The organism is Flavobacterium anhuiense (assembly GCF_900101855.1).
GTDB lineage: Bacteria > Bacteroidota > Bacteroidia > Flavobacteriales > Flavobacteriaceae > Flavobacterium > Flavobacterium anhuiense.
In genome coordinates this window covers 585,965-701,307 of sequence record NZ_FMVC01000001.1, presented here as the reverse complement: position 1 = coordinate 701,307, position 115,343 = coordinate 585,965, and the positions used below count along the sequence as shown (strand labels likewise).

At 33.2% G+C, this 115,343-nt stretch carries 113 protein-coding genes and 1 tRNA gene (1 of these 114 cut by a window edge); 57 read left to right on the top strand and 57 right to left on the bottom strand.

From position 1 onward, the window contains the following. On the bottom strand, nucleotides 1-1,087 hold the start of the coding sequence (rnr, locus tag BLP44_RS03055) for a ribonuclease R (RefSeq protein ID WP_091129188.1). Its footprint begins 1,097 nt before the window's first position; 1,087 of the gene's 2,184 nt are visible here — the first part of the coding sequence; it begins with the start codon at nucleotides 1,085-1,087; the stop codon falls past the left edge of the window. 110 nt (nucleotides 1,088-1,197) lie between these two features. On the opposite strand from rnr, the gene BLP44_RS03050 reads away from it, so the two are divergent. After that, nucleotides 1,198-1,431 carry a putative signal transducing protein gene (locus tag BLP44_RS03050; RefSeq protein WP_008465783.1) on the top strand — a complete coding sequence of 78 codons (234 nt, stop codon included), beginning with the start codon at nucleotides 1,198-1,200 and terminating at the stop codon, nucleotides 1,429-1,431. An 806-nt stretch (nucleotides 1,432-2,237) separates the two neighbouring features. Continuing rightward, entirely contained in the window at nucleotides 2,238-2,669 is a 432-nt protein-coding gene (gene rpiB, locus BLP44_RS03040) for a ribose 5-phosphate isomerase B (RefSeq protein WP_091129181.1), read from the top strand. Between the two features lie 139 nt (nucleotides 2,670-2,808). Here the strand turns inward: rpiB and BLP44_RS03035 are convergent, their stop codons facing one another. Next, a complete protein-coding gene (locus tag BLP44_RS03035; RefSeq protein WP_091129177.1) occupies nucleotides 2,809-3,078 on the bottom strand; it encodes a DUF1294 domain-containing protein in 270 nt (89 codons plus the stop codon). A 116-nt stretch (nucleotides 3,079-3,194) separates the two neighbouring features. Here BLP44_RS03035 and BLP44_RS03030 point away from each other — a divergent pair, with 116 nt between their 5' ends. After that, complete coding sequence (locus BLP44_RS03030) at nucleotides 3,195-5,318, top strand: Tex family protein (RefSeq protein WP_008465787.1); 2,124 nt, start codon at nucleotides 3,195-3,197, stop codon at nucleotides 5,316-5,318. A 91-nt stretch (nucleotides 5,319-5,409) separates the two neighbouring features. Here the strand turns inward: BLP44_RS03030 and BLP44_RS03025 are convergent, their stop codons facing one another. After that, nucleotides 5,410-5,589 (bottom strand): Sec-independent protein translocase subunit TatA/TatB, encoded by a 180-nt coding sequence (locus BLP44_RS03025; protein WP_008465789.1) that lies wholly within the window; start codon nucleotides 5,587-5,589, stop codon nucleotides 5,410-5,412. 213 nt (nucleotides 5,590-5,802) lie between these two features. On the opposite strand from BLP44_RS03025, the gene BLP44_RS03020 reads away from it, so the two are divergent. The 14 genes from BLP44_RS03020 (at nucleotide 5,803) to BLP44_RS02955 (ending at nucleotide 20,651) form a co-directional block, all read left to right on the top strand. Continuing rightward, a complete protein-coding gene (locus BLP44_RS03020) occupies nucleotides 5,803-6,309 on the top strand; it encodes a hypothetical protein (RefSeq protein ID WP_008465791.1) in 507 nt (168 codons plus the stop codon). Between the two features lie 11 nt (nucleotides 6,310-6,320). Beyond that, nucleotides 6,321-7,808: a GH3 auxin-responsive promoter family protein gene (locus BLP44_RS03015; RefSeq protein ID WP_091129175.1), complete on the top strand. Its 1,488-nt coding sequence runs from the start codon at nucleotides 6,321-6,323 to the stop codon at nucleotides 7,806-7,808. Nucleotides 7,809-7,877: 69 nt separating this feature from the next. Continuing rightward, nucleotides 7,878-8,501: a transposase gene (locus BLP44_RS03010; protein WP_091129172.1), complete on the top strand. Its 624-nt coding sequence runs from the start codon at nucleotides 7,878-7,880 to the stop codon at nucleotides 8,499-8,501. 131 nt (nucleotides 8,502-8,632) lie between these two features. Continuing rightward, nucleotides 8,633-10,312, top strand: coding sequence for a DUF6909 family protein (locus BLP44_RS03005; RefSeq protein ID WP_066033180.1), 1,680 nt, complete (start codon nucleotides 8,633-8,635; stop codon nucleotides 10,310-10,312). A gap of 7 nt (nucleotides 10,313-10,319) precedes the next feature. Further along, complete coding sequence (locus tag BLP44_RS03000) at nucleotides 10,320-11,303, top strand: hypothetical protein (RefSeq protein WP_091129169.1); 984 nt, start codon at nucleotides 10,320-10,322, stop codon at nucleotides 11,301-11,303. Nucleotides 11,304-11,401: 98 nt separating this feature from the next. After that, nucleotides 11,402-11,938: a hypothetical protein gene (locus tag BLP44_RS02995; RefSeq protein ID WP_091129165.1), complete on the top strand. Its 537-nt coding sequence runs from the start codon at nucleotides 11,402-11,404 to the stop codon at nucleotides 11,936-11,938. Nucleotides 11,939-12,022: 84 nt separating this feature from the next. After that, a complete protein-coding gene (locus BLP44_RS02990; RefSeq protein WP_139159165.1) occupies nucleotides 12,023-13,324 on the top strand; it encodes a flippase in 1,302 nt (433 codons plus the stop codon). Continuing rightward, nucleotides 13,311-14,390: a glycosyltransferase family 2 protein gene (locus BLP44_RS02985; RefSeq protein WP_091129158.1), complete on the top strand. Its 1,080-nt coding sequence runs from the start codon at nucleotides 13,311-13,313 to the stop codon at nucleotides 14,388-14,390. The genes BLP44_RS02990 and BLP44_RS02985 overlap by 14 nt, the downstream gene beginning before the upstream one ends. A gap of 377 nt (nucleotides 14,391-14,767) precedes the next feature. Then, nucleotides 14,768-15,778, top strand: coding sequence for an O-antigen ligase family protein (locus BLP44_RS02980; protein ID WP_162927155.1), 1,011 nt, complete (start codon nucleotides 14,768-14,770; stop codon nucleotides 15,776-15,778). Continuing rightward, complete coding sequence (locus BLP44_RS02975; RefSeq protein WP_091129151.1) at nucleotides 15,771-16,562, top strand: glycosyltransferase; 792 nt, start codon at nucleotides 15,771-15,773, stop codon at nucleotides 16,560-16,562. The genes BLP44_RS02980 and BLP44_RS02975 overlap by 8 nt, the downstream gene beginning before the upstream one ends. Next, nucleotides 16,559-17,746 (top strand): O-antigen ligase family protein, encoded by a 1,188-nt coding sequence (locus BLP44_RS02970; RefSeq protein ID WP_091129148.1) that lies wholly within the window; start codon nucleotides 16,559-16,561, stop codon nucleotides 17,744-17,746. Before BLP44_RS02975 ends, BLP44_RS02970 begins: the two co-directional genes overlap by 4 nt. Then, a complete protein-coding gene (locus BLP44_RS02965; protein ID WP_091129145.1) occupies nucleotides 17,739-18,863 on the top strand; it encodes a glycosyltransferase in 1,125 nt (374 codons plus the stop codon). The genes BLP44_RS02970 and BLP44_RS02965 overlap by 8 nt, the downstream gene beginning before the upstream one ends. Nucleotide 18,864: 1 nt before the next feature. Further along, a complete protein-coding gene (locus tag BLP44_RS02960) occupies nucleotides 18,865-19,848 on the top strand; it encodes a UDP-glucuronic acid decarboxylase family protein (RefSeq protein WP_066033174.1) in 984 nt (327 codons plus the stop codon). Nucleotides 19,849-19,877: 29 nt separating this feature from the next. Continuing rightward, entirely contained in the window at nucleotides 19,878-20,651 is a 774-nt protein-coding gene (locus BLP44_RS02955; protein ID WP_091129142.1) for a glycosyltransferase family 2 protein, read from the top strand. A gap of 60 nt (nucleotides 20,652-20,711) precedes the next feature. Here BLP44_RS02955 and BLP44_RS02950 read toward each other — a convergent pair whose 3' ends face one another. Together BLP44_RS02950 and BLP44_RS02945 are read right to left on the bottom strand one after the other, a co-directional pair. Then, complete coding sequence (locus BLP44_RS02950; RefSeq protein WP_091129138.1) at nucleotides 20,712-21,239, bottom strand: ORF6N domain-containing protein; 528 nt, start codon at nucleotides 21,237-21,239, stop codon at nucleotides 20,712-20,714. A gap of 43 nt (nucleotides 21,240-21,282) precedes the next feature. Beyond that, the gene (locus tag BLP44_RS02945; protein WP_091129134.1) at nucleotides 21,283-22,593 is read right to left on the bottom strand and encodes a phenylacetate--CoA ligase family protein; all 1,311 of its coding nucleotides are present in this window, start codon (nucleotides 22,591-22,593) and stop codon (nucleotides 21,283-21,285) included. 134 nt (nucleotides 22,594-22,727) lie between these two features. On the opposite strand from BLP44_RS02945, the gene purD reads away from it, so the two are divergent. Then, nucleotides 22,728-24,002 carry a phosphoribosylamine--glycine ligase gene (purD, locus tag BLP44_RS02940; protein ID WP_091129130.1) on the top strand — a complete coding sequence of 425 codons (1,275 nt, stop codon included), beginning with the start codon at nucleotides 22,728-22,730 and terminating at the stop codon, nucleotides 24,000-24,002. 42 nt (nucleotides 24,003-24,044) lie between these two features. Here purD and BLP44_RS02935 read toward each other — a convergent pair whose 3' ends face one another. Then, nucleotides 24,045-24,275 (bottom strand): DUF6341 family protein, encoded by a 231-nt coding sequence (locus tag BLP44_RS02935; RefSeq protein WP_008465813.1) that lies wholly within the window; start codon nucleotides 24,273-24,275, stop codon nucleotides 24,045-24,047. A 141-nt stretch (nucleotides 24,276-24,416) separates the two neighbouring features. On the opposite strand from BLP44_RS02935, the gene BLP44_RS02930 reads away from it, so the two are divergent. Continuing rightward, the gene (locus BLP44_RS02930) at nucleotides 24,417-25,346 is read left to right on the top strand and encodes a DUF6427 family protein (RefSeq protein ID WP_008465815.1); all 930 of its coding nucleotides are present in this window, start codon (nucleotides 24,417-24,419) and stop codon (nucleotides 25,344-25,346) included. On the opposite strand, the gene upp is transcribed toward BLP44_RS02930, so the two are convergent. Further along, nucleotides 25,341-25,994: a uracil phosphoribosyltransferase gene (gene upp / locus BLP44_RS02925; protein WP_091129126.1), complete on the bottom strand. Its 654-nt coding sequence runs from the start codon at nucleotides 25,992-25,994 to the stop codon at nucleotides 25,341-25,343. The two genes, BLP44_RS02930 and upp, sit on opposite strands and share 6 nt — an antisense overlap. A 110-nt stretch (nucleotides 25,995-26,104) precedes the next feature. Here upp and BLP44_RS02920 point away from each other — a divergent pair, with 110 nt between their 5' ends. After that, nucleotides 26,105-26,710 (top strand): DUF4254 domain-containing protein, encoded by a 606-nt coding sequence (locus BLP44_RS02920; protein ID WP_066033168.1) that lies wholly within the window; start codon nucleotides 26,105-26,107, stop codon nucleotides 26,708-26,710. A gap of 43 nt (nucleotides 26,711-26,753) precedes the next feature. Next, a complete protein-coding gene (locus BLP44_RS02915; protein ID WP_091129786.1) occupies nucleotides 26,754-27,764 on the top strand; it encodes a glycosyltransferase family 9 protein in 1,011 nt (336 codons plus the stop codon). Between the two features lie 208 nt (nucleotides 27,765-27,972). Here BLP44_RS02915 and BLP44_RS02910 read toward each other — a convergent pair whose 3' ends face one another. From BLP44_RS02910 to BLP44_RS02900, 3 genes are all read right to left on the bottom strand, one after another. Then, complete coding sequence (locus BLP44_RS02910) at nucleotides 27,973-28,404, bottom strand: hypothetical protein (RefSeq protein ID WP_008465819.1); 432 nt, start codon at nucleotides 28,402-28,404, stop codon at nucleotides 27,973-27,975. Nucleotides 28,405-28,541: 137 nt separating this feature from the next. Beyond that, nucleotides 28,542-28,850 carry a hypothetical protein gene (locus BLP44_RS02905; protein WP_091129123.1) on the bottom strand — a complete coding sequence of 103 codons (309 nt, stop codon included), beginning with the start codon at nucleotides 28,848-28,850 and terminating at the stop codon, nucleotides 28,542-28,544. A 125-nt stretch (nucleotides 28,851-28,975) separates the two neighbouring features. Further along, nucleotides 28,976-30,028, bottom strand: coding sequence for a 2Fe-2S iron-sulfur cluster-binding protein (locus BLP44_RS02900; RefSeq protein ID WP_008465821.1), 1,053 nt, complete (start codon nucleotides 30,026-30,028; stop codon nucleotides 28,976-28,978). 127 nt (nucleotides 30,029-30,155) lie between these two features. Here BLP44_RS02900 and BLP44_RS02895 point away from each other — a divergent pair, with 127 nt between their 5' ends. From BLP44_RS02895 to BLP44_RS02805, 19 genes are all read left to right on the top strand, one after another. Next, a complete protein-coding gene (locus BLP44_RS02895; protein ID WP_091129120.1) occupies nucleotides 30,156-31,616 on the top strand; it encodes a DUF5687 family protein in 1,461 nt (486 codons plus the stop codon). Between the two features lie 79 nt (nucleotides 31,617-31,695). Then, nucleotides 31,696-32,391, top strand: coding sequence for an ABC transporter ATP-binding protein (locus tag BLP44_RS02890; RefSeq protein WP_091129116.1), 696 nt, complete (start codon nucleotides 31,696-31,698; stop codon nucleotides 32,389-32,391). A 90-nt stretch (nucleotides 32,392-32,481) separates the two neighbouring features. Then, entirely contained in the window at nucleotides 32,482-35,094 is a 2,613-nt protein-coding gene (gene porW / locus BLP44_RS02885) for a type IX secretion system periplasmic lipoprotein PorW/SprE (RefSeq protein WP_091129112.1), read from the top strand. A gap of 12 nt (nucleotides 35,095-35,106) precedes the next feature. Then, a complete protein-coding gene (locus BLP44_RS02880; protein ID WP_008465829.1) occupies nucleotides 35,107-35,505 on the top strand; it encodes a bactofilin family protein in 399 nt (132 codons plus the stop codon). Next, entirely contained in the window at nucleotides 35,486-35,713 is a 228-nt protein-coding gene (locus BLP44_RS02875; protein WP_008465831.1) for an AtpZ/AtpI family protein, read from the top strand. The genes BLP44_RS02880 and BLP44_RS02875 overlap by 20 nt, the downstream gene beginning before the upstream one ends. 56 nt (nucleotides 35,714-35,769) lie before the next feature. Next, the gene (locus BLP44_RS02870) at nucleotides 35,770-36,162 is read left to right on the top strand and encodes a hypothetical protein (RefSeq protein ID WP_091129108.1); all 393 of its coding nucleotides are present in this window, start codon (nucleotides 35,770-35,772) and stop codon (nucleotides 36,160-36,162) included. 118 nt (nucleotides 36,163-36,280) lie between these two features. Further along, entirely contained in the window at nucleotides 36,281-37,456 is a 1,176-nt protein-coding gene (gene atpB, locus BLP44_RS02865) for a F0F1 ATP synthase subunit A (protein ID WP_091129104.1), read from the top strand. Between the two features lie 34 nt (nucleotides 37,457-37,490). After that, entirely contained in the window at nucleotides 37,491-37,688 is a 198-nt protein-coding gene (atpE, locus tag BLP44_RS02860) for an ATP synthase F0 subunit C (RefSeq protein ID WP_008465835.1), read from the top strand. Between the two features lie 90 nt (nucleotides 37,689-37,778). Beyond that, nucleotides 37,779-38,279: a F0F1 ATP synthase subunit B gene (locus BLP44_RS02855; protein WP_091129100.1), complete on the top strand. Its 501-nt coding sequence runs from the start codon at nucleotides 37,779-37,781 to the stop codon at nucleotides 38,277-38,279. A gap of 4 nt (nucleotides 38,280-38,283) precedes the next feature. Beyond that, a complete protein-coding gene (gene atpH / locus BLP44_RS02850; RefSeq protein WP_008465837.1) occupies nucleotides 38,284-38,817 on the top strand; it encodes an ATP synthase F1 subunit delta in 534 nt (177 codons plus the stop codon). A gap of 37 nt (nucleotides 38,818-38,854) precedes the next feature. Further along, on the top strand, nucleotides 38,855-40,432 hold the full coding sequence (atpA, locus tag BLP44_RS02845; protein ID WP_008465838.1) for a F0F1 ATP synthase subunit alpha: 1,578 nt from the start codon (nucleotides 38,855-38,857) through the stop codon (nucleotides 40,430-40,432). 85 nt (nucleotides 40,433-40,517) lie between these two features. Beyond that, nucleotides 40,518-41,378 carry an ATP synthase F1 subunit gamma gene (atpG, locus tag BLP44_RS02840; protein WP_008465839.1) on the top strand — a complete coding sequence of 287 codons (861 nt, stop codon included), beginning with the start codon at nucleotides 40,518-40,520 and terminating at the stop codon, nucleotides 41,376-41,378. Between the two features lie 665 nt (nucleotides 41,379-42,043). Then, complete coding sequence (locus BLP44_RS02835; protein WP_008465841.1) at nucleotides 42,044-42,490, top strand: GNAT family N-acetyltransferase; 447 nt, start codon at nucleotides 42,044-42,046, stop codon at nucleotides 42,488-42,490. Between the two features lie 96 nt (nucleotides 42,491-42,586). Then, nucleotides 42,587-44,047: a lipopolysaccharide biosynthesis protein gene (locus BLP44_RS02830; RefSeq protein ID WP_008465844.1), complete on the top strand. Its 1,461-nt coding sequence runs from the start codon at nucleotides 42,587-42,589 to the stop codon at nucleotides 44,045-44,047. A 27-nt stretch (nucleotides 44,048-44,074) separates the two neighbouring features. Further along, entirely contained in the window at nucleotides 44,075-44,509 is a 435-nt protein-coding gene (gene dut / locus BLP44_RS02825; protein WP_008465845.1) for a dUTP diphosphatase, read from the top strand. Between the two features lie 56 nt (nucleotides 44,510-44,565). Further along, a complete protein-coding gene (locus tag BLP44_RS02820) occupies nucleotides 44,566-45,582 on the top strand; it encodes a sugar phosphate nucleotidyltransferase (RefSeq protein ID WP_091129097.1) in 1,017 nt (338 codons plus the stop codon). Nucleotides 45,583-45,630: 48 nt separating this feature from the next. Continuing rightward, nucleotides 45,631-46,989, top strand: coding sequence for a tetratricopeptide repeat protein (locus tag BLP44_RS02815; RefSeq protein WP_091129093.1), 1,359 nt, complete (start codon nucleotides 45,631-45,633; stop codon nucleotides 46,987-46,989). Further along, nucleotides 46,990-47,769, top strand: a complete 780-nt coding sequence (locus tag BLP44_RS02810) for a lipoprotein insertase outer membrane protein LolB1 (protein ID WP_008465848.1) — start codon at nucleotides 46,990-46,992, stop codon at nucleotides 47,767-47,769. 24 nt (nucleotides 47,770-47,793) lie between these two features. After that, nucleotides 47,794-49,047, top strand: coding sequence for a murein hydrolase activator EnvC family protein (locus tag BLP44_RS02805; RefSeq protein WP_091129092.1), 1,254 nt, complete (start codon nucleotides 47,794-47,796; stop codon nucleotides 49,045-49,047). A gap of 29 nt (nucleotides 49,048-49,076) precedes the next feature. Here BLP44_RS02805 and BLP44_RS02800 read toward each other — a convergent pair whose 3' ends face one another. After that, nucleotides 49,077-49,496, bottom strand: a complete 420-nt coding sequence (locus BLP44_RS02800) for a CBS domain-containing protein (RefSeq protein WP_008465851.1) — start codon at nucleotides 49,494-49,496, stop codon at nucleotides 49,077-49,079. Between the two features lie 124 nt (nucleotides 49,497-49,620). Here BLP44_RS02800 and rbfA point away from each other — a divergent pair, with 124 nt between their 5' ends. From rbfA to BLP44_RS02785, 3 genes are all read left to right on the top strand, one after another. Beyond that, complete coding sequence (gene rbfA / locus BLP44_RS02795) at nucleotides 49,621-50,013, top strand: 30S ribosome-binding factor RbfA (RefSeq protein WP_008465852.1); 393 nt, start codon at nucleotides 49,621-49,623, stop codon at nucleotides 50,011-50,013. Nucleotide 50,014: 1 nt separating this feature from the next. Further along, the gene (locus BLP44_RS02790; RefSeq protein ID WP_091129089.1) at nucleotides 50,015-51,214 is read left to right on the top strand and encodes an ABC transporter permease; all 1,200 of its coding nucleotides are present in this window, start codon (nucleotides 50,015-50,017) and stop codon (nucleotides 51,212-51,214) included. A gap of 172 nt (nucleotides 51,215-51,386) precedes the next feature. Next, a complete protein-coding gene (locus tag BLP44_RS02785) occupies nucleotides 51,387-52,814 on the top strand; it encodes an MATE family efflux transporter (protein ID WP_091129085.1) in 1,428 nt (475 codons plus the stop codon). Nucleotides 52,815-52,960: 146 nt separating this feature from the next. Here the strand turns inward: BLP44_RS02785 and dusB are convergent, their stop codons facing one another. Beyond that, nucleotides 52,961-53,953 carry a tRNA dihydrouridine synthase DusB gene (gene dusB / locus BLP44_RS02780; protein ID WP_066035118.1) on the bottom strand — a complete coding sequence of 331 codons (993 nt, stop codon included), beginning with the start codon at nucleotides 53,951-53,953 and terminating at the stop codon, nucleotides 52,961-52,963. 219 nt (nucleotides 53,954-54,172) lie between these two features. On the opposite strand from dusB, the gene BLP44_RS02775 reads away from it, so the two are divergent. Then, nucleotides 54,173-55,255 carry a hypothetical protein gene (locus BLP44_RS02775; RefSeq protein WP_139159163.1) on the top strand — a complete coding sequence of 361 codons (1,083 nt, stop codon included), beginning with the start codon at nucleotides 54,173-54,175 and terminating at the stop codon, nucleotides 55,253-55,255. A 38-nt stretch (nucleotides 55,256-55,293) separates the two neighbouring features. Here the strand turns inward: BLP44_RS02775 and BLP44_RS02770 are convergent, their stop codons facing one another. The 33 genes from BLP44_RS02770 to BLP44_RS02605 all read right to left on the bottom strand — a co-directional run bounded on the left by BLP44_RS02770 (nucleotide 55,294) and on the right by BLP44_RS02605 (nucleotide 87,763). Further along, on the bottom strand, nucleotides 55,294-56,592 hold the full coding sequence (locus tag BLP44_RS02770) for a flexirubin biosynthesis putative acyl-CoA ligase FlxY (protein ID WP_091129074.1): 1,299 nt from the start codon (nucleotides 56,590-56,592) through the stop codon (nucleotides 55,294-55,296). Beyond that, nucleotides 56,589-58,253, bottom strand: a complete 1,665-nt coding sequence (locus BLP44_RS02765; RefSeq protein ID WP_091129067.1) for a C45 family autoproteolytic acyltransferase/hydrolase — start codon at nucleotides 58,251-58,253, stop codon at nucleotides 56,589-56,591. Before BLP44_RS02765 ends, BLP44_RS02770 begins: the two co-directional genes overlap by 4 nt. 5 nt (nucleotides 58,254-58,258) lie before the next feature. Further along, the gene (locus BLP44_RS02760; RefSeq protein ID WP_091129063.1) at nucleotides 58,259-59,776 is read right to left on the bottom strand and encodes a phytoene desaturase family protein; all 1,518 of its coding nucleotides are present in this window, start codon (nucleotides 59,774-59,776) and stop codon (nucleotides 58,259-58,261) included. Next, a complete protein-coding gene (locus BLP44_RS02755; protein WP_091129057.1) occupies nucleotides 59,776-63,450 on the bottom strand; it encodes a 1-acyl-sn-glycerol-3-phosphate acyltransferase in 3,675 nt (1,224 codons plus the stop codon). Before BLP44_RS02755 ends, BLP44_RS02760 begins: the two co-directional genes overlap by 1 nt. 89 nt (nucleotides 63,451-63,539) lie before the next feature. Then, entirely contained in the window at nucleotides 63,540-64,715 is a 1,176-nt protein-coding gene (locus BLP44_RS02750) for a DUF2062 domain-containing protein (RefSeq protein ID WP_091129051.1), read from the bottom strand. Nucleotides 64,716-64,731: 16 nt separating this feature from the next. Further along, nucleotides 64,732-65,217 carry a hypothetical protein gene (locus BLP44_RS02745; RefSeq protein ID WP_091129043.1) on the bottom strand — a complete coding sequence of 162 codons (486 nt, stop codon included), beginning with the start codon at nucleotides 65,215-65,217 and terminating at the stop codon, nucleotides 64,732-64,734. Between the two features lie 2 nt (nucleotides 65,218-65,219). Then, nucleotides 65,220-65,591, bottom strand: a complete 372-nt coding sequence (locus tag BLP44_RS02740; RefSeq protein ID WP_008465872.1) for an ApeI family dehydratase — start codon at nucleotides 65,589-65,591, stop codon at nucleotides 65,220-65,222. A 5-nt stretch (nucleotides 65,592-65,596) separates the two neighbouring features. Then, nucleotides 65,597-66,208 carry an outer membrane beta-barrel protein gene (locus tag BLP44_RS02735; protein ID WP_091129040.1) on the bottom strand — a complete coding sequence of 204 codons (612 nt, stop codon included), beginning with the start codon at nucleotides 66,206-66,208 and terminating at the stop codon, nucleotides 65,597-65,599. Nucleotides 66,209-66,210: 2 nt separating this feature from the next. Then, nucleotides 66,211-66,798 carry a porin family protein gene (locus BLP44_RS02730; RefSeq protein WP_066033150.1) on the bottom strand — a complete coding sequence of 196 codons (588 nt, stop codon included), beginning with the start codon at nucleotides 66,796-66,798 and terminating at the stop codon, nucleotides 66,211-66,213. A gap of 37 nt (nucleotides 66,799-66,835) precedes the next feature. After that, the gene (locus BLP44_RS02725) at nucleotides 66,836-67,471 is read right to left on the bottom strand and encodes a flexirubin biosynthesis protein LolB2 (RefSeq protein WP_091129036.1); all 636 of its coding nucleotides are present in this window, start codon (nucleotides 67,469-67,471) and stop codon (nucleotides 66,836-66,838) included. Then, on the bottom strand, nucleotides 67,437-68,063 hold the full coding sequence (locus BLP44_RS02720) for a flexirubin biosynthesis/transport protein LolA2 (RefSeq protein ID WP_091129032.1): 627 nt from the start codon (nucleotides 68,061-68,063) through the stop codon (nucleotides 67,437-67,439). The genes BLP44_RS02725 and BLP44_RS02720 overlap by 35 nt, the downstream gene beginning before the upstream one ends. Before the next feature lie 119 nt (nucleotides 68,064-68,182). After that, complete coding sequence (locus BLP44_RS02715; protein WP_091129029.1) at nucleotides 68,183-68,959, bottom strand: polysaccharide deacetylase family protein; 777 nt, start codon at nucleotides 68,957-68,959, stop codon at nucleotides 68,183-68,185. After that, nucleotides 68,956-70,020, bottom strand: coding sequence for a beta-ketoacyl synthase N-terminal-like domain-containing protein (locus BLP44_RS02710; protein WP_091129025.1), 1,065 nt, complete (start codon nucleotides 70,018-70,020; stop codon nucleotides 68,956-68,958). The genes BLP44_RS02715 and BLP44_RS02710 overlap by 4 nt, the downstream gene beginning before the upstream one ends. Beyond that, complete coding sequence (locus BLP44_RS02705; protein WP_091129022.1) at nucleotides 70,020-71,216, bottom strand: beta-ketoacyl-[acyl-carrier-protein] synthase family protein; 1,197 nt, start codon at nucleotides 71,214-71,216, stop codon at nucleotides 70,020-70,022. Before BLP44_RS02705 ends, BLP44_RS02710 begins: the two co-directional genes overlap by 1 nt. Before the next feature lie 140 nt (nucleotides 71,217-71,356). Beyond that, nucleotides 71,357-71,614, bottom strand: coding sequence for a phosphopantetheine-binding protein (locus BLP44_RS02700; RefSeq protein WP_008465883.1), 258 nt, complete (start codon nucleotides 71,612-71,614; stop codon nucleotides 71,357-71,359). 2 nt (nucleotides 71,615-71,616) lie between these two features. After that, nucleotides 71,617-72,234, bottom strand: coding sequence for a 3-oxoacyl-ACP synthase (locus tag BLP44_RS02695; RefSeq protein ID WP_091129019.1), 618 nt, complete (start codon nucleotides 72,232-72,234; stop codon nucleotides 71,617-71,619). Nucleotides 72,235-72,236: 2 nt separating this feature from the next. After that, nucleotides 72,237-72,713, bottom strand: coding sequence for a hypothetical protein (locus tag BLP44_RS02690; RefSeq protein WP_091129016.1), 477 nt, complete (start codon nucleotides 72,711-72,713; stop codon nucleotides 72,237-72,239). A 99-nt stretch (nucleotides 72,714-72,812) separates the two neighbouring features. After that, nucleotides 72,813-73,955 (bottom strand): beta-ketoacyl synthase N-terminal-like domain-containing protein, encoded by a 1,143-nt coding sequence (locus BLP44_RS02685; protein ID WP_091129011.1) that lies wholly within the window; start codon nucleotides 73,953-73,955, stop codon nucleotides 72,813-72,815. A gap of 113 nt (nucleotides 73,956-74,068) precedes the next feature. Further along, a complete protein-coding gene (locus BLP44_RS02680) occupies nucleotides 74,069-74,518 on the bottom strand; it encodes an acyl-CoA thioesterase (RefSeq protein ID WP_091129008.1) in 450 nt (149 codons plus the stop codon). Further along, entirely contained in the window at nucleotides 74,493-75,776 is a 1,284-nt protein-coding gene (locus BLP44_RS02675; RefSeq protein ID WP_170830207.1) for an ABC transporter permease, read from the bottom strand. The genes BLP44_RS02680 and BLP44_RS02675 overlap by 26 nt, the downstream gene beginning before the upstream one ends. After that, nucleotides 75,766-76,464, bottom strand: a complete 699-nt coding sequence (locus BLP44_RS02670; protein WP_170830206.1) for an ABC transporter ATP-binding protein — start codon at nucleotides 76,462-76,464, stop codon at nucleotides 75,766-75,768. The genes BLP44_RS02675 and BLP44_RS02670 overlap by 11 nt, the downstream gene beginning before the upstream one ends. A gap of 63 nt (nucleotides 76,465-76,527) precedes the next feature. After that, a complete protein-coding gene (locus tag BLP44_RS02665) occupies nucleotides 76,528-77,526 on the bottom strand; it encodes a BtrH-related acyltransferase DarH (RefSeq protein ID WP_091128998.1) in 999 nt (332 codons plus the stop codon). Then, the gene (locus BLP44_RS02660) at nucleotides 77,527-77,931 is read right to left on the bottom strand and encodes a flexirubin biosynthesis protein DarG (RefSeq protein WP_008465900.1); all 405 of its coding nucleotides are present in this window, start codon (nucleotides 77,929-77,931) and stop codon (nucleotides 77,527-77,529) included. It abuts the gene before it with no gap. A gap of 322 nt (nucleotides 77,932-78,253) precedes the next feature. Beyond that, complete coding sequence (locus BLP44_RS02650) at nucleotides 78,254-78,718, bottom strand: hotdog family protein (RefSeq protein ID WP_008465902.1); 465 nt, start codon at nucleotides 78,716-78,718, stop codon at nucleotides 78,254-78,256. 8 nt (nucleotides 78,719-78,726) lie between these two features. Then, nucleotides 78,727-79,158, bottom strand: coding sequence for a hotdog family protein (locus BLP44_RS02645; protein ID WP_091128994.1), 432 nt, complete (start codon nucleotides 79,156-79,158; stop codon nucleotides 78,727-78,729). After that, complete coding sequence (locus BLP44_RS02640; RefSeq protein ID WP_008465904.1) at nucleotides 79,158-80,291, bottom strand: dialkylresorcinol biosynthesis protein DarB; 1,134 nt, start codon at nucleotides 80,289-80,291, stop codon at nucleotides 79,158-79,160. The genes BLP44_RS02645 and BLP44_RS02640 overlap by 1 nt, the downstream gene beginning before the upstream one ends. Before the next feature lie 17 nt (nucleotides 80,292-80,308). Beyond that, entirely contained in the window at nucleotides 80,309-81,211 is a 903-nt protein-coding gene (locus BLP44_RS02635) for an NADPH-dependent FMN reductase family protein (RefSeq protein WP_066033134.1), read from the bottom strand. 287 nt (nucleotides 81,212-81,498) lie between these two features. Then, entirely contained in the window at nucleotides 81,499-82,383 is an 885-nt protein-coding gene (locus BLP44_RS02630) for an LpxL/LpxP family acyltransferase (RefSeq protein ID WP_066033133.1), read from the bottom strand. Next, nucleotides 82,384-82,638 carry an acyl carrier protein gene (locus BLP44_RS02625; protein ID WP_008465907.1) on the bottom strand — a complete coding sequence of 85 codons (255 nt, stop codon included), beginning with the start codon at nucleotides 82,636-82,638 and terminating at the stop codon, nucleotides 82,384-82,386. It abuts the gene before it with no gap. Beyond that, nucleotides 82,631-83,866, bottom strand: a complete 1,236-nt coding sequence (locus tag BLP44_RS02620) for a beta-ketoacyl-[acyl-carrier-protein] synthase family protein (protein ID WP_008465908.1) — start codon at nucleotides 83,864-83,866, stop codon at nucleotides 82,631-82,633. Before BLP44_RS02620 ends, BLP44_RS02625 begins: the two co-directional genes overlap by 8 nt. 83 nt (nucleotides 83,867-83,949) lie before the next feature. After that, nucleotides 83,950-84,681, bottom strand: coding sequence for a flexirubin biosynthesis SDR family reductase FlxB (gene fabG / locus BLP44_RS02615; protein WP_091128989.1), 732 nt, complete (start codon nucleotides 84,679-84,681; stop codon nucleotides 83,950-83,952). Between the two features lie 95 nt (nucleotides 84,682-84,776). After that, the gene (locus BLP44_RS02610) at nucleotides 84,777-85,988 is read right to left on the bottom strand and encodes a WG repeat-containing protein (RefSeq protein ID WP_091128985.1); all 1,212 of its coding nucleotides are present in this window, start codon (nucleotides 85,986-85,988) and stop codon (nucleotides 84,777-84,779) included. Between the two features lie 254 nt (nucleotides 85,989-86,242). Then, nucleotides 86,243-87,763, bottom strand: a complete 1,521-nt coding sequence (locus BLP44_RS02605) for a flexirubin biosynthesis tyrosine ammonia-lyase FlxA (protein ID WP_008465911.1) — start codon at nucleotides 87,761-87,763, stop codon at nucleotides 86,243-86,245. A 101-nt stretch (nucleotides 87,764-87,864) separates the two neighbouring features. Here BLP44_RS02605 and BLP44_RS02600 point away from each other — a divergent pair, with 101 nt between their 5' ends. Further along, nucleotides 87,865-89,115 carry an NAD(P)/FAD-dependent oxidoreductase gene (locus BLP44_RS02600; protein WP_091128981.1) on the top strand — a complete coding sequence of 417 codons (1,251 nt, stop codon included), beginning with the start codon at nucleotides 87,865-87,867 and terminating at the stop codon, nucleotides 89,113-89,115. Nucleotides 89,116-89,129: 14 nt separating this feature from the next. Here BLP44_RS02600 and BLP44_RS02595 read toward each other — a convergent pair whose 3' ends face one another. The 5 genes from BLP44_RS02595 to BLP44_RS02575 all read right to left on the bottom strand — a co-directional run bounded on the left by BLP44_RS02595 (nucleotide 89,130) and on the right by BLP44_RS02575 (nucleotide 93,703). Next, nucleotides 89,130-89,735, bottom strand: a complete 606-nt coding sequence (locus tag BLP44_RS02595; RefSeq protein ID WP_008465914.1) for a hypothetical protein — start codon at nucleotides 89,733-89,735, stop codon at nucleotides 89,130-89,132. Nucleotides 89,736-89,894: 159 nt separating this feature from the next. Further along, nucleotides 89,895-90,230 carry an L-rhamnose mutarotase gene (locus tag BLP44_RS02590; protein WP_066033130.1) on the bottom strand — a complete coding sequence of 112 codons (336 nt, stop codon included), beginning with the start codon at nucleotides 90,228-90,230 and terminating at the stop codon, nucleotides 89,895-89,897. 9 nt (nucleotides 90,231-90,239) lie between these two features. Further along, nucleotides 90,240-91,094, bottom strand: a complete 855-nt coding sequence (locus tag BLP44_RS02585) for a fumarylacetoacetate hydrolase family protein (protein WP_008465917.1) — start codon at nucleotides 91,092-91,094, stop codon at nucleotides 90,240-90,242. 152 nt (nucleotides 91,095-91,246) lie between these two features. Further along, the gene (locus BLP44_RS02580; protein ID WP_091128978.1) at nucleotides 91,247-92,011 is read right to left on the bottom strand and encodes an SDR family NAD(P)-dependent oxidoreductase; all 765 of its coding nucleotides are present in this window, start codon (nucleotides 92,009-92,011) and stop codon (nucleotides 91,247-91,249) included. 36 nt (nucleotides 92,012-92,047) lie between these two features. Beyond that, nucleotides 92,048-93,703 (bottom strand): UxaA family hydrolase, encoded by a 1,656-nt coding sequence (locus tag BLP44_RS02575; RefSeq protein ID WP_091128975.1) that lies wholly within the window; start codon nucleotides 93,701-93,703, stop codon nucleotides 92,048-92,050. Nucleotides 93,704-93,874: 171 nt separating this feature from the next. Here BLP44_RS02575 and BLP44_RS02570 point away from each other — a divergent pair, with 171 nt between their 5' ends. Beyond that, nucleotides 93,875-94,738: an AraC family transcriptional regulator gene (locus BLP44_RS02570; RefSeq protein ID WP_091128972.1), complete on the top strand. Its 864-nt coding sequence runs from the start codon at nucleotides 93,875-93,877 to the stop codon at nucleotides 94,736-94,738. Between the two features lie 92 nt (nucleotides 94,739-94,830). Here BLP44_RS02570 and BLP44_RS02565 read toward each other — a convergent pair whose 3' ends face one another. The 5 genes from BLP44_RS02565 to BLP44_RS02545 form a co-directional block, all read right to left on the bottom strand. Further along, nucleotides 94,831-95,610 carry an SDR family oxidoreductase gene (locus tag BLP44_RS02565; RefSeq protein ID WP_008465924.1) on the bottom strand — a complete coding sequence of 260 codons (780 nt, stop codon included), beginning with the start codon at nucleotides 95,608-95,610 and terminating at the stop codon, nucleotides 94,831-94,833. 249 nt (nucleotides 95,611-95,859) lie between these two features. After that, nucleotides 95,860-97,548 (bottom strand): sodium/sugar symporter, encoded by a 1,689-nt coding sequence (locus BLP44_RS02560; RefSeq protein WP_091128969.1) that lies wholly within the window; start codon nucleotides 97,546-97,548, stop codon nucleotides 95,860-95,862. A gap of 251 nt (nucleotides 97,549-97,799) precedes the next feature. Next, nucleotides 97,800-98,858 (bottom strand): UDP-glucose--hexose-1-phosphate uridylyltransferase, encoded by a 1,059-nt coding sequence (locus tag BLP44_RS02555; RefSeq protein ID WP_091128965.1) that lies wholly within the window; start codon nucleotides 98,856-98,858, stop codon nucleotides 97,800-97,802. Nucleotides 98,859-98,874: 16 nt separating this feature from the next. Beyond that, entirely contained in the window at nucleotides 98,875-100,035 is a 1,161-nt protein-coding gene (galK, locus tag BLP44_RS02550; RefSeq protein ID WP_091128961.1) for a galactokinase, read from the bottom strand. A 33-nt stretch (nucleotides 100,036-100,068) separates the two neighbouring features. Then, the gene (locus tag BLP44_RS02545; protein ID WP_091128956.1) at nucleotides 100,069-101,121 is read right to left on the bottom strand and encodes an aldose epimerase family protein; all 1,053 of its coding nucleotides are present in this window, start codon (nucleotides 101,119-101,121) and stop codon (nucleotides 100,069-100,071) included. 109 nt (nucleotides 101,122-101,230) lie between these two features. On the opposite strand from BLP44_RS02545, the gene BLP44_RS02540 reads away from it, so the two are divergent. Continuing rightward, nucleotides 101,231-102,223: a GntR family transcriptional regulator gene (locus BLP44_RS02540; protein ID WP_008465935.1), complete on the top strand. Its 993-nt coding sequence runs from the start codon at nucleotides 101,231-101,233 to the stop codon at nucleotides 102,221-102,223. Nucleotides 102,224-102,233: 10 nt separating this feature from the next. On the opposite strand, the gene BLP44_RS02535 is transcribed toward BLP44_RS02540, so the two are convergent. Continuing rightward, nucleotides 102,234-102,923, bottom strand: a complete 690-nt coding sequence (locus BLP44_RS02535; protein ID WP_091128953.1) for an NUDIX hydrolase — start codon at nucleotides 102,921-102,923, stop codon at nucleotides 102,234-102,236. Between the two features lie 533 nt (nucleotides 102,924-103,456). Here BLP44_RS02535 and BLP44_RS02530 point away from each other — a divergent pair. The 6 genes from BLP44_RS02530 (at nucleotide 103,457) to BLP44_RS02505 (ending at nucleotide 111,334) form a co-directional block, all read left to right on the top strand. Then, a complete protein-coding gene (locus BLP44_RS02530; protein WP_091128949.1) occupies nucleotides 103,457-105,001 on the top strand; it encodes an alpha-N-arabinofuranosidase in 1,545 nt (514 codons plus the stop codon). Nucleotides 105,002-105,276: 275 nt separating this feature from the next. Next, nucleotides 105,277-106,968: a ribulokinase gene (locus tag BLP44_RS02525; RefSeq protein ID WP_091128944.1), complete on the top strand. Its 1,692-nt coding sequence runs from the start codon at nucleotides 105,277-105,279 to the stop codon at nucleotides 106,966-106,968. Beyond that, entirely contained in the window at nucleotides 106,952-107,653 is a 702-nt protein-coding gene (locus BLP44_RS02520; RefSeq protein ID WP_091128941.1) for an L-ribulose-5-phosphate 4-epimerase, read from the top strand. Before BLP44_RS02525 ends, BLP44_RS02520 begins: the two co-directional genes overlap by 17 nt. Before the next feature lie 151 nt (nucleotides 107,654-107,804). Beyond that, on the top strand, nucleotides 107,805-109,313 hold the full coding sequence (araA, locus tag BLP44_RS02515; RefSeq protein WP_091128938.1) for an L-arabinose isomerase: 1,509 nt from the start codon (nucleotides 107,805-107,807) through the stop codon (nucleotides 109,311-109,313). Between the two features lie 108 nt (nucleotides 109,314-109,421). After that, entirely contained in the window at nucleotides 109,422-110,606 is a 1,185-nt protein-coding gene (locus tag BLP44_RS02510) for an aldose epimerase family protein (RefSeq protein WP_091128935.1), read from the top strand. A gap of 257 nt (nucleotides 110,607-110,863) precedes the next feature. Continuing rightward, entirely contained in the window at nucleotides 110,864-111,334 is a 471-nt protein-coding gene (locus BLP44_RS02505; protein ID WP_091128931.1) for an OsmC family protein, read from the top strand. A 37-nt stretch (nucleotides 111,335-111,371) separates the two neighbouring features. Here BLP44_RS02505 and BLP44_RS02500 read toward each other — a convergent pair. Beyond that, a tRNA-Leu gene (locus BLP44_RS02500) sits at nucleotides 111,372-111,451 on the bottom strand. A 288-nt stretch (nucleotides 111,452-111,739) separates the two neighbouring features. Between BLP44_RS02500 and BLP44_RS02495 the strand changes: the two genes are divergently transcribed. From BLP44_RS02495 to BLP44_RS02480, 4 genes are all read left to right on the top strand, one after another. Beyond that, nucleotides 111,740-112,681: a ribose-phosphate pyrophosphokinase gene (locus BLP44_RS02495; RefSeq protein ID WP_008465976.1), complete on the top strand. Its 942-nt coding sequence runs from the start codon at nucleotides 111,740-111,742 to the stop codon at nucleotides 112,679-112,681. 73 nt (nucleotides 112,682-112,754) lie between these two features. Beyond that, on the top strand, nucleotides 112,755-113,366 hold the full coding sequence (locus tag BLP44_RS02490; RefSeq protein WP_008465977.1) for a 50S ribosomal protein L25/general stress protein Ctc: 612 nt from the start codon (nucleotides 112,755-112,757) through the stop codon (nucleotides 113,364-113,366). A gap of 380 nt (nucleotides 113,367-113,746) precedes the next feature. After that, on the top strand, nucleotides 113,747-114,376 hold the full coding sequence (pth, locus tag BLP44_RS02485) for an aminoacyl-tRNA hydrolase (RefSeq protein WP_091128928.1): 630 nt from the start codon (nucleotides 113,747-113,749) through the stop codon (nucleotides 114,374-114,376). Nucleotides 114,377-114,515: 139 nt separating this feature from the next. After that, entirely contained in the window at nucleotides 114,516-115,127 is a 612-nt protein-coding gene (locus tag BLP44_RS02480; RefSeq protein ID WP_008465979.1) for a superoxide dismutase, read from the top strand. Nucleotides 115,128-115,343 lie beyond the last annotated feature (216 nt).

Here is a 115,343-nt window from a genome sequence, read left to right as displayed (position 1 = left end):
TAACCTGCGCCGTTGGAGAAACTTCAAATATTGCTGAGAACGTATATTTCTCCTCATTCGGACGAAGCGAACAAGCAAAGTTAGACAATACTTCTGGAAGCATTGGCACTACCCTATCTACCAAATAAACCGAAGTGGCTCTTTGATACGCTTCATCATCAAGGATGGTTCCCTCTTCCAAATAATACGAAACATCGGCGATATGAATTCCAATTTCGAAGTTTCCATTTTCTAACTTTTTGAAAGACAAGGCATCATCAAAATCCTTGGCATCTTTTGGATCTATCGTAAACGTAAGCGTATCACGCATATCGCGACGTTTTGCAATCTCAGATTCCTGAATAGAAGTATCCAATTTTTGTGCAAAAACCTCTACTTCTACCGGAAAATCTGCTGGCAAACCATATTCAGCCAAAATAGCATGAATTTCAGTATTATGCTCTCCAGGTTTTCCTAAAACTCGAATTACAGATCCAAACGGACTATCAGCTCTTTTTGGCCAATCTTCAATCTTCACTAAAACTACATCTCCATTTTCGGCTTCACCAATTTTATCCTTTGGAATAAAAATATCGGTATACATTTTAGGATTTGCAGTAGAAACAAAAGCAAAATTAGGCTGCATATCTATTACACCTACAAACTCTGTTTTATCTCTTTCAAGAACTTCAATTACCTCACCTTCAGGTCTTTTTCCTTTTCTTCTGTTATAAACGTAAACTTTTACTTTGTCTTTATCTAAAGCACGATTCAAATTATTGGTCGGAATAAAAACATCTTCTTCAAACTCGTCACAAATAAAATATGCCGTTTTTCTGCTCGTCATATCTATCGTTCCTTCGTAGTAATCCTGGCTGATTGCTTTTACTAAGTATTTTCCAGGTTCTGTTTCTATGATTTTCTTCTGAGCTGCCAGAATCTTTAGATCTTTGATAATCTGATTTCTGCTTTTGGTATCATCAAGTTCTAGCTTTGCTCCTATCTGTTTGTAATTGAATGGCTTATTAGCGTTTTGCGATAAAATCTTCAGGATTTTCCCAGAGAAATCTTTCTCTTTTTTTATCGGCTTTCTAATTTTCTTACTCATATATCTTTTCTAATAAGGTTTAAAATTACGAATAAGAAATCAGATTACAGATTTTAACAAATAGAATTATTAAAATTATAACTTTTCGTACATTTACAAAAAGACCTAATATGGAAAGCTTTAAAACGATCGCCGTATTCAATTATCTGCACGAAACCGTAGTTCTCAAACACTTACTGGAACAAGAAGGAATCCCTTATTTTTTTGAAAATGAAATGACGCTCTCAGTCGTTCCCTTGTACTCGGCTGCTCTGGGCGGAATCAAACTCAAAGTCCATCCAAACGATTTCGAAGAAGTCCAGCAAATTCTAGACAATCTCAACAATCCGCTTAAAATCGTCTGAAACAAAAATTCAAAAATCAATTCAAAATCAGAATAAAATTCAAACTCAAATCAAAATTTTTCAATTTCAACTTTTTTAGTTTTCAACATATATTAAATACAACAAAAAAGAATTTTTAAAATTTAAAAAAAATTGGTTGTTATTATAGCTTGTTAATATGTCGAATAATTTTTTTTTTGAAGCCATTGAAATCTCGTTTTACTTATTTATTCTGAGTTATCAACATAGTTATTTTTGGTTAAATGATTAATTTATAAGACTTTTTGTATTTTAATTAACAACGGTTGACAACCAAAATTGAATTGATTTTGTAGATAAGTTGATATGTTGATTTCTGTTGAAAATGGTATTTTTGATATTGATAACTTTTCCAAAAATTCACGAAACTTTTCTTGCATATTTAAATCCAGTTTTGGATTAGGTATTTTTCCGAAATAACCAAAAAAAACTTCTAATTTTCTTTTCGAACTTATTAACATTTTCTGTTAACTTAAAGTTAATTGAATATCAAGCAATTACAAACTCCTATTAACACCTCAAAATTTTAATAAATATTCTGTTTATTCTTCATTGATTGTGAGATAGTTATAGAGTTATCAAAATTGTTAATAACCTATAAGGTTTTGACAGTAAGATAGTTGTGATTCTTATTTTTTCTACCATTAATTTGACGAATGAACGCGAATTTATATTGGAATGTTTATATAGTATTTGAAAAGAAAAAAATTTGTGAAAATTGGTGTAATTCGTGGCAACCATTTATTAATTGAGTAAATTTGCATAACACAACTTAATAGTATAGAAAAATGAAAATTTCGATTGGAAACGACCACGCAGGACCAGAATATAAAAAAGCAATTGTTGAAATGCTGAAAGCTAGAGGATATGAAGTAACTAACTACGGTACAGATACTGATGCTTCTGTAGATTATCCAGATTTTGGACATCCAGTTGCAAATGATGTATCTGAAGGAAAAGCTGATTTTGGGATCGTAATCTGCGGAAGCGGAAACGGAATCGCAATGACTGTTAATAAACATCCGAAAGTGAGAGCTGGTTTATGCTGGACTAAAGAAATCGCGTATTTAACACGTTTACACAATGATGCCAATATTGTGAGTATTCCAGCAAGGTTTACATCTATTCATCAAGCTGTTGAAATCGTTGAAACATTCCTTGATACCGCTTTTGAAGGCGGAAGACACCAAAATAGAGTGAATAAAATTGCTTGCTCATAAAAAGTCAAAAAAAATTCGGTGCTTCGCACCTATTCATAAACACACCGGGCCGATTTTTAATTTGCTCGGTTTTTTATTTTAAGTATTTATTATTCAGTATTTTAAAATGTAATTTTTGAGTTATCAACAATGTTAATATCTACTTTTTATAATTTATATAAGCAAGTATAAGAGCCACTTGAATTAGTAAAATCACGCCAAACTTCACAATAAAAGAAGTTTTACTCGTTTTATGTCTAAATAATAACATCGCTGTTAATAACCCTGGCGATCCACCAGTTAAAGCCATGAGAAATAAGTTTTTTTCGGGAACACGTCGGTTATTTTTTCGGGCTTGAGATTTGTCATATCCCGCGAAAATAAAAACGAGAATGTTTATAAATAAAAAATATAGTAATAAAACTTCCATTGGCTTAAAATTAAAAACAAAGATATTATTTTAGCCGAATGATTTACTATTTTGCAGAAACGCTTTAACAAGTAAATTATATCATTTTTAAGTAAGAAAATCATTTCATTAAAAGTATGACTAATATTCAATTCATTGCCAAGTCTGTTCAGGCACCCGCAGTCAGTATTCAAAACACAGTTAAATTATTAGAAGAGGACTGTACGATTCCGTTTATTTCGCGATATAGAAAAGACGCAACCGGAAATCTAGATGAAACTGTAATTGAGCAGATTGCAAAACTTCAAAAAGATTATGATACACTTATTAAACGTAAAGAAGCCGTTTTAAAATCTATTGAAGAGCAAAAAGCGCTTACGCCAGATTTGAAGAAAAAAATTGAAGACAGTTTTGATTTACAAGAAATAGAGGATTTTTACCTTCCATACAAAAAGAAGAAAAAAACAAAAGCCGATGTAGCGCGCGAATTCGGTCTTGAACCTTTGGCTAAATTGATTATATCTGAAAGTGATGCTGATATTGATTTTATTTCGACTCAGTATATTAATGAAAATGTTATTAATGAAGAAGCCGCTATTCAAGGCGCAAGAGATATTGTAGCCGAATGGATTAACGAAAATATTTATGTTCGTAAACAATTAAGAAGATTGTTTCAGCGAAAAGCGACTATTGCTACAAAAGTGGTTAAAAAGAAAGCCGAAGAAGAAGGAGCACAGAAATTCAGCCAGTATTTTGATTGGGAAGAACCGTTGACAAAAGCGCCAGCGCACCGTTTATTGGCCATGTTGCGTGCAGAAAATGAAGGTTTTATCAAAATGAAAATTGATGTTGATATAGACGATGCATATGATGTAATTGACGAAATCATCATTAAAAAACAAAATAATACAACAGCTCATTTGCAATTAGCGATTGAGGACAGTTATAAACGTTTACTGAATCCAGCAATTGGAAATGAAACGTTGCAAGAAGCAAAAGCCAAGGCAGATGCGAATTCAATTCAGGTTTTCGCCAACAATTTAAGTCAGTTGTTATTGGCTCCGCCGTTGGGAGAAAAGCGTATTTTAGCAATCGATCCAGGATTTAGAAGCGGTTGTAAAGTAGTTTGTCTAGACGAAAAAGGCGATTTATTATACAACGAAACTATTTATCCGCATGCGCCTCAAAACGAGGAATCAATGGCGATAAAAAAAATACGTTCGATGGTAAATGCTTATCAAATTGATGCCATTTCTATCGGGAACGGAACGGCTTCTCGTGAAACTGAATTTTTCATCAAAAAAATCGCGTTTGACAAACCAGTTCAAGTTTTTGTGGTTTCTGAGGCGGGAGCTTCGGTATATTCTGCTTCAAAAATTGCGAGAGAAGAATTTCCAAATTATGATGTAACAGTTCGTGGTTCGGTTTCTATTGGGCGACGCCTTTCAGATCCGTTGGCCGAATTGGTAAAAATTGATCCGAAAGCAATTGGAGTAGGGCAGTATCAGCATGATGTTGATCAGACTAAATTGAAAGAAGAATTAGATAGCACGGTAATTCGTTGCGTAAACTCGGTAGGAATTAATATCAACACAGCAAGTAAACATTTGCTAAGTTATGTGAGTGGAATCGGGGAGAAGCTGGCAGAAAACATTGTACAATACCGCTCTGAAAACGGACCTTTTGAAGACAGAAAACAGCTGAAAAAAGTGCCTCGTCTTGGAGATAAAGCATATCAGCAAGGAGCAGCGTTTATTAGAATTACAAATGCTAAAAATCCGCTGGATAATTCGGCCGTGCACCCAGAGGCTTATCCTGTTGTTGAAAAAATGGCTAAGGATTTGAATATTTCTTTGAATGAATTAATTGCAAATAAAGAGAAAACAGCGCTTATTAAGCCCGAAAAGTATGTTACGCCTGAAATTGGTTTACTTACATTAAAAGACATCATAAAAGAGCTTGAAAAGCCAGGATTGGACCCAAGAAAGTCGGCTAAGGTGTTTGAATTTGATGCAAACGTAAAATCAATCAAAGATTTGAAAACCGGAATGATATTACCGGGAATTGTGAATAACATAACCAATTTCGGTTGTTTTGTTGACATTGGAATCAAAGAAAGCGGTTTAGTTCACATTTCTCAGTTAAAAGCTGGGTTTGTAAGCGATGTAAACGAAGTTGTGAAATTACATCAGCATGTTGATGTGAAAGTGACTGAGGTTGACGAAGATAGAAAGAGAATTCAGTTGACGATGATACTTTAAATTTCAAAAATAAAGTTCCAAATTCCAATTGGAACAAACAAAAAAATCCCAGACTACATTGTAATCTGGGATTTTAATTTTTTCGAATTTCTTATTTTGTTTCTTCCTCTTGTTTTTTAGAAGCAGCAGGTTGATCGTCTTTAGCAGCGTTTTTAAATTCCTTAATTCCACTTCCTAAACCTTTCATTAATTCTGGAATTTTTTTACCTCCAAAAAGTAATATCACAATACCTACGATAACAAGGATTTCTGTAAGACCTAATCTTCCCATGACTAATATATTTAATGCCGAAGCAAATTATTTTTCTTAATTATTCCGCAAAGGTATATAGAAATATACGAAATAGAAGTATTTTTAGTTTAAAATATTCGTATTAGACCGCGTTAAATATTTTATAAAATCGTAAATTATAGCTCTTCAAGTAATTTTTCGAATAAATATCATGTTGATTAATTATTATATTTGCTAGCATAAAGAAGGATAATGACTCAAAAAAAGAAAAAGAATTTTAGAAAAAAACTGTTCATTAAAAACCGGTTAGTAATTTTAAATGAAGACACTTTTGAAGAAATATTTTCTTTTAGGCTTACTTTAATGAATGTCTTTGTAACGTTTACTTTAGGAGGAATATTTCTAATTTTGGTTACTACTTTTATCATTGCTTTTACGCCCCTTCGCGAATTTATCCCTGGATATTCTTCTACAGAATTGAAACGAAATGCTACTAAACTGGCCATTAAATCAGATTCTTTAGAAACGGCTTTGAGACAAAATGAAGCTTATATAAAAGGGATTCAGAAAGTCTTAAAAGGCGAATTAGAATATTCAAAATTTAATAAAGATTCAATATTATCAGAATCTGTTGAAGATGCTTCAGATTTAAATATGAAAGCATCTGATGCTGAAATAAAACTGAGAGAAGATGTAGCCGAAACAGAAAAAGAACTGAAGGCTAAATCTCAAGACAAAAAGAAAAGTGATAAAAAATAATACCACTGAAAATGTCAATTAAGTCAATTGCGGCAAAAATATTTGCCAGAAAAATATATAAACAAACACTAAAATGGGCTCAAAAACCTGTTGAAACGCAACAAAAGATTTTTAAAAATCTGATTGAAAATGCACAAAACACCGAATTTGGTAAAGATCATCATTTTAATCAGATAAAAACTTTTGAAGATTTTCAGAAACGAGTTCCTGTAAGGGATTACGAAGATTTAAAACCTTATGTTGATAAGGTTGTAAAAGGAGAATCAGATATTTTATGGAAAGGGAAACCATTATATTTTGCCAAAACTTCGGGAACGACTTCGGGGGCGAAATTTATTCCGCTTACCAAAGAATCAATGCCTTATCATATAGAAGCGGCCAGAAATGCCATTCTACATTATATTAACGAAACTGGAAAAGCCGATTTTGTTGACGGGAAAATGATTTTTTTACAAGGAAGTCCCATCTTGACTGAGAAATACGGAATCAAATTTGGGAGACTTTCTGGAATTGTAGCGCATTTTGTTCCTAAATACCTCCAGAAAAATAGAATGCCTTCTTGGGAAACCAATTGTATAGAAGACTGGGAAACCAAAGTAGATGCTATTGTAGACGAAACAATAAAAGAAGATATGTCGGTTATCTCGGGAATTCCGTCTTGGGTACAGATGTATTTTGAACGTTTACAGCAAAAAAGTGGCGGTAAAAAGATTAGTGAGATATTTAAAAACTTTAATCTGTTTATCTACGGCGGTGTAAATTACGAACCTTACCGCGCTAAATTTGAGCAGATGATAGGTAAAAAAGTAGACAGCATCGAATTGTTTCCTGCTTCTGAAGGATTTTTTGCATACCAAGATTCGCAGAAAGAAAAAGGAATGTTACTACTTTTGAATTCTGGAATTTTCTACGAGTTCATAAAAGCAGATGAATATTTTAACGAAAATCCGAAAGTCTACACCATTGGTGAAGTTGAGGTAGGAGTGAACTATGTTTTGATTATTTCTACCAATGCGGGACTTTGGCGTTATAATATTGGTGACACCATTCAATTTACATCTTTGGCTCCGTATCGTGTTATAGTTTCTGGACGTATCAAACATTATATTTCGGCTTTCGGAGAACACGTTATTGCCAATGAAGTCGAAAATGCGATGAAAGAAGCTGTAAATGCGACAAATATTGTAATAAACGAGTTTACAGTAGCGCCGCAAATTACGCCTGCCAGCGGTTTACCCTACCATGAATGGCTGATTGAGTTTGAAAAAGAACCTGAAAATATGGAAGCTTTTGCTGAAACGATCGATAATTCAATGCGTAAGCAGAATATTTATTACGACGATTTAATTACTGGAAATGTTTTAAGAAAAGTAGTCATTACAAAGGTTTCTAAAAACGGATTTCAAGATTACATGAAATCGCAAGGAAAATTGGGCGGACAGAATAAAATTCCGAGATTATCAAATAATAGGGATATTGCGGATAATCTTACAAAATGAAATAATATTTCCAAGATTAAGCAGTTATTTATTCAGATGAATTAGGATGGATAAGTAAATGAAAATTAAATGAGTCAAGGAAAGTTTCAAAATAAATATCGTATTTCTTCAATTAGAGCTCAATGGTGGGATTATGGTTGGAATGGAGCCTATTTTATAACAATTTGTACACAAAACAGAGAACATTATTTTGGAGAAATTCAAAATAATAAAATGATTTTATCGCATGTCGGAATTATTGCCGATTTATTATGGCATCAAATTCCAAAGCACCACAAAAATGTTGAATTGGGTGATTTTGTGGTTATGCCAAATCATATTCACGGAATTTTGATTATCGATAAACAATTGGATAATGTAAATGTCGATAATATGGATAATGTAGAGACAGGGCATGCCCTGTCTCTACCATCAATACAAATGTTACAAACGTCGTCGCCTGTCGAATTTCAAAAACCAGGTTTAAAACGTTTTCAAAACATTGGAAAAAACACCATTTCGTCAATTGTTGGATCATATAAATCTGCTGTAACAAAACACGCCAATAGATTGGGATACACGCATCAATGGCAAAAATTATTTTATGACAATATCATTAGAGACAATAATCAATATCAAAGAATTTCTGATTACATTGTTTCAAATCCAGAAAATTGGGCAAAGGATAAATTTAAAACAGATGGTAAATCCTAATTTGAAATAAAAGTTATAATTAAATCACATTTTTAGTTTTCGATTGAAATAATATTAATATTTCCTACTTTCGTTTATCGAAATATTTACATCTTCTTTAAAATGAAGATGATTTTTAAAATACAAAAGACATGAAAGAAACCAAACATATATCAAGATCTAGAGCGCAAGAATCTTCTGCTGCGATAGAAAAAATGTACATTACAATGCGCCATTTATTCAACCGTGGATTTTACAAACCAATGGGGGTTTCTGGCGACAGCTTACGCGAATCATTATTGGCTTTACGTCCAGAAATTTATGGAAATATAGCCGAAGAAAAAGTAGAATTAAACGGACTTCTATATGTAATTGAGCGTCTTCCAATCGGAATTGAGCAATGCCGTTTTATTAATTTAACTTCAGACGAAGGATATTCTAAATCGCATTTTCAACCGATTGTTCCACCAAAAAGAAGAAGAAACTGCTACAGAATTGACGAAGAACAGATGAACGTTGAGATTACTCGCGGACGTTCGGACATTTATGATATCTTAACACATTTGACTTTCATTTTCATCGAATCTCATAAAATTAAAAATAGAGTTTTAATTGATGATGGAGGAGAAGTTTCGCGTGATTGGCAGAAACTGGAACAAGCTGTTATGCAAACCAAAAAGCTTACTTTGGTAGAAAAAGAAAAAGCAATTTCTCACGTAGCAAATATTTTGGCTAGAACATTTGAAGAAGTTTTAGATATTTACGATTCATTTGGTTCTGAAACTGCACCAGATCGTTTCCTGCATGTAATTTATTGGTTAGGAAAACTTGCGATTGAAGAAATTGTTGAAAACAACAAGCGTACCATCACTTTTAGTCCAGTTTTGCGCGAAAGATTAGGACACCATATTCACGGAGAAATTTGGGCAACAAATATTAAAGAAGTTCTAAAAGCAAACGATTTGCTGAAAAGACCAATTCACGTAATTAGTGCTAATATGCATAGTGTGATGAATTCGATTTTTGCAACGCCGTTGTTAAAAACAAAATATAAAGGAAAAACAGATTTCTTTATTTATGAAGAATTAAGCGGTTCTGGTTCAAAAGAAATTAGAGCTCAAGTAGAAGATTTAGCTTTAAAAAATGGAATGATTTCGCTGCCAGATTGTTCTGGAACCAATATTGACGTCCAGATTTTTGATACAGCCAAAATTGACTGGTCAAAAACAGCTTTTTCACATGCTAATGTAGGCGAAGAAAAACCAGTTCTAATTGTAATGGACTATGCTTTTGGAGAACAGGCCTACGAAACGATCGACGAACTTTTGAAACCATTCAAGAAAGAAACTTTATTGAATGTAAAATCGGTTTCGATTATGGGTAAAGCGGGAATTTTAGAAGGCGGAAAAGGAGATATCATGATTCCAACAGCACATATCAATGAAGGAACAGCTGATAATTATTTCTTCGAAAATGAATTGACAGGCGCTATGTTTGAAGGAAATGATATTGATATTTATGAGGGAGCAATGGTGACCGTTCTTGGAACTTCATTGCAAAACAGAGATTTATTGAAATTCTTCCACGAATCGACTTGGGGAGTAATTGGTCTTGAAATGGAAGGATCTTATTACCAAAAAGCGATTCAATCAGCATCTAAAATTAGAAAAAGTGTTCCGCATGATATCAAAGTTCGCTATGCTTATTATGCTTCAGATAATCCTCTGGAAACCGGAAGTACACTAGCTTCAGGCGGATTGGGAACTACTGGTGTAAAACCTACCTATTTGATTACTATCAAAATTTTAGAGCAGATTTTCAATATAAAATAAATCATAAATGAGTAAAAAAGTACCGCAGGATACGGAAGATCAGGAAGTTGATTTGGACTTTATATCAAAAAAAATAGGTAGCTTTTTTGAAAGAATAAACAGGTCTATTTTCAATAGTATCCAATTTTTTATAAAAAACTGGGTGATTGTCTTAATATTAGTTGGTGTTGGTTTTGGACTAGGGATGTTTTTGGATCAAAATCAAAAAAGTTATAGGCACGAAATTATAGTTGCACCAAATTTTGGGAGCACAGATTATTTATATGCAAAAGTCGATTTGATCAACTCAAAAATCAAAGAGAATGATACTCTTTTCTTAAAAGAAGTTGTAGGGATTTCAGATCCTAAAAACCTCAAAGTAATTGAAGTAAAACCTATTGCTGACGTTTATAATTTCATTCAGAATAAACCTGAAAATTTTGAATTAATAAAGTTGATGGCCGAAGATGGTGATATAAAAAAAGTATTGGAAGAAAATGTGACAAGTAAAAATTATAACTATCAAACACTACTTTTATTTACTAATAGTAAAGTTACAGAGGAAAATCTAATCATGCCACTTTTAAAATATTTAAACACGTCAGATTATTATTCAAAAATTCAGAAAGTAGTTTATCACAATGTGGAATTGAAAATTCAACAAACAGACTCAATAATTCAACAAATTGATGGCATATTAAATAATTTGTCGAATTCTAGTAAAGGAGGTTTAAAAAATGATAAGCTTATTTATTACAACGAAAACACACAATTGAATGATATTATTAAAAGTAAAAATGATTTCTTAAATGAACGAGCGGCACATAAAGTAGAGTTGATAGGTTTTGATAAGATTATAAAAGAAAATAATGTCATTTTAAATTTACAGTTAGTTAAATTTGCCAATGGGAATCTGAAATTGTTACTGCCTTTTATTTTCATTCTAGGATTTATCTTTTTAAGATTTTTCAAATCATTTTACAAAAAACAAAAGCATTTAGCTGAATTGTAAGATAAAAAGAATACAAATATTTTTGAAGTAAATCTGGATTGATAACAAAAGATTTCAGATAAATAGTAAATATATACTTTTGCAAAAAAAAACAGCAGATGAAAAAACAATTCATTTTTTTAAATTTAGTTTTAATAACATTATTTATTTCTTGTAAAAACAAGGAAGAAGCAAAACCTGTTGAAGAAGTAAAGGCGAATACTTTTGATGTGATTGTTGATTTAAAAATTGAAAAAGACGACGAGCTTATTCTTTTTTATAAAGATCCTTCAATTGCCTATTTTGATGCTAAAAATACTGTTTATAATGGTGTAAAAGGGAAGCCAGAATCTCAACAAATAATATTTAGTGTTCCTGAAGGAATTTTGCCAAATGATATTCGTTTTGATATAAGTTCAAATAAAGAACAAAACCCGATTACCATAAATTCGATTACATTAAGCTTTGAAGGAAGAGTATTTAAAATTGCACAGAAAGATATTTTAAAGTATTTTACACCTAACGATTTTATAAAGTTTGATGATTCAACTGGTACTGCAACATTCTTTAAAAAAGGTGAAGAGTATGATCCTTATTTTTTAACAAAGGAAATTATTTATCCTCAAATTGAAATGGTTAGAGGAGTTAAAATGTAATTTTTGTTAATGATATAATTGATATTTTAAGGCTGTTCCTTCAAAAAAGGTATAGCCTTCTTTTTACTTTAAAAACAAAAGATATTGAAGCTGATTTTTGATATATTTCAACGATACAGAAAACACAAAATTTTAGCTTCAAATTTTGTATATCTTTCTGTACTTCAATTTTTAAATGTTATATTACCTTTAATTACTTTTCCTTATTTGATAAGAGTTTTAGGAGTTGAGTATTTTGGACTCTTGTCTTTTTCTATAGCTTTTGTAACTTATTTTCAAATTGTAACAGAATATGGATTTAATTCGACTGGTACACGCGATATTTCATTAGCAATAAATAATCGCGAAAGACAAATATTGATTTTTAATCAAATAATGTCTGCCAAACTTGTATTGGTAAGTATAAGTTTTGTTGTAATGATGGGAATTGTTTTTTTATTTGGCATTTTTAGAGCATACTGGTTTATATATTTATTTTCATTTGGATCTATTTTAGGTCAGGCCATTTTTCCTGTTTGGTTTTTTCACGGAATCCAGAAAATGAAATATGTAACATATCTTAATTTGGTTACGAAAACAGTATTTGCTCTCGCAATTTTTGTTTTTGTAACTAAAAAATCTGATTATTATTTAGTTCCAGTGTTTAACGCTTTAGGATTTTTGTCTGCTGGTGTACTATCATTATTTTATATTTGGAAAGATTTTAAGATTAGCTTCAAATTACAGTCTGTTAAAGGAATAAAAGAACAGCTCAATAGAGCAAAATTTATGTTTTTGTCAGAACTTAAAATTTCGCTTTTTACCAATACCACAACATTAATTTTAGGAATTTTTGCAGGAAATCAAGCAGTAGGTTATTTTTCGGCAGCTGAGAAACTCGCTCGTGCAATAGGTAATCTGCAAACTCCAGTATCAAACACTATTTTCCCATATCTCTCGGCAGAAATGGCTTTGGACAAGCTAAAAGCAATTCAAAAAATAAGAAAAATAATGATAGTTGGATCAATTGTGTTCTCGCTCATTGTTATTACCTGTTTTTGCTTTGCAGAACAAATAATTTCTATTATTTATGGTAAAGAAATGCTCCCATCTGTGCTATTATTTAGAATTGTGATTCTGATACCATTATTATCGTTTTTAGATACCATGTTTGGTAAACAGATTCTTTTAAATTTAGGAAAAGATATATTTTATTTTAGAGTAATTGTTTTAGCTACAATTTTAAATTTTGCAATTAATTTTACACTAACCTATTTTTATCAGGAAATAGGAACAGCAATAAGTTTAATAGTCACTCAAATATTTATTGTTTTAGGCATGTGGTATTTTGCACATAAAGAAACAAGTTTGATTTTGAGACAAAGCAAAAGTTATGGGAGTAATTAAGGTTAGTGTTGTTATTCCGGTTTACAATGCAAAAAATTATTTGCATGATTGTATAAAATCACTTTTAAGTCAAACATTTGTAGACTGCGAATTTATTTTTGTAAATGATGGATCTACGGATAACAGTCTTGAAATAATTCAAAAATATCAAGAAGATGATATTCGGATCAAACTTATTAATCAAGAAAACAAAGGAATTGCTGAAGCTAGAAATGCTGGAATAGAAATCGCTTCAGGAGAATATATTGGATTTTTGGATAACGATGATTTTGTTAAAGTAGACTTCTTAGAGAATCTGTATAAAAAGGCTGCAGAAAGATATTTAGATATTTTAGTATCAAAAACAATATTAGGAAGGGACGGAAAATATGTAATTAAAGATCATGGTTTTAGTACTGATTTAATATTTGCAAAAGACTTAATACAAGAACAAATCATTCCAAATCTCTTAAAAACGGAAGATTTATTTGCAGTTTGGAATAAAATTTACAAACGGACTTTTCTTTTAGAAAATAATATTCGTTTTCCAGATGACAGAGTAATTGAGGAAGATAATATATTTAATATTCAAGCTTTTAATAAAGCGGAGAAAGTTCTATTTATCGAATATGCGGGTTATTATTACAGGGATGTAGCTGATAGTAAATCAAGAAAGATTATTGAAAATGATTATTTTTCAAAAGCTCTTGAAAAATATTATTTGGATTATAAAAAAGAATATAGTCTTAGCATTTCATACGAAGAATTGGAGAAACTTAAAGCGATTAGATTTATTCAAAGAATCTTTTATTTAGTCTATAAATGTTCAGTATTAAAAATCCCGTTTAAAATAAAATGGAACTACATCAAAAACATGGTTTTTCATGAAAAAGTATATGAATTGTCCAAAAAATATGATGAAGAAATCCTCCAAGATAAAGGATTATATGAAAGAACCCTCTTAAAAATAATCACCAAAAAAACATCCTTTTTATTGGTTTTATTAATTTTAAGCATTCAAATTGGATATCATCCAAGAATTTCAGAAACAATAAGAAAGATAAATAAATTGACAAAAAAACGCTGAAAGTGCTTGCAAAAATATATAATACATTATTTTTCTTAGGTCTTTTCTTTTTCCCATTTAACAGTTATGAAGGAATATCATTTTTGGGAGAATTTAAAACCGAGTCTGGAGCACTTTTTTTATTTGCTGGATTTTTATTTTTATTGATAAATATCTCACTCACAAAAAAAATAATCTTTCCATACAAAAATTTTCTTTTTCAACTTGTAATGTTATTTATAATTTGGTGTCTCATCACAACAATATTAAATGCATCTTCAGTTGGTTCTAATTATTTTAAAAGTACAAGTGGAATAAATAGGTTCATAAGACAATATTTTGCTTTACTGATTTCTGCTTTTGTGTTTTTTATTTTCTATATCAATGTTTTAGCAAAAATGGAACTTAAGGAAGTACTTTTTAAAATAAGAAAAGTATTTCTTTGTTCTCTTATTGTAGCGTCTATATACGGTTTTTTTGAAATTTTAATTTCAGTTTTTGGCTATGTATTTTTATATCCAATTTTAAAAGGATTTAATTATTTTCCTTTCTTAGAAGTTAATCTTCACCCAGAAGGCAGAATTTCGACCATAAGTTACGAACCTCCTTTTTTAGCAATTTACCTTATTACAATTTCTGGCTGGATGTTTAGTTATATTCTCACCAGTAAAAAACTAACTAGATTTTTGCCAACATTTGCTATTTTAGTTCTGACTTACTTTTCAGGATCACGTACGGGGTTAATCGTGGTGTTTTTTCAAGGATTTGTTTTTTTAATTTTCTTATACAAAGACTTAAGATTTAAGAAATATGTTATCAATTTTTTAGTTGGATCTTTATTTGTTTTTTCAGTTTTGCTTGTTTTTAAAGGAGAAAAAGTAATTCATTCTGTCTCAGAGAAAATGAATTCATTAAACTTTCAAAAAAATTTAACCAAAAATGTATCTAATCAATCCCGATTCGGAATGCAATATGCCGCATTACAGGTCTTTTTAGAAAATCCAATTACAGGAGTTGGGTTTGGCCAGCAAGCCTACCACAATAGAATTCATTATCCTTCTTGGGCAACAAGAAATAATTATGAGTTTGAATTGTATTATAAAAATAAAAAGGAAAAGGCATTTCCGCCAGGATATAATCTTTATACAAGACTTCTAGCAGAAACAGGTTTAATTGGAATTTCTTTATTTTTAATGTTACTTTATTTTTCTTTAAATGAAGTTCGGCTTTTGATGAAAAAGGCAAAAGGAGAGGAAAAAACAATTCTAATGATAGTTTTAATTTCGCTTTTGGGATTGTACATAAACTGGCTTCAAATAGACACTTTTAGAATTTATGGTGTTTGGCTTTGTTTGGCTATTTTAATCAGAATGCGATATAATAAAACTTTAATTTTAAAAAATGAATAACATCATTCTTTTAATACCATATTATAATAATTCTGATGGATTACTGAAATCGCTGCAATCTATTAATCAAGACGAAGAGTTAGATATTATAATTGTTGATGACGGAAGTATAAATAGATTTGAAGAAAATACAGCGATACAAAGTTTTAAAGCAAAAGGAAAAATCTTTTTTGAATATTTACCAGAAAATAAAGGAATTGAAATAGCATTAAATACTGGTTTAAAAATTAGTATTGAAAAAGGATATAAATATATTGCAAGGTTGGATTGCGGGGATGTTTGTATTGGGAAAAGATTTGCTATTCAGAAAAACTATTTGGAAGATAATCCAGATATTAAAATAGTAGGTTCCAATGTTTTGGCAGTCGACCATAATGATAAGTTTTTGTATTCAATCGATTTACCATTGAACAATAGAGATATAAAAAATAAAATGTATTTTAATTCAATGCTGATTCATCCCGCTATCATGTTTTCTTCGGATATTTTAAAAACGGTAGGATTGTATTCTTTAAATTACAAATCCGCTGAAGATTACGCTTTTTTCTTTGCTATTTCAAAGTCATACAAAATGGCTAATATAAATGAGTATCTCACTCAAATAGAAATCAATGAAAAAGGTATTTCATTACAAAAAAGAAAACAGCAGGTAGCATGTAGAATCAAAATTATAAAAGAGAATTTTTATTTTGGTTTTTATCCAATTTATGGGCTAATTAGAAATTACATCTTATTTATTCTTCCTTATAGGTTTATTTTGTTTTTAAAAAAGAGTAAAAAATGAAAAGTTTTATAGAGAAGAATTTATATCATTACGCAGCTTATTTTATGATTCTAGTGCTTTTCTTTTCAAAAGCGCTACCCAATATAGGCTTAATTATACTCACAATTTTATTTTTGATAAAGTTTGATATTAAGGCATTTAAAATCAATTCTTATTCAAAACAGATTCTATTGATTTTACTATTTTATCTTATAGTAAAATCGGCATTATATGGTAATTTATCGTTCGATTTTAGGGTTTATAAAGGAATATTGCTGGCATTTTGGATTTCGATTTTGCTGTGTAAAATAAAAGATATAAAAACATTAAAATTAATAGTTTTAATAGGGATTGATGCCTGTATTTTAATTTCCATGTTTCTTATAGGAGTATTTTATTTTCAAACAGGAATTCTGCCTTTTTCTAATACTGCTGAGGTGAACAAACTATTACTTTTAGAGCGTCCATATATTGCATTTATTACTGTTCTCGGGTTTTTAATATCTTTAGAAAAAGCAATAATTATATCAAAATGGCGTAAATTTTATTTATTCAATTCTGTTCTTTTACTAGGATTTATTTTATTGATTTCGGCGAGAATTTCAATTATCACAGTTTTCGCAATTGCAGGAGTATATTTTGTGTTTTATTTTAAAACGAAGTGGTACAAAAAAATTCTTTTTGCATTAGCTCTGGGACTTTTGTTTGTTGGTGTAGTTATGTCAAACAAAAATATTAGAGAAAGGTTTTTTATAAAAAGTAATTTAGAAAAGTCATTGCAAGAGGCCTCTGATTATGAGCCAAGAATTGTAATTTGGAACTGTGCCTATAAAATGACAAAACAGGATGATTTTATTTTATTGACAGGTTTTGACGGGTATCAAAAAATAAAAAATAACTTGCTTGATTGTTATGCATCAAGTATCGAAAATCAATCTAAAAAAGAATATTTTTTATCAGAAAAGTTTAATACCCACAATCAGTTTATTGATTTTTATTTAGTTGGTGGAATCATTGCTTTTCTTTTATTCTCAGCATTTTTTGTTGCATTATTTTTAGAATTAAGATTAGATTTTTTTAAAATTGCAATAGTGATCGCTTTTCTGCTTTTTTTTATTGTAGAGAACATATTTTACCGACAATTTGGTTGTTATTTGTTTGGTATATTTACACTAATTTTGCTCCAGAGAAAAGAAGATGAATAAAATTAAAGTTGCGCATATTCTACATTCAGTAGGTGGGGTTGATGTTTCTTTGAGGCAGATACTTCACAATTTAGATACCGAGAATTTTGAGAACATAGTGATTCATGGGAATTCTGATACTCAAAATGAATTTGTAGACAAAGATGCTAAACCAATAGGGTATTATAGGCTTCCGATATATAGAGAAATATCTTTTAGATATGATTTATCAGCAATTTTAAAAGCATGGAAAATTATTCGTAAAGAAAAGCCAGATTTAATTCATTCACACAGTACAAAAGGTGGTGTTATTGGAAGGATAGTGGGTTTTTTAACAGGAGTAAAAGTTTTGCATACCCCACAGGCATTTTCTTTTTTAAGTGCAGAAAGTAAGACTAAAAGGTCATTTTTTTTAAAGATTGAAAAATTGCTTTCCAAAGGGAAAACGGTTTTGGTAGCTTCTTCGCAATCTGAACTAAATAGAGCAGTAAATGAGGTTGGTTTCCCAAAATCGAAAACAAATCTTTTTAATAATGCGATAGAACCAATAGAAAAAATTTACGATTTATCTATACCCAAAACATGGCCTGATCAATATCTATGTACTGTTGGAAGACCTTGTTACCAAAAAAACATTGAGGAATTAATCGAAGTTTTGTATGAACTTAATAAAATTGTTGATGTACATTTGGTAATTTTAGGGCTAGGACACCATGCAGATCATATAAGACAAGTTGAAGATTTAATAGAAAAACTCAATTTAAAAAATAAAGTCACATTATTAAATTGGACAACAAGAGAAGATGTTTTAAACATTATAAGTAAATCAAAAATATATCTTTCAACAGCTAGATACGAGGGACTTCCTTATTCGGTTATAGAAAGTTTGGCACTATCAATTCCAAGTATAGTTTCTGATTGTGATGGCAATAGAGATTTAATCGTAAATAATTATAACGGTTATTGTATTAAGGAAAACAATACTGTAGAGTTTAGTAAAAAAATAAATGTTTTGCTTCAAGATGAAAAATTATATAATGAGTTTTCAAAAAATGCGAAAGAAACATTTGAAAAGAATCATAATATTTATAAAAAAATAAAGGATCTCGAATCTATTTATAGAGAGCAATTAACATAATATGAAAAGAATACTTATCACCGGAGCAGCAGGATTTTTAGGATCACATTTATGTGACAGATTTATTAAAGAAGGTTACTTTGTAATTGGAATGGATAATTTGATTACAGGAGATCTTAAAAATATTGAACATTTATTTAAACTGGAAAATTTCGAGTTTTATCACCATGATATTACTAAGTTTGTTCATGTTCCAGGCGATTTAGATTATATATTACACTTCGCTTCGCCAGCAAGTCCGATTGATTATTTAAAAATTCCAATTCAAACTTTAAAAGTGGGATCTTTGGGAACCCATAATCTACTTGGATTGGCGAGAGTAAAAAAAGCCAGAATTTTGATTGCATCAACTTCTGAAGTTTATGGAGACCCTTTAGTACATCCACAAACTGAGGAATACTATGGGAATGTAAATACAATAGGTCCACGTGGAGTTTATGATGAAGCAAAACGTTTTCAGGAGTCAATCACCATGGCATATCATACTTTTCATGGAGTAGAAACTAGAATCGTTCGTATTTTTAACACCTACGGGCCAAGAATGCGATTAAACGACGGACGTGTAATTCCAGCGTTTATTGGCCAGGCTTTACGTGGTGAAGACCTAACGATTTTTGGAGACGGAATGCAGACGCGTTCTTTCTGTTATGTTGATGACCAAGTTGAAGGGATTTACAGATTGCTACATTCAGATTATGTATATCCAGTAAATATTGGAAACCCTGACGAAATCACAATCAAAGATTTTGCAGAAGAAATTATAAAACTGACAGGAACAAATCAGAAAGTAGTTTATCATCCGCTGCCAATAAACGATCCATTGCAGCGTCAGCCAGATACAACAAAAGCAAAAGAATTGTTGGGCTGGGAAGCCAAAGTAAGCAGAGCAGAAGGAATGAAAATTACTTATGAGTATTTCAAATCATTATCTCCTGAAGAACTGGCAAAAGAAGAACACAAAGACTTTTCAAGCTATATAAAATAAATTAAGATTCTGAAAGAATAATAAATCTAATGAACGATTTAGTATCTATTTTAACACCAACATACAATACTGAAAAGTTCATTAGAGCAACTTTAGAATCAGTTCAAAATCAGACCTACCAAAACTGGGAAATGATTCTAGTAGATGATGCCTCTACAGACAAAACCGTTTCTATTATAGAAGAATTTGCTCAAAATGACAGTAGAGTTAAACTCTTTAAATTACCAGAAAATCGCGGAAACGGTTTTGCAAGAAACGCCGCTTTAGAAAAAGCCACAGGAAAATATATTGCCTATTTAGACGCAGATGATTTATGGTTTTCTGAAAAATTGGAAAAGCAGATCCAGTTTTTAAAAATGAATAATCAGCCTTTTACTTTTAGTTATTATGATTCTATTGATGAAGAGGGAAATAATTTAAGCAGAAGGGTTGAGTCACCAAATCCTTTAACTTATAACGAATTGTTTTTCTGTAATTACGTAGGCAATTTGACAGCTATATATGATTCAGATTATTTCGGAAAAATCATTCTGGAAACTACACAAAAACGTCAGGATTGGAGAATTTGGTTAACAATTTTAAAGCAAATTAAAATAGCAAAACCAGTTCCAGAACCTTTGGCCTTTTACAGAATTAGAAAAAACTCTGTTTCTTCTTCAAAATTTAGACTAATAAAACACAATTTTGGTGTTTATAGAGAATTTCATGGATATAATCTTGTTTTTTCTGTTTTGCTGATGATGAGGTTTTTATTTACTCAATTGATAATCAAGCGAAAATATATTAAGAAAATTTTAAATTAAACTTGATACCACAATTTGTGACATCAAGTTTTTAAGATCACAAATTGTGACCTTAAAGAACTATTTTTTATAGCCAATCTTTACTCTTTCAGACTCATTTTCTTTTTTCTCAGTTAATTCATCTAAATATGAAAATACCAATTCAATATTTTTATCATGATTTTCTAACTTCTTTTGAATTTGGAAAATATCTACTTTGATTTCGGTTGTGTCCAAAAGCATTTGTCTCACTTTTGTGAAAATTCTCATAATCTGAATATTGGTTTGAATGGCTTTATCGCTTTTTAAGACACTTGATAGCATTAAAACACCATGTTCTGTGAATGCGGTTGGAATATAACGTAAACCCATTTTTTCAGAATTGGAAATCACAATTTGTGATTTCCAATTTTCAGTTTCAGTTTTATTAAGATCGAACATAAAATCTTCTGGAAATCTAGAAATATTCCTTTTTACGGCTTGCTTTAAAACCCTCGTTTCAATTCCATACAATGTTGCGAGATCGCGATCAATCATCACTTTTTGACCACGAATAAAATATATTTTATTAGAAATTGTTTCTTCAGAAAGTAAAGAATTATCATCCATAAGTTTTTAATTAAAAAAACAAATGTAAGATTTTATTTATATTTTATAAATAAGATTTAAACTGTTTTAGTTTTCCGCGATTGGTTCTTTCTAAAATAGTTTTTCTTGTAAAAGTGAAGTTTAAATTCGGTTCTAAATACAAATTGATTGCTTGTTTTATTTTCTCAATTTGTTCTGAAATTAATTCTTTTTCAGCTACATATTCAATTTCAAAAGTATCTAATTTGGTTTGTTTGATGATAAATTCTTTTACGTTTCCATCGTCTTCAATGATGCTTTTGGTTACATAATAAAATGTCAAACCTGGAGATTTTTTACCACTTGGCAAAACAGCAACATCGTTGGTTCTTCCAATTAATTTTTTAAGAATTGGTTTCTGAGGAGTGCTTTTTTCGTCCAAAATTCCAATGTCGCCAATTTCGTATCTTATAAAAGGATTTGCCTTATTAAATAAAGAAGTAATCACAATTTTTCCTTCCGTTCCATGTGGAACAGGATTATTATTTTCATCCAAAATCTCGACAAAAAGTGTTTCTGAGTTTACCTGCCACTCTCCTTTAGGATTTTCAAAAGCAATTAAATCTAGCTCAGAAGCGCCGTATTCGCTGATAATTGGAATTCCAAATTGTTTTTCCAAAAGTCTTTTATCCGTTTCAAAAAGCATTTCTGAAGTAACAAAACAAGCTTTTAGTGTTGGACATATTTCTTTTAAAATGATATTTTTTTGTTCTAAAAATTTAGCAAAAAGAACAATTGAACTTGTATATCCGTTGATATAATCGAATTTTTTAGTTCTGAATTTTTTTAGAAATTTTTCTAAAACAGCATCAGACAAATCAAAAACGGGGAAACGAAAACGATGTGTCAAAAAATCTTTAAAACGTTCTTTTTGATATCCAATAAAATCCATAGGAATTCCGTAAAAGCGTGCTTGATACGAATGATTAAAATCAATTCCAAACCAGCCGAAACGCATTATATTGGAAGCCCAAGTCAAAGCATGAGAATATTTGTCTTTAGCGAAAACAAAAGGAGTTCCACTCGAGCCGGATGTTTTGTTGAGGTAGATGTTTTTTTTTGAATATCCTTTTGAAAGTCTTTCTTCAAGAGGTTTTTGGAGATTCTGTTTGTTCAAAATCGGAAGATCATTCCAGTTTTCAATCTTTTTGTTTTCAAGCAAATCACGATAAAAAGAATTGTTATTTAAATGAAAATCAACAATTTCTTTCTTTTTCTTTTCAATAAACGAAGTGCACTCTTCTTCAGAAAAGTGAACAATTTTATCCAATTCGGCTTTGGCTTCCTTAATTGGAAAACCATTTAGTTTGAGTGAAAGATCAAAAAGGCGAATCATTTTTCGGGATAATTTTCGTCAAAAATAATATTTAGCAATTAGTAACAATCAAGAATCACGAAGTTTTTAAGATTTAATTATTTTTTACGTTCAAAAGCAATTATTTTTGCACCACAACTAAAATACAACAACACATGACAATTTTACTATTGGGATCAGGCGGAAGAGAGCATGCATTTGCATGGAAGATGACACAGAGTCCGCTTTGCGAAAAACTTTTTGTAGTGCCTGGAAATGCTGGAACTGCTGCAATTGCTGAAAACGTTGCAATATCTCCAACTGATTTTGAAGCAGTAAAAGCATTAGTGCTTAAAGAAAATATAAGTTTGGTAGTCGTAGGGCCAGAAGATCCTTTGGTAAAAGGTGTTTACGATTATTTTAAAAATGACGAAAGTTTAAAACATATTCCAGTTATCGGGCCATCAAAATTGGGCGCACAATTAGAAGGGAGTAAAGAATTTGCCAAAGAATTCTTGATGAAACATAATATCCCGACTGCAGCATATGATAGTTTTACTGCTGAGACGGTTGAAGAAGGATGTAAATTTCTAGAAACATTACAACCTCCTTATGTTTTAAAAGCAGACGGATTAGCCGCTGGAAAAGGTGTTTTGATTATTCAGGATCTTGAAGAAGCAAAAACAGAATTAAGAAACATGCTAGTTCACGCTAAATTTGGAACAGCGAGTTCAAAAGTAGTTATTGAAGAGTTCTTGGACGGAATCGAATTGAGCTGTTTCGTTTTAACAGATGGGAAAAGCTATAAAATTCTTCCAACAGCAAAAGATTACAAACGTATTGGTGAAGGAGATACGGGTTTAAATACAGGCGGAATGGGAGCGGTTTCTCCAGTTCCTTATGTAGATGCAGTTTTGATGGAAAAAATTGAAACACGCATCGTAAAGCCAACAATCGAAGGTTTCCAAAAAGACGGAATCGAGTACAAAGGATTTGTTTTTATCGGTTTGATCAATGTAAAAGGTGAACCAATCGTTATTGAATACAATGTGAGAATGGGTGATCCTGAAACTGAAGTTGTGGTTCCAAGATTAAAATCAGATCTAGTTGAATTGTTCTTGTCTGTTGCAGATCAAAAATTAGGAGACTTTAATTTAGAAGTTGATCCACGAAGCGCAACAACTGTAATGGTTGTTTCTGGCGGATATCCTGAAGATTTTGAAAAAGGAAAAGTAATTTCTGGTTTAGAAAATATTACAGATTCTATAGTTTTTCATGCGGGAACAAAATTAGATGGCCAAAATGTCGTTACTAATGGAGGACGTGTAATTGCTGTAACATCTTATGGAGACGATTTCCAACAGGCCATAAAAAAATCTTACCAAAACATAGATAAACTAAGCTTTGATAAGATGTATTTTAGAAAAGATATCGGCTTCGATCTAATTTAAAAAATAAATTCACCAGCCCTTTTTAATTAAAGGGTTTGGTTTTTATTTTAAAAATGAGTGAGCTGTTGTATCTTGGTTTTCTGTTCCGGCATCATCAAAAATACGCAATTGTTTAATCCAATAACCAATTGCGCACGCACAGATGATCATGAAAATCCAGTTAATAGTGTTTGCACCAAACCATGTAATTAATTCCAAACGACGTAAAAAGTCAAGAGGAGCAAACAAAATGTTAACGAATAGGTATTGAATTCCTTCGAAAAAAGCTGTCATAATTTTAAAAATTATATGTTATTTATTGTTGTGTAATGCCTTGAAGATAAAATTCGGTAAACCAAATCTTTTTTCAACTTGTTAGGTTTTTCCTTTTAAACAAGTAGTATCTTTACAATCACAAAAGTATAAAATATCCTTATGATAACAAGTGTTTTTAAAAAATCTACGCCATTAAATTATTCATTGGTTGTAATTTTAATACTGGTTTTCTTTTTTATGTTCCAAATTAAAGACCCTTCTTGGGTTACTTCTTATTTTTTGGCTTTTCAAAAAGTGAGTTTATTATGCTTTATTTTGGCTTCTTTTTTTATGATTAATTTCATTGTAAAAAAGAACGGACTCAGTAAAGACAATGGTTATGCGATACTTTTTTACTTGTTGTTTGTTCTATTTTTCCCAACCATATTTAATGACTCAAATGTTATCTATGCCAATTTTTTTATTTTATTGGCACTTCGAAGATTGATTTCGCTCCAATCTCTCAAAGCATCAAAAGAGAAAATATTTGATGCAGCATTTTGGATTTTTATAGCTTCTTTATTTCAATTTTGGAGTATTCTCTTCTTAATATTGGTTTATATTTCTATTATTTTTCACGTTTCAAGAGATTATAGAAACTGGGTTTTGCCATTTATCGCACTTTTGGCAGTAACAATTTTATTCTACATGACATCTTTAATTTTAAATTTTGATGCCGTAGCTTTCATTCAGGAAAGAGCAGTAATCGATTTTAGAATTGATTATTTTAAGAATAATTATGAAAATGCAGCACTTTCAATATACACTGCTGTCGCTTTATTTTTTGTTACTTCGATGCTAATGACATTGTCAAATAGACCACAAATTGTCCATTCTTCGTATAAGAAAATAGTAGCTTGCTTTTTTATAGCAGCCATTGTTTACATCATTTCGCCAAATAAAAGCAACGATTTGCTATTGTTTAGTATTGCACCATTAAGCATTATGGCAACGAGCCACGTAGAATACATGCAGCAGAAACTGAATAACGAAATTGTTTATTACACTCTGATTGTATGTAGTTTATTTACGTTTTTCTCTCAGCTATAATTTACTTCCGTAAGCAAGATCACCAGCGTCGCCAAGACCTGGAACAATGTAGTTTTTCGCGTTTAGTTTCTCATCTAAAGAAGCAACCCAGAGATGGCAATTTTCGGGAAGATTTTTTTCTAGATAAGCAATTCCTTCTGGGGCAGCGATAACGACAACAATATGTATTTCTGCTGGAATAGCGTTTTCGACCAATTTTTGGTGAACTGCAACAATTGATTGTCCCGTAGCCAGCATCGGATCTAGAAGCAAAACGGTTTTATTATTTAAGTCTGAAATAGCCTGATATTCAACTCGAATTTCAAATTCATCATCATTATTTGGGTGGAATCTGCAAGCAGAAACAAAGCTGTTTTCTGCATGATCAAAATAATTTAAAAAGCCATTATGAAGTGGTAATCCAGCACGTAATATAGGGCATAAAACTAAATCCGTATCAATTTCTGTAGTGTTCTTAATTCCAAGAGGAGTTTGGATTTCAACATTTTTATAAGGCAAAATTTTGCTCAATTCATAAGCCATAATTTCACCAATGCGTTCAATATTTCTACGAAAACGCATGCTGTCATTTTGAACATTTACTTTTCTAATTTGACCTAAGAAATGATTTAAAACGCTGTTATTTTCAGAGATATAATGAATTTTCATGATGAAATTGTAATTTATTTAGAGATAAAATGATGAAACGAAAAATAATTTCTTTTCTTCGCAGCATAAAAGTATAAAAAGTATCTTTGTATCTATAAAAAAATAAAGACATGTTTTCAAAATTAGCATATTCTGTTTTCGAGCAAAGTATCAAAGATTATCATCAGTTTGATAATGTAGATCAGCCGATCAATAATCCTTATCCAAAAGATAAGTTCGAGCATTTGTTATATCTAAAAAATTGGATTGACACCGTTCAGTGGCATTTTGAAGATATTATTCGTGACCCAAATATTGATCCTGTTGCGGCTTTAACATTAAAAAGAAGAATTGATGCATCAAATCAGGAACGTACTGATATGGTGGAATATATTGATAGTTACTTTTTACAAAAATACAGCAATGTAAAAGTAAAAGACGGGGCAAAAATCAATTCTGAAAGTCCTGCTTGGGCTTTTGACAGATTGTCGATTTTGGCTTTAAAAATTTATCACATGCATGAAGAAGCAAATCGTGCAGAAGCTTCTCAGGAACATAGAGATAAATGCCAAGAAAAATTGAATGTGCTTTTAGAGCAAAGAACAGATTTATCTACAGCAATTGAAGAATTATTGACAGATATCGAAAACGGTGATAAATTCATGAAAGTGTACAAACAAATGAAAATGTACAACGATGATGAATTGAACCCAGTTTTATATCAAAATAAGAAATAATTTGGCAGCGTTGTTCAACAACAAAATCAAACATATAGCCGTCATGAGACTATCCGCAATGGGAGATGTCGCCATGACGGTTCCTGTTTTACGGGCTTTTGTAAAACAATATCCAACGGTAAAACTGACCGTTATTTCTCGTCCGTTTTTCAAACCTTTTTTTGATGGAATTCCGAATCTTGAATTTTTTGCTTTTGATGAAAAAGAAAGACATAAAGGATTTCCAGGACTTTTACGATTGTTTAAAGATGTAAAAAAATTGAAGATTGATGCTTTTGCAGATCTTCATAATGTTTTACGATCTAAAGTGGTGAGTTTGCTTTTCGCTTTAAGCGGAAAAAAAAGAGCAACCGTTGATAAAGGGAGAGAAGGAAAAAAAGAATTAACCCGAGCCGAAAATAAGGTTTTCAAACAATTGCCAACCATGTTTGAAAGACATGCAAAAGTGTTTTCAGCTCTTGGTTTTCCTTTAGATTTATCGAAACCAGTATTTCCTGAAAAGGCAGTTTTAAGTTCTGATATTTTAGACATTATCAGAAATGAAAATCAAAAACTAATAGGAATTGCGCCTTTTGCACAATATGATTCTAAAGTTTATCCTTTGGATTTAATGAAAGAAGTAATTGCAAAATTGGCTGAAAATCCATCCTATAAAATTTTGCTTTTTGGCGGAGGAAAAAAAGAAATCGAAATTTTAGATTCAATTTCTGAGCCTTTTGAAAATGTAATCAATATGGCTGGAAAAATCAAATTTCAGCAGGAACTGCAATTGATAAGCAATCTTGATGTGATGCTTTCTATGGATTCTGGGAATGCACATATTGCAGCAATGCTTGGCGTAAAAGTCGTTACACTTTGGGGCGCGACACATCCTTATGCAGGATTTTTGCCTTTTAATCAAAGTTTAGAAAAAGCACTGACTTCAGACCGAAATCAATATCCAAAATTGCCAACATCAGTTTATGGCAATAAAGTTGGTGAAGGTTATGAGGATGCTATGAGGACAATTTTACCACAACAGGTCGTTGAAAAGGTTATAGAGCAGCTTTCATAAAGGATTAGAAAATAAACTAGAAGGCGTCACTTTTTATAAGCTTCGGAGAAGCGAAATATTTATAGTAAAATATGCGTCTACAATATTAAAGCTCCAGCGGAGCGACATGTTTTTTATAATAATGTCGCTCCGCTGGAGCTTTTTCTTTTGTTTTATTGTGATCCTATAAATATTTTACCCCGCTGGGGTATTTGCGATGAACAATGTTTTAAGCAATATTTTTGTTTAAATATCTTTCATCAGAATCGAGGAAAGAATATCCTATTGTTTTTTTTCTTTTTTTGTTTACTATAATGGAAACAAAGTTATTTTTGTCCTCAGTTGACAAAAGAATATGTTCGAATTTTTGTGATGAATCTCTGTAAACTTTATAAATTAAGTCATTATCTTTTATTTTTTTAGATAAAACTTTAGCCGATTTAAGTTTGCTTACATAAGGCCAGATATTAAAAATATTCGAATCGGTCTTTTGGACTTCTTCCATTTTCTCGGTCAATGTTGAATTGTATTTTTCTCTTTCAAGTAACTTCGGGCCTTTTTTGTTTTTCATTTTTATAATAACTGCCAAAACGCAAAGCGAAGCAGTTACAATCAGCATAATAAGTAAAGATAGATGAAAGTGGTGAACGTGAGCTGTCATGATATTTAATGTTAAATGTTTGACAAGTTTGATTAGCTCTGCAAATTCTTAAATCATGAGATTGCCATTGCTATAATTTTACCCCTAATTTAATGAAAATTCAGCAATATTTTGACAAAATTTTACTTTTATTTCAATTAGAGCCAAATCTTCTCATCACGACAGCGACGGTAAATATAGATTTTTAGATTTGTTATGGTTTCTTGGTAATTTGGTGCATCATAACCATAGCGTTCATGTTCCATTTGCTCTTTTTCAATGGCATCACATCCTTTTATAACCTCTTTAATCATATCGAGTAAAGCAAGTTCTTTATTATCGGTTTTTTGAAATTTAAGTTCAACAATATCATCCTGAAGTTCTTCACAATAATCAACAAGCTTCATAACTTCTGGTTCATCCAGAAGATATTCCTTATTTCTAAAAATTTCTCGCACCGATTTCATTTATAAATACTTAATAGTAAAAATTCCAAATTCCAAATTCCAAATAGGACAAATTTAAAAATAAAAAAATCCAAATTCCGTTTTAGTTTGGAATTTGGATTTTATATTTTGGAATTTATCAAATATTATACGTCGTCGTAATCAACATAAATAGTTTCTGAAGTTGGATGCGCTTGACAAGTTAAAATTAATCCTTCTGCAATTTCGCCGTCTGTCAAAATAGAATTTTTTGTCATTTCGGCAGTTCCTTTTGTAACGCGTCCTAAACAGCTGCTGCAGATTCCGCCTTGGCAAGAATAAGGAGCATCAACGCCTTGTTTTAGAGCAGCATCAAGAATAGTTTGTTTTTTAGACATTTCGAAAGTAGTTTCTTCATCGTCTACCAAAACAGTAATTTTTGTATGTCCTTCTTGAGAACCTTGAATTGCATGTTCTTCAGAAGAAGAAGTAAACAACTCAAATTTGATAGCAGATTCTTTTACATTTTTCTCTTTCAAAACATTAGAAACAGTATTGATCATGTCTTCTGGTCCGCAAAGGAAAAACTTATCAAATTGAAGTTCTTTGTGTTTGTTGTTTAAAACAAAATTCACAGCCGATTTTTCAATTCTTCCAAATAAAGCGTTTTCAGCTTTTGCTTGGCTGTATACATAATGCACAAAAAATCTGCCTACATATTGCAATTGCAAATCGTGAAGTTCTTGATGAAAAATTGTGCTTTCAGGAGTTTTGTTTCCGTAAACCAATACAAATGAACTCTTAGGCTCATTTTTAAGAACCGATTTTATGATAGAAAGAACTGGAGTAATTCCGCTTCCAGCAGCAAACGCCGCATAGTTTCTTTGTCTTTCAGCATCTGGCTCAAAAGTAAATTTACCTTCTGGCTGACCCACTTCAAGAACATCTCCCGCTTTTAATTTAGTATTGGCAAACTGAGAAAAAAGACCATTTTTTACTGCTTTTACAGCAATCCTTAACTCGCCGCTGTCTGGTGCCGAGCAAATAGAATAAGCTCGTCTAATTTCTTGGTTGTCAAGAGTTAGTTTTAAATTTATATATTGTCCAGCTATAAATTTATAGTCTGATTTTAGTTCTTCAGGAACATTAAAAAGAATAGAAACAGCATCTGCAGTTTCGCGTTTAACCTCTTTAATTATAAGTTTTAAGAATGAAGGCATGATAGAATTTTTATGCAAAAGTAGCAAACCACTATTAAAAGTTTAGCACGAAATTATTTTTTTTAACTTTTTTTGTAACGTTTTCCTACTTTTGGTCTCTTACTACAAAAATACTAAACCATAAACCATGATTAAGAAGTTTATTTATTTAGAATGGAAGGCTTTTATTAGGTCGGCATCTTTTGGTAAAAATCTGGCAATGAAAATTATAATAGGTTTTCTGATAATCTATTTTTCATTAGTTTTTGTCGCAATGGGCGTTGGCGCATTTTATGTTCTTAAAGACATGAATTTGGAACCATTGGCTACAATAAACAAATTTTTAATTTATTATTTCTTGTTTGATTTAGTAATTAGATTATTACTTCAATCAATACCGGTTTTAAACATCAAACCATTATTGGTACTGCCTTTTAAGAAGCCAGTAATTGTTCATTTTTCATTAGGAAAAACAGCTTTGTCGTTTTTCAATTGGGTTCACGCTTTGTTTTTTGTGCCTTTTTCAGTTGTCTTAATTTTGGAGGGATACGATGTTGTTGGAATCTTTTTTTGGTACGTAGGAGCGATGGCTTTTATTTATATCAACAATTTTTTGAATATTATTTTAAGCAACATCGACAAATTGTTTGTTGTATTTGTGGTACTAATTTTGGCTTTGGCGGGAGCACAATATTACCAGTTTTTTGATATCACAACATTTACAACTCCGTTCTTTCAGAACTTTTACGATATTGAAGGGGTATTTTTAATTCCTGTTCTGATCTTAGGTGGTTTATATGCTTTCACTTTCAAATATTTTAAAAACAATTTATATCTGGATGCAGGACTTTCTGTAAAAGAAGATGTTGCAACAACAGAAAATCTGGCTTGGCTGAATCAATTTGGGACTTTAGGAACTTTTCTTAAAAACGACATTAAATTGATAAAAAGGAACAAAAGATCTAAAACAACGATTTTCATGAGCGTTCTCTTTTTGTTCTACGGATTTCTCTTTTTCGGAAATTCTCATCAGCCTCCTGTAATGCACATTTTTGCCGGAATTTTTGTTTCGGGCGGATTTTTGTTTGTATTTGGACAGTTTGTACCAAGCTGGGATAGTTCGTATTATCAATTAATGATGACACAAAATATTCCGTATCGAGGTTACATTACTTCAAAATGGTGGCTCATTGTTATTGTAACCTTTCTTTCTACCATATTGGCTTCCTTTTATCTGTTTTTAGGATGGGAAATTTATCTCACAATTGTAGTTGGAGCAATTTATAACATTGGGGTCAATTCTCATTTAGTGCTTCTTGGCGGTGCATTTACCAAAACACCAATAGATTTAAGTAACGCTGGAGGTGCTTTTGGAGATAAAAAAGCTTTTAATGTAAATGCAATGTTATTGACGCTTCCAAAAATTTTATTGCCTTTAGGACTTTATGCCATCGGACTTTATTTGAATAATAAAAATCTTGGTTTAGCATTGGTTGCTGGAGCTGGAGTGTTAGGATTTGTGTTCAAAGAAAAAGTGTTTTCATTAATAGAAAAAAGATACAAAGTAGAGAAATATAGTACGATAAGTGCTTATAAACAAAAGAGTTAATTTGATAATTAGAGAATTTGTCAATTAGAATATCCAAATAAAAAAGACAATTTTTTAATCTAAAATCTAAAATTATATCATGATACAAGTAAATGAACTTTCAAAAAAATATAACGGAACTACAGTTTTAAACATCAGCAATTTAGAAATCCCAAAAGGACAGAGCTTTGGCTTGGTGGGGAATAACGGAGCAGGAAAAACAACATTTTTCAGTTTGCTTCTGGATCTTATTCAGCCTTCAACAGGATATATTAAAAGCAATAATATTCAGGTAAATACAAGTGAAAACTGGAAATCTTTTACAGGATCATTTTTAGATGAAAATTTCCTTATCGGATATTTGACTCCAGAAGAATATTTTTATTTCATTGGAGATTTACGAAATCAGAACAAAGCAGATATTGATGCACTTTTAGCGAAACATGAAGAGTTTTTTAACGGTGAAATTTTAAATAACAAAAAATACCTTCGTGATCTGTCTAAAGGAAATCAGAAAAAAGTGGGAATTATTGCAACGCTTATTGGAAACCCAGAAGTAGTCATTTTAGACGAGCCTTTTGCAAATTTGGATCCAACTACAGTAAGCCGATTAAAAAAAATTATTAGAGAATTAGCCGATAATCCAAATGTAACGGTTTTGGTTTCAAGTCACGATTTACAGCATACGGTAGAGGTTTGTGATAGAATAGTTGCGCTTAACAAAGGTGAGATTGTCAAAGATATTCAGACCTCAAAAGAGACCTTACAAGAACTAGAATTATTTTTTGCCGTGTAAGAATTTCTATATTTCAAAAAGAAGCGTATTTTTACATGTGATTATACTAAAATTAGTTTTTAGTAGTTATGTGTTTTAAACTCTTTTCTATTGAAAAAGAATACTCTTAAATATAGTTTTATTCCCATTTTTTTATTCTTTTTGATAGCTTGTTCTACCAAAAAAAATACCTTTTTGGCTCGAAGTTCTCACTCGATTGGGACTAAATATAATATTCTTTATAACGGAGGAATTGGTCTTGATAAAGGTTTAAAATCCATTCAGGCCAATAACGAAGATAATTTTTGGAAACAGCTGCCAATTGAGAAAATGCAGTTTGATGAAAATTTTTCTGAAGGCGAAAAAGCTAAAAATCCTGATTTTGAAAAAGCAGAGACTAAAGCTACAAAAGCCATTCAGAAACACTCTATGAATATTGGCGGAAGAGAAAGAAACTGGCAGATGGATGAAGCGTATCTAATGCTTGGAAAAGCAAGATATTACGACCAGCGTTTTATCCCGGCAATTGAGGCATTTAATTATATTTTATATAAATACCCAGAAAGCAATAACATTTATACTGCAAAAATCTGGCGCGAAAAAACCAATATGCGTTTAGGCAATGATGCAATTGCGCTTAAAAACATCAAAATTTTACTTAAAAAAACAGATTTAGATAAACAGACTTATGCTGATGCCAATGCACTTTTGGCAGAAGCTTTTTTGAATCTAGAACAAAAAGACAGCGCTGTTTCTAGACTTAGAGTTGCTGAACAATTTACAAAAAGCAACGAAGAACGGGCAAGATATCGTTTTATTCTTGGCCAGATGTATCAGGCAGAAGGAAAACGTGACAGTGCCATTTACTTCTATGATGCTGTTATTGATTTAAACAGAAAGGCAGATCGTAAGTATATGATGCACGCTTACGCGAAAAAAGCACAGATGTTTGATTATGGAAAAGATAATGATACAATTTTCTTAAAGACATTTAATAAATTGGTGACTGATCGTGAAAATCGCCCTTACTATGATGTTCTTTTTTATGAAATGGGAGTTTATTATGATAAAAAGAAAGATCAAGAAAATGCACTATTGTTCTACAATAAATCTTTAGGAAGAAAATCTAAAGACCCATATTTGATGGCTTCGGCTTATAGAAATATTGGAAATATGTATTTTAAAGATACAGATTACTCAATGGCAGCCAAATACTATGACAGTACTTTGGTAAAACTGGATCCTAAAACCAGAGAATTCGCTTTTATAGAAAAAAACAGAAAAAATCTTGATGACGTAATTAAATACGAAGCTATTGCAAAACGCAACGATAGTATTATTAAGGTATTCAACCTGCCACCAAACGAAAAGAAAGATTATTTCGAAAACTATATCGCCGAGCTTAAAAAGAAAGATGAAGCAAAACGTCTTTTAGAAGAAAAAGAAAAAGAGCGATTGGCCAATATTGATAGAAATTCTCAAGCAGATTTTTCAGGAAACGGAGCTGTTAATCCGAATTCTTTAGGTAAACCAGTAGAACCAGAAGGAATTGGCATGCCTCCAGGCGGAAATGATAATGCAAGTACCTTTTATTTTTACAACCCAACAACGGTTGCTTATGGAAAACTGCAGTTTAAAAAAATGTGGGGAAGCAGAACATTGGGCGGAAATTGGAGATTGGCAGGAGTAAAATCTGCAAACGATGCGGCAATGAACGACACTATTAATACGAAAGAAGTTGCTAATGCGCTAAAAGACACTATTGTTCCTGAAAAATATACTGTGGCATATTATGTAGAACAGCTTCCAACTTCGCAAGCTGCGATGGATAGTATTGGTAAAGAACGTAATTTTTCATACTATCAATTGGGACTTATATATAAGGAGAAGTTTAAAGAATATAATTTGGCAAGTGACAAACTAGAACAGTTGCTTAAAAATAACCCTGAAGAAAAATACGTATTGCCATCGATGTACAATTTGTACAAAATTTATCAGATAACAAATCCGGCAAAAGCAGAAGCTATAAAAGCAGAGATTTCTACGAAATATCCAGATTCGAGATATGCCCATATTTTAAACAATAAAGAAGACGATCCAAATTCAAGTCCCGATAAAGAATATCAAAAATGGTATAAACTTTTTGAAGAAGAGAAATTTGACGAGATCTTAGCCAATATTGATAACCTTATTAATCAATATTCGGGAGACGATATTGTGTCAAAATACGAATTATTAAAAGCCAATACTTTAGGAAAAGTAAATGGTTTAGAAGCCTATAAAAAAGGACTTGAGAATGTGGCAGACAATTATCCGAATAGTGAAGAAGGTAAAAATGCCAGAGAAATTCTTGAGAAACAAGTACCTGTTTTAGAAAAACTTAGTTTTACAACAACTGATACTAAAAACTGGAAAATATTGTATCGTGTTGCTAACAACGATACCAAAACCGTTAAAAGAATTGAAGAAGCTATCCGAGTATTTTTATTAGTTGAAAATTACGAAAGATTGACAACATCTTTGGATAAATACAATAAAACAGAAAGTTTTGTAGTTATTCATGGTTTAAAATCTGAGGCTTACGCAAATGATATTGCTGGAGTTTTCAGAGAAGATAAAAAATATAAAATCCCAGATCAGGCTATAATAATATCAAATGATAATTACAAAATCGTTCAGATCAAAAAGAATTTAGACGCATACTTGACCCCGAAAACCCCTTAAATCTTAACCGCCATGTTTGAAAAAGTAAAGAAAAACGGAACTGAACAATTAGGAAGAACAAATAGAATTGTTGAAGGAACATCAATCGTAGGAGATATAGTCTCAAAAGCCGATTTTAGATTAGACGGCGAATTGATAGGAAACTTTACTTCGCAAGGCAAAATAGTGATTGGGGCCAAAGGAGCTGTTAAAGGAGAAATAATTTGTAACAATGCTGATATTGAAGGAGAATTTCACGGGAAGATAAAAGTTCTAGAAACCCTTAATATTAAATCGACTGCTCAAATACACGGAGAAGTGGCAGTAGGAAAACTTTCGATAGAACCAGGAGCGGACTTCACAGCAACCTGTACCATGCTTGCCCATTCGAATCCTGTAATCATGCTAGAAGATGGAAAAGGAGCCGAATAATAATAGGAGAAATAAATGGCTCGCATTTATTAATATTCCATTTCAAATGGGAGTCATTATTTTTGTTTTCTCTTATTTCGGGACTTGGCTTGATGAAGAACATCCGAGCCCGAAAGTGTATTATAATACCATTTTTGTACTAGTCGGTGTTGGAGTTGCATTATATAATGTAATCCGACAAGTAAATGATATCAATAAAACAAAGTAGTTGTAAGTAAAATGCCTTGAGATAAAAGTTGCATCTTTGCACAAAAATTATTTCAAATGCTTTCAAAAAATTACAAACCGATTTTTTATTTGTTATGCCTTGCTTTAGGAACTTATATTCTACATAAAGCCGTTTTTTTCTTTAGTGAAATTAATACGGAGAAATTTCATTACAGTTTAGAATTACTGTATTTATCCTTCTTCATAATTTCATCTTTATTATACCTTATATTATTAGTAGTAAAAAAGAAGAATTTTGAAATCGTTGGAATGACATTTCTATTTGGAACTTTTACACAAATGTTATTAGCCTATTTAGTTCTGCAGCCAATTTTAAAAAATCAAACTGGGGAAACCAATATTGAAAAAGTCAGTTTTTTTATAACATTTGTGCTGTTTTTGTTATTTCAGACGCTTTTAACTGTCCGATTATTAAATGAAAAGCCTTAAAATAACAATTCTTTAAAACAAGGTTTAAAAATAATTTTTCATATCCTTTTGAATATTAATAAAAAATGTACCTTTGCACCAAATTTTAGAAACGTAAAAAAATAAGATTTTCCACGATATGGTGATTTCAAACAAACCACTCAGCTTTATTCTTGCTGCTTTTGTAGCTTCTCTACCGATTATGGGTTTTGCAAATCCAGAGAGTGACTCGACGCATGTTCAAACTGAAACTGCTCATGAAGAGAAAGTAGTTTCACATAATGCTCACCAAGAAGGAGAGCATGTTGCTCTTGACCCAAAGGCAAAAGTGGATGCTTTTATTGATCACCACTTACAAGATTCTCATGACTTTGTTTTCTTTTCAGATGAAAAAGAAAATAAACACTACGGTTTCTCATTACCAGTTATCCTTATTGATGGAGGTTTAAAAGTTTTCTCTTCTTCAAAATTACACCACGGAGAAGAAGTTGCAGAAGTTGATGGTAGCTACTACAAATTAGTTCACGGTAAAATTTACAAAACAGATGCTGCCGGAACAATCAACTTTGATGAGCACGGTCATCCATCAAACGAAAAACCATTAGATTTTTCAATTACTAAAAATGTTGTTTCAATGCTTTTCGTATCAGTATTATTGTTCTTCATGTTTACTGGTTTAGCAAAATCATACAAAAAAGGACCAATCCCAACAGGATTTGGTAGAGTTTTAGAACCACTTGTAATTTTCATCAGAGATGAAATTGCAGTTCCTAATATTGGAGAGAAAAAATACCGTAAATATATGGGTTACCTATTAACTGTATTTTTCTTTGTTTGGGTTTTAAACTTATTAGGAATGACTCCACTAGGAATCAACGTAACAGGAAACATTGCTATTACAGTTTGTTTAGCGGCCTTTACATTTATCATTACTCAATTTAGTGCAAACAAAGATTATTGGGGACACATCTTCTGGATGCCAGGAGTGCCAGTTCCAATGAAAATTATCTTAGCTCCAATTGAGGTTTTAGGAACATTAACAAAACCATTCGCATTATTAATTCGTTTATACGCAAACATTACTGCAGGTCACGTAGTAATTATGAGTTTAATTGCAATGATCTTTGTTGGAAAAAATTTAGCAGCAGATTTGCCAATCTCATTAGGATTAACTTTGTTTATCTCTGTTATTGAAGTTTTAGTTGCATTTTTACAAGCGTTTATCTTCACAATGTTATCATCATTGTTTATTGGTATGGCTGTTCAAGATCATGATCACGCTCACCACCACGAAGACGAAACTGCGATTATTTAATTTTAGAAGTTTAATTTTATATATATAAATAGTTATGGGAACAATTCCAACTTTAGTAGGTGCTGGTTTAGTAGTAATCGGTGCAGGTTTAGGTTTAGGTAAAATCGGTGGATCTGCTATGGACGCTATTGCTCGTCAGCCAGAAGCTGCTGGTAAAATTCAAACTGCGATGATTATTATCGCGGCTTTATTAGAAGGTTTAGCATTCGCTGCTTTAATCTTAGGAAAATAATAAAGAGAGAAATAACAGCATCTTTAACGGTTGGTTAAAGATGTTGTTACTTTTAAAAAAGAAATTAAATATTTAATATAGTTATATAAAATGGATAAGTTAATTAACGATTTTTCATTCGGATTATTCTTCTGGCAAGCTTTAATCTTGGTAATATTGATTTTACTTTTAGTAAAATTTGCTTGGAAACCAATTATGGAATCTATTACTGCAAGAGAAGAAGGTATTAAAAATGCATTGCTTTCTGCTGAAAACGCAAAGAGAGAGATGGAAAATTTACAAGCTGACAATCAAAGAATTTTGAATGAAGCTCGTGCTGAACGTGACGCGATGTTGAAAGAAGCTCGCGAAATGAAAGAGAAAATGATTGCTGATTCTAAAAACGAAGCTCAAGAAGTTGGTCAAAAAATGATTGACCAAGCTAAAGCAGCTATCGAAAGCGAAAAAAATGCTGCAATGGCGGAATTGAAATCTCAAGTTTCTTCTCTATCATTGAGTATTGCTGAAAAATTATTGAAAGAAGAATTATCTAACAAAGAATCTCAAACTAAATTGGTTGAGAAAATGTTAGGTGACGTAAAGTTAAACTAAGATTATGGCAAGTACAAGAGCAGCAATTCGTTATGCAAAAGCAATTCTAGACTTAGCAAACTCTAAAGGTGTTGCCGAAGCTGTCAATAACGATATGAAATCAATTGCAACTGCAATTGAGACTAATCAAGAATTGAGTACATTTATTCAAAACCCAACAACAACTGTTGAAGTTAAGGAAGGTGCTCTTTTAGAAGTTTTTGCAAATGTAAATGGAGTAACTAAAGGTTTGTTCCGTTTATTATTCGAAAACAAAAGATTTGAAATTCTAGATGCAATTGCAGTAGAATACAATAAATTATTTGATGAAAATAATGGCGTTCAAGTAGCAAAAGTTACAACAGCTATTCCAATGGACGCTGCTTTAGAAGCTAAAGTTTTGGCTAAAATTGCAACTTTATCAGATAAAAAAATTACAATTGAAAATATAGTAGATCCTTCAATCATTGGCGGATTTATTTTGAGAATAGGAGATAATCAGTACAACGCTTCTGTTGCATACAGATTACAAGTATTAAAAAGAGAGTTAAGTAATTAGTTTTATAACACAAAAAGTGTCTAAATTATAAATTAAGATGGCGGAAATCAAACCTGCTGAAATTTCAGCAATATTAAGAAAGCAAGTAGAAGGTTTTGAATCTGGTGCTACGCTAGAGGAAGTAGGATCAGTACTTCAAGTTGGAGACGGTATTGCTCGTGTTTACGGGCTATCTAATGTACAATATGGAGAGTTAGTGGAATTTGATAACGGTATGGAAGGTATCGTATTGAATCTTGAGGAGGATAATGTTGGGGTTGTATTATTAGGACCATCAACAGGAATTAAAGAAGGATCTACAGCAAAAAGAACTCAACGTATTGCTTCTCTTAAAGTTGGTGAGCAAATGGTAGGACGTGTAGTTAACACTCTTGGTTTTCCAATTGATGGAAAAGGACCAATCGGTGGTGACTTATACGAAATGCCTTTAGAAAGAAAAGCTCCTGGAGTTATCTTCCGTCAGCCAGTAACTGAGCCATTACAAACAGGTGTAAAAGCAGTTGATGCTATGATCCCAGTTGGTCGTGGACAACGTGAGCTTGTTATTGGTGACCGTCAAACAGGTAAATCAACTGTTTGTATCGATACAATCTTAAACCAAAAAGAATTTTACGATGCAGGAAAACCTGTATTCTGTATATATGTTGCAATTGGACAAAAAGCTTCAACTGTAGCAGGAATCGCGAAAATGTTAGAAGAAAAAGGAGCAATGGCTTATACAGTTATCGTTGCTGCTAATGCTTCTGACCCAGCTCCAATGCAAGTTTATGCTCCATTCGCTGGTGCTGCTATTGGAGAGTACTTCAGAGATTCAGGTCGTCCAGCTCTTATCGTTTATGATGACTTGTCTAAACAAGCTGTTGCTTACCGTGAGGTTTCTCTTTTATTAAGAAGACCACCGGGACGTGAGGCTTACCCTGGAGACGTTTTCTACTTACACTCTCGTTTATTAGAGCGTGCTTGTAAAGTAATCGCTGATGATGGTATCGCTAAAAACATGAACGATTTACCAGATTCTATCAAATCTATCGTAAAAGGTGGCGGTTCATTAACTGCTTTACCAATTATCGAAACTCAAGCTGGTGACGTTTCTGCATATATCCCAACAAACGTAATCTCTATTACAGATGGTCAGATTTTCCTTGATGGAGATTTGTTCAACTCTGGGGTTCGTCCTGCAATTAACGTAGGTATCTCTGTATCTCGTGTTGGAGGTAATGCTCAAATTAAGTCAATGAAAAAAGTTTCTGGAACTTTAAAATTAGACCAAGCTCAATTCCGTGAATTAGAAGCTTTCGCTAAATTTGGTTCTGACTTAGATTCTGTTACTTTAAACGTAATTGAAAAAGGTAAAAGAAACGTTGAGATTTTGAAACAAGGTTTAAATGATCCTTATACAGTTGAAAACCAAGTAGCTATTATCTATGCTGGTTCTAAAAACTTATTAAGAAATGTTCCTGTTAATAAAGTTAAAGAATTCGAAGCAGATTTCTTAGCGTACTTAAACAGCAAACATAAAGATACACTTAACGCTTTGAAAGCTGGTAAATTAGATGATGCTATTACTGACGTTATTGAAAAAGCAGCAAAAGAAATTTCAGCAAAATATAACTAATTATTAGTTGACGGTTGTTGGTTGATTGTTTTGGAATTATCCAAGTAACTATCAACCAACAACTAACAACCAACAACTACAATAGATGGCAAATTTAAAGGAAATCCGTAATAGAATTACTTCCGTTTCATCGACGATGCAGATTACATCGGCTATGAAAATGGTTTCTGCTGCAAAGCTTAAGAAAGCACAAGATGCAATCACTGCAATGCGTCCTTATGCCGAGAAATTAACAGAGTTATTGCAAGATCTTTCTGCTACACTAGAAGGTGAAGTAGGAGGAGATTACACTACACAACGTGAAGTAAAAAAAGTATTGTTAGTAGCTGTAACTTCAAACAGAGGTTTATGTGGTGCTTTCAATTCAAATATTATTAAAGAGATTAAAAATCGTACTGATTTTTATGCAGGAAAGCAAGTTGATGTTTTTGCTATTGGTAAAAAAGGAAGTGATGCTTTAAGCAAAACTCATAAAGTTCACGGTCATCATAATGCAATTTTTGATCATTTGACATTTGAAAATGTTGCTGGAATTGCAGATGATTTGACACAAAAGTTTTTAACTGGAGAATATGACAGAATTGAGTTAGTTTACAATCAGTTTAAAAATGCTGCAACTCAAATTGTTCAAGTAGAACAGTTTTTACCGTTAGCTCCTATTAATACTGATAAAGCTGCAACTTCTGGAGATTATATTTTTGAACCAGGAAAAGAAGAAATTGTACTGGCTTTAATCCCTAAGTCTTTAAAAACACAATTATACAAAGGTATCCGCGATTCATTCGCTTCTGAGCATGGCGCGCGTATGACTGCAATGCACAAAGCGACAGATAACGCAACAGCTTTAAGAAACCAATTAAAATTAACTTATAACAAAGCTCGTCAGGCTGCGATTACAAGTGAGATTTTGGAAATTGTTGGTGGAGCAGAAGCTTTAAATGGATAATCTATTACATAATAAATAAAAAGAAAGCCAGCATTAGCTGGCTTTTCTTTTTTATTGGAAGTTTTATTCTTTTTTAAAAATACTTTTATAAAATGGTGATTCTCAAATTATAGTTAAGTTGAGAATCACTACCATTTTATAAAAATAGACAGATTAACTCTGTGTGCTTTGTCTTTCATGGGAACAAACTAGCTTTATTAATCCCAATGCTCTGTTTTTTTAAGGGTTACAATACAGCAGAATCAATCCCTTGTGCTTTGTCTTTTATGGGAACAAACAAGCTTTATTAGTCCCAGTGCTCTGTTTTTATTAGGGTTACAATACAGCTGAATCAATCCCTTATGCTTTGTCTTTTATGGGAACAAACAAGCTTTATCAGTCCCAGTGCTTTCTTTTTTTAAAGGGTTGTACTAGCTTTCTCATTCCCTTTGTAACAAATTTAAATAAAGACTGTTAAAAAAATGTTACATAATTTTCACCTCTATTTTATATATTTCACATGTTGTGTTAAAAAAGCGTATATAATTATCTAAAGATAAGTAATTTAAGAATATATTGTAACACTTTTCTTCTTTTTTTGTTAAGTTTAATTTATTTTTCAAATATGATAGTCTATTTTATTAGTCTATATTTTAATTATTTTTGAATCTTATTTCTTTTAAACAATGGCTTTACAAATAAAAGAGCTTACTACTATCGATGAGATGGCAGCTCAAATCAATACGATTCGATTTTTATATCCCAATATCTCTCTTGAAAAATATAAATCATTTCTTTCTGAAATGCTTCCGCATAATTATATTCAAATTGCAGTTTTTGAAGATGATATTTGTCTTGGATTAACAGGTTGCTGGTCGGCTACAAAACTTTGGACAGGAAAATATCTTGAGATTGACAATTTTGTTGTTAATCCAGAATATCGATCTAAAGGAATCGGGAAAATGCTTACCGATTATGTTGATAAAAAAGCTATCGAATTAAATTGCAGCAGTATCGTTTTGGACGCATTTACTGGAAATTTTGGTGCTCATCGATTTTATTATAATCAGGGTTACGCTCCGCGAGGATTTCATTTTGTAAAAATTTTGGACGAAAAGAAATTAACGGTTTAAAAACAATCAGAAGTTTTCTTTATTGCATCAACAAAAGCACCCATTAAACAAAAGAAATGGTTATTTTTGTCTTACAAACATTATTAGAATTATATTTTGGGATTATATAAAAATCTATTCAAACAAACGGCAATTTACGGACTGGCTACAGTTTTACCAAGAATGCTGAGTTTTTTATTAGTGAGATTATATACTGGAATTTTGCCTACAGCAGAGTATGGTGAAGTTTCGATTGTATTGTCTTGGATGGTTTTCTTTAACGTAGTGCTTTCTTACGGAATGGAAACTGCATTTTTTAGATTCTATAGTGCCGAAGAGGATAAGAAAAATGTAATCGCAACATCTACCATTTCAATATTTTGGACTTCTATAATTTTTCTTTTCGCCGGATTGATTTTTAGAAACACATTGGCAAATTTAGCAGAAGTAGATGTCCAGTATATTACTTATACTATTTGGATTTTAGTTTTAGATGCATTGGTTTTAATTCCATTCTCAAAGCTTAGAGCCAATCAGAGACCAATGGTTTATGCAGCCATCAAGATTGGAAATGTTGTGATAAACTTATTGCTGAATATATTTTTCTTGATATATCTTCCAAAATTGGCAGAGGCAAGTCCTAATTCTATTTGGGATAATTTATATGTTCAAAATTTCCAAATTGCCTATATTTTCATTGCAAACCTTTTGGCAAGTTTAGCCACATTTATTGTACTTTCTCCAAATTATCTTTCGCTTGGACGAAAATTCGATCCTGTTCTTTGGAAAAAAATGATGAAATACGGGCTTCCAATTTTGGTTGCTGGATTGGCTTTTGCTGTCAACGAACATTTCGATAAAATCTTGTTGGGTTATTTACTTCCTGAAAATTTAGCAAAATCTGAAGTTGGAGCATATTCAGCGTGTTACAAATTAGGATTATTTATGGTTCTTTTTGCGACAGCTTTCAGATTAGGAATTGAGCCCTTCTTTTTTAGCCACGCAAAAAATGAAAACGCACCGCAGACTTATGCCGTTATTACCAAGTATTTTGTGATTTTAGGATCGTTGATTTTATTGGGTGTAATTGTTTTTGCGGACGTTTTAAAATATTTGTTATTAGACAACAAATCATATTGGGAAGCAATGAAAGTCGTGCCACTCATTATTTTGGCAAATTTCTTTTTGGGCATTTACAACAATTTATCGGTTTGGTATAAACTTACTGATAAAACACAAATTGGAGCATACATATCTATTGTGGGCGCCATTGTAACTTTGATTTTAAATTATCTCTTAATTCCGAAATATAGCTATTACGGATCTGCAATTGCAACTATTTCAGCTTATGGAAGCATGATGCTTATTTCTTATGTTTTAGGAAATAAATATTATCCAATTCCTTATGATATGAACAAGATTGGTGCTTATTTAGGCGTTTCCATATTATTTTCAATAATCTCATTTTACGGATTTAGAGAAAAATATTATGTTGGAATTCCGTTGCTTTTAGCTTTTATGTATCTCGTATATCATTTTGAAAAAGATACTATAAAAGGAATAATGAAGAGAAAATAAGACGTTTTAAGAAAATTATATTCAAAAATGAAAATTCAAATTATCAATAAATCACAGCACGATTTACCAAATTACGAAACGATTGCCTCTGCAGGAATGGATCTTCGTGCCAATATTATAGAACCTATCACGTTAAAACCTTTAGAAAGAACCATTGTAAAAACCGGACTTTTTATCGAGTTGCCGATTGGTTATGAAGCACAAGTAAGACCAAGAAGTGGCTTGGCTGCAAAAAAAGGTGTAACGGTTTTAAATTCGCCAGGAACTGTTGATGCAGATTACAGAGGAGAAATCGGAGTAATTTTAGTAAATTTATCTAATGACGATTTTGTAATCGAAAATGGAGAACGAATCGCGCAGTTGATTATTGCAAAACACGAAAGAGCTGAATGGATTGAAGTTGAAACACTTTCTGAGACATCAAGAGGTGAAGGAGGCTTTGGAAGTACTGGAGTGAAATAAAATAGGATGACCAAACCCAACGAAGATTTTAATCTTCACATAAAATCAAGTAAATAATGAAAATAATTGTGCCAATGGCAGGCCGAGGATCAAGATTGAGGCCTCATACGTTAACGGTTCCAAAACCGTTAATTCCAGTTGCAGGAAAATCTATCGTACACCGTTTAGTAGAAGATATTGCAAAAATATTAAAGGAACCAATTGAAGAAGTTGCTTTTATTTTAGGAGATGAAGCTTTCTTTGGAGATGACGTTGTAGCAAGTTTAGAAGATCTAGCAAAAGGATTAGGAGCAAAAGCTTCAATCTATCGTCAAGATCAGCCACTAGGAACTGGACACGCTATTATGTGTGCCAAAGAATCTCTTTCTGGTCCAGCTGTAATTGCTTATGCAGATACTTTAATTAGAGCAGATTTTGAATTAGATCCAGAAGCAGATGCTGTAATTTGGGTAAAACAGGTAGATCAGCCAGAAGCTTTTGGCGTGGTTAAGCTGAACCAGAATAATGAAATTATAGAATTGGTTGAGAAACCAAAAGAATTTGTTAGCGACTTGGCCGTTATCGGAATTTATTATTTTAAAGAAGTTGGAATCTTAAGAAATGAACTTCAAAATGTTTTAGATAATAATATTCAGAATGGTGGAGAATACCAGATTAACGATGGTATCAAAGCGATGATGGCAAACGGAAAAGTTTTTAAAACTGGAAGCGTTGATGAATGGATGGATTGCGGAAATAAAGATGTTACGGTTGAAACCAATACAAGAATGCTTGGTTTTCTTCACAATGACGGAGAGCATTTAGTAGATTATGGTGTGACTTTAGAAAATTCAACTATTATCCCTCCTTGTTATATTGGAGAAAATGTGGTTTTGAAAAATACGACAATCGGTCCAAATGTTTCGCTTGGAAAAGGATGCCACGTATCAGACAGTACAATCAAAAACAGTTTGATTCAGACTTATTCTCAAATTAAAAATGCCGCTTTAGATAATGCAATGATCGGAAATCATGTGAGTTACGATGGCAAATTTACAAGTATCAGTATTGGAGATTACGCTGTTTTAGAATAAAATAAAAATTAAGAAAGTTTCGTTTTGTTTAAGATGTAATTTTTAGAAATGATTAAAAAAAGAGTTTTCACAATATTGGTTTTTGCTTTATTAGGCACACCATTTTCGGTTTTTGCACAGACAGAACCCGAGGATATTGCTATGGCAACAGACGAATATCAAGACTCATTTTATGAATCATTAAAACAAAAAGGAATTGAAAATTATGATAAAGCTATTGTATCATTGGAGAAATGTATTAAACTTAAACCCAATGATGCAGTTGCTTATTTTGAGTTAGGAAAAAACTATTTTGCGCTGAAAGAATATCAAAATGCACAGACTGCTTTTGAAAAAGCGGCACAGCTTGATCCTAAAAATAAATGGTTCTGGCTCGGAATTTACGATGTAAGTTACGAGACAAAAAACTATCCTTTGGCGATTGAAATTATTCAAAAAATAATTGTTTTTGACGAAGAATATAAAGATGATTTAATTTCGTTATACATGATTACCAATCAGTATGACAAGGCATTAATTGCGATTAATGAAATGAACGATAAGTTCGGAAAATCTTCAGACCGCGAAATTTATAAAGCTCAGATTTTATCTCAAGGAAAATATCAGAATGCTGAAATTGATAATCTAATTCAGCAGATTAAAAAAGATCCGAAAGAAGAATCCAATTATTTGAATCTTATTTTATTGTATTCAAAAAACAATGAAAATGAGAAATCGCTTGAAGTAGCAAAACAGCTGGCAAAAGAAATTCCAAATTCAGAATGGGGACAGGTAAGTTTGTTCAAAACCTACTTAGATGCCAATCAGGCAGATAAAGCTATAAAATCGATGAATGTGATTTTAGCAAGTTCAAAAATCGATTCAAAAATCAAACATAGAACTTTGAATGAATTTTTGATTTATGTAAATAAAAATCCACAGTATGCTGCCGATTTAGAAAAAGCTATTTCTTATTTTGATAACGATAAAGAGGTTGACGTTGCCAAAGAAATTGGAAAATTTTATCATAGCAAGGGACAATTTGAAAATGCGATTAAATATTACGAAAAAGATTTAAAAGCGAATTCAGATACAGATCTTGAAACCAATATGCTATTGTTGGAAGCCTATGCACAAGCAAAACAATACGAGCCAATGACCAAAAGAGCCATGATGCTGATTGAAGTTTATCCGAGTCAGGCTCAATTTTACTATTATGCTGGTTTGGGGAGCAATCAGCAGAAACAATTTAAAAATGCAAAAACCGTCTTAGAAATGGGTCTTGATTATGTAGTGGATGACGTAAAATTAGAATCAAATTTTAATATTCAGTTAGGAGAGGCATACAATGGATTGGGAGATGCAAAGAAAAAAGAGGAATACTTTTTGAAGGCAAATGAATTATTAAAAAAGAAAAATAAAATTTAGATGAAAAAATATATATCAATACTAGTATTGTCTATTGCCGTAATTTCATGCAAATCAAAAGCAGTAGCAGTGCAGGGAAATACAAGCCAGACCATTGTAGAGAAAGAAGACAAAAAAGTAATCGAAAAACATTACAACAATAAGTTAGATTTTTCGACTTTGTATATAAAAGCGAGTGCAAAATACGCTGATGAAAAACAAAGCCAAAATGTTACGGCTGAAATTAGAATCGAAAAAGACAAACAGATTTTAATAAGTGTGCGTTTCTTAGGAATTACAATGGCTAAAGCGTTAATAACTCCTGATGCAGTAAGTTATTATGAGAAAATAAACAGTACTTATTACGAAGGAGATTTTACAAGTTTAAGCAAATGGCTTGGAACAGATTTAGATTATTCTAAAGTTCAAAATCTATTGGTTGGAGAAGCTTTTGACGATTTAAGAAAAGGAAAATATACGCAGACAATCGTAGAAAATCTTTTTAGACTTGACGAAGAAAAAGATGCTAATTTAAAAAAGACTTTTTTCTTAGATGGAGAAAAATATTTAATTCAGAAAGAAGAGATTTCGCAACCGTCTGAAAACAGAACATTGCAAATTGCTTATTCTGACACTAAAACTTTTGATCAGGGAATATTACCGACAAGTATAGAAATCAATGCCGTTCAGCCAAAAGGCAAAACAAGTATTAATTTAAATTACAACAACATTTCATTTAATGAAGAGCTTTCTTTTCCGTATAGTGTTCCAAGCGGTTATAAAAAAGTTACAATTAAGTAAATTTGCAAAAATAAAAACAGAAACATGCCAAAATTTCTCCTAAGTCTAGTTTTAATTTGTGCCACTACATTTGTATGGGCGCAGGATTCTCAGCAAGAAAAACTGGAGCAGCGTAAAGCTCAAATTCAGCAGGAAATCAGAGATAACGAAAAGATGTTGCAATCTGTTCGAAAAAAAGAGAAATCTGCTGTGAACGAATATTTAATCCAAGCGAATAAAATTAAACTTAAAGAGAAATTAATCAATACAACAGCAAAACAAGAAAGGCTGATTAGTAACGACATGTACATTAATCAAGTTCAGGTAAATAAACTTAAAAAAGAATTAAAAGTTCTAAAAGAAGATTATGCTGAGATGATTTTAAAATCGTACAAAAGTCGTTCTGAACAGAGTCGTGCCATGTTCATTTTATCTTCTGAAAGTTTTTTACAAGCTTACAAAAGAGCACAATATCTAAAGCAATATACTGCTTTCAGAAAAAACCAAGGTCTTGAAATTCAGTCAAAAACGGCTCAATTAGTAGAATTTAATGCTAAACTGGACGGGCAAAGACAAGTAAAAAAGAAGATAATTGCTGAAAATCAAAAAGAGAAAGTAACCCTTGAAGCAGAGAAAAAAGAACAGCAGAAATTAGTTAATTCGCTTAAAAAAGATAAAAATAAAATCGCTGCAGATATTAGATCAAAACAAAGTGAAGCAAAAAGAATTGACAAACAAATTGATCGTTTAATTCGTGAAGCCATTGCTGAAGCCAATAGAAAAGCAGCTGCAGAACGAGCAAAAGCAAATCCAGGATCTAGTGAAGCAAAAGCACCGGTTTCTTCTTCAAAAATTGCATTAACGCCAGAAGATAAAATTTTGGCGGCTGACTTTAAAGCAAACAGGGGAAGATTGCCTTGGCCGGTAGAAAAAGGATTTATTTCGCTTGGTTATGGAGATCAGCCACACCCGTTGCATCCATCAATCACTGTTCATAATTCTGGAGTTGAGATTACTACCGAAGATGGCGCAAGCGCTAGAGCAGTATTTGCTGGAGAAGTTTCTAAGGTTATTGTATTATCGCCAGTAAATAAAGCAGTTGTAATTCAGCATGGAGATTACTTTACGGTATATCAAAACTTAAGTTCGGTTTCGGTAAGCCAAGGAGATAAAGTGACAACTAAACAGACTATCGGAAGAGTGAGAACAAGTGGAGATACAGGAAAAACAATCATTAAATTCCTGATTCTACAAAACACATCAAACAATAATCCGGAAGGATGGCTGCAAAGCAGATAAAAATTTAAGGGAGCTTTCAGCTCCCTTTTTTAATCGTATTGTTCTAAGAAGTACCTCACAACATCTGTTGTAGTTACGATACCTTTAAGTTCGCTATTGTCAACAACAGGAAGAGCATGGAAATCTTCTTTTACAAAAATTTCGGCTAAATCTCTTATTATAGTATCAGACGAAACTGTTTTTGGTTTTGAAGTCATTACTTGAGGAACGGTTAACATTTCTAATATGGCTTCATCAGCATTGTCTTGACCTTCAAACAAAGCGCCAAAAGTCAATCGGTTAATATCTGTTCGGCTGATAATTCCAATTACTTCTTTGCCTCTTACAATTGGAATGTGACGAATTGTATTTGCTTTTAATTTTTCGACCACTGTTTTAAGATCATCTTTTTCGTTTGCAGTCACAACAGTTTTTGTCATAATGTGACTAATTGGTTCTCTTTTTTTCATGATAGATTAGTTTTATATTTATATCAAATATGTAAAACAATTCCCTCAAACGCTATGACCTTTATCAGCTTTTAAAAGAATTAAAAGAACATGTAATACGACTAAATTTTAGTATTTTTGCAGTATGGAAACAAATAGACAGAAAAAAATAGGCGGTGTTCTTCAGAAAGATCTGGTTGACATTTTGCAAGGTGAAGTGAGAAAAAACGGAATTACAAACTTGGTAATTTCAGTATCCAAAGTAAGTGTAACTACAGATTTATCTATAGCGACAGTATATTTAAGCATTTTTCCGCAAGAAAAAGCCAAAGAAACTTTAGAAGCCATAAAAACAAATTCAAATTTAATCAAACATGATTTGGCACAGCGTGTACGTTTGCAATTGCGCCGTGTTCCGAATTTGGTATTCTTTATAGATGATTCTCTAGATTATATAGAGAAAATTGACAATGCACTTGCAGGAAAAGAAAACCCAATAGAAAACCGTGATCTTTTAGAAAAGAGAAGAAAGTCATAATTTGAATTTCCCTTTATACATAGCCAAACGTTATATTTTTAGCAGCAGTAAAAACAATGCTATCAATATCATCAACCGTATTGCCAGCATGGGAATCATTGTTGGTACAATGGCTTTGTTTGTTGTTTTATCTGTTTTCAGCGGATTAAAGGTTTTTAGTCTTTCGTTTACAAACGAAATCGATCCTGATTTGAAATTGACAAGTACTTATGGAAAATCATTTTTAATTACACCCGATCAGGAAAAACAAATCAAAGAAATAGAGGGTGTTGCTTCTTACACCAAAATCATAGAAGAGCGTGTTTTGTTTTTATTCAAAGACAAACAGCAAGTTACGTATTTAAAAGGGGTTGACAGTTTATATCCAGTTGTTAACGATATCAAGAAAAAACTTTTTAATGGTCAATGGCTAAAACCGGATAGTTTTCAGGTTGTAATTGGCTATGGTTTGGCTCAAAATTTCTCCATGGGAATTTTAGATTTTGAAAATCCACTTCAAATTTTTGCTCCAAAGCCAGGAAAAGGCGGAATCGAAAATCCCGAAGAGGCTTTCAATAAAACCGATGTTCTACCAGTTGGGATTTACTCCATTAGCGAAGATTTAGATTCAAAATATGTATTTGCAGATTTAGGTTTAGTGCAAGAATTGCTAATGTACAAGCACAATCAAATCTCGGGATTAGAATTTAAATTAAAAGAAAATGCAGATGAAAACGCTGTAAAATCAAAACTTAGTTCTATTTTTAAAAATAAGATCACTTTAAAAAATAGAGCACAGTTAAACGAGTCTTTGTATAAAATGCTCAATACCGAAAACATCGCGGTTTATCTGATTTTTACTCTCGTTATCATTGTAGCACTTTTTAATTTGATTGGTGCATTGATTATGATGATTTTAGAAAAGAAAGGAAATCTTAAAACCCTTTTCAATTTGGGCTCTGACATTGGCGATCTACGCAAAATATTTTTGCTTCAAGGTACTTTATTAAGTGTTTTTGGTGGCTTGATCGGACTTGTTTTAGGTATTATTCTCGTGATATTACAGCAGAAATTTGAACTTATCATGATTACGCCAACCTTGGCCTATCCAGTTGTTTTTACAGTTGAAAATGTTATCATCGTAATGACGACAATTATCTCTTTAGGGTTTATTGCTTCGCTAATTGCAAGCAGCCGAGTGAGTAAAAAATTACTAGATTAATTTCTCCTTTAAAAATATTACTTATATTTACCGCCTTGAAAATCTACAGCATATGATTGTTTCTGCCTAATCCTATTTTATTTTTTAGAATAATTAGGATACTTACGTTTTACTTTTTAGTTCAGATTGAAAATTACATCTGGACCAATTTTATCATTTATCCTAAATAATCATGACAGAAACAACTATAAAGAAAAGCTTCTTTTCTAAAATTTTTACCACTTTAAAACAAGCCTTAAAAGGCGATGATTCATTTGATTATACTTCTGGAAGTATTAAAAAAGCTGTAATTCTATTAGCCATTCCGATGGTTTTGGAAATGATGATGGAATCGGTTTTTGCTTTGGTCGATTTATATTTCGTCGGACATTTGGAACACAGCAGTTTTGCTATTCAGACTGTTGGTTTGACCGAATCGGTATTGACTGTAATTTATTCGCTTGCGATCGGAATGAGCATGGCCGCAACAGCAGTTGTAGCAAGACGTATTGGAGAAAAAGATCCAGTTGCCGCTGCAAAAGCGGGAATGCAAGCCATTATTGTAGCTTTTGCTATTAATAGTGTAATGAGCATTCTCGGAATTATATACGCAAAAGATATTTTGATTTTAATGGGTTCTTCTGTAGAATCTGCCGAACATGGTTTTCGATTTACTCAAATTATGATTGGTTCTAGTTTGTGTATTATGCTTTTGTTCTTAATAAATGGAATTTTTCGCGGAGCTGGAAATGCTGCAATTGCTATGAAAAGTCTTTGGATTGCCAATATTTGCAACATTATTTTATGCCCGATTTTAATTAATGGTTTTGGACCAGTTCCTGCTTTCGGACTGGTTGGCGCTGCTCTGGCAACAACAATTGGAAGAAGCATCGGGGTTTTATACCAAGTCTATCATTTGTTTTTTGGCAATAGCATTTTAAAAATCAAAATACCATATTTCGCTCCAGATTTTACACAGATAAAAGCTTTAATAAAAATTGCTGCACCTGGAATTTTACAATTTGTAATTGCTTCTTGCAGCTGGATTTTCTTAGCTCAGTTAGTCGCAACAACTGGTGGAGACCACGGTTCTGCGGGATACCAGACTGCTTTGAGAATTATGATGTTTTTTATTCTTCCTGCGTGGGGATTGAGCAATGCCGCCGCAACTTTGGTTGGTCAAAATCTAGGGGCGAAACAAATTGAGCGTGCCGAAAAATCCGTTTATGCAACCGCAAGATATAATGTAATTTTCATGGCTTCGATTATGATTATTACTTTGGTTTTTGGACAATATATTATTTCGTTTTTCACGAATGATCAGCAGGTCAAAACCATTGCGATTGAAGCTTTGCAGATTATGAGCATAGGATTTATTTTCTACGGAATTGGAATGGTTTTAATCAATACTTTTAATGGAGCAGGAGATACCTGGACACCAACAGGAATTAACTTCTTCGGGTTTTGGCTATTTCAAATTCCGCTGGCTTTTGTTTTAGCGAAGCATTTCAATATGGGACCAACAGGAGTTTTTATTGCCATTCCTGTTGCAGAAACCGCAATTACTTTAACTGGAATTGTTTTCTATAAAAGAGGAAAGTGGAAGAGGGTACAAGTATAACAAAAGAAAAAGACCTTCAATTTTGAAGGTCTTTTTTTGTATCAATATTTTTTGTCAAAGTTAATTTGCGTATTTTTTGTCATTTCGACGAAGGAGAAATCTCCATAAGAAGCTCGACAAAGATTTAAACTTTTGTTATGAGATTTTTAAACAAATTCATATCCTGCATAAACTTCCTCGATTTCTTTCATAATAGCGAATAAATCTTCAGGAGCATCTGTGGTAACTAGTTTTTGTTTGAATTCTTTAAACGAATGAATTCCTTTGAAATAATTAGTATAATGACGACGCATTTCTACAATTCCTAAGCGTTCGCCTTTCCATTCCATAGACCATTTTAAATGATTTCTTGCCGCTTCAACACGATCAATAACCGTTGGAGCAGGTAAGTGTTCCCCTGTTTTGAAATAGTGTTTTATCTCATTAAAAATCCACGGATAGCCAATGGCTGCACGGCCGATCATGATACCGTCAATTCCGTATTCGTTTTTATATTGTAATGCTTTTTCTGGGCTGTCGATATCGCCATTTCCGAAAATTGGCATTGTAATTCTTGGGTTGTTTTTGACACGCGCAATATGTGACCAGTCAGAATGGCCTTTATACATTTGAGCACGGGTTCTAGCGTGAATTGTTAAGGCTTGAACACCAATGTCTTGAAGTCTTTCTGCAACTTCATCAATGTTGATAGAGTTTTCATCCCAGCCTAAACGTGTTTTTACTGTAACAGGCAAATCAGTTCCTTTGATAACCGCTTTTGTCAAACGAACCATCAAATCAACATCTTTTAAGACTCCTGCACCTGCGCCACGGCAAACGACTTTTTTTACTGGACATCCAAAATTGATATCCACTAAATCTGGTTTTACAGTTGAAACGATTTTAGATGACATTTCCATTGCTTCTTCATCACCACCAAAAATCTGAATTCCGACAGGGCGTTCGTAATCAAAAATATCCAGCTTCATGCGGCTTTTTATAGCGTCACGAATTAATCCTTCCGATGAAATAAATTCAGAGTACATCATGTCTGCTCCGTGTGTTTTGCATAACCTGCGAAACGGCGGATCGCTAACATCTTCCATCGGTGCTAGTAATAAAGGAAATTCGGGTAATTCTATGTTGCCAATCTTGACCATCTTCGTAATTTTTTGCAAAATTACAACATTTAGTTCAATTTGTGCCAAATTGAGGTTAAAGGTGCAGATTAACAAAGGATAAAGGTTTTACTTGTAAATATACTTTTACAATATTTTGATTTGTAACATAGGATTTATCTTAAATTATTATATATTTGGTTTAACACTAACAAACCCCCAATACCATTTAATCCTATGAAAAATTTTAAATTATTGATGATGTCATTTGTCGTTTTGACATTTTTTTCCTGTTCTGAGGAAACCATTAAACAAGAAGCAGAAGTTGTTTCAACCGTAAAAAGCAGCACAACTACACAAAAAATTTTAGCCGAAGATTGTAGTACACCTACTCTAATTGGTGCTGCAGATGATACTTACAACTGCTTTGGACTCGCTTTTTCTTTAAGTGAAACAGGAGTGAAAAAAACAATGGACAATGCGGAAATATATGCGGCATATATTGATTCAGGAATATTTAAAGAAGATTACAGTAATAAAGCAACCAAGGTTCTATACTGGAATGAACTTGCTGGTTATAATGCGAAAGATTATAGAGCTGTAGATCACGCTGCCATTATTACAGATAGTGGAAATACAACTGTTTATTCTAAACAAGGGTTAACAGGTCTTTATAGAAATTGTATTGGATATTATTATCTGAATACTGCAAAAAGTTATTATAGGACTTATGCTTTAAATGTAGATTTAAATACTCCAGCCACTGCTCCCGTAAGAGGACAGACTTTTACAGTTTCACTTCAACACTTTGCAGCTGAATTAGAAATACAATATATTTGGACTTATAATACAGCAAATTTAGAGTTAGTATCAAACAATGGTAGCAGTATTACTCTTAAAGTGAAAGACAATGCAGTAGCAGGTAGCTATACTGTTGGTTTAAGTGCTACACATCAAAGAAATGTAATAATAAATAATACATCATTTCCAAAAACGGTTACTAGTTCATATAATTTTACTTTAGCATCAAACACTCCGCCATCTCCTGCAGCAAGCTTTACGGGTTCTACTTATGTAACAAAAACATCAATGGGTTCTTGGACTGCAACGGTTAGTGGAGGAACAGCGCCATATCAACTTACATGGTGGCTTAAGCGTCAACAAGATCCAGATTCATTTTATTTGCAAGTTGGAACAGGTTCTGCTTTATATTTATTGACAAAAACATCAATTAAATCTATTTATTATAATTTATATTTAAGAGTAATTGATGCAAATGGCCAGTCATTTTCAACGCAGCCGATGGTAGTCCAATCAACAGGTGTATTAGAAGAAGCTTTATAATAGAAAAGCCTAGTTTAAAACTAGGCTTTTTTTATCTCCTAAACAGAAGTTTTTCTGTAATCAAAAAAACGAATTGGTTTTCTGCTCATTGGATTAAAAACTAACGGATTTAAAACTTCTTTTGAAGCAAATTCTATTTTTGGCGTAACTCTTAATTTGGCTCTAAAATGATCTTTTATTTCCTGTAAAAATTCTGGGGTTTGATTTTTAACGGCAATTTTAATTAGGATTTCATCGGTACCTAAATCGTTTGTAGAGATTTCAATCAAATGATTTTCGATATTGTCAAAACTGCTCAAAACATCGTTCATCGCTGGCGGATACAATGTTGTTCCTTTATATTTAATCATTTGTTTTTTGCGACCAACAACTGGTCCAACGCGTAAAGTATTTCTGCCACAAGCGCAAGGCTCGTCATGAAACTGAACCATATCGCCTGTTTTGAAACGCAGTAAAGGCATCGCCTCAATTCCTAAAGTAGTAAAAGTAAGTTCTCCAGTTTCTCCATTTTTTACAGGCTGATTATTTTCGTCTAAAACTTCTACAATGATCAATTCTGGATGATGATGTCCGCCTTTTCCATGTTCGCATTCTGTAAAAGCAGTACTCATTTCAGTAGAGGCATAAGTCGAAAACAACTTAATATTCCATTTATCTGTAATTTTTTTGGATAAAATATTCATTGAAAAATCCTGTTCTCTCAAAGATTCTCCAATGCAGATGGCACCTTTTATGCTCGAATTGTTATAATCGATTCCGTGCATTTCGGCGTATTCAATTAATTTCAAAAGAAAAGAGGGAACTGTAATCAGATAACTCGGATTGTATTTTAAAATCGAATCCCATTGCATTTCTGGAATTCCGGCTCCAACACGAATTACGCCAACTTTCAGTTTTCTTAAACCTAGAAAATAAGCCAAGCCAGCCATAAATTTCCTGTCGATTGTAGTCATTAATTGCACCACATCGCCTTCTGCAATTCCGGCACAGGCAAAAGAAATCGCTTCATTATAAGCCAAACGATCCAAATCAGAATCGGTTAGGCCAAAAGTAACAGGATCTCCTAAAGTTCCCGATGTTGAGGCGTAATCGATAATTTTATGCTGCGGAACACACAAAAAATCATCATTATATTGCTGTAAATCTTCTTTGGTGGTAACAGGTAAATGCTGTAAATCTTCCAGCGTTTTTACTTTCGAAATATCAATATTCTGTCCTGCAAAAAGTCTTTTATAAAAAGGAGAATTTTCGCCGATATAAGCTAAAAGTTCGGCTAATTTTTTTTCTTGAAAAATTTTAATCTCTTCTAAAGAATCTTTTTCTATTGCTGGAATCATTGTACTTTTCTTTTGACTTTTTTTAAATATTTTTCAATCTCTTCTTTTTGCGGAACTGTAGTGATTTCGTGGCTTAAAGCTTTTTCAAAATTAAGCTTTGCCTGAAGAAATTCCTTTTTTTGGTAAAAGTACAATCCTACCTTATAATATACAACCCAATAATTAGGGTTTAGTGCTTGATAATCTTCAAGAAATTCTGGAGAAACAGTTTCTTTCTTTTTTAAAATCGAGTCCATTTTATGATCTTCTATTTTGAATTCTTTAAAATTCTGAAAGGCAGTTGTTTCTAAGAAAGGATCTTTGGCAATGTTTAAATTTTCCTTTTGAAAAGATTTTACTGTATTTCTGTTTTCTCCAAAAATCTCATTTAAATCATAACAGACAAACTCGCCCAATTGATAGGGATTTGCAGAAACCCAAACCAACTTTTCTTTTGGTTTAAATATAATTCCGTGATGCGCCAGCAGTTGGTTCAAGGCTTTTTCATTTCCATATCCTAAAGAAATGTCCTTTAAGCCTTCTTTGTTTCGAAGAATTTCCGAAGCAATTTCAGGATTTACTTTGGGATTTTCAGATAGCAATTCCTGCATTCTTTCGTAACGGTATTTAGAATGGCTGTTGGCAATTTGTTCCAGATTTCTTTTATCTTCTTTAAAAGCTTCGCCTTGAAAATGATTGGAACAAATTAATTGATCGCTGTTTGGAACATCATAAACGTCCATTTTATTTGGAGAAACTTCAATTAAAATCGCTTTGTTGTCATTGGCACTTCCGACCATAATCGATTCAGAGACAAATACTTTTCTTTTTTTTGCGATTGCAACAGCCTCGTCTAAATTTTTAGCATGCTGTAAAATTTCGCGAGTTAAGATGGAAATTGGCGTTTTCGCGCTAAGCGGAATTTTAGATTTCGAAGCGTTTATCGTTACGGTCAACCCTTCATAATTCATTCCAGAAACGGCGCCAATCATTCCGGGCCAAGTGACCATCATAAACGGATAACCTTCTTCTGGTTTTATAAAGGCCACGATTTTATTTTCCGCGAAAGCGTCATTGACATAAAAATCAAAATTTCGAGCAAGAATTAAATTTCCATCTTCCGATTTTTCATTCCAAGCAGCAAAAGAAGAACAGCCAACCAAAGCTAAATCCTGTAAAGCGTGCCCAATATCGTGCGCTGCATGCAGATACAAACTGCGCTGATATTGAGGTGCGATATTATCAAAATCATTCGAAGTATATTGCGAAACGCCATAAATCTCCGTTTGATATTCGTCGGGAACATTCAAATACAATTTTCGATTGTACCATTTCAGAAACTGGCGAAGCAGTTTTTGCTGAAATTTTGAAGGTATCAAATCGGTAATTTTAGAGAAAAAAATGCGTTGCTGTTTGTGCAAAAGCGAATCAGTCAAAGCACCAGTAGAAAGTCCAATTTCGAGAGGATCACCTTCTACATATAATTCCCAAAGACCTTGTTTATTTTTTAAAAGCGAATTTTTTCCAGAAAGAAAAATACTGTCAGATAATTTGTTTACAACAGGTTTTGTATTGTTGAAAGCGGTAATATCAGGCGTATGTTTTTTTGATTTTGAAGTACCGCAGGAAGTCAGCAAACTAAAAAAACCGACGAAGAAAATATATAGGATGCGGTTTTTCATAATAATTATTCAGATGCTTTTTTTATTTTTTCCAGCAGATATTCTTTTCCTACAATTTCAGAGCAAGTTATGACCGCTCCAACTGTAACACCCAAGACACCGTGCATATTAATACTTTGGCCTGTAAGATAAAGATTTTCTATTTTAGTTTTGTTTGGAATCAAAGTTTTCATTGGATTATTTGAATCTTTAACATATCCGTACATATTTCCACCGTCTCCACCAATGTAATCGCGGTAAGAAAGTGGCGTAGAAGTATGAACCGATTTGATGCAATCTTTTATGCCTGGGAATTTTTTTTCGATTTCTTTTAAAAGCTTTTCGGCTTTTTTGGCTTTGAATTCGTCATAACTTTCTCCGCGATCATTTTCTTCGAAAGTAGTGTTGAAAGTGTTTTCCCAAGCTTTGACATCATCATATTTCATATAGGTCAAAAATGTCATTCCGTCTGCCCATTCCTCATCTTTTTTCGACGGATTCATACATGCCATAAAGGTTTTGGGCCATGAATTTTCGTCGTATTCGTGTGCGGCCCAAACATCATTTGCACTTTTAAAATGGTAATAATTATGATTGATATATTTGAAAGTTTTAGGTTTAAAAACAATGTATAAACTAAAAGCAGAAAGTACGTTTTCGAGATTTTGAATTCTATTGAAAAATGGTTTTCTGAAATTTTCCTGGCCGGCCATTTTTAAAGTCGTTTTCGGTTCGATATTCGAAATAAAAAACGTTCCCGAAACCTTGGTTCCGTCTTTCATTTGTACCGAATTTACCTTTTGGTCTTCAACTTCAATTTTTGTGACTTCTTTATGTTTAAAAAATTCTCCGCCAAATTTTTTAAGTTGTTTCAGCAATTGTTTGGTAATTTGGCTTCCGCCATTTATACAGCGCCATGAACTTTCTATGTAGGAATTGACAATAAGAGCATGAACATAAAAAGGCGATTTATCAGGAATTCCCGCATAGAGAAAATTAGAACCTGCCAAAATTGCTTTTAGCTTTTCATTTTCAGTAAAAGAATCGATGGTTTCTTTTGCGTTAAGCATTAAAATTTCATCGTCATATTTTCCTTGAGATTCCAGATTGTAAAGCGGAAATGTTTTGCAAACCGCTTTTATTTTCTGGCAATAACGTTCTAGATTTTCTTTTTCTTCAGGAAATAAATTGGTTAGCTGTTGAATGAAATTTTCGAAACCTTGCGCATGCGGATATTCGGTTTTATCGTCATCAAAAGAAATCATATCAAAACCATTTTCGTCCATTTTTTTCAGATTCAAATGATCCATTATTCCAATATATTTGAAATATTGATGGAGATTTTGGCCTTCGCCTAAACCTCCGATGTAATGAATTCCCGTATCAAAAATGGTTTTATCTCTTACGAAAGTCTGCAGATTTCCTCCATATTGATTGTTTTTTTCGAGTACACAAACGCTGTAGCCTTCTTTTGCCAGAATAACGGCAGAAACCAATCCGCCTAAACCGCTGCCAATTATAACTACATCGTATTGTTTTTTCATTATTTTTTCTTTAAAACTAATAAAGCATTTTCTTCAGAAACAATTTCAAAATCCTCAAACTGATTTCTTAAATGGGAACAATTCACTAAAATTATAGAAGCAGCTTTCGAAATTACTTTTCCGATTTGATCCTGATAATCTTCGTCTGAAACTAAAAGAATATCGTAATGATTTTCAAGTGCCGATTCTAAATTGTCGAGATAGAATATTTTTCTCTTTGTAACAATATAATTCGTTTTGGCAACCAGCAATTTTTCTTCATCATTTATAAAAGAAAATATTTTTCGCTGTGGTTCCTGTAAAGCCAGTAAAACATCCAATTGCCCAAAATCGTTTGCTAAATGTAGGATTTTTGCTTTTGGCTGAATGTATTTGTTTAAGCTGTAATACCTTTCTAGATTTTGTTTTAAATCCTTTTTCACGCTATTTCCAACCTCGATTTCTTTATAATCGTAGCTGTTAATAAGCATTTTTTTGAAATAATCAGGACCTTCAAGTTCTTGTCTTATTTTGCGGTATTCAGCTTTAAAGAAAGTGCTTATTTGCTTGGTTCTTTCAACATAATTGGCTCCAAATGAAAAATTATCAGGCGTGATTCTTTCTAAAATGGTAACCGTCAACTTTCCGTGATGAATGACAAAATCGCCTTTCGGAATTAATTCTGATGCGCCATGAATAACAATAGGAATAATATCTATTTTAAATTCTTCGGCAAGGAAGAATGCTCCTTTATGGAATCGTTTTACCACATTATTTTCTGATCGCGTTCCTTCTGGAAAAACCATCAAAGAATATCCTTCGTTTACTTTTTTACGCAAATGTTCGACTCCGCCTTCAAGACCTTCAGAAACAGGATAAAAACCTGCTTTTCTCACAACACCGCCAAAAATAGGAGAGTTGTAAACCCAGTCGCTTACCAAGAAAATGATTTTTGGACTTAACATTCCGATGGCTAAAATGTCCAAAAAAGAAGAATGATTGGCAATAATTACGGCTGGTTTTTCGAAAGTTTCATTGAAGTTATTAACGACTTTTTTGCGAATAAACGGATTTGAATACAAAACCGATTTCATGAATTTTGAAATCACATATCGGAAAGTTTTCATTTTTGATTTTTTGCTGAAAGGCAAAATCGGCATAATCGTAAAGCTGAAAATCGACATTACGATTCCGCCCAAACCATAATACGCAAAGGAAATTACGCCATGAACAAAAGTTCGCAATTGAAATGGCGGATTTCCTTTTTTCGGGCGATTGGATAAAAACAGTTTGAATAAAATCGGATAGAAAATAAAAGTAATGATCAGCGCAGCAAAAACTCCGATTAATGAAACCAGTGAAATTGAAGTAAGCGCGGGATGTTTGGCAAAAATCATCGCACCAATTCCTAAAATGGTTGTGATTACCGCCAGAATAATTGAGGTTCTATAAATGGCAATTTCGTTAACGCCATTAGTATATTCTTTTTGCAATGCACTGGTCATGAAAATACTAAAATCGACTCCATGACCAAAAATTAAGGTGCAGACAATCATACTGAAAATGTTCATCTGAATGCCAAAAATGCCCATAATTCCAGCTGTTACAATTCCGGTCAAAGCAATTGGAATACAGCTGATAATTACCAATTCGATTCTTCGAAAAAAGAAAAATAGAATTAAAATTACCGCTACAAAAGAATAATTTACCAACGAATTAAAATCGGTTTTTAGATTGCTGAAAAATGTTTCGTTCATCTGCTGACGGTCAATTGCAATTACGTTTTCTTTTGCAGAGGCCAATTTTACAAAAGCATCTCGTTGTTCTGGTGATACTTTTACTAAAGTTGAAATGGTATAAAAGCCATTTTTTTCGGTTATAAATTCTTGTAATTGAAGTGCTTTAATTTTTAAAAATTCATCTGCCGAAACAGGTTTGAAGTCAAAATCTAAATGATCAAAAAATAAATTGTAAGTTGTGGGTTTAAAGCCAAGTTTTGATCCTTCAGCAATTAATTCTGATTGTATGAATTGTTTTTTTTGCGGAGTCCAAAACGAATTCCACTTTTCAATTTTTTCGATTTGTTCTTTTTGAGCAAATACAATTCCGCCAGCAGAACTGAAATTTAAAATTCTCTTCTGATTTTTTTCTTTGGATAAATCGTCAAAAAGTTTGCTGTTATGCTGCAAAGCTTCTTCCATAGTTTTTCCGTAAGAAGCAACATAAATCGTTTTGGAAGTTAAACTCGTACTTTCTTCCAACTGTTTTTCGGCCGCTTTAATTTCTTTCGGAATAAAATTCAGCTGTGACAAATCGTTATTAAAACCAACATCATTATAAGTGAAACAGCAAATTATGGTAATGATAACACAAAGTGCGATTAAGATTTTATTATTGTGAAAAGAAAAATGAGCCATTTTATCGATCACATTCTTTTTATGATCTGCAGGATTTTCTTTTGGTTTGTATAAATGCGGAACAATTAAAAGCGAGAAAACAGCAGAAGCAATAACGATAACGGCGGCAAAAATTCCGAGATCATTTAGCGCATCCGATTTTACAAAAAGCAGACACAAAAACGCAACAGCAGTAGTAGAACTACTCATAATGACAGGCATTGTAATGTCTTTGTACAAAGTTTTTACATCGCTGTTATGCTTGTAATGTGTGAGAATATGAATGGAATAATCAATCGTAATTCCGAGTAAAATTGAACCGATTCCTAATGAAATTGCTGAGATTTGTTCTCTAACGAAGTATAGGAACGCAACCGCAAACAAACCTCCAAAAACTGTCGGCAAAAATATAATCAGCGGAATTAACAGTTTTCGATAAAATAAAATTAGGATTAGCATTAAGGTAAACATCGCAATTGAAGTCGTGAGAATAATATCTCCCTTAATTTGTTTAGCATTGGCAACGGCAATTAAAGCAGAACCAAAATAACTGACAGAAGTTTTTCCTTTAAACTGCGTATTTAGATTTTCCTGAATTGATTTTAGTTTTTCAGCAAAAATGGTATTCTTTTCTGTCTCGCTAGATGGAATATTAGAAGTGATAAAAAGCAATAATTTCTTTTTATCCTTTGTCATTACAAAACCATTTTCAAGCGTAAAATCGTCTCCAATATTTAATTGCTGTAATTTTTTTAAAGCGATAAAAGAAATCCCAAACGGATCTTGCAGAATAAAATCTTTGGTAATAAATCCAGACGGAGAAATAATCGATTTGTAATTTCCTTGAACGGTTGCTGCAATACTGTCTTTTTGGAGTTTCTTTTCGATAGCATCATAATCTTTGTCATCTAGAAAAAGCGGCAAATTATTGTAAACAAAATCAATAGTTTCTTGAATGTTTTCTTCGTCAATTTTTCCCTGAATTCCCGTTATGTAAGGTTTGCAGGACTTAGCAACGCTGTCTGAAAAAATGGTTGCCATTTCCTTCAAATCATCTGCAGAACCATTTTTATCTAAGCTAAAAATTACGGTGGTTTTATCGGCAAAGTTTAATTGTTTTAAAACTTTGGCGGTAACATCGGTTTTGTCGTTTGTTGGAATAAGTTTGGTGATATCTTCTTCAAACTTTAATCTTGAAGCGAAAAATCCAAAAACCAAAAGCATCAAAATAGCCAATAGCACCGAAAGAGATTTTCTTCGATTAACAAACAAATGAATGGCGTAGAAATATTGATGCATGATTATCGCTTAAGTTTTTTAAGCCACGAATTTCACGAATTTTCACGAATTAATTTGTGCTAATTTGTGAAATTCGAAGGAAACATAGCTTAAATATTTGTTTTGTTTTTAGAACTAAAAGCCGTTAAAAGCAAATAACTTATAAAGCCAACTGATAGTGCTGAAACGGTTGCTAAAATAAGACTTCCTACGATATATTGCGTAGCATTTTTTTGAATATCGTCAAGAGTTATTGAACTGTCCAAAACCAGTGGCGTTTCACTGCTGACAAAAACACTCCCAACTTGAAGCGAAGCATAAATAATAAACGGTATAAAAGGCGGAAAACTTACGTTTGAAGTGAGATAAGCAATGACTTTGTTAAGTCTGAACAAAGCTGCAAACGTAAAAAGCAATACGGTCTGAAATCCCCAAAAAGGAGAAAGTCCGATAAAAATACCAAGCGCAATTGCAGCTGATTTTTTAAAATTAGAATCGTTGCTTTCTAAAATATCTTCTAGAAAGAATTTTTTAAAACCTTTTTTTTTTGCTCTTCTAAAAAAGTCTCTTGGTTTTATATACAGCAAGGCATTGGTCACCAAAACCGTATTTAAAATGCTAATTCGGGTAAAATCTTGAAACGGACGAAAATGCGAAACTCTTTCAGCAGGATCATACAAAACCTGAATCGGAATGTTTTTTACCACAATTCCTTTCCATGCTGCACGCACAATAACTTCGATTTCAAATTCAAATTTATTAGTGAAAAAACGTTTTGGAAGCAATCGAAGCGGATATAATCTAAATCCGGACTGTGTATCGTCTAGCTTGATTCCAGTTTCAAACTTGAACCAAAAGTTAGAAAACTTGTTTCCGAAACTGCTTTTCTTCGGAACATTTTCCTGCGTCATATTTCGGCTTCCAATCAAGAGAGCGTTTGGCTCGTCTTGTATTGCTTTCAAGAAAACAGGAATATCAGCGGCAAAATGCTGTCCGTCAGAATCGATTGTAATGGCATATTCAAAACCCAGTTCCAACGCTTTTCTAAATCCATTTCTTAGCGCTCGTCCTTTTCCTAAATTTTTAGGATGATGAATTTGAGTCACTTGCGAATACGATTTTAAAATTTCGCTAGTAGAATCAGTCGAGCCGTCATTGACAATGATAATATTTGTGGTGAAATCTAAAATAGAATCCAGTACTTTTTTCAGTGTTTTTTGGTTATTGTAAGTAGGCACAATAACGCAAAAGTGAATCGAACTAAGTAATTCTTGCTGTGATTTCATGTGGTATTTTTTGAGCTTACTTTACAAATTGCTTCTCTTTTTCAGAGAAACTTTCAGATTGTAAAACAAAGTCTTTAAGATAATCTTTCAAAGCGGCACCTTGTGATGCATAATAGGTTGTTATGAATTTTTTATCTTCTTTTATATTTTTCTTATAACCCGTAATAGCAGGAACATCTTGCTGAACGCTTAATCGGATCATTCTCATTTCAATATTACTTGGGTCACTTTTTATCGTTGCTTCAAGCAATTTTGCACCTTCTTTAAAACGATCCATTTTTTGCCTTAATTTCTTTTCAAATTTAGAATCTACTAAAATTGAAGCTGCTTTGTAAGCCACTAAAATTTTATCATCGTTATTTGAAACTCCAGAAAGTTTTGCGACAAAATCTTTGGCATTGCTTTCTGATTTTGCTACATCAGCATACATTTTGCGGATCGAAGCCAAATCTGGCGTTCCAGCAAAATTAACCCATAAAAGGAATGTCAATAATAGTTTCATAATTATATTTTTTTGTACACATTACTCAATTTAAGAGCTGTTGTGTCGTTAAAGTAAGTCGTGTTTTTCACTTTTACTAAACCGTCTTCAGTTGTTGTAACATCAAGCTCCAATCTTAATTCTGGTGTAACTTCAGGATTAATAAGTGCCATAAATTTTACATTCGCCAAAGACTGAATCATCAATGAACTTTTGGTAATCGATTCTGTAAGTTCTTTGATAATCTGAATCATGCAAACACCAGGCATAATAGGATTTCCAGGGAAATGCCCTTTAAAAACCTCATGTTTTTCATTGACTAAAATGGTAACAATATATTTTGAATCAGATATTTTTTCTTCTGATAGTATTTTATAAAAATCTTGTAAAATCATATTTTTTATTTTCCAAATGAGTAGGAAACTCCTAACTGAAAATTAATATTTGTGTTATAATCTCCAAATAAATAATAATTATTGGAGTCATTTTGATAATAATCGCTGCTTAAAACATCAAGCAAACCTTTTTTAAATCGAGCTTCAAATGTTAATCCAGAAGGCAGAGCATAAGCAACACCTAAAACCAAACCAAGATCATTTTGTGCTTTTCTAACCGCAAGATTATCATTTAATAAAATATCTAAAGTTGGTCCCGCTTGAAACTGAATTCCTTGTGGCAGAGTAAATTTATTGATTACAGAAAGTGACAAATAATTGATATCCAAATCCAAATATTCTACCTTATTGGTTTGACTAGCTTCGTCATAATAATTTCGCGCAACATTATTAGAACCTTGTCTGCTATAATTAATTTCTGGCTGTAGCGAGTAAATTTTTGTAATCTTAATATCAGTAAAACCACCAGCATAAAAATCAGTTTTATAATCGGCATGCATTTCAGAAATGGTCGAAAAACTAAATCCTGCTCTTAAACCAGGTTTCGCCGATACTTGAGCCTGAATATTTAAAACCGTAAAAAAAACAGCAAAAAAGAAGAATATTCTTTTGTTCATTTTTATTTTGTTTTAAACGTATAACTAATACCAAGCTGGAAAACCTGATTTAAAATTACTTGATCATAATAATAACCATCGTCGATTCCATCGTAACCATAAATATCAATTAACCCTTGTTTGAATCGAGCTTCAAAAGTTAAGCCATTTGGCAAAGTATAACCAACACCTCCAACAAATGAAAGATCGTAATCTTCAGGTTTAGTGTTTATATAGTTATCACTAACTTTTAAATCTAAAGATGGCCCTGCTAACAGATGAAAACCGCCACCGTTAAAGTTAAATTTTGCAACCGCTCCAAGTGTTATATAATTCAACTCATACTTTTCAGAATAATAACGACCATTTTCAAAGTATCTTCCTTCATCACCTTGTCTTGAATAATTTAATTCTGGCTGAACCGAAAAAAATCTATTGAATTTAATATTTACCAATCCACCAACATAAAAATCAGTTTTAGAACTGTTATCATCAATATTGCTTAGTGTTGATATATTCAAACCGCCTCTAAGTCCAGGGCTAACTTTTACCTGCGCTTCTGCCTGGATTCCGATTAATAAAACAAATGCAAGTACAACAAAATTTCTCATTTTTAATTGATTTAAAGTTTATGGTTTGTTTAATTTTCTATTCTGATTTGAAATAATTCAGCTCAATTTTCAGTTTAATATTCTGATGGATGATTTGGATCTTTTCAGCAAAAATATTGTTTTCTGAATTGAAAAGTAGTGTAAATTTTTCTTTTGTTTTAGAAGCATGAACGATCTTTTCTAATTTCTGATCTTTTTTGGAGATAAAAATATAATTGTCCCGTTTTCCATCTGCCGATTTGTAAATGTCATTTGAAGAGTTTTCAAATTGTTCCTGAATCGGATATTCTTTCTTTAAAAGCAGTCTAAAATCTTCTTTTAAAGTGTTGATTAATATTTTTCTATCTAATTCTGAAACAATAGAATTGATTTTAAAATCGGTTTCTGAAATTTCAAAATCCATCAATTTATTTCCGAATTCGGTAGTAAAAACAATTCGGTGTGTCGTGTCGTTTATTTTCTTGGCAATGAAAATTCCAGACAATTCATTTCCGTAAACACTGATATTGGTTTTATAAACATAATCGGTTTTTGAATCTGTGAAATACGGAACTGTATAAGATGTTTTATCTAATTTTTTAGGCGTATAATTTTTTGTAACTGAGCCGCAAGAAATTAAAACAATTGCCAGAAAGCAATTAATTAGTAAAAACTGAATCGTCGATTTTTGCATTGATCACTTTATTTTTAAGTACAATTCTAGTATAATCTTCAGATGATTCTAACAGTTTTACCTGAACAACAGTTGCTTCTTCTTTATCAAAAGTCAGTTCAATTTGTTTAATATATTTTTTCAGCGTCGCATCTTTCGGAATGAATTTCGCCAGATTCTGACCTTTCACTTTAAAATACGAAATCGTAAATTCTTTGTCATCAAACATATTTCCGCTTACGCTTCCCACAATTAATTTATTGATTCGAGCGAAGATTTTACTGTTTCCAATATCAACAGCGCTTTTCTTTCCTTCGTCATTAATTAAAATTTTCCCGTTTTTGAAAGTAATGCTGTAGTTGTACGGTTTTTTATATTGCCATTGAAGTAAAGCTGGTTCTTTAAAAACCATTTTTCCTGAAGTTTCAATGTCTTTCGATAAAAAGTCTAAATGCTTGTACTGAACAAAATCAGTAGTTAAGGTTTTGATTTTTTTCGCCACGACATTCACGTCTTGCTTAAAAGACGCGATTTCGGCATCGGTCATTTTTTGTTCTTGCGCGAACAAATTGCTAGATATAAATAGAATGAGTAATGCTATTTTAGTTTTCATATTTTTTCAAAAATGTGCTTATTATTCTGCCGCGAATTACACCAATTTCCACGAATTTTAATTTAATAAAATCCGGTTTTATCCGCGTCTTCGCGAAAGCGAATCTGTTTCATCCGCGTTCAATTTTCATAAGCTTTAAGATTCAAAAGTTCTTCAATCGAAACGACTTGATAATTATTTTGCTGTAAAAATTGCAAAAACTGTTCCAAGACCAAAACAGAGTGCTCGCCTGTGTCGTGCAAAAGTACGATTCCGCCAGGAGAAATATGTTTAATTAACCGATTGAAAATTAATTCCTGATTTTGGGTTCCTCCATCAAGAGAACGGATATTCCAACCAATTGTTTTATGTCCCGTTACTTTTAAAGCCCTTCTGATTGAAGGCGTCGTAACTCCATAAGGCGGACGAAAGAAGTTGATTTTTTTGGAAGTGAATTTTTCCAGAAGCGTATCTGTCCTTTTAATTTCTTCGGTTATTTTTTTAGCATTATAAAAATCAAAAAATTTAGAATGCGAGTACGAATGATTTCCAACTAAATGACCTTCGGAAATTACTTTTTGAAGGATTTCAGGATGCATTTCAATGTTTTTTCCAATGCAGAAAAAAGTCGCTTTGGCATTGTATTTTTTCAGAAGCGCTAAAACGTCCAAAGTATAAATGCTCGGACCGTCATCAAAAGTAAGCGCGATTTTTTTTTCTGTTTCGAACGGATTACTGCAAAATGCTTTTACATGATAATTGGAAGAAATTCGTGCAGAACCAAAAGCATTTATTCCAATCCAAATTAGAATTATAACAATAAACCACAGAAAATGAATTGCGATGTAAAGATTCAGAAGAAACAATAAAAGCAATAAAAAGATAAAAAACAGCGATATGTTTTTGTGCGTTATCATTTTGACAGCAGCGTAAAACTATGGTTTTTTCCGTTTAATTGATTGTATAATAAAATCGTTTTGTACTCTGATTTTTCGACAGTATTTACTTTTGCGATTTCAGGAATTTCTTGAATTTTCAATATTTTAGAAGCCATCCAAAAAGCAAAAGCCGAAGCCGTATCATATTCGCCACTCAAATGTTTGTAATATAAAATAGGAGTTTGTGCAAACGAATTTTTGGTAAGATTTCTATAATAATTTTCAAAATCAGCATTTCCATCAAAACCTAAAACTATGGCATCGATATCTGAAATTTCTAAATTATTATATTTTAAAAATGATTGAATGGCTGCTTCAACTTCATTTTCTTCCAAAGTATTTACAATAGAAACGTCTAGAAGTTCGGCATAAGTGTTTTCTTTTCTTTCGTTTTCTAAAACAAAAAAACTAGCGCCTTCGCCATAAACAGCTCCACTTGTTGTAGAATTTAAAACATCGTAAGGAGCATTATTATCTGCTTTAATACGGCCGTTTAATTTAAAAAGGGAAGTGGTATAATCTCCATTTTCATCTACGCCTCCCACTAAAATCGAATTAGCTTCATCTTCTTCAATTTGCATTTTTGCATCAATAAGAGCCGATTCAAAAGAAACTGCACCATTAACATACGTAAAATTATAACCTTTACATTGCTGTAAAAGTGCAATCTGCGCACCAACTGTATTGTGAGTAGATTGAATAAAAGAAGTCGGAGTTAAAAACTCTTCGTTATTATCTAAAATGCTTTTCAGGAATTTTTCAGAATCTTCAATACATCCTAAACCAGTTCCTGTAATAATCGCATCAACGCTTTCAACATTCGCATCTTTCATAGCCAAAGCCGAAGCTACGATTCCGTTTTTTACGCCTTTTGCCATGCGTCGGCTTGCAGCTGGCGTAATATAATCTTTGTACGATGGCGGAACAATTGCCAGTACATTTTCGTCGTGATTAACATTGGCCTCTTCCAAAAAAACAGTATCAAATGTTTTTTGAGTCGAAATACAGCCTACTCCATTTATATATGTTTTTTTTGTCATTAGCTTTTTGAAAATATAAGAGTTGAACAGTTTCCTCCAAAACCAAAAGAGTTGGATAAAACGTGTTCGATGTTTTTATTTTTTAAAGTTGTCTGCGGTTTCAAATCAAATTCTTCCATCGGAACTTCAAAATTCAAATTTGGATAAACCACATTATTTTGAATTGCCAAAACACTGTAAACAGCTTCAATAGCCGCCGCCGCCGCTAAAGTATGTCCCGTAAAAGGTTTTGTAGAACTAAAATCTGGAACTTTTTCGTTTTCATAAATTCGAAGTAAAGCTCTTCCCTCAGACAAATCGTTGTTCGGAGTTGCAGTTCCGTGAACGTTAATGTAATCAATTTCAGAAGGTTTTAAACCCGAAACATCAAACGCTTTTTTCATCGCCAAATAAGCGCCGTCTCCATTTTCTGAAGAAGCAGTCTGGTGAAAAGCGTCGTTTGCATTTCCGTAACCCGAAACTCTTGCCAGCACTTTTTTGTTTTGCTTTTCTACAATTTCATCCGATTCTAAAACCAAAAATGCAGCAGCTTCCCCAAGATTTAATCCTTTTCTTGTATTGTCAAAAGGTTTGTTGTAATCGTCAGATAAAATCATCAGAGTTTTGAATCCGTTGATGGTGAATTTTGCCAAAGCATCGGCACCGCCTACAATTACTCGATCTAATTTCCCCGTTTTGATCAATCTTGCACCCAACATAATCGAATTGGCCGCAGATGAACAAGCCGTAGAAATAGTCGTTACCATTCCTTTTAAACCTAATTCTTCAGCAATTTTTTCGGCAACATCTCCGCCGTCATGACAAGTGATATATTTAACCAGTTCTGGCTTTTCGAAATAATCGTAATAATGTCTTTCCGTCATATCCATTCCGCCCACGCTCGTAGCTGAGATAAGTCCGGTTCTAAATTCATTGATATCGGTAATGCCAGCATTTTCAACAGCTTGTTTTGCTGCCAAAGTGCCAATCATAGCCGTTCTGGAGAAGTTATTATTCTCATTTAATTTCAGTTCATCGATAAGCTCTTCGTTGGTTTTTTTGATTTCGCCAACTTTAATTATATCTGCGTGAACAGTCGAAATATTTTGAATACGAGAAATGCCGATTTTGTTTTCGGTCAGCGAAATATAATTTTCCTCAACCGAATTGCCAATCGCAGAGATAATTCCCATTCCCGTTATTGCAACACCTTTCATTTTTAGACTTCTTAGATTGTTAGAATTTTAGACTTTCTTAGATTTTTTTAGACTGGCTTAGAATTTTAGATATTAGACTTCTTAGATTTTTGGAAAACATTGTCTAAGAAGTCTAAAAATCTAAGTGAGTCTAAGAAGTCTTACTTCGTTCTGTTAGCGCTGATATATGCTGCCATAGTTTCGATTGACTGGAAAATAGCTTTTCCTTCTTTCGGGTCAACCAATTTAATTCCGTAATCTTTATCTAAAATCACGATCAATTCAAGTGCATCAATCGAGTCTAAACCTAAACCGTCTCCAAACAATGGGTCGTTATCTGCAATATCTTCAACTGCGATATCTTCAAGGTTTAAAGTAGTTATGATTTTATTTTTTAATTCTTCTTTTAATGCTTCCATGATTATTTATTGTATAATGTATTGATTGTTTCGTTTTTATATTTTGTGTTTTCGTCTGCACTTATGATGCAAAGAAACGCTTTATAACTCTCATTAAAAAATTCTACCCAGCCACACAAAACAGAATCTGCTTTATTTGTGTTTAACAAAATCCCCGAATAGTTCGACAAAAATTCGGCATTGAAAGCATCAAATATAAAAAAAGAATTTTCACTTTTCAGCTGATGGCGGATACTTATTTCGCCCAAACAAATATTTGGCAGCGTATAAACAAAGACCGCTGGACTCGGATAATAGTTTTCTTTGTCTGAAATAGATTCCTGATATTTTACATCGGTATCTAAACTCGACGATTTATTGGCTAAAACCAAAGCGATATTATTTTCCTGCTCTGTTGAGGTTATCGGACTCAAAAGCAATTCTGATCCTAAAAAAGCCAGTTTGCTCAAAGCATCCATTTTGAAAAATTTTGGATACTGCATTTCAAAATTACGATACGCTTGTTTCGAGAAATCAGCAAAATCTGTCGGTTCAATTTTGAATACAGAAGTTCCGTTCAAAACAATTTCGTTGTTTTGAATGGTGATGTAGGATTGTATGTAGGATATGTTTTGAGTCATTTTTATTTTATATAATCTTCTGCTTCATAAGCGTCAACAGGAAAATCTTCTTTACTAATTGATTTGTAAAAGAAAGTTCCAACACTCATTTTTAAGTCAATATAAATTTTATTTAAATCTTCAATATTATCTTCTTCCCAAAGAATGTCATGAAAAATATATCCAACATTCAATGTTTTTGTATTTAAAACAATTGGATCGCCATTAAGTCCAGAGCCAATAATTAATAAGTGATTTTTGTAAATTTCTTTATTTTCTTCCTCGAGATTTTCAGTTCTGATTCTATTTACACAATTGAAATAAACATTTCCAAATTCAATCTCTTCTCTAAAAGAAAACGTTTTGAAAAACTCTATTGTTTCAGAAGATAAACCAATACTTTCTAGAAATTCGATTGTTTTGTCAGTTACTTTGATGACTTCATTATCAAAATTTTGAATTTTTAAAGCTTTTTTAAAAAGAGATTCGTCTAAATTCATTTGCTTAAATTTTGAACTTGCAAGTTTTCCTTGCAAGTTAGTTTTTTTGAACTGTTCGGAATTTCCGAACAGTTGAATAATTCGTGAAAATTTGTGTATTTAGAGTTTCATTTTTTCAAAAACAACCGCCGTATTACAACCTCCAAAACCAGAAGCCGTTTTTAGAAAATAATCAATTTTCTTTTCTCCATTTTTCTCAATCACATTGATATCTTCACTAACACCAATTTCATCGAAACCTTTTGATTCAAAAAGCTTGTTTTGATTGGCAGATTCTATCGCAATTACCGTTTCCAATAATCCCGAAGCGCCAAGTGTATGACCGTAGAATCCTTTCAAACTGTTAACGGGAACATTTTGTAAATCTAAACGATTTAAAGCAATCGCTTCCATTTCGTCATTGTAAGGCGTTGCAGTTCCGTGTGCTGAAATATAATCTAATTTGTTGGCTTCAATTTGCGCTTCTTTCAAAGCATTCTGAATACTTCTAAACAAACCTTCACCTGTTCTTGACGGACCCGAAATATGATTGGCATCGTTTATCGAACTGTCGCCAATCACTTTTATTTTAGCAGTTGCCAGATTCGCTGAAACTAAAACAGCTGCTGTTGCTTCGCCTAAACTTACACCGGTTCTATTTTTAGAATACGGCTTGCAAGGCAGTTCGCTCATCGCTTGGAAAGCATTAAAACCTGACAGAACAAATTCAGAAACTTCGTCGCCAGCCACTACAAAAATAGTATCGTAAAGTTCAGATTGAATCATTCTTTTGGCCACTGAAACAGCTAAAATTCCAGAAACGCATGCATTTGAAACCACAATGGGTTGAGTCTGGAATCCGAAGAAATCGGCAACGTTTTTAGCTAAAACATCTAAATGTGCGTTGTTGAAACTTTCTTCAGAATCATTTGCTAGAGCGGTTACATTTCCTTTTGTGGTAGAAAGTATAAAAGCTGTTTTTGAATTTAATTCTACATTAGAATTTTTGATAATCGGTTCTAAAGCCAAAATCATCATTTTCTCTAAACGCGAATATTTGGTTTCAGTGCTGATTTTTGAAAAAGCACTGTTTATTTTTTCATCAGAAATAATTGAAGCATAAAACGGATTCGGCATCAAAGAAACATCATTATGAAGCTGAATTCCAGAATCACCATTAAGAATGGCGCTAATATTAGATTCAACATCAAAACCTAAAGGGGTGATGCAGTTAGTTTCGTTAATATATATTTCTCTTAACATTTTATGATTCTAATTTCGTGAAATTTTTGCTCGCAGATTTGGCAGATTAAGCAGATTCTGATTTTAATTTTTAGTAATTCGTGATCCGATAGCTATTGGGAGTGGCTAAAACTTTATTTTAATAACCCCACTTTTCGTTTCCATTCCTCATAAAAAGGAGGATTCGTCAGCATTAAATTCCCTTCTTTATCTAAAAAAACCTGAGTCGTTTCGCCTGTGCAGGCCACTTCTCCTTTATCGTCAATAATTTTAAAACGGTATATCATTTTTGCTGCTGGAGTGTCAACAACCGTTGTTTCAATTGTTACTACATCTCCGTAACGCAAAGACAATTTATGTTCGCAGGTTGATTTTACAATTGGAGTTGTATAGCCTGTTGCTGCAATATCCAGATAAGTAAGTCCATGTTGGCGTCCAAAAGCTTCTCGTCCATCTTCAAAATACGTGATATAATTGCCGTGCCAAACAATTCCAAGCGGATCTGTTTCGTTAAAACGAATCCTGATTTCGTGAGAAACGGTTAGATCTGTAGCTTCTTTAAACTGCTCTTTTCTTTTTATCATAAAATAATGCGATGGAAGTGGTAATAATGAAAAACAAAAATAATAAACTTATTCTTGGTATGATTTCGACGAAAGAAACGTTACGCAATAAAACATCGTAAAAAGCTTCTAATCCCCAGTTCATTGGAGATGATTTTGCGATATACTGCATAATTTTCGGCATAGCAAAAACAGGAACCCAAACACCACCAATCGCGGCTAAAATAATCACACTTGTCGCGCCAAAAGGAGCAGATTGTTCTTGCGTGCTGGCAACAGTTCCTAATAAAATTCCGAATCCGATTGCAGCAAAACCTGAAAATAATGCGACAACACTTGTTAATACAAAATGACCTTCAATATTTAAAGAAGGCAATCCGATTGATGGAAATAAGAAAACCGCAACGGCAACCATCATGTAAAACTGAATCATACAAATGATCGAGTAGGTGATGGTTTTGCCAATAATCACCACAAGATTAGAAACAGGATTGGTTCGTAATCGAACAAAAGTCCCTTGCGATTTTTCTTTTACAATATTGATAGATAACGGAATTACAATAAAAAAGATCGCAAAAAGTGTCCAAGCGGGAACATTATGCTGAACCGAATTTGGTCGAACTTCTTTGTTGTTGATTCTCGGAATTATTTCTTTGAAAGTGATAAAATTCTTTTGCTCAAAATCGATCGTTTCTTCTCCTAATTGTTTTTGAAAAGTTGAATAAATCGATTTGGTTTCAATCTGCGAAATCATTTTGTCAATCGAACTCATAACCGCATTTTTGAAACTCATCTGAACGGCTGGATCAAAATACAGTTTTACTTCTTTTTCTTTAATAACGCGTTGAGGTTCGGTGGTTGAGGTACTATCGCTCAAACCTAAATTACTCACAATTTTCTCTACATTTTGATTTACTTTTTCTTGCAAATCAGAACTTAAATTTTCTGGAATTACAATTGCCAGTTGAAATTTTCCTTTGTATACATTTTCCTTTGCAATTTCTTCGGTAATCGGTTTATTGTCAATTTGTGTTACAACGGTAAAATATTTGCTTTTTTCTAAATTTTCAAAAACGGTTTTAGAAACAGATCCGTGGTCTTTATCGACCAAAAGAATCTGAAGTTTAGAATCGGTTACTGCTTTAAAAGTGCTGTCTTGGATTAAGGTTACGGCAATTACCAAAACCAAAGGCATGACAAATAAAATAATCAGTCCGCCTAAATCTCTTTTTAGCAAAAGGAATTCTTTTACTACCGACATCCAAATTTTATATATCATCTCTCAACGCTTTACCAGTTAATGAAATAAAAACATCTTCAAGATTTCGAGCATCTTTTGTCGATTCAATTAATGCTGATGGAGTTGCTTGCGCATAAATCTGCCCTTGATCTAAAATCGCAATTTGAGAACAGAAATCTTCGGCTTCAGCCAAATGATGAGAAGTATAAATAATAGTCGTTCCGTTTTGGTTCAACACTTTTAAATAATCAATAATAGCAGTTTTAGAATGCACATCGACACCCACTGTTGGTTCATCCAAAAACAAAACTTTCGGATTATGAAGAATTCCTGCAATCAGATTGACACGGCGTTTCATTCCGCCCGAAAAAGTCTGAACTTGTTTATCGGCAAATTTCAATAAACCCAAAAGATCCAGAGTTTCGATTACTTTATCTTTTAAATCAGAACCTTTTAAACCGTACATACTTCCAAAATAAAGCAGATTTTCTCTGGCTGTCAACGTTGGGTACAAAGCATATTCTTGAGGAACAACGCCTATGATTTTTTTAATTTTTGAAGCGTGATGCTGATAATCTAAACCATCAATTGTAAAATGCCCAGAAGTTGGTTTTACTAATCCGCAGAGCATGGAAATTAAAGTAGTTTTTCCAGCGCCATTGGGGCCAAGTAAGCCAAAAATCTGACCTTCATTTATATTTAGCGAAACGCTGTTCAAAGAATACATTTCTGCATTTTTGTACTTTTTCGAAAGGGATTCTATTTGAATGATAGACTGCAAAATAGTGTGTTAGCTAATCGCTTTTTTTAATTTTTTGAAAAAGATTTCTTCTCTATTGGCAATGTCCAAAAGTTCATCGGCAATAGTGTTGTAGGCGTCTTCTTTGGCACTTCTGTTTTTGTAAATACGTGAAGCTTCAACAGCAAAATCACGCCATGAATCTCCAATTTGAGTCATTTCTTTAGAAAGTTCTTTTAATTCTTCGTTACCTAAAATAACCGAAGCTTCTTGTAAAAATGCCGCATAAATGAAACGAAAACCACCGCCACCAGTTCCAATTTCTTCCTGCATACGAACCATTTGAGCCAAGTAATGATTGGCTTTTCTTACTCCATGTTTCTTAGGCCATTTACGAATCTGGCGAGAAACCATTTTGATGCCGCGAACACCAACAATTGGCATTGGCGCCAGCATATCTCTGCAAGTATTTTTGATTCCTTTTATGATGGCGCTTTTTAAATCGACATCTTTTGGAATCTGAATTGGATAGTACATTTGTCCACGCGGTGCAAAAGCTCCTTTGGCAAAACGTACTTTATTCATGTCTTCATAAGTTAAAGTCGTAACGGTTTCCATTACTGGATCGCTCACTAAATACTCTGTTTCGGTTTTTCCGTAAACGACTAAATTGTGCGCGTTGAAATGAAAACGATATTCGTCAGGAAAATAACTTAAGTTGTAAACGCCAACCTGTAATCCGGTTGGGATATTATTTTTTAAATTTTCGTCTAAAGCTTTATTCGCATTTGCTATAGAAGAAAATTTTTGTCTTTTTATTTTTAAATGTAAACGAGTGGCCACTTTATTGAAAATCTGTCCAGGCAAAGTTCTGTAGCTTATTGCCGGTGCATGATTCACTTTTATAAAAGGTAGATATACAAAAAACAATCCAGAGCCAATACCAAAAACCATCGGTTCGCTAATGTTTAGTCCGCTGTTTTTTAGCAGATTTGACGCTACTCCATTCTCGCAATGAGCAGACTGATGATGTGTGAAAGTTAATTCCATTTATTTGGTAATGCTGTTTTTTAATTCTTCGATTGATACTCCAAAAGTATCTGCATATTTTTTCAGGATTTTATCGTTTAGTTTGGCAAAAACACTAGGTTTAAAATGTCTTTTTACACGCCATTTCCAAAATCCCACATAACTTGATAATATGTTAAGATCCATTTTATTGGCTTCCATAAAATACACAATCGGACTTGCTTCGCCATTCAAAACCTGCTGTTTGGCATCGGCAATTCGCTCGTTTATTTCATCAATAGAATTTGAAAGCGCTATTGTTTTAGGTTCCCAGCCTGTACTTAAAGTTGTGGTATAATTACCGTTTTCATCTGTTGCGTACAAAAGTTCTTTAACGTTGTTTTTCGTTAAATTGCTTTGATCCTGAGGTACTTTATCTTTTTCCATTTTGCTAATTTAATTTATTAGAAACATACAGATTAAAACTATACATAAACTAATTATTAAAAATCCAAGATTTGCGAAAGCTAAAATTCGCTTTTTCTTCACGAATAAATAAATCATTTCTATCAACAATCCCAGATAAAACATTTGTGTTATTAGAAATGCGATTATAAATAATCCTAATCCACCGTCGACATGCCTGTGTTTCGTTTCGTCGCAATATTTATGAGGGTCAAAAGAAAAATGCCAAAATGCGAAAACCAAACCAAGCAAAAGGATCAGAATTCCTATTCGGATTACAAGATGTAAAATAATTTTCTTTGTATTATCCAACCGAAATTGTTTTTTGAATAAACAAGTTAATTTCGCATTCTAAGAGTATCTGGTCTTCAGCAGAACTTTGACAGCTCATTGTACATAAAGTATAATCGTCGCCAGTAAATTTCGAAACTAAATCAGCTTTGGTTATAATAGTCTCACCGACTTTTGGAAGCGCATGAATTTTTACATTTTTCAAAGCACTGATAAATCCGATTACGTTTACGTTTTCATTTTCAAGTCCGTTGTCGTCAAAAAAGTATTTTTTTCCAACAATTGCCGAACAAGTCTGAGCGGTGTTTTCGATTAAACCTGCTTCAATAAAAATATTGTTTTGAACAAAAATATTGTCTTCTTCAACAAGAAAAACAGTTTCTACTGAACTTGAATCAATATTCAAAATCAAATCCACCATAAGCATTGGTGCTCGGTGGGGTAAATAATTTTGTATGTCAACAGCAGTAGCCTTCATTATGGTTTTTATTTTGCCAAAACAGTTTTCATTTGTCCCCTGGCAATTTCTTCATTGTTTAATGTTGTTACAATATCCACCAAAGTAATTCCAGCAAATTCCTGTAGAATTGTTACTTCAGATTGAATATTGTCGTTTGTCTTTGGAAGCTCTTTAATCTCAATTTCTTTAATAGAACCAATGTAGCCAGTTGGGGCAATTTCGTTTCTTAAAAAATATTGATATCCAGTATGCAACGCAACAGACTGTGCCATATGTTCTATTAGTCCGGCTTCAAGAAAAACATCATTTGATACTAAAATATTATCGTGCTTAATTTCTAAACCAGAAACCAAAGAAGTTTCAGAATAAGAATGCATAGCATCTACCATCACAAAAGGAAACTTTTGCGGCAATAAATTTTCTACCATTTCTTTTTCTAGAAGTGCCATTGTTTCCATTAGCAAACCGTTAAATATGCGTAAGCAAAAGAGAATCTTCCGCTTTCTGGAACAGATAATAAAATTTTATCTCCTTTTTTCAAATTTCCTGAATTCATTAATTCTTCAAGAGCCAGGTAAATAGAAGCAGAGCCAACATTTCCAACTCTAGAAAGATTCATGAACCATTTGTCATCGCTCATTCCGATACCTTTTTCGTTTAATCCTTTCTTCAGTCCTTCCACAAAAAAGTTAGAAGAAACGTGGGGAATAAAGTAATTGATATCTTCCGATTTAATATTGTTTTTATCCATTGCCTCTTTCATGCTTTCTGCACCTTTAGACAGGATAAATTCGTCTAATAATTTAACGTCTTGTTTTATTGAGAAAACAGATTCGTTCAGCCATTGTTCTGGAGAATAATCGCTCCAGCCTTTAATTTCTCCATTTTCCAATTTATCACCTCCAGCGTACATGCACGTTTCCAATTCGTACGCATACGAAAAAGCTTCCATCCATTCGATTTTTAGCGAAATCGGTCCTCTTGGTTTATTTTCTAATAAAAAAGCTCCAGCACCATCAGATAACATCCAGCGAAGGAAATCTTTTTTGAAGGCAATGATTGGCTGTTCTTCAAGGCTTTTTAAATTGTCAGCCTCGTGATTGTATTTTTGAGCATTTAGCCAGGTAGAAACTTTTTCAGATCCTGTGCAGATTGCATTTTTTGAATTTCCAGATCTAATAGAAAGAAAACCAAATTTAAGAGAGTTCATTCCAGCACAGCAAACTCCCGTTGAAGAGTTTAATTCTACCGATTTGTTTTTTAGCAGACCATGAACCATCGCAGCATGCGAAGGCAGAAAAATGTCGGGAGTTGAGGTCCCACATGAAAGTACTTCTAAATCCTGAGGCGTAAAATTTTCGTCGAATAACGGTAAAATAGCATTTCTTGTTAATTCGGCATTACTATGAGTGCTCTTTCCTTCTTTGTCAACAGCGTAATATCGGCTTGTAATTTTATTGTTGCGCAAAATAATACGTCTTGCTTTTGAAGCAGTATCATTGATAAGGCCTAAGTAGGCTTCCATTTCGTCATTTGAAACGGCTTCGTTTGGCAAATACTTTGCAGCTTTTGTAATATATACTTCAAACATAATCTAAATTTCGTCTTCTAAACTCCCTGATAATATTGAGTTTCCTTTTTTATTTTTTTGAACTTAAGCGGATAGGTAATAAGGTGCAATATATACACTATTGGTGAAATTAACCATATCGCAAGGAATAAATAAATATTAAATACTTTAAGCAGCTGTTTTCGCTTTTTTTGATTTTTATAAATGATGTTTGACCATTTATTAAAAATTTTATTGGCCGTTTTGTCAACAGTCACTAAATAGGAACTTATTTTTACAGCGCCAGCCTCGACCAATTTTGGCTGTAATTGCGTTAAATTATCTTTTTGCAAAGAATCAAGCATGATTTCTCCAAACTGACTCGATTCTTGTATGTCTTTTTCTGAAACTCCCGGAAGCGGAAAAATACCTAAATATTTTTTCTTTACTCCAGAAAACATCCATTCTACAATGGTTATAACGCTGATTAAATTTCCAACGCGGTCTACCAAAGCTACATTTCCAACCAAATTGGCATTGGCTTTTCTTAGCAGAACTTTGATTTTTTCCTGAGCCATTATCCACATGTTTCTTGAACCGCTTATGGTGATAACTGGCGTATTGTTCAAAATTTTCTTGGCATCGTCACTTTTCAAAAATGAATTGATCGGAATTGAAGGCGATAAATACCAAACCTGATAATGAAATAAAATTAAGTCAAACTTTGTGTTTAAGATTTCTTCTGGAACAGGTTTTAATGCAGTCGGAATCTGTAAAAACGATTCTGGAAACGCATCAAAAAATGATTCTTTGTTCCAAGGAAACGGAAACGGTTTCTCCAATTGTATTTCGTGAAAAGTAAGATTTATTTCTTCTGAATTTAGAAACGGTTTTGCAATATTTCTTGCAATAGATTCCAATTGTCCAGATTGAGAATAATAAATTACGAGAACATTTTTCATTAGGTCTTTTGGCTTTGGTGGTTCGCAAAAGTAAGTAAATTTATTTAAACGAATTTTCTTAATTCGACCAATGGTTTTTTATTAGCCACGAATTCACGAATTATTCAAAATGCTGGAATGCTGAATGATTTTGTATAAATTATGAATGATATTTTATTTCACGAATGATGATTCGTGCAAAAGTTTTGATTTTTACAAAAACAGATTAATGAAAATTGGTGAAATTCAGGATTAAAATTTCGACACAAATGATTAGCGAAAATTCGTGAATTCGTGGCGGAAAAAATTTAAGACTCCTTTATATCGTTCCAAAAATCAAAATAATTGAACCATTGTAAAGGGTATTGATGAAGGATGCTCTCTACGCTTTTTACATATTCTTTCAAAAGCGCTTTTTCGTCACGGTGTTTTACTTCGGCTTCTCTTGCGTACAAATGATAATGAAGATTTGGTTCTTTCATTACATAAACAAAAACTACAGGAACTTTTAATCTTGAAGCAATTAGAAATGGACCTGCAGGGAAATTGGCCTCTTTGCCTAAAAGATTCTCGGAAAGTGATTTTGTTCCTTCAAAATAACGGTCACCTGTAAAGCAGATCAGTTCGTTTTTGGCCAAAGCAGCATTGATCTCAAAAATATGAGAAAGATCTTCTTTGATGATAATAAATTTTACGGTAGGTTTTTTAGAAACGCTTTCCAGATAATTTTTAATGGCAGAATGTTCTAAATCTGTTGTAACGAGATTGATTTGGAAATCAAGGTCGATTTCTCCAAAAAAATGTTCTGCAATTTCAAAATTACCAACATGAGCGCTAATTAAAACACCGCCTTTTTTCTCGGCAAGTAATTTTTTTAGTGTTTCTATTCCATCAAATTCGTACGTGAATTTGTTGCGCATTCCTGCCGAAATAGAAATTTTGTCAATAATGGTTTGCCCAAAAGTATAATAGCTTTTGAAAACCATCTTTTTAGATTTGAAATAGGAATACTGAAGTCTTTCTTTAAAATAATAAAAAATGGCTCTGTTGCTTTTTTTTAGAAATAAAAAATAATAAGAAGCAACAAAGTAAAGTAAGACATAAGCAGCTTTTACACCCGCTTTTTGAATTAAAAAAACGAATATTTTATAACCTAAAACAGTTCCTTTGGATTTACCATCCCATTGACTCATTTAAGCTGATTTGGCTTTGATTTTAGTTTCGATTAAGTCATAAAAACTTTGAAAATCAGAAATTCCAACAAAATCTGCTTCAACTAGTTTTACACCAAAGTTTGCCTCTATTGAAACGACTAAGTCAACATAATCCAGACTGTCTAACCCAAGTGTATCTTTTAAATTAGCATTTGGTTCAATGTCGTCATTATCAACTTCAAATTCATCAACTAAAAAACCATTAATTTTTGCTATAATCTCTTCTTTATTCATTGTTCAATTTAAACTTTTTAACCACCAACGCAGAGTTGGTTCCTCCGAAACCGAAAGAATTGGACAAAAATATGTCAAATTTTTTGTTTAACGTAGTTTTAACTAAATTTAATTTTGACGCATCTTCGTCTGGGTTTTCCAAATTGATGTTTGGTGCAATAAAATCATGCTGCATCATTAAGATAGAATAAATGATTTCGCTTGCTCCGGCCATCCAGCATTCGTGGCCTGTCATAGATTTTGTAGAGCTTACCGGAGGATTTTTTTCTCCAAAAACTTCAAAAATGGCTTTTGCTTCGTTTGCATCTCCAACAGGAGTTGAGGTGGCATGAGCATTTATATATTCAATATCCGAAGCTTCTAATTTTGCATCGTCAAGTGCGCGTTTCATTGCTGTCGCAGGCCCTTCGACGTTTGGAGTTGAGATGTGTCCTCCGTTTGAAGAAAATCCGTACCCACCAATTTCTGCGATAATATTGGCACCGCGCGCAATTGCAGATTCGTAACTTTCAAGAATTAAAGTGGCTCCTCCGCCACTCGGGATAAGTCCATCACGACCAGCATCAAAAGGTCTTGACGCTTTTGTTGGATCTCCTTCTCTGTTAGAAAAAACACCTAATCCATCAAAACTGCTCATTGCATATTTATTGATTTCTTGAGCTCCGCCAGTAATTACAATGTCTTGAAAACCGCTTTTAATTAAAAAATAAGCCAAACCGATTGAGTGAGAACCACTCGCACAAGCGGCACTAACGGTAAGATTGATGCCGCGAAGTTTAAAAATCGTGGAAAGATTCATCGTAACCGTAGAATTCATCGATTTGAAAATGGCTCCAGAACCAATTAGAGCAGTATCTTTTTTTTCTCGTATGATATCTGTTGCATCAATAATAGCTTTAGAAACACTATCGTTTCCGTACATAATACCTACTTCGTGAGTATCAAAAAAAGCGTCATCAATATTCGCATTTTTCAATGCTTCTATAGTGGCCATATAAGCATATTCGGTTTCTTCGCCGATGCTCATACGTTGTCTTCTTGTCAATAAATTTTTAAGATCGGTTTTCGGAACCATTCCTGTCAAGGCCGATTGAAAACCAAATTCTTTTCGTTCAGAATCAAACTGAATACCAGATTTTCCTTCGTACAACGAATCTTTTACTTCGTCTAAAGAAGTTCCGATACAAGAATAAATTCCCATTCCAGTAATTACAACTCTTCTATTCATCGTCTTTCAAAAGTAATTTTTTATCCTTAAAGTGTAATTTATATGTTTAACAATCTTAAAATAATCTCGCAAACATACCATTCTTAAGAATATATTCCGCCGTTTATATTGATAATTTCTCCTGTAATATAGCTTGCTTTTTTAGAAATCAAAAAGCTTACCAAATCTGCTACTTCTTCTGCTTCCCCAAAACGATTTACCGGAATTAATTTTAATAATTCTTTTTCGTCCAGTTGGCTCGTCATATCGGTTCTAATAAAGCCCGGAGCAACAGCATTTACAGTAATATTTCTTTTGGCAACTTCTTGCGCTAGGGCCTTAGTTGCTGCTACGATCGCACCTTTTGCCGCAGAATAATTGGCTTGTCCTGCAGTTCCTTTTACTCCAGAAACAGAAACTATATTTACGATTCGGCCATATTTATTGCGTAACATTTTTTGAATAAAAAATTGCGTAACATTAAAGAAACCGTTAACACTTGTGTTCATAACGCCGTTCCAGTCTTCTGGTGTCATCCACATAAAAAGGCCATCTTTGGTAATTCCGGCATTGTTTACAATGGCTTCAACCAATTTTTCAGGATTGGCTTCCTGCCAAGCAGTTAAAACATTTTGTACTTCTTCAAAATTAGAAACGTCAAATCCTAAGATTTCGCCTGTTGCACCTAATTTTTGTACTTCTTGCAATGTTTCTTCGGCAGCCGTTTTATTCGAATGATAGTTAATCAGAATATGATAATCGGATTCTACGGCTAGTTTTTTACAAATCGCACTTCCAATTCCTCTTGAACCGCCTGTTACTAATACACATTTCATTTAATGTTGGTTTTATTTTTATTCGTCATAAATGAAACCGCGTTATAGAATGCGATTTCATTTATGCAAATTTCTAATTTATTTGGAGATAAATATTATTTCTTTTTTTTCGCTGCTGGTTTTTTAGCTATTGGTTTAGTTTCTTCTTTTGGTTTTTCGGCTGGAGCTGCAGCAGGCTGAGGTTTTTCTGCACTTTTAGAAAACAGTTCCGCATTTTCAAACCATTGGTTGGCCAAAACTGTTCCGTCAGGTTTAAGAAATCCCCATTTCCCTTCGTTTTTTACTCTGGCTACACCACCAATAAATCCTTTGTCTTGTTGTGTAAACATGGCAATAATAGCATTTGTAGTGATCCCATATTGAGTTGGAATTACCAGTTTTCCAGATTCATTAATGAATCCCCAGTTGCTTTCTTTTACTGGTGCTAAACCGTTTGTGCTGAAAACTTCGGCATCGTTGTAAGTTGGTTCGATTACAAATTTCCCCTGTGGGTTAATGAATCCCCATTTTTTTCCAACTAAAACAGGAGCAAGGTTTTTTGAGAACGCTTTTCCTTTATCATAAATAGGAAGAATTACCCAATTTCCTTTTAAATCGATATATCCAATTTTTCCGTTTTTCTTAGCGTAAGTCAAATCTTGAGTTTCAAAATCCCAGATTTTTTCAGCTCCGTCAACCGGGATAAATTTTCCGCCGCTTACCAATCCGAAAGTTTTGTCTTTCCTTGCCCAAGTTGTGCCTTTAAAATAGTTTCCAACTTCGGCATAAATAGGTTCAACCAATTCTTTTCCGTTAGTGTCAATAATTCCCCAGTTTTTGTTTAATTCAACTCTGGCGTATCCATTTTCAAATGGTTTGATCTGGTCGTATTTTGGTTCTAAAACCACTCCCATTTTATTGTTGATTAGCCCAACTTTATTATTTTGTCTGATAAAAGCAACGCCGTCATTAAAATCAAATAATTTTTCTGAGGCAGGTGCTTTTTGAATTTCTCCTTTTGTATTAATGTAAACCCAGTCTTTGTCTTTTTGTACAACTGCAATTCCGCTGTTAAAATCTTTAGCATCTTTAAAATCGGCTGGAATTACCCAGCTTCCTTTTGCATCGATAAATCCCCATTTTCCGCCATTTTCTACAGCTGCTAAACCTTCAGAAAAACTTCTGGCAGATTTATATTGAGGCTCTATTTTAAAAGATCCGTCTTTAGACAGATATCCAATTTTAGCATTTTTCTTAACTAATGCTAATTCTTGGCTATTAACAAATTGAATGCAGGATAGCAATAAAAAAACAAGTGACTTTTTCATGGTTTTAAGATTCAATATTAATACTGTAAATTAAAGATTTTTAACTGTTTTAAACCTTTGGATGAAATTACAAATTAACCAAGATTTAATTTAACACATAGAAACATAGTTTTTCTTTGTCAATAAAAGGCGTTTCACTTTTTTGAAATAAACATAGCGATATGTGAAAACTAGTTTTTTCTTTTACCTTTTTTCTTTTATTTAAAACTAAAATCTATTGTTTCTATGTGTTTAAAAATAATTATAACCAGCAGTTAACTGTTGATCAAATAATCTTTTACTTTTTGAACAAAAGGATACATTACTTGATCTTCTTTAAATTCTGGAATTATATTTCTGATATCGTCGTACCATTTTTTAGTCGTAGACGAGATTTGATCTTTTTGTTTCAAATAATCAATTGCCTGAACAATAGTGATTAATTCGATTGCTAAAACTTCAAAAGAATTTTCGATAACTTTTGATGTAATTACTGCCGCATTGGTTCCCATACTCACAATGTCTTGGTTGTCATTGTTGTTTGGAATACTGTGCACATACATTGGGTTAGATAATGTTTGGCATTCTGCAGTGGTTGAAGTGGCAACGAACTGAACACCCTGCATTCCGAAATTAAAACCTAATGTTCCTAAGTTTACGAATGGAGGAAGAATTTCGTTGATTTTAGAATTCAATAAATAATTCAATTGGCGTTCTGCCAACATCGTTAATTTCGTAATAACGATTTTCAGTTTATCCATTTCAAGCGAAATGTAATCTCCGTGGAAATTTCCGCCGTGGTAAACGTGTTTGTTTTTCACGTCGATGATTGGATTATCGTTTGCCGAGTTAAATTCGTCTTCCAAAATAGAAGCGACATTATTAATAGTTTCTAAAACTGGCCCAAGAATTTGAGGAACGCATCTTAATGAATAATATTCCTGAACTTTTTCTTTGAAGATTTCTTCGGTGTTTTCGCCAGAATATAAATGGTCTTCTCTTTTACGGATCAAAGTACTGTCAGAAAGATTTTGTCTCATTCTTTCAGCAACTTCCTGCTGTCCTTTATGACGTTTGGTTTGGTTTAATTCTTCTGAGAAATGATCATCGTAAGCTTGAACTAATTCGTTAATTGCACAAGAAGCTTTTAACGACCAGTCTAATAATTTTTTTGCATAATGAACATTTACTACTCCAATTCCTGTCATTACAGAAGTTCCGTTGATTAACGCCAGACCTTCTCTAATTTCTACTTGAATGGGTTTTAAACCTTCAATTTCGAAAACCTCTGCTGTTGCGCGTCTTTCACCTTTATAAAAAACTTCGCCTTCGCCAATTAAAACCAAAGCTAAGTGTGATAATTGCACTAAATCTCCGCTGGCACCAACACCACCATGTTCAAAAATTAAAGGCGTAATATCTCTATTGATTAATTCTGCCATTAAATGAATTACAGAAGAATGAACGCCTGAGTTCCCTAAAGAAAGTGTATTTAACCTTGCCAAAATTGCTGCTTTTGCGCACTCAGCGTTTAAAGGTTTTCCAGTTCCAGAAGAATGGCTTCTGATTAAATTATATTGCAATTGAATTTGGTCTGACTCCTTAATTCTGTATTGAGCCATTGGACCAAATCCTGTATTTACTCCGTAGATTACTTTATTTCCTGAGAATTCTTTTAAGAAATTAAAACTTTCGTTTACTCGATTTAAGACCACATCGCTTATGGCAACTTTGTTTTTTCCAAAGATTATGGCTTCAAATTCTGCTAAACTTAGATATTCATTTATTGTATTCATCAAATCGATTTTGGTTGCGCTAATTTAATTTTATTTATCAAAATAAATGTAGTTATTTTGATGATGGCAAATGTAGGCTAATTAATGATAATAATTCTAATATGACAAAGGAGTTTGTTGATGTTTTAGTGATTGGTGCGGGACCGTCTGGATGTGTTTCGGCATCGTACCTTTTTAAAAACAACGTAAAGGTTAAAGTTGTAGAAAAAACAAAGTTTCCAAGACTTGTAGTAGGCGAGAGTCTTATTCCGCGTGTAATGGACCATTTTGCTGAAGCAGAATTGTTTGACGCCCTAGATGGGATGAACTTCGAAAAAAAATTAGGAGCTCGTTTTATCAGAGGAGAAGAAATATGCAATTTTGATTTCAGCGTAAAATTTGGCGAAGGATGGGACTGGACTTGGCAGGTTCCAAGAGCTGATTTTGACAATACAATGGCTCAGGAAATTATAAGAAAAGGAATTGATTTAGAATTTGAAACAGAAGTTCTGGAAGTTTCTTTTGAAGGGAAAAATTCAAAAACTATTGTAAAAGATAAGGATGGAAATTTAAAAGAAATTCACGCTAAATTTATCATCGATTCGAGCGGATACGGACGAGTATTGCCAAGGCTTTTAGATTTGGATACGCCTTCAAAATTAGATCCGCATTCTTCTATTTTTACCCATGTTAAAGATATTAATAGAGAAGAAGGGGTAGAGGGAACTCAAATTTCGTTTGATATTCTGGAAACCGAAGTTTGGCTTTGGGTAATTCCATTTTCTAACGGAAATACAAGTTTGGGTGTTGTCGGGCCAACAGATTTCATCAATTCGCTTTCTGAAAATAAAGATAATGCTGAGGCTTTACGAAATGCCATTCAGAAATCAGATTATTATATTAAAAGATTTGCTGGAACAGAATTTTTGTTTGAACCGGTTAAATTAGAAAACTACTCAAGAGCTGTAAAAAGAATGTATGGTGACGGTTTTGCCTTAACAGGGAACAGTTCTGAATTCTTAGATCCGGTTTTCTCTTCTGGAGTTGCTTTTGCAACCGAATCCGGAATGCTAGCAGCAAAATTATATTTGAAAGAATCACAAGGAATTCCTGTTGATTGGGAAGTTGAATTTACACAATACATGAAACGCGGAATTGCTGTTTTCACCACTTACGTGCAAGAATGGTATACAGGAAATCTGCAGACATTATTCTTCCATCAGCCAGAAAATCCAGAAGTTAAAGAAAAAATATGTGCCGTTTTAGCTGGTTATGTGTGGAACGAAGAAAATTCGTTTGTCAAAAAACATGATCACGTAATTGCCAATATGGCGTATTTGCTAAATATGCAAAAAGAACAAAGCTCTGAATAATCAGAGCTTTTTTTTTATTTATATGCTTTTTTCACTATAAGTTTTGACAGTGTTTTTGCTGTTTTTGCGAATCCTTCACCAATTCGGGTTTCATTATTAAAATTGCTTCCCCATTGGTCTCCTGGAGCTTCTTCACTGTTAATTTCTAACAATACATTTGATTTGTTAGCCGTTTCAACAAACTTCAAATTGGTTGTTACTTTTGCTGGCTGCTTCATAATTCCTGCGTCCCAGCCTGGATAGATCCAAACAGCCTGTACAATTAAAGTATAAGGGGTATTTATTCCTTCTTGAAAATTTAAGTCTTTCTTTTCTTTAGTCAAAACAATGTTTGCAATTTCCAAAAATTTTGGAGTCCATATTTGATCTTTTGCCACAATCCATCTTTTTTCCCAAAGATTCCCGTTTCCTTTTGCTTTTTCGTCTAAATCAGCTTTGTGTTCTTTTACATATTGCGCCTCAGATTTTTTCTCTTTCATCATAGTAAAATTACTATAATCAAATATGGTATTGATTTCTTTCTGATCTTTTAAAAAGTCAAAATTTCCTTGAACAATATTAATGTCTTGGGCAAACATAGCTCCTGAAATAAGGAAACATGCAATAATTAGTTTTTTCATTTTTTTGGTTAATTAGGTTTGATTTTTATGCGACTAAAATAATCAAAAGGATGAATATATAATTTATTTTATATTAAAGTTTTAATCTCATTTTGCTTCAAAACAAAAAAGGATTCCAAAGTTGAAATCCTTTTTTTATCATTTGAAGAAAGTTAGAAGTTATAATCCAAAAATCTTATCCATTACAACCCATTTTTGTCCTGGTTTTGCCCATGGTAGAGCTTGCTGAAATTTCCACATTAAAGTTTCCCATTCCTGAACTTTTTCGTTTGCAGCATCAGCCTGATCTTTCTTTTCGAAAGTAAAATCGGCATCAGCCTCGATAATCATAAACAATCGGTTTCCAGTACAGTAAATATCTAGAACTTCAATTCCAGAATCTTGAATGCTTTTCTTGATTTCTGGCCAGACATTTTCATGCAGTTCTTTGTATTCTGCAATTAAATTGGCATCATCTTTTAGGTCTAAAGCCAGATAGAATTTTTGAGTTGCCATAATCTAAATTTATCCTTGGTAAGCTACAGCAGTTTGTTTGCTTGTACCTAAACCTTCAATTCCTAATTCGATTACGTCACCTGCTTTAATGTAAATTGGATCTGGTTTGATTCCTAATCCAACCCCTGGAGGCGTTCCTGTACTAATTACATCGCCAGGAAGCAATGTCATAAATTGACTTAAATAATGTACTAAAAATGGAATTTTAAAAATCAAGTTTGAAGTGTTACTGTTTTGGAATGTTTTTCCGTTTACAGTAAGCCACATTTTTAGGTTATTAACATCGCCAACTTCATCTGGAGTTGCCATAATTGGCCCAAGAGGAGCAAAGGTATCAGAACCTTTTCCTTTTGCCCATTGCCCGCCACGCTCAATTTGGAATGCTCTTTCGCTATAATCATTTAAAAGGCAATATCCTGCAATATAATTAGGTGCATCTTCTTCAGAAACGTAGCTTGCTTTTTTACCTACAACAAATGCCAATTCCACTTCCCAGTCTGTTTTTTCGCTGTTTTTCGGGATGATCAAATTATCATTTGGTCCGCATAAAGAAGTGGTTGATTTGAAGAAAATAATTGGCTCTTCTGGAATTGCAGCTCCAGTTTCTTCGCAGTGATCTACATAATTTAATCCGATGCAGATAATTTTTGACGGACGTGCCACAGGAGATCCTAAACGAACTGAATCGCTCACTTCTGGTAAAGAAGGATTATTTTTTAAGGCTTCTCCTAATTTTGCTAAACCGTCGTTTTCAAAAAAAGCTTCGTTGTAATCTGTTACAATAGACGAAACATCGTATCTTTTATCATTTATTAAAACTCCTGGTTTTTCTTTTCCTTCTTCTCCGAATCTAATAAGTTTCATAATCTTTTATTTTTTAGTAATGTTTTTTTTAGCCACGAATTCACGAATTATAAAAATTACAATTCGTGAAATTCTTAGCTTAATTTTTTAAGTAGATTTCACAGATTTTTTTTAATCATTTTAATTCGTGAATTCGTGGCTATTTCCTTTTTTTAGTTGTTTAATTTGATAAATCCACCATCAATTGGGTAGTCAGAACCTGTGATGAAAGACGATTCGTCACTGCATAAGAATAAGGCTAAAGTGGCGATTTCTTCTGGTTTTCCCATACGGCCGATTGGCTGTGATTGAGATAATTTTTCGAAAATTTCTTCTTCTTTTCCAGGATAATTTTTAGCAATAAATCCATCTACGAATGGCGTGTGCACTCTCGCAGGAGAAATAGAATTACATCTGATTTTATCGTGTAAATAATCTTTAGCAACTGATAAAGTCATCGCCATAACAGCACCTTTTGCAGTAGAATAAGCAAAACGATCTGGAATACCAACCCAGCTTGCAATAGAGGCTAAATTTAAAATTACACCTCCGCCAGAATTTCTTAGTGCCGGAATCGAAGCGTGAAGACAGTTGTAAACACCTTTTACGTTTACATTCATGATACGGTCAAAATCAGATTCAGAAGTTGTGTCTACTTTTCCAACGTGTGCGATTCCAGCATTGTTTACCAGAATATGAATATTTCCGATTTTCTCAAAAGTTGATTTAACTTGTTCGTGATTTGAAACGTCGCAAGCGTGCGCAAAAACAGTTCCTCCAGCAGATTTGATTTCTTCAACCGTTTCTTTTGCGCTTTCTTCCGTCAATTCTAAAATGTGAACTTCAGCTCCTTGTTTAGCAAATAAGAAAGAAATCGCTCTTCCAATTCCGCTTCCTCCGCCTGTGATAATTGCTTTTTTATTTTGTAATGAAAACATTTATATAATTTTTTTAAGTTATTTTAATTGAGTCTTTTACAAAGATACGCCGCGTTTCCACGGAATAAAATCGTCTTGGTTTAATTGAACCGCTTTCGGAATAATTTCGCCGCTTGCCGCTTTGATGCAGTATTCTAAAATTTCCTCGCCCATTTTTTCAATAGATTTTTCACCACTGATGATTGGTCCGCAGTCAATATCGATAATATCTTTCATTCTTGTTGCCAAAACTGAGTTCGTTGCCACTTTAATTACAGGACAAACTGGATTTCCTGTCGGTGTTCCCAATCCCGTTGTAAACAAAATTAAAGTTGCTCCAGAAGCTGCTTTTCCAGTTGTCGCTTCTACGTCATTTCCTGGCGTGCAAACCAAACTTAGACCAGGTTTTGTAACCAATTCAGTATAATCTAAAACATCAACTACAGGAGAAGTTCCGCCTTTTTTGGCTGCTCCAGCACTTTTGATGGCATCCGTAATTAATCCGTCTTTGATATTTCCTGGTGACGGATTCATATGAAACCCTGAACCCACTTTATGTGCCAGTTCATCATAAGATTCCATTAAATTGATGAATTTTCTAGCTTTATCTTCGGTAACACATCTGTCGATTAAATTCTGCTCTGCACCGCATAATTCTGGGAATTCTGCCAAAAGAATTTTTCCGCCTAAAGCTACGACTAAATCTGAAGTGTAGCCCACAGCAGGATTTGCAGAAACACCACTGAAACCATCGCTTCCGCCACATTTTACGCCAATGCATAAATCGCTTAAAGGCGCTTCGGTTCTTTCGTATTGGTTAATTTCGATTAAACCTTCAAAAGTTTTTTTGATGGCATTGGTAATCAAAATTTCTTCGCTTTCTGTCTGTTGCTGTTCAAAAATAAATAATGGTTTATCGAAATCTGGGTTTTGTTTTTTGACATCATTTACAAAATCCTGAACTTGCAAATGCTGGCATCCTAAACTCAAAAGTGTGATTCCGCCAACGTTCGGGTGGTTTGCATAAGAAGCCAATAAAGCGCTCAAAGTAGAAGCATCCTGACGCGTTCCGCCACAGCCGCCTTGGTGATTTAAGAATTTGATTCCGTCTACATTTTCAAAAACACGTTTGTTTTTTGGAGTTGGATTCAATTCAATATGGATATCGTTAATGTCATTTCCGTTCAAATAACTTTCCAGCAGTTCATGCGTAAATTGATTGTATTTATCCGTTACAGCATAACCTAATTGTTTGTGTAAGGCTTCTTTAATAACATCCAAATTTCTGTTTTCACAAAAAACAGTTGGGATAAAAAGCCAGTAATTGGCCGTTCCAACGCGTCCGTCTTTTCTTTTGTAACCTTTAAAAGTTCTATTTTCGAATTTTGAAACATCAGGAGCATTCCATTCGTATGAAGCATTTCTGTAAGCGTAAGGATCTGCGGCGTGTTTTAAGTTCTCGGTCGTCATTAAACTTCCTTTTGCCACATCATTTTGCACTTTTCCAACCAAAACGCCATACATGTTTACTTCTTCTCCTTGCTTCATGTCCTGCATGTAGAATTTATGTTTGGCTTTGATGAGGTCTTGCAAAACGTAAGTTTCGTTTTCAAAATGAATCGAATCGCCTTTTTGAAGATCGGTTAAGGCAACCAATACATTATCATCTGGATGCAGTTTTACAACCAGTTTTTTTGTGTTATTCTCAGACATTGTGTTGTTGTTTTTTTTCTTTTTTTGATGTCACTGCTTTCATTTTATAACATTTTAATCTTCTGATTTTGTATAGAATTCCGGCAGTTAACGAAAAATAAAATTAGCCTTTTTACCTATTTATTAATAGTCTAATATTATCCGTATCTAATCTTTAATTATCTTTGCAGTATGAAGCTGGAACAAACCAAAATAGCGTCTTATCTCAACACAAAAGTTTCGGTACTCAATCGCATTGAACCGTTTTTTCAGGCGCCGTTTCATTCGCATCCGGAATTGGAATTGGTTTACGTGAAAGAGAGTTATGGAAAACGTATTATCGGAAATTCGGTAATGCCGTTTGAGCCTGGTGATATGGTTTTTTTAGGTTCTGATATTCCGCATGTTTGGCTGAATGATGAGAAATATTATCAGGGAATTGAGGATTTAAGAGCCAATTCGATTGTCGTATATTTTCATAAAGATATTTTCGGACCAACTTTTTATGAATTAAAAGAAACCCAAAAAATCAACGAACTTTTTGTTCAGGCGGGAAAAGGAATTTCGATTATCGGAAAAACCAATAGACAGATTGCTAAAAAACTGGAGAAATTAGTTTCAAAAAAAGACTTCGAAGTTATTATCGGACTTTTTGAGATTTTGTCTATTCTTTCGGAAAGTCAGGATAAGATTTACATCAACGACGAAATTTATTCGTTAATGCAGAAAGATTCGAAAGTAGATCGTCTTTCAGAGGTTTTTCAATATGTCAATAAGAATTATAAAAAGAATATTTCCTTAGAAGAAATTGCCGCTGTCGCGAATATGACGCGGACTTCTTTCTGCAGAATGTTTAGAGTAAAAACCAAGAAAAATTTTGTGGATTATCTGCACGAAATCCGAATTTCAAATGCCTGTAAATTATTGTTGGAAACTGACAAAAGTATGTCTGAGATTGCATACGCATGTGGATATAAAACAGCTTCAAACTTCAATAAACTCTTCAAAAAGGTTAAAGGAATTACGCCTTCGGATTTTAAGAATAGTGCTATATAATTTTGCTCAATCCTTAAAAAAAATAGCCACGAATTCACGAATTATGATTTATAAAAATTCGTGAATTCGTGGCGAAAAAAATTGCGAAAAAACTAAATAGATCTATCTAAATGTGTGTAACCGCCATCAACATAAATAATCTGTCCAGTGGTGTGGCTTGATTTTTCTGAAAGAAGGAAAACCACCATATTGGCGATTTCTTCAGCTGTTGTCATTCTGTTTTCTAACGGAATATTTTTGGTAATTGCAGCTAGTTTTTCTTCTTTATTTTCAAAAGTATTAATCCACGTTTCGTAAAGTGGTGTGTAACATTCTGCTACAATTACGGCATTTACGCGGATGCGGTATTTCAATAATTCAACAGCCCATTCTCTAGTTAACGCATTTCTTCCACCGTTTGAAGCGGCATAAGCTGAGGTTCCACCTTGCCCGGTTTCGGCAGTTTTAGAACCGATGTTCACAATGGCGCCTTTTGATTCTTTCAAATACGGAAGAGCATGCTGTGCCATTAAATAATAGTGCACTAAATTTTTGTGAAGCGAAGCAGCGAAATCTTCATAATTTCCGTTTTCTAATCCAACACCGTCATTAACTCCGGCATTGTTTACCAATCCGTCAATACGACCAAATTTTGCGATTACAGCTTCAACGGCTTTTTTGCAGTCTTCTGGTTTTGTTAAATCGGCAGCAACTTGATGCGCTTCCTTTCCGATGGCTTTTAATTCTTCTACGGCTTTGATGTTATCATTTTCGTTACGTCCAACGATAAACGGAATTGCATTTTCTTCGGCTAAAACCTTAACGATTCCTAAACCGATTCCTTTTGCTCCTCCCGTAACGATAATGATTTTTTGGGTTAATGATAACTGCATGATTTTATTTTATTATAATTTATTGCTAACATTTTTAAACACATAGAAACATAGTTTTAATTTGCCTAAAAAGGCATTTCATTTTTTTTAAAGCACATAGCTATGTGTTCAAATCTAGATTTGTTTTTTGCTCTTTCTTATGGGCTAAAAATCTATGCTTCTATGTGTTAAAACATTTTTAAAAATTTACAGCTGTTGTTCATGACAAACAACAGCTGTAAAAATAGAGAGAATAGAACTGATAATTTATTACCAGAACTTAACATAAAGCGCAGCAATAATCAATAGCGTAATAACGATTAAGACTGTTGTCTGCGGTTTTACTTTAAACATTTCAGAATCAATTTCGAATGCTTTAGGGTTTACTTTTGGACCAGCAAAACTTATTAATATCATTGCAATCATTGTAAATAAGAATGATAATCCCATACAGATGTGGAACGGAATTTCGAAAGCTCCTTTTCCATTAGGGTAAGCTGTGTATAAAAGTGTATCATTTCCAAATAAAGCTGGAGCGTATTCGTTGAATAAAACAGATAATAAGAATCCTAAGATTACACCCACGATTGCCGCTGTTCCAGTAGTTCTTTTCCAGAACATACCCAAGAAGAACATGGCAAAAACTCCAGGGCTGATGAATCCAGTGTATTTTTGGATGTAGGTAAATCCTCCAACGCCACCAATTCCTAAAACGTCATTCCATGTAAATAAAACGGCCAAAAGCATAGCAACAAAAACGGCAAGACGACCGATGTTTACCTGCTGTCTTTCGCCAGCATTTTTTTGAATGTATTTTTTATGAACGTCTAATGTATAGATTGTAGAAATACTGTTTACTTTTCCTGCCAAAGAAGCTACGATTGCAGCAGTAAGAGCAGCAACAGAAAGACCTTTTAATCCGGTTGGAAGGAATGTTAATATAGCAGAATATGCCTCATCTTTTACTCCTCCCTCTAATTGAGGTAAGTGTCCGCTTGTGTATAAAACGTAAGCAGCAATACCAGGAAGCATTACAATAAGCGGCATTAATAATTTAAGCATACCAGCAAACAAAATTCCTGTACGAGCTGTTTGTAAATCTGCTCCAAGTGCTCTCTGCGTAATGTATTGGTTACATCCCCAGTAATTTAAGTTGATAATCCAGATACCAGCGGCATAAGATAACAATCCAGGGAAAGTTAAATATTTATCGATTTCAAGTTGAGAAGATGTTGCAGTTGGTTTCGGAATAATCATTTTGAAATGTTCTGGTGCCTGCTGCATTAAAACTTTAAAACCGGCAATTGCATTTTGACCAACACCAAAAGCTTCCGCAACTGTTGTTAAGGCAATATAAGAAGTTACCAAACCTCCAATAATTAAAACGGCAACTTGGATAACGTCTGTATACGCTACAACTTTCATTCCTCCAAGCGAAATAAACAAAGCAAAAATAGCCAATCCAAGCATAATTACGTGAAGGTATTCTCCACCAGCAAGTTTGTTAATCGCAACTGCTCCTAAATATAAAATAGAAGTAAGGTTTACAAAAACATATAAAAACAGCCAAAATACTGCCATGATAAGCGCAGTAGATTCGTTGTAACGTGTTTTTAAGAACTGTGGCATCGTGTAAATCTTGTTTTTAAGATAAACAGGAATAAACCATACCGCCACGATAATAAGGGCAACGGCAGCAAGCCATTCGTAAGCAGCGACAGCGATTCCTAAGAAGAAACCTTCACCGCTCATCCCGATGAATTGCTCTGCCGAAATATTAGAAGCAATAAGAGAAGCTCCAATTGCCCACCAAGTTAAATTTCCTTCAGCCAAAAAGTAAGCTTTAGCATCATGTTCGTCCTGTTTACGTTTGCGGTAAACGGTGTAACCGTAGACAGAGACTACGATAAAATAAATAATAAAAACCGCATAGTCTGCGAAAGCGAGGTTTTGGTTCATTGTTAGTAGTATTTTAAATAATTATTATAGGTTGTTTGTTTATGTGGTTTTAAATTTGTTTTTATGTTGTTAAATCTTGTTAAAAATGCAAGATGTGTTTTATTTCTGTTATTTTTTTGCGAAAATAAAAGCAGAAGCCAAATGTAAAATAAAAATTTAGAAATCAGTCATTAGTAAATGTGTTTTTTACATTTATTTGATAATTATTATGTTAAATTTTTATTTTTGGCTTTACTACAACGAGAAGGCTATTATACTTTTACAGTGCTTTTGTAATGTACATCCGAAAGTTGTCTCAAAATTTCAGCACTTTTTTCTGGTGTAATGTCTCTTTGCGATTCCCCTAGCATTTCGTATCCAACCATAAACTTTTTTACGGTTGCAGATCTTAATAACGGCGGATAAAAATGCATGTGGAAATGCCATTCTGGATGCAGTAAACCGTCTGTTGGCGATTGGTGAATTCCTGATGAATATGGAAAAGAAGTATTAAATAAATTGTCGTACTTCGTAGTTAACTGTTTTAAGATTTTCGCGAAAGCGGTGCTTTCTTCAGCAGTAAAATTGGTGATTTTGTTTACGGCTCTTTTACTTACAATCATTGTTTCGTAAGGCCAGATTGCCCAAAAAGGAACTAGCGCAACAAAATGATCATTTTCGATTACGATTCTTTCGCCAGCTTTCAATTCAGCTTTAACATAATCCTCCAATAAAGTTCTCTCGTTTTTATCGTAATATGATTTTAAGCTGTTTTGTGTTTTTTCAACTTGAGTAGGAAGAGAAGATTGAGCCCAAATTTGTCCGTGCGGATGCGGATTGCTGCAGCCCATAACACTTCCTTTGTTTTCAAAAATCTGAACGTGGTTGATATATTTAATGTTTCCTAAATCGGTATATTCTTTCTGCCAAGTTTTGATGATGTTTTCAATATCGGCAATTTCCATTTCTGGAAGAGTCAGGTCATGTCTTGGAGAAAAGCAAACTACTCTAGAAATACCCTGTTCTGGCTTTGCCTTAAAAAAAGTATGTTTAATATCATCTTCAAAAATGATTTCGTCCTGTTTCATAGCGGCAAAATCATTTTCAAAAACAAAACTGTTTTCGTATTGCGGATTATTCATTCCATTAGCACGAACATTTCCTGGACACAAATAGCAAGTTGGGTCATATTTAGGAAGTTCTTCTGTAGAAATGGTTTCATTTTGCCCTTGCCAAGGGCGTTTTGCACGATGTGGCGATACTAATACCCATTCGTTAATTAATGGATTGAAGCGTCTGTGCGGATCTTCGTTAATGTCAAAATTTTTCATTGTAGTGTGTGTGGTTTTAAAGTAGCGTTGTTCCGTTTGATATTTTTACATCATAGAATTTTAATTCAATTCCAAATGTATCTAAATAAAGCTTTGAAAACTTACGCTTAACCTCATTTTCATGTCCTTTTTTAACTAAATTGATAGTGCAGCCGCCAAAACCGCCTCCCATAAGTCGGGAACCAATAATGGCATCATCTTCTTTTGCTGTATCAACAAGCATATCTAATTCTTCGCAGCTTACTTCATATTCTTGCGACAATCCGTAATGTGTTTCAAAAAGCAATTCTCCTAAAAGTTCAATATTTCCTTGGTCTAAAGCTTTGCAAGCTTTGATAACGCGATTGATTTCTTTTACTACAAAATGAACTCTAGCAAAAACTTTTTCAGTCATTTTATCTTTAAGGCTCAAAACCTGTTCTTCTGTAGCATTTCTAAAAGTTTTTACTTCTGGAAAATGACTTTTTATGATCGATAAACCTTCTTCACATTCAATTCTTCTGGTATTATATTCTGATGTAAAGAGCGAATGTTTAACATTAGAATCAAATAAAATCAAAGAATAGTCTTTAAAGTCGGCATTATGATATTCAAAGTCTAAAGTGTTGCAGTCTAACTGGATTACTTTATTTTCAAGACCATGAACGCTCGAAAACTGATCCATAATTCCGCAGTTGATTCCAACCCAATGTTCTGCTTTCTGTCCTAATAGTGAAATGTCTTTTTTTTCAATTTTTAAATCGAAAAGAGATTTGATTCCGAAAATCATTCCACATTCTAAAGCTGCCGAAGAAGATAATCCAGAACCAACCGGAATATTACTGCTGAAAACACAATTGAAACCTTCAAAAGAAAATCCGTTATCTTGCAATTGTTTGATAACGCCACGAATGTAATTGGTCCAAACGACATCGCTCAGTTTTACTTCCTGAGTCAAATCGATTTCAAATTCTTCGTTTAAATCAATAGCAATTACTTTAGATGTTTTTGTGTTGTTTTTTGCAAAAGCAAAGCAAATTACTTTATCAATTGCAGCAGGTAAAACATAACCGTCATTGTAATCAATATGCTCTCCAATGATGTTGATTCTTCCTGGAGAAAGCACCGTTTTCTGTGGAGAAGAACCGAAAGATTTCTCAAAAAAAGCAACAGTATTTTGTATTAAAATATCATTCATTATTGTTGTGTAATTGGTGTATTGTGTAAATAGTTAGTTTAAGGTTTCAAATTTGTAAAGTGTCTTTTGAGAATATTGTTCTCCTTTTTTAAGAACAGCATTTGGGAAATGAGGATGATTTGGCGCATCTGGAAAATTCTGCGTTTCAAAACAGATTCCGCTTTGAGCATTGTAATCAACATTTTCTTTTCCTTTCAGTTTTCCGAAACAATTTCCGCCTACATATATATGTACACTTGGCTGATCGGTGTAAACGTTCATTCTCAATTTATTTTTTAAACTGATTAATTGCGCTACAATTTCAGTTTTAGAATTTACCACAAAAGAATTGTCAATTGGAAACGGGCATTGTTTTGGAGTTCTAAAATCAAAATCATGATTTGTTAAATCAGTATAATTTCCGGTTGGAATATTATCTGGATTTGTTTCCAGCATTTTGGCCGATTTGATAAACATTTGCTGTTCTAGAACATTTCCGTCGTGACCGTCAAGGTTAAAATAACTGTGATGTGTCAAATTGATAATGGTATCCTCGGTTGAGGTTGCTTTATATTCTAGTTTTAATTCGTTTTCTTCTGTCAGAGTATACGTTAAATAAACAGTCATTTCGCCAGGAAAATTTTCATCTAAATGCTCGCTCAATAGTCCAAAAATAATGGAAGGATTTTCACCAGTTTTTGCATCAGTTACATTCCAGACTTTTCTCCCAAACCCCATTTCTCCGCCATGCAGTGAATTGCCGTTATTGTTACTGCCGAGTTGAAATTTTTTATCGTTAAGGCTAAAAGTAGCATTGTGAATTCGTCCAGCATAACGGCCAACCGTTGTTCCAAAATACGGTGCGCTTGGCAAATTGTAAGATTCTAAATATGCTTCTAAATTATCAAAGCCTAAAACAATATCTGTAAGTTTTTCATTGATCGGAATCTGGATGGAAGTAACCGTTGCGCCATAATTGATAATTTGAACTTTCATTCCATTTTTGTTAACCAAATCAAAAGAATAAATTTCTTCCTGATTGGGCATTAAACCAAACAATTTGCAATTATGAATCTCTTTTAAATGCGATATGTGTTTTATTTTCATATAATTTTTAGCAAAAATGAAATCCAAAAGTAGAAACATTTTCTATATTTGCATACCAGTACCTACCAGTTTTTAATTATAAATAGTCAAAACGACTTTATCGTAGAGCATGATTTCAATTCAAAATAATATTGGTCTGCCAAAATATAGGCAGATAATTCTTTCAATCGAAAAAGCAATTGAAGAAGGGAATTTAATTAAAGGAGATAGGCTTCCATCTGTCAATAAAGTCTGTTTGGCTTTTTCCTTGTCTCGAGACACGGTCTTATTGGCGTATGACGAATTAAAGAAAAGAGGAATTATTTATGCCATTCCAGGCAAAGGATATTATGTTAAAAGTGTTGAAATCACTATAACTCAGAAGATTTTCTTGCTTTTTGATGAATTGAATATTTTTAAAGAAGATATTTATAATTCGTTTTTAAAAAACATTGGAAAAAATGTGCAGGTTGATATTTTCTTTCATCATTTTAATGTTCAGGTTTTCAAAAAACTCATAAATGACAGTAATGGAAATTATACAAAATATATTATCATGCCGACCAACCTAACCGATATTGTCGACTCGATAAAAACCCTACCAGTAAACGATGTAATTATATTGGATCAGACCAATCCAGAGTTAAAAATGTTCCCGGCGATTTATCAGAACCACCAAAAAGATATTTACGAAGGGTTAATGAAAGGTAAATCTCGATTGTCAAAATATAAGAAACTGATTTTAATTTTCCCTGGATTTAGAGAGCCTCCAGGAATGAAACTGGGTTTTGAATCTTTTTGCCAAGCCTACAGTTTTGATTATGAAATTATTTCAGATTTCAGTGATCAGTCTATTGCTTTGGGAGATTTATATATTATTCCGCATGACCGTGATTTGCTTTTGGTGATAGAAAATGCAATGAGCAGAAACTTGAAATTAGGAGAGGACTTCGGAATTATATCGTACAACGAAACGCCATTGAAAAAAATTGCAGCAAACGGAATTACGACAATTTCGACCAATTTTGAATTAATGGGAAAAATTCTGGCCGATATGGTTTTGCAGGGAATAAAAGAGCAGATCGAAAACAAATCTGCTCTTATACTCAGGAATTCTTTATAGGAAATGCCAATTATAAATTGAGCACAAAATTATTTAGTAGTTTTTCTTCGTATTTCTCTTTGTTAAAAGTGTACAGATAAGAACCTTTTCGAGAAGACTGCATGTCTTTTTCGTCTAATTTATTTAGAATTTCAAGAGAATTAATTTTACTGATGAAATTTCTTTTGTCGAGTTCTTTGCTCAAAATAGCTTCATACAATTCTAAAAGCTGACGCATGGTAAATTTCTCAGGAAGCAATTCGAAACCAATTGGTTTGATCGAAGTTTTGTAGCGTAGTCTCTTAATGGCATTTTCGACCATTTCGTTATGGTCAAAAATTAAGTTTGGCGCATCATTAATAGGAAACCATTCTGCGTGATAATTTTTAATTAGTTCTGCATTATGGTTTTCGATATTAATCAAAGCAAAATAAGAAACCGAAATGGTTCTTTCTACCGGGTCACGATCAATTTCGCTGTAAGCATACAGCTGCTCCATATAAATATCGTTGAGACCAGTATAGGTATTTAAAATTCGGGTTGCAGCAGCATCTAAAACTTCATCACGCTTTAGAAATCCTCCAATCAAGGACCATTTTCCTTTTTCAGGCTCAAAATCTCTTTGAATCAAAAGGATTTTCAGACCCTCATTGTCAAATCCGAAAATGATGCAGTCCACCGCCAGTAAAACTTTATCAGCAGAACTATAACTGTTTAGCATATATAATTAATTTGGATAGGTAAATATATAAACTTCTTAAAACGTATCATAAATTATTAATGTCAATTTTACACTTAATACTAAGGTTGCAAAAAAAGAATTTCTGACAATCAATTTTAATAAGATCATGATGAAAGGCAGTTCTTTTATATTTCGTCCTCAGTTTTATATCAAAATGACAAGTCAAAGGTAGAAACATTTTTAAAAGAGAATTGATCTAAGGATTATTATTTCGCGTTCAAGATTCAAAATTTTTTAAATTTTGTTACAAATACCACTGTCAAAAGGTTTTTTGTCGATTTTTTTTGGTTTTTACATTTTCATAATCTAAAGAACTCTGTATTTATGTTGGTTTTTAAGATCTAATTGCGAAATCCATTTTTTGCAACCAGTTGTTTTGATGTTTTTATTTTTTTATGTGGCTTTTTTTTATTTAAATTTACAAATGTTAAACAAACACTTATAATTTAAAAAACCAAAAGCATTGAAAAATAAGCTATGTCTTATTTCTAAAACCAAAAAACTAAAAAACCATGAAAAAGCTATCACTGATATTGTTTACTGCGCTTTGCGTTCAAAACATATCTGCACAGAAAGAGTCCGTAATTATTTCAGTAAAAAATGATGCTTCGGCGCCAACTATAAATAGAAATATATATGGTCACTTCGCAGAACATTTGGGACATTGTATTTACGGAGGATTTTTTGTTGGAGATACGTCTAAAATTCCAAATACCAATGGAGTCAGAAATGATATTGTAAAAGCACTAAAAGATTTAAAAATTCCAAATTTAAGATGGCCAGGCGGATGTTTTGCCGATACATACCACTGGAAAGATGGAATAGGTCCGAAAGAACAGCGCCCAACGATTGTAAACCAATGGTGGGGAGGTGTTACGGAAGACAATAGTTTCGGGACACACGATTTTTTAAATATGTGCGAATTGCTTGGAGCAGAACCGTATTTATCTGGAAATGTTGGAAGCGGAACAGTTCAGGAATTGGCTGACTGGGTGCAGTACACCAATTTTGGAGGCAAAAGCCCTATGAGTGACCTTCGCAAGAAAAATGGAAGAACCGAGCCTTGGAAAGTAAAATACTGGGGAATAGGAAATGAAGCTTGGGGATGCGGAGGAAATATGACTGCAGATTATTATGCAAACGAATATAAAAAGTTTGCCACTTTTATGTCTGATTGGGGAAATACAGGCGGAATTACAAGAATTGCGTCTGGAGCCAACAGTTCCGATTATAATTGGACAGAAGTTTTAATGAAAAACATTCCTTTAAATATGCTTGGCGGTGTTGGTGTTCACCATTATGCAGTAATCAATTGGGAGAAAAAAGGTTCGGATGTTGATTTTACCGAAAAAGAATATTTTTTAACGATGCAGTCTGCCTTGAAAATGGAAGAATTAGTGACAAAACATGCTGCCGTTATGGATAAATATGATCCAGAAAAAAAAGTAGCCATGATTGTTGACGAGTGGGGCGGCTGGTATGATGTTCAAAAAGGAACAAACCCAGGATTTTTATATCAGCAGAATACGATGAGAGATGCAGTTTTGGCTGGGGCGACTTTAAATATTTTCAATAATCATGCAGATCGTGTTCGTATGGCAAACTTAGCCCAATGTGTTAATGTGCTTCAAGCTGTAATCTTAACAGACAAAGCAAAAATGATCACGACGCCAACCTATCATGTCATGAAAATGTACACTGTGCATCAGGATGCTAAATTATTGCCAATAGATTTTAAATCGCCTTCTTATGTTTTTGAGGGACAAAGTATCCCAGCAGTTTCGGCTTCAGCTTCAAAAGATCAGAACGGTTCTGTTCATATTTCGCTGGTAAATATTGACCCAGTAAATAAGAACAAAATAGAAATTGATGTAAAAGATCTTGGTGTAAAAGGTTTTTCAGGAAGTGTAATCACTGCTTCAAAACTTCAGGATTATAATTCTTTCGAAAATCCAAATAAAATTGTCCCAGTTGCTTTTAAAGGTTTTGAAAATAAAAAAGGGAAACTTGAAATAACATTGCCTCCTTATTCTGTGTTGGTTTTAGAAGGAAAGTAATTGATGAAAATCTTAAAATCTGTTCGGAAAAAAGAACAGATTTTACAGCTTAAGCAAACAAAATGCAATTTTTAAAACAATTGACTTTTGTTTTAGGATGAAATAATCGCAATATTATAAATGTGTCATTGACATTTATTTTTTGATTTAGTGCTAAAATGCTGTTTTAATGCATTTATAGCAAAAATTAATTATGCATTTTCAATTAAGTGTTTTTTGTACACTTATAAAATATTTATGTCTATATTTGTCAATATTTTAAAAATAAAATACGAATGAAAAATTATGTAATAGGATTGGACTACGGAACAGATTCTGTTCGCGCGGTGCTGATTGATACTGAGAATGGACAGGAGCTGGCATCGAATGTTTCTCATTACAAAAGATGGAAAAACAAACAATATTGTGACGCCTCTATAAATCAGTTTCGCCAGCATCCTTTAGATCATATCGAAGGATTGGAAATTACGATACAGAATGTTGTCAAAGAAAGTAAAGTCGATCCGTCATTGGTTCGTGGAATCTGTATTGATACAACAGGATCTTCTCCTGTTCCGGTTACAAAAGACGGAACACCATTAGCTCTGACAAAAGGTTTTGAGGAAAATCCAAATGCAATGATGGTGTTGTGGAAAGATCATACAGCAATAAACGAAGCAAACGAAGTCAACGAACTGGCAGTAAGTTGGGGAGGAGAAGACGTTACGAAATATGTGGGCGGAATTTATTCTTCTGAATGGTTTTGGGCAAAAATCCTTCACATTGCAAGACAAGATGAAGCGGTTAAAAATGCTGCACATACTTGGATGGAGCACTGCGATTTAATGACGTACTTGTTAATTGAAGATAAAGATTTAAAAACTTTCAAAAGAAGCCGTTGTGCAGCAGGTCATAAAGCCATGTGGCACACAGACTGGAACGGATTACCGCCAGTTGAATTCTTAGAAAAATTACATCCATACTTAGCAGAGCTTCGCGGCAACTTATACGATGAAACCTATACATCAGATTTAGTTGCTGGAAAATTAAGCCAAGAATGGGCAGATCGTTTAGGACTTTCAACAGAAACAGTTGTAGCCGTTGGAACTTTCGACGCGCATTCAGGTGCAGTTGGAGCTAAAATTGAAGAAAATACTTTAGTTCGTGTTATGGGAACTTCAACTTGTGATATCCTAGTGGGTTCTTATGATGAAGTGGGAACAAAAACCGTTCGCGGAATCTGCGGACAAGTTGATGGTTCTGTTATTCCAGGATTTATCGGTTTAGAAGCGGGACAATCTGCTTTTGGTGATTTATTAGCTTGGTACAAAGAATTATTAATGTGGCCGACAGAACATTTATTAGCTTCTTCATCAACTTTAAATGATGCGCAAAAAGAACAATTAAGAGAAGAATTCAGCGATAAATTAATTGTGGAATTAACAAAAGAAGCAGAGAAAATCCCAGTTTCAGAAAGTCTTCCAATTGCATTAGACTGGATCAACGGGCGACGAACTCCAGATGCGAACCAAGAAGTAAAAAGTGCTATCTCTAACCTTTCTTTAGGAACAAAAGCACCACATATTTTCAAAGCTTTAGTAAACGCAATCTGTTTTGGAGCAAAGAAAATTGTAGATCGTTTTGAAGAAGAAGGCGTAAAAATCGACAGCGTTATCGGAATTGGCGGTGTTGCTCGTAAATCGCCTTTCATTATGCAGACTTTGGCAAATGTTTTAAACAAGCCAATTAAAATTGCGGCTTCAGACCAAACTCCAGCTTTAGGTGCGGCAATTTACGCAGCCGTTGCAGCCGGAATTTATCCAAACGTAATCGAAGCAAGCCAAAAAATCGGAAGTGATTTTGATGGAGAATATTTCCCTCAGACAGACAAAGTTGAAGCCTATCACAAACTGCTTTTAGGGTACGAAAAACTAAGTGCTTTTGCAGATCCAAACCTTAAAATATCGCAACATGAGCTCTCTTTATAAAGATTTAAAACAAGAGTGTTATGAAGCCAACATGCAACTAAATGCATTGAATTTGGTGGTATACACTTTTGGAAACGTAAGTGCCGTTGACCGAAAAAATGGTGTTTTTGCTATAAAACCAAGCGGTGTCCCTTACGAAGATTTAAAACCGGAAGATATCGTAATTGTCGATTTTGACAATAATGTTATAGAAGGAAATCTGCGTCCGTCGTCAGATACCAAAACGCACGCCTATTTATACAAACATTGGCCAAATATTGGAGGCGTTGCGCATACTCACGCAACTTATTCTGTGGCTTGGGCGCAATCTCAATTGGATATTCCGATTTTCGGAACCACCCATGCAGACCATTTAACGGCAGATATTCCGTGTGCGCCCCCGATGGCAGATCATTTAATTGAAGGAAATTACGAGCACAATACCGGAATTCAGATTTTGGATTGTTTCAAAGAAAAAAATCTTTCATACGAAGAAGTAGAAATGATCCTTATTGGAAATCACGGTCCGTTTGCCTGGGGAAAAAACGCAGCAAAAGCAGTTTACAATAGTAAGGTTTTAGAAGTCGTGGCAGAAATGGCCTACCTGACTTTACAAATAAATCCAAATGCACCAAGATTAAAAGATTCATTAATAAAGAAACATTACAATCGTAAACACGGAAAAGATTCGTATTACGGGCAATAGTGATTTTAGATTTTAGAGTGCAGATTTTAGAGTGCAGATTTTAGATTAAAGAAAATAGAATAAAGAACATAGAGAAAAGACTTTCGTTAATCGTGAATTTTTAGATAAAGAAAAACGATTTGACGGTTAAACAAATAAACGATTAAACAAAATGATTGATATATCTCAAAAAGAAGTATGGTTTGTAGTAGGCAGCCAAGAATTATACGGTGAAGAAACGCTTAGAAAAGTAGCAGAACATTCGCAAATTATTGCAAAAGGGTTAGATGCATCGCCTAGTATTCCAGTAAAAGTGGTTTATAAAGATGTGGTGAAATCTCCTTCACAAATTTTAGATGTTTGTTTGGCTGCAAATTCAGCTAAAAACTGTATCGGAATTATTGCTTGGATGCACACTTTCTCACCGGCAAAAATGTGGATTGGCGGATTAAATATCCTTAAAAAACCATTATGCCATTTACACACGCAATACAATGCCGAAATTCCGTGGGGAAGCATTGACATGGATTTCATGAACTTGAACCAATCGGCTCACGGAGATCGTGAATTCGGTTTCATTATGTCTCGTTTACGTAAAAAACGTAAAGTTGTGGTTGGACACTGGGAAGACGAGAGAGTTCAGAAAAAATTAGGCATTTGGTCAAGAGTTGCTTTAGGGTGGGATGAACTTCAAAATCTAAAAGTTGCCCGAATTGGAGACAATATGCGTGAAGTTGCCGTTACAGAAGGTGATAAAGTTGAGGCACAAATTCGTTTTGGCGTTTCGGTAAACGGATACGATTCTTCAGACGTTACGAAACATATCGAGAAAGTAACAGAAAAAGAATTAAACGATTTATTAGGGGTTTATGAATCTTCTTATAACTTAACCGATTCTTTAAAAGAAGGTGGAGCACAAAGAAGTTCATTAGTTGAAGCAGCAAAAATCGAATTAGGATTAAGAGCTTTCCTTGAAGAAGGAGGATTTGGCGCTTTTACAGATACATTTGAAAACCTTGGAGTTTGGAAACAATTGCCAGGAATCGCAACACAAAGATTAATGGCCGATGGTTATGGTTTTGGTGGAGAAGGAGACTGGAAAACAGCTGCAATGGTTAGAGCTTTAAAAGTAATGTGTGTTGGTTTAGAAGGCGGAACTTCTTTCATGGAAGATTATACGTATCATTTTACACCACAAAAATCATACGTTTTAGGATCGCACATGTTAGAAATCTGTCCATCTATTGCTGACGGAAAACCTTCTTGCGAAGTGCATCCATTAGGAATTGGCGGAAAAGAAGATCCAGCTCGCTTGGTGTTCAATTCACCTGCTGGTGATGCCATCAATGTTTCTTTGGTTGATATGGGAACTCGTTTCCGTTTAATTGTAAACGAAGTTGAAGCAGTAAAACCAATGGCAGAATTACCAAAACTTCCAGTTGCACGCGTTCTTTGGGATTGCAAACCAAATCTTGAAGTTGCAGCAACAGCTTGGATTTTGGCTGGTGGAGCACACCACACGGTTTACAGCCAGTCTTTAACAACAGAATATATGGAAGATTTTGCCGATATTGCCGGAATCGAATTGTTGGTTATTGATGAAAAAACTACGATAAGAGAGTTTAAAGATAAAATCAATGCCAACGAAGCATACTATCATTTGTTTCAGCACGGACTTTAAATTAGTCAAAAGTCTAATGTCATAAAGTCTTAAAGATTTAGTTACTTTGAGGAATTGACTTTAAGACTTTCGACTTTGAGACTTTACTAACTTAAAAAACTATCATTTATGAATGTATTAAAACGTTCCCTTTTCATACTAAGCATGTTAAGTATTGCTATAGTTACAGTTCAATGCAAAAGCGATAAAAAAATGGATAACACTACAGTTTCTTCAGATAAAAAAGCAGAAGTTACAATCGAAAAATCAGAATACGGAACAACAGCTAAAGGCGAAAAAGTGGAGAGCTATAAACTGAAAAACCAAAATGGGATGGAGGTTGATATCATCACTTTTGGAGGAAGAATTACCGATTTGAAAGTGCCCAATAAAGCTGGCGTTTCAGAAAATGTGGTTATCGGATTTAATTCTTTGGCGCAATATGAAAAAGAAAATCCATTTTTTGGAGCTTTGATCGGAAGATTCGGAAACCGAATTGCTAAAGGAAAGTTTACGTTAGATGGCAAAGAATATCAGTTAGCAATTAACAATGCGCCAAATGCTTTGCACGGTGGCCCGCAAGGATTCTTCAATGTAGTTTGGAAAGCAGATGAGGTTAAATCTGGCGAAACAGCTTCTTTAAAATTATCTTATGTAAGTAAAGATATGGAAGAAGGTTATCCGGGAACTTTGAAAGTTTTTGTGACTTACACATTGACAAAAGATAATCAGTTGGAAGTTTTATACGAAGCAACAACTGATAAGAAAACAGTTGTAAACTTAACACAGCATTCTTATTTCAATTTATCTGGAGATTTCACCAAAACCATCTTAGATCATGAATTGACTTTAAATGCTGATAAATTAGTTCCAGTTGATGCTGATTTAATTCCTACAGGAAAATTAGATGATGTTGCAGGTACTCCTTTCGATTTCAGAACTCCAAAATTAATTGGAAAAGACATCAATGCTAAAAATGATCAGTTAGAAAAAGGAAAAGGTTACGACCATTGCTGGGTATTGAACAATCCTGAAAAAGGGAAAACAATCATTGCAAAAGTATATCACGCAGCAAGCGGAAGAGTTATGGAAATGACAACAGACGAACCTGGAATTCAGTTTTACTCTGGAAATTTCCTTGATGGAACATTGCCAATGCCCAACGGAGGAACTTTTGCACACAGAACAGGATTATGTTTAGAAACAGAACATTATCCAGATTCTCCAAACCAAAAAAACTTCCCAACAACGGTTCTAAACCCAGGAGAAAATTATAAAACGAAAACAACCTTTAAGTTTTCAGTTAAAAAATAATTTTTAGAATTTGTTAATTAATTTTCTAAAGACCTCGAAAGGAAATGCTTTCGAGGTTTTTTTATTTAAGTTTTTCTACCACGACCCGAATGATATTGAACAGGCGAAGCAATTCACGAATTTCTTAGTAATTAGTATTGATTTTAATTAGTGAAATTAAAAAAGCAGCGTTTTAAAGCGATTCAATTTGCGTAAATTCGTGAATTGCTTCGCCTGTTCACTATTGTTCGGGTCGTGGCAAAAAATAATAATTATTTATGACCTTCAAACATATATTCAAAGCAGAAGTAAATTGGGCTTCACAAAAAAATGCAGTTGATTCTTCTAAAAGATTCTATAGCAAAACCCATCAAATTAAAATTGAAGGAAAACCAGTTTTAGATGTTTCAGCGGCAAAAGCCTTCAAAGGTGATCCAGAATTATACAATCCCGAAGATTTATTGTTGAGCAGTTTAGTTTCCTGCCATATGATGTCCTATTTATACGTCTGTTCTCAAAACGGAATAGAAGTTTTAGAATATTCAGACAACGCAGAAGCAACATTAGAAGTAAATCCGGACGGGAGTGGACGTTTTATTGAAGCAAAATTATATCCAAAAGTAAAAATCTCAAGTTCGGATAAAATTGAATTGGCCTTAGAATTGCATCAAAAAGCAAATGAGTTGTGTTTTATTGCTAATTCCTGCAATTTTCCTGTTTTGCATCATGCAGTTTGTGAAGCAGTATAAATGAAAAAACCTCTTCCGTTAAGAAGAGGTTTTTAAGTACCCGGAGCCGGAGTCGAACCGGCACGGTTTCCCACAGGTGTTTGAGACCAGCGCGTCTACCAATTCCGCCATCCGGGCGTAGCAGACGAAAAAATAAATGATAAATCAATTATTTTAACGCAATAGAATGAGTTCATTTCTGCGCCCATTCCTTTAACACGGTGCAAATGTAAAAAATAATTTTAAACCAACTACTAAAAATACTTAATTTTTTGCTTTCAGTGTTCAATAAATTTTATAAATTTGCAGCTCGTTAAAACGAAGCACACACAACTAACTACATCCGAGACATTTATATGCTTTCTGCTTTATTTAAATAATAAAGTTGGATTGTAGAAAAGTAACGGAATAAAACAACAAATTACAATGTCGCACCTAGAACCAGAAGCTAAAATTTTTGCTTGTTCACAAAGTGTTTATCTTGCAGAAAAAATTGCAAAAGATTACGGGATTCCGTTAGGAAAAGTAACGATGTCAACGTATAGTGACGGAGAATTTCAACCGTCTTACGAAGAATCAATCAGAGGTTTACGAGTATTTATCGTATGTTCAACTTTTCCAAGTGCAGATAATCTGATGGAATTGTTGTTAATGATTGATGCGGCAAAACGCGCATCAGCAAGACATATTACAGCTGTTATGCCTTATTTTGGTTGGGCAAGACAAGACAGAAAAGACAAACCAAGAGTTCCAATTGGAGCTAAATTAGTAGCAAATCTACTAACAGCTGCAGGAGCAACAAGAATCATGACAATGGATTTGCACGCAGATCAGATTCAAGGATTCTTTGAAAAACCGGTAGATCATTTATTTGCCTCTACCATCTTTTTACCGTACGTAGAAAGTTTAAATTTAGAAAATCTGACAATTGCATCTCCGGATATGGGAGGTTCAAAAAGAGCATACGCTTACTCTAAGTTTTTAGAATCAGATGTGGTAATCTGTTACAAACAAAGAAAAGCAGCCAACGTTATCGATACTATGGAGCTTATTGGTGAAGTAAAAGGACGTAACGTAATCTTAGTAGACGATATGATCGATACAGGAGGAACTTTAGCGAAAGCGGCAGACCTAATGATCGAAAAAGGAGCGCTAAGTGTAAGAGCAATTTGTACGCATGCTATTTTATCTGGCGGAGCGTATGAGAAAATTGAAAACTCAAAACTAACAGAATTAATCGTAACAGATTCAATTCCGTTAAAGAGAGAATCAAAGAAAATAAAAGTGGTAAGCTGTGCACCTCTATTTGCTGAGGTAATGCAAATGGTTCACCACAACAATTCCATCAGTGGAAAATTTATAATGTAGTCATTGCGAGGAACGAAGCAATCTCACTACACTAAAAATTAGAATATTTATTTAATAACTATATTTTTTTACAATGAAATCGATTACAATTAAAGGATCAGAAAGAGAAAGCGTGGGCAAAGTGTCAACTAAAGCCTTACGTAATGCTGGACAGGTACCTTGCGTTTTATACGGAGGAAACCAGGCAGTACACTTCTCTGCAGACGTTACTGCATTCAAAAACTTGGTTTACACTCCAAACGCTCACACAGTTGTGATCGAACTTGGAAAAGGAAAATCATTCAATGCAATTTTGCAAGATATCCAAGTTCACCCAGTAACTGACAAAATTTTACACATCGACTTCTTCCAATTATTTGATGATAAAGAAATCACAATGGAAGTTCCTGTGAAAATCGTTGGTACATCTAAAGGTGTTCTTGCGGGAGGTGTTTTACGTTTAAACCAACGTAAATTAAAAGTTAAAGCTTTACCAGCAAATCTTCCTGATTTTGTTGAAGCTGACATCACTCCACTTGAAATGGGTAACAAATTATACGTTACTAAAGTTGGAAAACCAGAGTACAAAATTATGCACCCAGACAACACTGTAGTTTGTCAAGTGAGAATCTCTCGTGCTGCTATGAAAGCTGCTCAAGAGGCTGCAAAAGCTGCAAAAGCTCCTGCAAAAGGAAAGAAAAAATAATTTTTTTCAAACTATACAAAAAGCCTCAATCTTTCGATTGGGGCTTTTTTTTAGCTTCTAAGTTTCTAAGATGCTAAGATTCTAAGGTTTTTGCTATGTAACCTTCGACTCCGCTCAGCTTGACAAATATTGAACATGTCAGGCTGAGCGGAGTCGAAGCCAACTCAAAGTATGGAATTTAGGTTGTCGACCTTCTTTTTGTGGTCCTTCGACTTCGCTTTGGATGACAAGAAGGACAAGAAATCTTAGTGTCCTTTGCGTAAACCCTTGCGGACTTTGCGGTTAAACCACGGCCAGTAAGAAATTATTTAATTGCCGCATTTTCAAATTATCTAATTATCCAATTGCCGCATTCTCTAATTAATCTTACTTTTGCAACCATGATAAAATGGATAACAAAAATGTTTTCATCAACATCAAAAGAAGAGAACAAAGAAGACAATATGAAGAAATATTTAATCGTAGGATTAGGAAATATCGGAGCTGAATACGTAAACACCAGACACAATATCGGATTTAAAGTGCTTGATTTTTTCGCTAAAAAAGAAGGGCTTTCATTCGAAACCGTAAAATTGGGTGCATTGGCTGAATATAAATTTAAAGGAAGAACCTTTTTTCTTTTAAAGCCAAACACTTACATGAATCTTAGCGGTAAAGCGGTAAAATACTGGATGGATAAGGAAAATATTCCGTTAGAGAACATTCTGGTTATTACAGATGATTTGAACCTTTCATTTGGAACAATCCGCATCAAACCAAAAGGAAGCGATGGCGGCCACAACGGACTTAAGAACATCAATTTAGTTCTTAATACGCAAAACTATACCCGCTATAGATTTGGTATCAGCGACCAATTTAAAAAAGGACAGCAGGTAGATTATGTTTTAGGAGAATGGAATGCCGAAGAAGAAGCAAAACTTCCAGAGCGTTTAGAAACGTCGGCAGAAATTATTAGAACTTTTGGAACGGCAGGTTTAGAAAATACAATGACTACATTTAATGGAAAATAAAGATTTTCAGGTGTTTATATTCTAAAAATGTAAATTATCAGTGAATTTAATTTAATTATAACGAAATAGTATTTTCAATTCCAAAGTTAAATGTCTAAATTTGGAATAAATTATTATAAACCATAAAAATCATAATACCATGGCTTTTGAATTACCACAATTACCTTATGCATACGATGCATTAGAACCACATATTGATGCACGTACAATGGAAATCCATCATACAAAGCACCACAACGCATATACTACAAATCTTAATGCTGCTATTGCTGGAACAGATTTAGAAGGAAAAACTATCGAAAATATCTTAATCAACTTGGACAAATCTAACGCAGCAGTTCGCAACAATGGTGGAGGTTTTTACAATCACAATTTATTCTGGACTGTAATGTCTCCAAACGGAGGAGGATTGCCAACAGGTGATTTATTAGCTGCAATCGAGTCTTCTTTCGGATCATTCGAAGAATTTAAAGCAAAATTTGCTAAAGCTGGTGCTACGCAATTCGGTTCTGGATGGGCTTGGCTAACAGTTCAAAAAGGAGGAAAGTTAGAAGTTGTAGGTACTCCAAATCAAGATAATCCATTAATGCCAGAAGTTGCTGGTCATGGTGGAACTCCGATCTTAGGGATGGATGTTTGGGAGCACGCTTACTACTTAAACTATCAAAACAGAAGACCAGATTATATCGAAGCTTTCTTCAATGTAATTAACTGGACAGAAGTTGCAAGAAGATTTGCTTTAGAAAAATAAGAGAATAGAGTAAAGAATATAGAGAAAAGACGAGTGCCAAAGGTGCTCGTCTTTTTTTATCTATACATTTCGTATATAATCTTTACTCTATTTTCTTTCATCTATTCTCAAAAAAAGAGAAAATAAAAAAGGCGGAAAGAAGTTCCGCCTTTTTTGCCCCAAATCTACCATAAACTTAACCTACTAATGTTATGGTTCTGTAAAGGTATGGGAGAT

Excerpts from the sequence above, each read along its gene's own strand:
- BLP44_RS03050 (WP_008465783.1), top strand. The coding sequence starts at position 1,198 with ATGGAAAGCTTTAAAACGATCGCCGTATTCAATTATCTGCACGAAACC.
- BLP44_RS02580 (WP_091128978.1), bottom strand. The coding sequence starts at position 92,011 with ATGTTTTCATTACAAAATAAAAAAGCAATTATCACAGGCGGAGGAAGC.
- BLP44_RS02935 (WP_008465813.1), bottom strand. The coding sequence starts at position 24,275 with ATGACAGCTTTTTTCGAAGGAATTCAATACCTATTCGTTAACATTTTG.
- BLP44_RS02805 (WP_091129092.1), top strand. The coding sequence starts at position 47,794 with ATGCCAAAATTTCTCCTAAGTCTAGTTTTAATTTGTGCCACTACATTT.
- BLP44_RS02625 (WP_008465907.1), bottom strand. The coding sequence starts at position 82,638 with ATGAATAAAGAAGAGATTATAGCAAAAATTAATGGTTTTTTAGTTGAT.
- BLP44_RS02745 (WP_091129043.1), bottom strand. The coding sequence starts at position 65,217 with ATGAAACTATTATTGACATTCCTTTTATGGGTTAATTTTGCTGGAACG.
- BLP44_RS02775 (WP_139159163.1), top strand. The coding sequence starts at position 54,173 with ATGTCATTTGTCGTTTTGACATTTTTTTCCTGTTCTGAGGAAACCATT.
- BLP44_RS03010 (WP_091129172.1), top strand. The coding sequence starts at position 7,878 with ATGAGTCAAGGAAAGTTTCAAAATAAATATCGTATTTCTTCAATTAGA.
- purD (WP_091129130.1), top strand. The coding sequence starts at position 22,728 with ATGACAATTTTACTATTGGGATCAGGCGGAAGAGAGCATGCATTTGCA.
- BLP44_RS02955 (WP_091129142.1), top strand. The coding sequence starts at position 19,878 with ATGAACGATTTAGTATCTATTTTAACACCAACATACAATACTGAAAAG.
- BLP44_RS02670 (WP_170830206.1), bottom strand. The coding sequence starts at position 76,464 with ATGTATTCTTTGAACAGCGTTTCGCTAAATATAAATGAAGGTCAGATT.
- BLP44_RS02755 (WP_091129057.1), bottom strand. The coding sequence starts at position 63,450 with ATGCATCAATATTTCTACGCCATTCATTTGTTTGTTAATCGAAGAAAA.
- BLP44_RS02505 (WP_091128931.1), top strand. The coding sequence starts at position 110,864 with ATGACCTTCAAACATATATTCAAAGCAGAAGTAAATTGGGCTTCACAA.
- BLP44_RS02705 (WP_091129022.1), bottom strand. The coding sequence starts at position 71,216 with ATGAAAGGTGTTGCAATAACGGGAATGGGAATTATCTCTGCGATTGGC.
- BLP44_RS02480 (WP_008465979.1), top strand. The coding sequence starts at position 114,516 with ATGGCTTTTGAATTACCACAATTACCTTATGCATACGATGCATTAGAA.
- BLP44_RS02680 (WP_091129008.1), bottom strand. The coding sequence starts at position 74,518 with ATGATAAAAAGAAAAGAGCAGTTTAAAGAAGCTACAGATCTAACCGTT.
- BLP44_RS02945 (WP_091129134.1), bottom strand. The coding sequence starts at position 22,593 with ATGATTCGCCTTTTTGATCTTTCACTCAAACTAAATGGTTTTCCAATT.
- atpG (WP_008465839.1), top strand. The coding sequence starts at position 40,518 with ATGGCAAATTTAAAGGAAATCCGTAATAGAATTACTTCCGTTTCATCG.
- BLP44_RS02555 (WP_091128965.1), bottom strand. The coding sequence starts at position 98,858 with ATGAAAAATTTTGACATTAACGAAGATCCGCACAGACGCTTCAATCCA.
- BLP44_RS02880 (WP_008465829.1), top strand. The coding sequence starts at position 35,107 with ATGTTTGAAAAAGTAAAGAAAAACGGAACTGAACAATTAGGAAGAACA.
- BLP44_RS02950 (WP_091129138.1), bottom strand. The coding sequence starts at position 21,239 with ATGGATGATAATTCTTTACTTTCTGAAGAAACAATTTCTAATAAAATA.
- BLP44_RS03020 (WP_008465791.1), top strand. The coding sequence starts at position 5,803 with ATGACTCAAAAAAAGAAAAAGAATTTTAGAAAAAAACTGTTCATTAAA.
- BLP44_RS02910 (WP_008465819.1), bottom strand. The coding sequence starts at position 28,404 with ATGACAGCTCACGTTCACCACTTTCATCTATCTTTACTTATTATGCTG.
- BLP44_RS02605 (WP_008465911.1), bottom strand. The coding sequence starts at position 87,763 with ATGAATACAATAAATGAATATCTAAGTTTAGCAGAATTTGAAGCCATA.
- BLP44_RS02595 (WP_008465914.1), bottom strand. The coding sequence starts at position 89,735 with ATGAAAAAACTAATTATTGCATGTTTCCTTATTTCAGGAGCTATGTTT.
- dusB (WP_066035118.1), bottom strand. The coding sequence starts at position 53,953 with ATGGTCAAGATTGGCAACATAGAATTACCCGAATTTCCTTTATTACTA.
- BLP44_RS02875 (WP_008465831.1), top strand. The coding sequence starts at position 35,486 with ATGGAAAAGGAGCCGAATAATAATAGGAGAAATAAATGGCTCGCATTT.
- BLP44_RS02640 (WP_008465904.1), bottom strand. The coding sequence starts at position 80,291 with ATGTTTGAAGTATATATTACAAAAGCTGCAAAGTATTTGCCAAACGAA.
- BLP44_RS02750 (WP_091129051.1), bottom strand. The coding sequence starts at position 64,715 with ATGAAATCACAGCAAGAATTACTTAGTTCGATTCACTTTTGCGTTATT.
- BLP44_RS02770 (WP_091129074.1), bottom strand. The coding sequence starts at position 56,592 with ATGATTCCAGCAATAGAAAAAGATTCTTTAGAAGAGATTAAAATTTTT.
- BLP44_RS02735 (WP_091129040.1), bottom strand. The coding sequence starts at position 66,208 with ATGAACAAAAGAATATTCTTCTTTTTTGCTGTTTTTTTTACGGTTTTA.
- BLP44_RS02495 (WP_008465976.1), top strand. The coding sequence starts at position 111,740 with ATGTCGCACCTAGAACCAGAAGCTAAAATTTTTGCTTGTTCACAAAGT.
- BLP44_RS02535 (WP_091128953.1), bottom strand. The coding sequence starts at position 102,923 with ATGCTAAACAGTTATAGTTCTGCTGATAAAGTTTTACTGGCGGTGGAC.
- BLP44_RS02995 (WP_091129165.1), top strand. The coding sequence starts at position 11,402 with ATGAAAAAACAATTCATTTTTTTAAATTTAGTTTTAATAACATTATTT.
- BLP44_RS02590 (WP_066033130.1), bottom strand. The coding sequence starts at position 90,230 with ATGGCAACTCAAAAATTCTATCTGGCTTTAGACCTAAAAGATGATGCC.
- rbfA (WP_008465852.1), top strand. The coding sequence starts at position 49,621 with ATGGAAACAAATAGACAGAAAAAAATAGGCGGTGTTCTTCAGAAAGAT.
- BLP44_RS02740 (WP_008465872.1), bottom strand. The coding sequence starts at position 65,591 with ATGATTTTACAAGATTTTTATAAAATACTATCAGAAGAAAAAATATCT.
- BLP44_RS03035 (WP_091129177.1), bottom strand. The coding sequence starts at position 3,078 with ATGGAAGTTTTATTACTATATTTTTTATTTATAAACATTCTCGTTTTT.
- BLP44_RS02690 (WP_091129016.1), bottom strand. The coding sequence starts at position 72,713 with ATGAATTTAGACGAATCTCTTTTTAAAAAAGCTTTAAAAATTCAAAAT.
- BLP44_RS02635 (WP_066033134.1), bottom strand. The coding sequence starts at position 81,211 with ATGAAAAATGTTCTCGTAATTTATTATTCTCAATCTGGACAATTGGAA.
- BLP44_RS02610 (WP_091128985.1), bottom strand. The coding sequence starts at position 85,988 with ATGAAAAAGTCACTTGTTTTTTTATTGCTATCCTGCATTCAATTTGTT.
- galK (WP_091128961.1), bottom strand. The coding sequence starts at position 100,035 with ATGAATGATATTTTAATACAAAATACTGTTGCTTTTTTTGAGAAATCT.
- BLP44_RS03005 (WP_066033180.1), top strand. The coding sequence starts at position 8,633 with ATGAAAGAAACCAAACATATATCAAGATCTAGAGCGCAAGAATCTTCT.
- BLP44_RS02725 (WP_091129036.1), bottom strand. The coding sequence starts at position 67,471 with ATGCAAAAATCGACGATTCAGTTTTTACTAATTAATTGCTTTCTGGCA.
- BLP44_RS02695 (WP_091129019.1), bottom strand. The coding sequence starts at position 72,234 with ATGACTCAAAACATATCCTACATACAATCCTACATCACCATTCAAAAC.
- BLP44_RS02630 (WP_066033133.1), bottom strand. The coding sequence starts at position 82,383 with ATGAGTCAATGGGATGGTAAATCCAAAGGAACTGTTTTAGGTTATAAA.
- BLP44_RS02565 (WP_008465924.1), bottom strand. The coding sequence starts at position 95,610 with ATGCAGTTATCATTAACCCAAAAAATCATTATCGTTACGGGAGGAGCA.
- BLP44_RS02785 (WP_091129085.1), top strand. The coding sequence starts at position 51,387 with ATGACAGAAACAACTATAAAGAAAAGCTTCTTTTCTAAAATTTTTACC.
- BLP44_RS02570 (WP_091128972.1), top strand. The coding sequence starts at position 93,875 with ATGAAGCTGGAACAAACCAAAATAGCGTCTTATCTCAACACAAAAGTT.
- BLP44_RS02525 (WP_091128944.1), top strand. The coding sequence starts at position 105,277 with ATGAAAAATTATGTAATAGGATTGGACTACGGAACAGATTCTGTTCGC.
- BLP44_RS02855 (WP_091129100.1), top strand. The coding sequence starts at position 37,779 with ATGGATAAGTTAATTAACGATTTTTCATTCGGATTATTCTTCTGGCAA.
- BLP44_RS02560 (WP_091128969.1), bottom strand. The coding sequence starts at position 97,548 with ATGAACCAAAACCTCGCTTTCGCAGACTATGCGGTTTTTATTATTTAT.
- BLP44_RS02915 (WP_091129786.1), top strand. The coding sequence starts at position 26,754 with ATGAGACTATCCGCAATGGGAGATGTCGCCATGACGGTTCCTGTTTTA.
- BLP44_RS02660 (WP_008465900.1), bottom strand. The coding sequence starts at position 77,931 with ATGGAAAAAGATAAAGTACCTCAGGATCAAAGCAATTTAACGAAAAAC.
- BLP44_RS02870 (WP_091129108.1), top strand. The coding sequence starts at position 35,770 with ATGCTTTCAAAAAATTACAAACCGATTTTTTATTTGTTATGCCTTGCT.
- BLP44_RS02520 (WP_091128941.1), top strand. The coding sequence starts at position 106,952 with ATGAGCTCTCTTTATAAAGATTTAAAACAAGAGTGTTATGAAGCCAAC.
- BLP44_RS02720 (WP_091129032.1), bottom strand. The coding sequence starts at position 68,063 with ATGAAAACTAAAATAGCATTACTCATTCTATTTATATCTAGCAATTTG.
- fabG (WP_091128989.1), bottom strand. The coding sequence starts at position 84,681 with ATGAAATGTGTATTAGTAACAGGCGGTTCAAGAGGAATTGGAAGTGCG.
- BLP44_RS02650 (WP_008465902.1), bottom strand. The coding sequence starts at position 78,718 with ATGAAGGCTACTGCTGTTGACATACAAAATTATTTACCCCACCGAGCA.
- BLP44_RS02715 (WP_091129029.1), bottom strand. The coding sequence starts at position 68,959 with ATGATAACGCACAAAAACATATCGCTGTTTTTTATCTTTTTATTGCTT.
- BLP44_RS03025 (WP_008465789.1), bottom strand. The coding sequence starts at position 5,589 with ATGGGAAGATTAGGTCTTACAGAAATCCTTGTTATCGTAGGTATTGTG.
- BLP44_RS02685 (WP_091129011.1), bottom strand. The coding sequence starts at position 73,955 with ATGTTAAGAGAAATATATATTAACGAAACTAACTGCATCACCCCTTTA.
- BLP44_RS02665 (WP_091128998.1), bottom strand. The coding sequence starts at position 77,526 with ATGGAATTAACTTTCACACATCATCAGTCTGCTCATTGCGAGAATGGA.
- BLP44_RS02835 (WP_008465841.1), top strand. The coding sequence starts at position 42,044 with ATGGCTTTACAAATAAAAGAGCTTACTACTATCGATGAGATGGCAGCT.
- atpB (WP_091129104.1), top strand. The coding sequence starts at position 36,281 with ATGGTGATTTCAAACAAACCACTCAGCTTTATTCTTGCTGCTTTTGTA.
- BLP44_RS02975 (WP_091129151.1), top strand. The coding sequence starts at position 15,771 with ATGAATAACATCATTCTTTTAATACCATATTATAATAATTCTGATGGA.
- BLP44_RS02730 (WP_066033150.1), bottom strand. The coding sequence starts at position 66,798 with ATGAGAAATTTTGTTGTACTTGCATTTGTTTTATTAATCGGAATCCAG.
- BLP44_RS02760 (WP_091129063.1), bottom strand. The coding sequence starts at position 59,776 with ATGAAAAAACAATACGATGTAGTTATAATTGGCAGCGGTTTAGGCGGA.
- BLP44_RS02890 (WP_091129116.1), top strand. The coding sequence starts at position 31,696 with ATGATACAAGTAAATGAACTTTCAAAAAAATATAACGGAACTACAGTT.
- BLP44_RS02800 (WP_008465851.1), bottom strand. The coding sequence starts at position 49,496 with ATGAAAAAAAGAGAACCAATTAGTCACATTATGACAAAAACTGTTGTG.
- araA (WP_091128938.1), top strand. The coding sequence starts at position 107,805 with ATGATTGATATATCTCAAAAAGAAGTATGGTTTGTAGTAGGCAGCCAA.
- BLP44_RS02490 (WP_008465977.1), top strand. The coding sequence starts at position 112,755 with ATGAAATCGATTACAATTAAAGGATCAGAAAGAGAAAGCGTGGGCAAA.
- BLP44_RS02585 (WP_008465917.1), bottom strand. The coding sequence starts at position 91,094 with ATGAAACTTATTAGATTCGGAGAAGAAGGAAAAGAAAAACCAGGAGTT.
- BLP44_RS02930 (WP_008465815.1), top strand. The coding sequence starts at position 24,417 with ATGATAACAAGTGTTTTTAAAAAATCTACGCCATTAAATTATTCATTG.
- rpiB (WP_091129181.1), top strand. The coding sequence starts at position 2,238 with ATGAAAATTTCGATTGGAAACGACCACGCAGGACCAGAATATAAAAAA.
- BLP44_RS03030 (WP_008465787.1), top strand. The coding sequence starts at position 3,195 with ATGACTAATATTCAATTCATTGCCAAGTCTGTTCAGGCACCCGCAGTC.
- BLP44_RS02970 (WP_091129148.1), top strand. The coding sequence starts at position 16,559 with ATGAAAAGTTTTATAGAGAAGAATTTATATCATTACGCAGCTTATTTT.
- BLP44_RS02960 (WP_066033174.1), top strand. The coding sequence starts at position 18,865 with ATGAAAAGAATACTTATCACCGGAGCAGCAGGATTTTTAGGATCACAT.
- BLP44_RS03015 (WP_091129175.1), top strand. The coding sequence starts at position 6,321 with ATGTCAATTAAGTCAATTGCGGCAAAAATATTTGCCAGAAAAATATAT.
- BLP44_RS02600 (WP_091128981.1), top strand. The coding sequence starts at position 87,865 with ATGACAAAGGAGTTTGTTGATGTTTTAGTGATTGGTGCGGGACCGTCT.
- BLP44_RS02895 (WP_091129120.1), top strand. The coding sequence starts at position 30,156 with ATGATTAAGAAGTTTATTTATTTAGAATGGAAGGCTTTTATTAGGTCG.
- BLP44_RS02675 (WP_170830207.1), bottom strand. The coding sequence starts at position 75,776 with ATGATATATAAAATTTGGATGTCGGTAGTAAAAGAATTCCTTTTGCTA.
- BLP44_RS02810 (WP_008465848.1), top strand. The coding sequence starts at position 46,990 with ATGAAAAAATATATATCAATACTAGTATTGTCTATTGCCGTAATTTCA.
- pth (WP_091128928.1), top strand. The coding sequence starts at position 113,747 with ATGATAAAATGGATAACAAAAATGTTTTCATCAACATCAAAAGAAGAG.
- BLP44_RS02540 (WP_008465935.1), top strand. The coding sequence starts at position 101,231 with ATGATTTCAATTCAAAATAATATTGGTCTGCCAAAATATAGGCAGATA.
- BLP44_RS02620 (WP_008465908.1), bottom strand. The coding sequence starts at position 83,866 with ATGAATAGAAGAGTTGTAATTACTGGAATGGGAATTTATTCTTGTATC.
- BLP44_RS03000 (WP_091129169.1), top strand. The coding sequence starts at position 10,320 with ATGAGTAAAAAAGTACCGCAGGATACGGAAGATCAGGAAGTTGATTTG.
- upp (WP_091129126.1), bottom strand. The coding sequence starts at position 25,994 with ATGAAAATTCATTATATCTCTGAAAATAACAGCGTTTTAAATCATTTC.
- BLP44_RS02905 (WP_091129123.1), bottom strand. The coding sequence starts at position 28,850 with ATGAAATCGGTGCGAGAAATTTTTAGAAATAAGGAATATCTTCTGGAT.
- BLP44_RS02965 (WP_091129145.1), top strand. The coding sequence starts at position 17,739 with ATGAATAAAATTAAAGTTGCGCATATTCTACATTCAGTAGGTGGGGTT.
- BLP44_RS02815 (WP_091129093.1), top strand. The coding sequence starts at position 45,631 with ATGATTAAAAAAAGAGTTTTCACAATATTGGTTTTTGCTTTATTAGGC.
- BLP44_RS02980 (WP_162927155.1), top strand. The coding sequence starts at position 14,768 with ATGGAACTTAAGGAAGTACTTTTTAAAATAAGAAAAGTATTTCTTTGT.
- BLP44_RS02900 (WP_008465821.1), bottom strand. The coding sequence starts at position 30,028 with ATGCCTTCATTCTTAAAACTTATAATTAAAGAGGTTAAACGCGAAACT.
- BLP44_RS02510 (WP_091128935.1), top strand. The coding sequence starts at position 109,422 with ATGAATGTATTAAAACGTTCCCTTTTCATACTAAGCATGTTAAGTATT.
- BLP44_RS02645 (WP_091128994.1), bottom strand. The coding sequence starts at position 79,158 with ATGGAAACAATGGCACTTCTAGAAAAAGAAATGGTAGAAAATTTATTG.
- BLP44_RS02710 (WP_091129025.1), bottom strand. The coding sequence starts at position 70,020 with ATGACAAAAAAAACATATATAAATGGAGTAGGCTGTATTTCGACTCAA.
- atpA (WP_008465838.1), top strand. The coding sequence starts at position 38,855 with ATGGCGGAAATCAAACCTGCTGAAATTTCAGCAATATTAAGAAAGCAA.
- atpH (WP_008465837.1), top strand. The coding sequence starts at position 38,284 with ATGGCAAGTACAAGAGCAGCAATTCGTTATGCAAAAGCAATTCTAGAC.
- BLP44_RS02985 (WP_091129158.1), top strand. The coding sequence starts at position 13,311 with ATGGGAGTAATTAAGGTTAGTGTTGTTATTCCGGTTTACAATGCAAAA.
- BLP44_RS02920 (WP_066033168.1), top strand. The coding sequence starts at position 26,105 with ATGTTTTCAAAATTAGCATATTCTGTTTTCGAGCAAAGTATCAAAGAT.
- BLP44_RS02820 (WP_091129097.1), top strand. The coding sequence starts at position 44,566 with ATGAAAATAATTGTGCCAATGGCAGGCCGAGGATCAAGATTGAGGCCT.
- dut (WP_008465845.1), top strand. The coding sequence starts at position 44,075 with ATGAAAATTCAAATTATCAATAAATCACAGCACGATTTACCAAATTAC.
- BLP44_RS02530 (WP_091128949.1), top strand. The coding sequence starts at position 103,457 with ATGAAAAAGCTATCACTGATATTGTTTACTGCGCTTTGCGTTCAAAAC.
- BLP44_RS02575 (WP_091128975.1), bottom strand. The coding sequence starts at position 93,703 with ATGTCTGAGAATAACACAAAAAAACTGGTTGTAAAACTGCATCCAGAT.
- atpE (WP_008465835.1), top strand. The coding sequence starts at position 37,491 with ATGGGAACAATTCCAACTTTAGTAGGTGCTGGTTTAGTAGTAATCGGT.
- BLP44_RS02545 (WP_091128956.1), bottom strand. The coding sequence starts at position 101,121 with ATGAAAATAAAACACATATCGCATTTAAAAGAGATTCATAATTGCAAA.
- BLP44_RS02700 (WP_008465883.1), bottom strand. The coding sequence starts at position 71,614 with ATGGAAGCATTAAAAGAAGAATTAAAAAATAAAATCATAACTACTTTA.
- BLP44_RS02765 (WP_091129067.1), bottom strand. The coding sequence starts at position 58,253 with ATGAAAAACCGCATCCTATATATTTTCTTCGTCGGTTTTTTTAGTTTG.